Source organism: Endobacterium panacihumi, assembly GCF_050847465.1.
Lineage (GTDB): Bacteria > Pseudomonadota > Alphaproteobacteria > Rhizobiales > Rhizobiaceae > Neorhizobium > Neorhizobium panacihumi.
On the sequence record NZ_JBOZRA010000001.1, the window covers coordinates 1,734,842 to 1,847,926 of the forward strand.

The 113,085-nt window shown below is 58.9% G+C and carries 113 protein-coding genes and 4 tRNA genes (2 of these 117 only partly in view); 21 read left to right on the forward strand and 96 right to left on the reverse strand.

Going from position 1 to position 113,085, the window contains the following annotated elements; translation table 11 throughout:
• Positions 1–21: 21 nt before the first annotated feature.
• From rplO to rpsL, 25 genes are all read right to left on the reverse strand, one after another.
• Positions 22–498 carry a 50S ribosomal protein L15 gene (gene rplO, locus ACRQ1B_RS08675; RefSeq protein WP_432293212.1) on the reverse strand — a complete coding sequence of 159 codons (477 nt, stop codon included), beginning with the start codon at positions 496–498 and terminating at the stop codon, positions 22–24.
• A 10-nt stretch (positions 499–508) separates the two neighbouring features.
• Entirely contained in the window at positions 509–718 is a 210-nt protein-coding gene (gene rpmD, locus ACRQ1B_RS08680; RefSeq protein ID WP_054158113.1) for a 50S ribosomal protein L30, read from the reverse strand.
• Positions 719–732: 14 nt separating this feature from the next.
• The gene (gene rpsE / locus ACRQ1B_RS08685; RefSeq protein ID WP_132273304.1) at positions 733–1,299 is read right to left on the reverse strand and encodes a 30S ribosomal protein S5; all 567 of its coding nucleotides are present in this window, start codon (positions 1,297–1,299) and stop codon (positions 733–735) included.
• A 123-nt stretch (positions 1,300–1,422) separates the two neighbouring features.
• The gene (rplR, locus tag ACRQ1B_RS08690; RefSeq protein WP_112731748.1) at positions 1,423–1,785 is read right to left on the reverse strand and encodes a 50S ribosomal protein L18; all 363 of its coding nucleotides are present in this window, start codon (positions 1,783–1,785) and stop codon (positions 1,423–1,425) included.
• A 12-nt stretch (positions 1,786–1,797) separates the two neighbouring features.
• Complete coding sequence (gene rplF, locus ACRQ1B_RS08695) at positions 1,798–2,331, reverse strand: 50S ribosomal protein L6 (RefSeq protein ID WP_306838459.1); 534 nt, start codon at positions 2,329–2,331, stop codon at positions 1,798–1,800.
• Positions 2,332–2,373: 42 nt separating this feature from the next.
• Positions 2,374–2,772 (reverse strand): 30S ribosomal protein S8, encoded by a 399-nt coding sequence (gene rpsH, locus ACRQ1B_RS08700; RefSeq protein ID WP_112731752.1) that lies wholly within the window; start codon positions 2,770–2,772, stop codon positions 2,374–2,376.
• Between the two features lie 12 nt (positions 2,773–2,784).
• On the reverse strand, positions 2,785–3,090 hold the full coding sequence (gene rpsN / locus ACRQ1B_RS08705) for a 30S ribosomal protein S14 (RefSeq protein ID WP_432293213.1): 306 nt from the start codon (positions 3,088–3,090) through the stop codon (positions 2,785–2,787).
• 33 nt (positions 3,091–3,123) lie between these two features.
• Positions 3,124–3,681, reverse strand: coding sequence for a 50S ribosomal protein L5 (gene rplE, locus ACRQ1B_RS08710; RefSeq protein WP_153352824.1), 558 nt, complete (start codon positions 3,679–3,681; stop codon positions 3,124–3,126).
• The gene (gene rplX / locus ACRQ1B_RS08715) at positions 3,674–3,982 is read right to left on the reverse strand and encodes a 50S ribosomal protein L24 (RefSeq protein WP_112731758.1); all 309 of its coding nucleotides are present in this window, start codon (positions 3,980–3,982) and stop codon (positions 3,674–3,676) included. Before rplX ends, rplE begins: the two co-directional genes overlap by 8 nt.
• 12 nt (positions 3,983–3,994) lie before the next feature.
• Positions 3,995–4,363 (reverse strand): 50S ribosomal protein L14, encoded by a 369-nt coding sequence (gene rplN, locus ACRQ1B_RS08720; RefSeq protein ID WP_003495199.1) that lies wholly within the window; start codon positions 4,361–4,363, stop codon positions 3,995–3,997.
• 236 nt (positions 4,364–4,599) lie between these two features.
• Positions 4,600–4,836 carry a 30S ribosomal protein S17 gene (gene rpsQ / locus ACRQ1B_RS08725; protein ID WP_432293214.1) on the reverse strand — a complete coding sequence of 79 codons (237 nt, stop codon included), beginning with the start codon at positions 4,834–4,836 and terminating at the stop codon, positions 4,600–4,602.
• 11 nt (positions 4,837–4,847) lie between these two features.
• Complete coding sequence (gene rpmC / locus ACRQ1B_RS08730) at positions 4,848–5,048, reverse strand: 50S ribosomal protein L29 (protein WP_132273298.1); 201 nt, start codon at positions 5,046–5,048, stop codon at positions 4,848–4,850.
• A 12-nt stretch (positions 5,049–5,060) separates the two neighbouring features.
• Positions 5,061–5,474 (reverse strand): 50S ribosomal protein L16, encoded by a 414-nt coding sequence (rplP, locus tag ACRQ1B_RS08735; RefSeq protein ID WP_093000489.1) that lies wholly within the window; start codon positions 5,472–5,474, stop codon positions 5,061–5,063.
• A 38-nt stretch (positions 5,475–5,512) separates the two neighbouring features.
• Positions 5,513–6,250, reverse strand: coding sequence for a 30S ribosomal protein S3 (rpsC, locus tag ACRQ1B_RS08740; protein WP_306838470.1), 738 nt, complete (start codon positions 6,248–6,250; stop codon positions 5,513–5,515).
• Positions 6,250–6,639, reverse strand: a complete 390-nt coding sequence (gene rplV, locus ACRQ1B_RS08745; protein ID WP_112731764.1) for a 50S ribosomal protein L22 — start codon at positions 6,637–6,639, stop codon at positions 6,250–6,252. The genes rpsC and rplV overlap by 1 nt, the downstream gene beginning before the upstream one ends.
• Positions 6,640–6,641: 2 nt before the next feature.
• Entirely contained in the window at positions 6,642–6,920 is a 279-nt protein-coding gene (rpsS, locus tag ACRQ1B_RS08750; RefSeq protein WP_007531666.1) for a 30S ribosomal protein S19, read from the reverse strand.
• A gap of 15 nt (positions 6,921–6,935) precedes the next feature.
• Positions 6,936–7,772 (reverse strand): 50S ribosomal protein L2, encoded by an 837-nt coding sequence (rplB, locus tag ACRQ1B_RS08755; RefSeq protein ID WP_153352827.1) that lies wholly within the window; start codon positions 7,770–7,772, stop codon positions 6,936–6,938.
• 12 nt (positions 7,773–7,784) lie between these two features.
• A complete protein-coding gene (locus ACRQ1B_RS08760) occupies positions 7,785–8,078 on the reverse strand; it encodes a 50S ribosomal protein L23 (RefSeq protein ID WP_432293215.1) in 294 nt (97 codons plus the stop codon).
• Positions 8,075–8,695 carry a 50S ribosomal protein L4 gene (rplD, locus tag ACRQ1B_RS08765; RefSeq protein WP_432293216.1) on the reverse strand — a complete coding sequence of 207 codons (621 nt, stop codon included), beginning with the start codon at positions 8,693–8,695 and terminating at the stop codon, positions 8,075–8,077. The genes ACRQ1B_RS08760 and rplD overlap by 4 nt, the downstream gene beginning before the upstream one ends.
• Before the next feature lie 13 nt (positions 8,696–8,708).
• The gene (gene rplC, locus ACRQ1B_RS08770) at positions 8,709–9,350 is read right to left on the reverse strand and encodes a 50S ribosomal protein L3 (RefSeq protein WP_432293217.1); all 642 of its coding nucleotides are present in this window, start codon (positions 9,348–9,350) and stop codon (positions 8,709–8,711) included.
• A gap of 35 nt (positions 9,351–9,385) precedes the next feature.
• Positions 9,386–9,694, reverse strand: a complete 309-nt coding sequence (gene rpsJ, locus ACRQ1B_RS08775; RefSeq protein ID WP_003507767.1) for a 30S ribosomal protein S10 — start codon at positions 9,692–9,694, stop codon at positions 9,386–9,388.
• 317 nt (positions 9,695–10,011) lie between these two features.
• Positions 10,012–11,187, reverse strand: a complete 1,176-nt coding sequence (gene tuf / locus ACRQ1B_RS08780; RefSeq protein ID WP_432293218.1) for an elongation factor Tu — start codon at positions 11,185–11,187, stop codon at positions 10,012–10,014.
• A 96-nt stretch (positions 11,188–11,283) separates the two neighbouring features.
• Positions 11,284–13,383 (reverse strand): elongation factor G, encoded by a 2,100-nt coding sequence (fusA, locus tag ACRQ1B_RS08785; protein WP_432293219.1) that lies wholly within the window; start codon positions 13,381–13,383, stop codon positions 11,284–11,286.
• Positions 13,384–13,416: 33 nt separating this feature from the next.
• Positions 13,417–13,887 carry a 30S ribosomal protein S7 gene (rpsG, locus tag ACRQ1B_RS08790; protein WP_306838549.1) on the reverse strand — a complete coding sequence of 157 codons (471 nt, stop codon included), beginning with the start codon at positions 13,885–13,887 and terminating at the stop codon, positions 13,417–13,419.
• 83 nt (positions 13,888–13,970) lie between these two features.
• The gene (rpsL, locus tag ACRQ1B_RS08795; RefSeq protein WP_003507760.1) at positions 13,971–14,342 is read right to left on the reverse strand and encodes a 30S ribosomal protein S12; all 372 of its coding nucleotides are present in this window, start codon (positions 14,340–14,342) and stop codon (positions 13,971–13,973) included.
• Positions 14,343–14,835: 493 nt separating this feature from the next.
• Between rpsL and ACRQ1B_RS08800 the strand changes: the two genes are divergently transcribed.
• Positions 14,836–15,132 (forward strand): transcriptional regulator, encoded by a 297-nt coding sequence (locus ACRQ1B_RS08800; protein ID WP_432293220.1) that lies wholly within the window; start codon positions 14,836–14,838, stop codon positions 15,130–15,132.
• A gap of 48 nt (positions 15,133–15,180) precedes the next feature.
• Here ACRQ1B_RS08800 and ACRQ1B_RS08805 read toward each other — a convergent pair whose 3' ends face one another.
• The 14 genes from ACRQ1B_RS08805 to ACRQ1B_RS08870 all read right to left on the reverse strand — a co-directional run bounded on the left by ACRQ1B_RS08805 (position 15,181) and on the right by ACRQ1B_RS08870 (position 31,194).
• Complete coding sequence (locus ACRQ1B_RS08805) at positions 15,181–16,242, reverse strand: cytochrome-c peroxidase (RefSeq protein WP_432293221.1); 1,062 nt, start codon at positions 16,240–16,242, stop codon at positions 15,181–15,183.
• A 174-nt stretch (positions 16,243–16,416) separates the two neighbouring features.
• On the reverse strand, positions 16,417–20,625 hold the full coding sequence (gene rpoC, locus ACRQ1B_RS08810; protein ID WP_432293222.1) for a DNA-directed RNA polymerase subunit beta': 4,209 nt from the start codon (positions 20,623–20,625) through the stop codon (positions 16,417–16,419).
• 187 nt (positions 20,626–20,812) lie between these two features.
• A complete protein-coding gene (gene rpoB / locus ACRQ1B_RS08815) occupies positions 20,813–24,949 on the reverse strand; it encodes a DNA-directed RNA polymerase subunit beta (protein WP_432293223.1) in 4,137 nt (1,378 codons plus the stop codon).
• A 247-nt stretch (positions 24,950–25,196) separates the two neighbouring features.
• Positions 25,197–25,571, reverse strand: coding sequence for a 50S ribosomal protein L7/L12 (gene rplL / locus ACRQ1B_RS08820; protein ID WP_112509933.1), 375 nt, complete (start codon positions 25,569–25,571; stop codon positions 25,197–25,199).
• A 54-nt stretch (positions 25,572–25,625) separates the two neighbouring features.
• The gene (gene rplJ, locus ACRQ1B_RS08825; protein WP_306838680.1) at positions 25,626–26,144 is read right to left on the reverse strand and encodes a 50S ribosomal protein L10; all 519 of its coding nucleotides are present in this window, start codon (positions 26,142–26,144) and stop codon (positions 25,626–25,628) included.
• 353 nt (positions 26,145–26,497) lie between these two features.
• Positions 26,498–27,193, reverse strand: a complete 696-nt coding sequence (rplA, locus tag ACRQ1B_RS08830) for a 50S ribosomal protein L1 (protein ID WP_427573467.1) — start codon at positions 27,191–27,193, stop codon at positions 26,498–26,500.
• A gap of 1 nt (position 27,194) precedes the next feature.
• Positions 27,195–27,626 (reverse strand): 50S ribosomal protein L11, encoded by a 432-nt coding sequence (gene rplK, locus ACRQ1B_RS08835; protein WP_112730803.1) that lies wholly within the window; start codon positions 27,624–27,626, stop codon positions 27,195–27,197.
• Positions 27,627–27,806: 180 nt separating this feature from the next.
• Positions 27,807–28,337, reverse strand: a complete 531-nt coding sequence (nusG, locus tag ACRQ1B_RS08840; RefSeq protein ID WP_112730811.1) for a transcription termination/antitermination protein NusG — start codon at positions 28,335–28,337, stop codon at positions 27,807–27,809.
• A 15-nt stretch (positions 28,338–28,352) separates the two neighbouring features.
• Positions 28,353–28,553 carry a preprotein translocase subunit SecE gene (secE, locus tag ACRQ1B_RS08845; RefSeq protein ID WP_432293224.1) on the reverse strand — a complete coding sequence of 67 codons (201 nt, stop codon included), beginning with the start codon at positions 28,551–28,553 and terminating at the stop codon, positions 28,353–28,355.
• Between the two features lie 197 nt (positions 28,554–28,750).
• Positions 28,751–28,826 (reverse strand) — tRNA-Trp (locus ACRQ1B_RS08850).
• A 503-nt stretch (positions 28,827–29,329) separates the two neighbouring features.
• Positions 29,330–30,505: an elongation factor Tu gene (tuf, locus tag ACRQ1B_RS08855; RefSeq protein WP_432293218.1), complete on the reverse strand. Its 1,176-nt coding sequence runs from the start codon at positions 30,503–30,505 to the stop codon at positions 29,330–29,332.
• Between the two features lie 207 nt (positions 30,506–30,712).
• Positions 30,713–30,892 (reverse strand): hypothetical protein, encoded by a 180-nt coding sequence (locus tag ACRQ1B_RS08860; RefSeq protein ID WP_432293225.1) that lies wholly within the window; start codon positions 30,890–30,892, stop codon positions 30,713–30,715.
• Between the two features lie 115 nt (positions 30,893–31,007).
• Positions 31,008–31,081, reverse strand: a tRNA-Gly gene (locus ACRQ1B_RS08865).
• 28 nt (positions 31,082–31,109) lie between these two features.
• A tRNA-Tyr gene (locus tag ACRQ1B_RS08870) sits at positions 31,110–31,194 on the reverse strand.
• A 257-nt stretch (positions 31,195–31,451) separates the two neighbouring features.
• On the opposite strand from ACRQ1B_RS08870, the gene ACRQ1B_RS08875 reads away from it, so the two are divergent.
• Positions 31,452–32,333, forward strand: a complete 882-nt coding sequence (locus ACRQ1B_RS08875) for a TrmH family RNA methyltransferase (protein WP_432293226.1) — start codon at positions 31,452–31,454, stop codon at positions 32,331–32,333.
• A 6-nt stretch (positions 32,334–32,339) separates the two neighbouring features.
• Here ACRQ1B_RS08875 and ACRQ1B_RS08880 read toward each other — a convergent pair.
• From ACRQ1B_RS08880 to ACRQ1B_RS08905, 6 genes are all read right to left on the reverse strand, one after another.
• Positions 32,340–33,112 (reverse strand): IS5 family transposase gene (locus ACRQ1B_RS08880; protein ID WP_432292971.1). Its coding sequence is split into 2 segments (ribosomal slippage): positions 32,340–32,789 and positions 32,792–33,112, totalling 771 coding nucleotides; the frame shifts between segments, so codons are not numbered across the junction.
• Between the two features lie 70 nt (positions 33,113–33,182).
• Positions 33,183–33,794: a hypothetical protein gene (locus ACRQ1B_RS08885; protein WP_432293227.1), complete on the reverse strand. Its 612-nt coding sequence runs from the start codon at positions 33,792–33,794 to the stop codon at positions 33,183–33,185.
• A 170-nt stretch (positions 33,795–33,964) separates the two neighbouring features.
• Positions 33,965–34,702 (reverse strand): hypothetical protein, encoded by a 738-nt coding sequence (locus ACRQ1B_RS08890; RefSeq protein WP_432293228.1) that lies wholly within the window; start codon positions 34,700–34,702, stop codon positions 33,965–33,967.
• 12 nt (positions 34,703–34,714) lie between these two features.
• Positions 34,715–36,853 carry a type VI secretion system tip protein TssI/VgrG gene (gene tssI / locus ACRQ1B_RS08895; RefSeq protein ID WP_432293846.1) on the reverse strand — a complete coding sequence of 713 codons (2,139 nt, stop codon included), beginning with the start codon at positions 36,851–36,853 and terminating at the stop codon, positions 34,715–34,717.
• Between the two features lie 177 nt (positions 36,854–37,030).
• Positions 37,031–37,492: an Lrp/AsnC family transcriptional regulator gene (locus ACRQ1B_RS08900; RefSeq protein WP_306834635.1), complete on the reverse strand. Its 462-nt coding sequence runs from the start codon at positions 37,490–37,492 to the stop codon at positions 37,031–37,033.
• 56 nt (positions 37,493–37,548) lie between these two features.
• Positions 37,549–37,737 (reverse strand): hypothetical protein, encoded by a 189-nt coding sequence (locus tag ACRQ1B_RS08905; RefSeq protein WP_432293229.1) that lies wholly within the window; start codon positions 37,735–37,737, stop codon positions 37,549–37,551.
• Between ACRQ1B_RS08905 and ACRQ1B_RS08910 the strand changes: the two genes are divergently transcribed.
• Positions 37,736–38,986, forward strand: a complete 1,251-nt coding sequence (locus tag ACRQ1B_RS08910) for a D-amino acid dehydrogenase (RefSeq protein ID WP_432293230.1) — start codon at positions 37,736–37,738, stop codon at positions 38,984–38,986. The genes ACRQ1B_RS08905 and ACRQ1B_RS08910 overlap by 2 nt on opposite strands.
• Before the next feature lie 44 nt (positions 38,987–39,030).
• Here the strand turns inward: ACRQ1B_RS08910 and ACRQ1B_RS08915 are convergent, their stop codons facing one another.
• Complete coding sequence (locus ACRQ1B_RS08915) at positions 39,031–39,264, reverse strand: tautomerase family protein (protein ID WP_432293231.1); 234 nt, start codon at positions 39,262–39,264, stop codon at positions 39,031–39,033.
• Positions 39,265–39,387: 123 nt separating this feature from the next.
• Between ACRQ1B_RS08915 and ACRQ1B_RS08920 the strand changes: the two genes are divergently transcribed.
• Positions 39,388–40,041 (forward strand): TetR/AcrR family transcriptional regulator, encoded by a 654-nt coding sequence (locus tag ACRQ1B_RS08920; protein WP_432293232.1) that lies wholly within the window; start codon positions 39,388–39,390, stop codon positions 40,039–40,041.
• A gap of 127 nt (positions 40,042–40,168) precedes the next feature.
• Positions 40,169–40,393, forward strand: a complete 225-nt coding sequence (locus tag ACRQ1B_RS08925) for a hypothetical protein (RefSeq protein ID WP_432293233.1) — start codon at positions 40,169–40,171, stop codon at positions 40,391–40,393.
• Between the two features lie 21 nt (positions 40,394–40,414).
• Here ACRQ1B_RS08925 and ACRQ1B_RS08930 read toward each other — a convergent pair whose 3' ends face one another.
• The gene (locus tag ACRQ1B_RS08930) at positions 40,415–40,750 is read right to left on the reverse strand and encodes a hypothetical protein (protein WP_432293234.1); all 336 of its coding nucleotides are present in this window, start codon (positions 40,748–40,750) and stop codon (positions 40,415–40,417) included.
• 160 nt (positions 40,751–40,910) lie between these two features.
• On the opposite strand from ACRQ1B_RS08930, the gene ACRQ1B_RS08935 reads away from it, so the two are divergent.
• Complete coding sequence (locus tag ACRQ1B_RS08935; RefSeq protein WP_432293235.1) at positions 40,911–42,158, forward strand: NAD(P)/FAD-dependent oxidoreductase; 1,248 nt, start codon at positions 40,911–40,913, stop codon at positions 42,156–42,158.
• A gap of 4 nt (positions 42,159–42,162) precedes the next feature.
• Here the strand turns inward: ACRQ1B_RS08935 and ACRQ1B_RS08940 are convergent, their stop codons facing one another.
• The 5 genes from ACRQ1B_RS08940 to ACRQ1B_RS08960 form a co-directional block, all read right to left on the reverse strand.
• Complete coding sequence (locus tag ACRQ1B_RS08940) at positions 42,163–42,822, reverse strand: TetR/AcrR family transcriptional regulator (protein WP_432293236.1); 660 nt, start codon at positions 42,820–42,822, stop codon at positions 42,163–42,165.
• Between the two features lie 825 nt (positions 42,823–43,647).
• The gene (gene rirA / locus ACRQ1B_RS08945; protein WP_432293237.1) at positions 43,648–44,127 is read right to left on the reverse strand and encodes an iron-responsive transcriptional regulator RirA; all 480 of its coding nucleotides are present in this window, start codon (positions 44,125–44,127) and stop codon (positions 43,648–43,650) included.
• A gap of 441 nt (positions 44,128–44,568) precedes the next feature.
• Positions 44,569–45,630: a M48 family metallopeptidase gene (locus ACRQ1B_RS08950; RefSeq protein WP_432293238.1), complete on the reverse strand. Its 1,062-nt coding sequence runs from the start codon at positions 45,628–45,630 to the stop codon at positions 44,569–44,571.
• Positions 45,620–46,705: a YjgN family protein gene (locus tag ACRQ1B_RS08955; RefSeq protein ID WP_432293239.1), complete on the reverse strand. Its 1,086-nt coding sequence runs from the start codon at positions 46,703–46,705 to the stop codon at positions 45,620–45,622. The genes ACRQ1B_RS08950 and ACRQ1B_RS08955 overlap by 11 nt, the downstream gene beginning before the upstream one ends.
• A gap of 210 nt (positions 46,706–46,915) precedes the next feature.
• A complete protein-coding gene (locus ACRQ1B_RS08960; protein ID WP_432293240.1) occupies positions 46,916–48,412 on the reverse strand; it encodes a CoA-acylating methylmalonate-semialdehyde dehydrogenase in 1,497 nt (498 codons plus the stop codon).
• 115 nt (positions 48,413–48,527) lie between these two features.
• Here ACRQ1B_RS08960 and ACRQ1B_RS08965 point away from each other — a divergent pair, with 115 nt between their 5' ends.
• Entirely contained in the window at positions 48,528–49,403 is an 876-nt protein-coding gene (locus ACRQ1B_RS08965; RefSeq protein ID WP_432293241.1) for a LysR family transcriptional regulator, read from the forward strand.
• 120 nt (positions 49,404–49,523) lie between these two features.
• Here the strand turns inward: ACRQ1B_RS08965 and ACRQ1B_RS08970 are convergent, their stop codons facing one another.
• From ACRQ1B_RS08970 to ACRQ1B_RS08995, 6 genes are all read right to left on the reverse strand, one after another.
• Positions 49,524–50,198 carry a response regulator transcription factor gene (locus ACRQ1B_RS08970; protein WP_432293242.1) on the reverse strand — a complete coding sequence of 225 codons (675 nt, stop codon included), beginning with the start codon at positions 50,196–50,198 and terminating at the stop codon, positions 49,524–49,526.
• A 546-nt stretch (positions 50,199–50,744) separates the two neighbouring features.
• Positions 50,745–51,311, reverse strand: a complete 567-nt coding sequence (kdpC, locus tag ACRQ1B_RS08975) for a potassium-transporting ATPase subunit KdpC (RefSeq protein WP_432293243.1) — start codon at positions 51,309–51,311, stop codon at positions 50,745–50,747.
• A 12-nt stretch (positions 51,312–51,323) separates the two neighbouring features.
• On the reverse strand, positions 51,324–53,384 hold the full coding sequence (gene kdpB, locus ACRQ1B_RS08980; RefSeq protein WP_432293244.1) for a potassium-transporting ATPase subunit KdpB: 2,061 nt from the start codon (positions 53,382–53,384) through the stop codon (positions 51,324–51,326).
• A gap of 103 nt (positions 53,385–53,487) precedes the next feature.
• A complete protein-coding gene (locus ACRQ1B_RS08985) occupies positions 53,488–53,643 on the reverse strand; it encodes a hypothetical protein (RefSeq protein WP_432293245.1) in 156 nt (51 codons plus the stop codon).
• 10 nt (positions 53,644–53,653) lie between these two features.
• On the reverse strand, positions 53,654–55,357 hold the full coding sequence (gene kdpA / locus ACRQ1B_RS08990) for a potassium-transporting ATPase subunit KdpA (RefSeq protein ID WP_432293246.1): 1,704 nt from the start codon (positions 55,355–55,357) through the stop codon (positions 53,654–53,656).
• Between the two features lie 35 nt (positions 55,358–55,392).
• The gene (locus tag ACRQ1B_RS08995; protein WP_432293247.1) at positions 55,393–55,482 is read right to left on the reverse strand and encodes a K(+)-transporting ATPase subunit F; all 90 of its coding nucleotides are present in this window, start codon (positions 55,480–55,482) and stop codon (positions 55,393–55,395) included.
• A gap of 431 nt (positions 55,483–55,913) precedes the next feature.
• Between ACRQ1B_RS08995 and ACRQ1B_RS09000 the strand changes: the two genes are divergently transcribed.
• Entirely contained in the window at positions 55,914–56,783 is an 870-nt protein-coding gene (locus ACRQ1B_RS09000) for a lipid kinase (protein WP_432293248.1), read from the forward strand.
• A gap of 98 nt (positions 56,784–56,881) precedes the next feature.
• Here ACRQ1B_RS09000 and ACRQ1B_RS09005 read toward each other — a convergent pair whose 3' ends face one another.
• Entirely contained in the window at positions 56,882–57,793 is a 912-nt protein-coding gene (locus ACRQ1B_RS09005; RefSeq protein ID WP_432293249.1) for a LysR substrate-binding domain-containing protein, read from the reverse strand.
• A gap of 233 nt (positions 57,794–58,026) precedes the next feature.
• Between ACRQ1B_RS09005 and ACRQ1B_RS09010 the strand changes: the two genes are divergently transcribed.
• From ACRQ1B_RS09010 to ACRQ1B_RS09020, 3 genes are read left to right on the forward strand one after another with little or no spacing between them, the layout of a single operon-like run.
• Entirely contained in the window at positions 58,027–58,689 is a 663-nt protein-coding gene (locus ACRQ1B_RS09010) for a pyridoxal-phosphate dependent enzyme (RefSeq protein ID WP_432293250.1), read from the forward strand.
• Positions 58,690–58,710: 21 nt separating this feature from the next.
• The gene (locus tag ACRQ1B_RS09015; RefSeq protein WP_432293251.1) at positions 58,711–59,130 is read left to right on the forward strand and encodes a hypothetical protein; all 420 of its coding nucleotides are present in this window, start codon (positions 58,711–58,713) and stop codon (positions 59,128–59,130) included.
• The gene (locus ACRQ1B_RS09020; protein ID WP_432293252.1) at positions 59,127–60,065 is read left to right on the forward strand and encodes a DMT family transporter; all 939 of its coding nucleotides are present in this window, start codon (positions 59,127–59,129) and stop codon (positions 60,063–60,065) included. The genes ACRQ1B_RS09015 and ACRQ1B_RS09020 overlap by 4 nt, the downstream gene beginning before the upstream one ends.
• A 381-nt stretch (positions 60,066–60,446) precedes the next feature.
• Here the strand turns inward: ACRQ1B_RS09020 and ACRQ1B_RS09025 are convergent.
• Both ACRQ1B_RS09025 and ACRQ1B_RS09030 read right to left on the reverse strand, forming a co-directional pair.
• Positions 60,447–60,523 (reverse strand) — tRNA-His (locus ACRQ1B_RS09025).
• Between the two features lie 126 nt (positions 60,524–60,649).
• Positions 60,650–61,096 (reverse strand): phasin family protein, encoded by a 447-nt coding sequence (locus ACRQ1B_RS09030; protein WP_432293253.1) that lies wholly within the window; start codon positions 61,094–61,096, stop codon positions 60,650–60,652.
• Between the two features lie 245 nt (positions 61,097–61,341).
• Here ACRQ1B_RS09030 and ACRQ1B_RS09035 point away from each other — a divergent pair, with 245 nt between their 5' ends.
• Positions 61,342–65,301: a PAS domain-containing sensor histidine kinase gene (locus tag ACRQ1B_RS09035; RefSeq protein WP_432293254.1), complete on the forward strand. Its 3,960-nt coding sequence runs from the start codon at positions 61,342–61,344 to the stop codon at positions 65,299–65,301.
• 309 nt (positions 65,302–65,610) lie between these two features.
• Here the strand turns inward: ACRQ1B_RS09035 and ACRQ1B_RS09040 are convergent, their stop codons facing one another.
• The gene (locus tag ACRQ1B_RS09040; RefSeq protein ID WP_432293255.1) at positions 65,611–67,566 is read right to left on the reverse strand and encodes an acetoacetate--CoA ligase; all 1,956 of its coding nucleotides are present in this window, start codon (positions 67,564–67,566) and stop codon (positions 65,611–65,613) included.
• A gap of 172 nt (positions 67,567–67,738) precedes the next feature.
• Here ACRQ1B_RS09040 and ACRQ1B_RS09045 point away from each other — a divergent pair, with 172 nt between their 5' ends.
• A complete protein-coding gene (locus tag ACRQ1B_RS09045; RefSeq protein ID WP_432293256.1) occupies positions 67,739–69,601 on the forward strand; it encodes an AsmA family protein in 1,863 nt (620 codons plus the stop codon).
• Positions 69,602–69,604: 3 nt separating this feature from the next.
• On the opposite strand, the gene ACRQ1B_RS09050 is transcribed toward ACRQ1B_RS09045, so the two are convergent.
• The 5 genes from ACRQ1B_RS09050 to ACRQ1B_RS09070 all read right to left on the reverse strand — a co-directional run bounded on the left by ACRQ1B_RS09050 (position 69,605) and on the right by ACRQ1B_RS09070 (position 75,293).
• A complete protein-coding gene (locus ACRQ1B_RS09050) occupies positions 69,605–70,417 on the reverse strand; it encodes an ABC transporter permease (RefSeq protein WP_432293257.1) in 813 nt (270 codons plus the stop codon).
• A 3-nt stretch (positions 70,418–70,420) separates the two neighbouring features.
• Positions 70,421–71,377, reverse strand: a complete 957-nt coding sequence (locus tag ACRQ1B_RS09055) for an ABC transporter permease subunit (protein ID WP_432293258.1) — start codon at positions 71,375–71,377, stop codon at positions 70,421–70,423.
• A gap of 11 nt (positions 71,378–71,388) precedes the next feature.
• A complete protein-coding gene (locus ACRQ1B_RS09060) occupies positions 71,389–72,540 on the reverse strand; it encodes an ABC transporter ATP-binding protein (protein WP_432293259.1) in 1,152 nt (383 codons plus the stop codon).
• Positions 72,541–72,633: 93 nt separating this feature from the next.
• Complete coding sequence (locus ACRQ1B_RS09065) at positions 72,634–73,731, reverse strand: polyamine ABC transporter substrate-binding protein (RefSeq protein ID WP_432293260.1); 1,098 nt, start codon at positions 73,729–73,731, stop codon at positions 72,634–72,636.
• Positions 73,732–73,874: 143 nt separating this feature from the next.
• Positions 73,875–75,293 (reverse strand): helix-turn-helix domain-containing protein, encoded by a 1,419-nt coding sequence (locus ACRQ1B_RS09070; protein WP_432293261.1) that lies wholly within the window; start codon positions 75,291–75,293, stop codon positions 73,875–73,877.
• A gap of 191 nt (positions 75,294–75,484) precedes the next feature.
• On the opposite strand from ACRQ1B_RS09070, the gene aceA reads away from it, so the two are divergent.
• Both aceA and ACRQ1B_RS09080 read left to right on the forward strand, forming a co-directional pair.
• The gene (gene aceA / locus ACRQ1B_RS09075; RefSeq protein ID WP_432293262.1) at positions 75,485–76,774 is read left to right on the forward strand and encodes an isocitrate lyase; all 1,290 of its coding nucleotides are present in this window, start codon (positions 75,485–75,487) and stop codon (positions 76,772–76,774) included.
• 213 nt (positions 76,775–76,987) lie between these two features.
• Positions 76,988–77,254: an SMc00767 family acetate metabolism repressor gene (locus ACRQ1B_RS09080; RefSeq protein ID WP_432293263.1), complete on the forward strand. Its 267-nt coding sequence runs from the start codon at positions 76,988–76,990 to the stop codon at positions 77,252–77,254.
• A gap of 276 nt (positions 77,255–77,530) precedes the next feature.
• On the opposite strand, the gene ACRQ1B_RS09085 is transcribed toward ACRQ1B_RS09080, so the two are convergent.
• From ACRQ1B_RS09085 to ACRQ1B_RS09095, 3 genes are all read right to left on the reverse strand, one after another.
• The gene (locus ACRQ1B_RS09085) at positions 77,531–79,369 is read right to left on the reverse strand and encodes a methyl-accepting chemotaxis protein (protein WP_432293264.1); all 1,839 of its coding nucleotides are present in this window, start codon (positions 79,367–79,369) and stop codon (positions 77,531–77,533) included.
• A gap of 209 nt (positions 79,370–79,578) precedes the next feature.
• Complete coding sequence (locus ACRQ1B_RS09090; protein WP_432293265.1) at positions 79,579–79,800, reverse strand: hypothetical protein; 222 nt, start codon at positions 79,798–79,800, stop codon at positions 79,579–79,581.
• A gap of 52 nt (positions 79,801–79,852) precedes the next feature.
• Complete coding sequence (locus ACRQ1B_RS09095; protein ID WP_432293266.1) at positions 79,853–81,046, reverse strand: BaiN/RdsA family NAD(P)/FAD-dependent oxidoreductase; 1,194 nt, start codon at positions 81,044–81,046, stop codon at positions 79,853–79,855.
• 146 nt (positions 81,047–81,192) lie between these two features.
• Between ACRQ1B_RS09095 and ACRQ1B_RS09100 the strand changes: the two genes are divergently transcribed.
• From ACRQ1B_RS09100 to edd, 5 genes are all read left to right on the forward strand, one after another.
• On the forward strand, positions 81,193–82,620 hold the full coding sequence (locus ACRQ1B_RS09100) for a glutamine synthetase family protein (RefSeq protein ID WP_432293267.1): 1,428 nt from the start codon (positions 81,193–81,195) through the stop codon (positions 82,618–82,620).
• Positions 82,621–82,630: 10 nt separating this feature from the next.
• Positions 82,631–83,920, forward strand: a complete 1,290-nt coding sequence (locus ACRQ1B_RS09105) for an NAD(P)/FAD-dependent oxidoreductase (protein ID WP_432293268.1) — start codon at positions 82,631–82,633, stop codon at positions 83,918–83,920.
• Between the two features lie 94 nt (positions 83,921–84,014).
• A complete protein-coding gene (zwf, locus tag ACRQ1B_RS09110; protein WP_432293269.1) occupies positions 84,015–85,487 on the forward strand; it encodes a glucose-6-phosphate dehydrogenase in 1,473 nt (490 codons plus the stop codon).
• A 3-nt stretch (positions 85,488–85,490) separates the two neighbouring features.
• Positions 85,491–86,189, forward strand: a complete 699-nt coding sequence (gene pgl, locus ACRQ1B_RS09115) for a 6-phosphogluconolactonase (RefSeq protein ID WP_432293270.1) — start codon at positions 85,491–85,493, stop codon at positions 86,187–86,189.
• 112 nt (positions 86,190–86,301) lie between these two features.
• A complete protein-coding gene (gene edd / locus ACRQ1B_RS09120) occupies positions 86,302–88,122 on the forward strand; it encodes a phosphogluconate dehydratase (protein WP_432293271.1) in 1,821 nt (606 codons plus the stop codon).
• Between the two features lie 72 nt (positions 88,123–88,194).
• Here the strand turns inward: edd and ACRQ1B_RS09125 are convergent, their stop codons facing one another.
• The gene (locus tag ACRQ1B_RS09125) at positions 88,195–88,599 is read right to left on the reverse strand and encodes a rhodanese-like domain-containing protein (RefSeq protein ID WP_432293272.1); all 405 of its coding nucleotides are present in this window, start codon (positions 88,597–88,599) and stop codon (positions 88,195–88,197) included.
• 84 nt (positions 88,600–88,683) lie between these two features.
• Here ACRQ1B_RS09125 and ftrA point away from each other — a divergent pair, with 84 nt between their 5' ends.
• On the forward strand, positions 88,684–89,655 hold the full coding sequence (gene ftrA / locus ACRQ1B_RS09130; protein WP_432293847.1) for a transcriptional regulator FtrA: 972 nt from the start codon (positions 88,684–88,686) through the stop codon (positions 89,653–89,655).
• Between the two features lie 6 nt (positions 89,656–89,661).
• Here the strand turns inward: ftrA and ACRQ1B_RS09135 are convergent, their stop codons facing one another.
• Positions 89,662–90,018 (reverse strand): hypothetical protein, encoded by a 357-nt coding sequence (locus tag ACRQ1B_RS09135; protein WP_432293848.1) that lies wholly within the window; start codon positions 90,016–90,018, stop codon positions 89,662–89,664.
• 184 nt (positions 90,019–90,202) lie between these two features.
• Complete coding sequence (locus ACRQ1B_RS09140; RefSeq protein ID WP_432293273.1) at positions 90,203–91,294, reverse strand: ABC transporter ATP-binding protein; 1,092 nt, start codon at positions 91,292–91,294, stop codon at positions 90,203–90,205.
• 20 nt (positions 91,295–91,314) lie between these two features.
• The gene (gene bglA / locus ACRQ1B_RS09145; RefSeq protein WP_432293274.1) at positions 91,315–92,973 is read right to left on the reverse strand and encodes a beta-galactosidase BglA; all 1,659 of its coding nucleotides are present in this window, start codon (positions 92,971–92,973) and stop codon (positions 91,315–91,317) included.
• Between the two features lie 52 nt (positions 92,974–93,025).
• Positions 93,026–94,216 carry a carbohydrate ABC transporter permease gene (locus ACRQ1B_RS09150; protein ID WP_432293275.1) on the reverse strand — a complete coding sequence of 397 codons (1,191 nt, stop codon included), beginning with the start codon at positions 94,214–94,216 and terminating at the stop codon, positions 93,026–93,028.
• Position 94,217: 1 nt separating this feature from the next.
• On the reverse strand, positions 94,218–95,231 hold the full coding sequence (locus ACRQ1B_RS09155) for a carbohydrate ABC transporter permease (RefSeq protein ID WP_432293276.1): 1,014 nt from the start codon (positions 95,229–95,231) through the stop codon (positions 94,218–94,220).
• A gap of 274 nt (positions 95,232–95,505) precedes the next feature.
• The gene (locus ACRQ1B_RS09160; protein WP_432293277.1) at positions 95,506–96,867 is read right to left on the reverse strand and encodes an ABC transporter substrate-binding protein; all 1,362 of its coding nucleotides are present in this window, start codon (positions 96,865–96,867) and stop codon (positions 95,506–95,508) included.
• 116 nt (positions 96,868–96,983) lie between these two features.
• Positions 96,984–97,883, reverse strand: a complete 900-nt coding sequence (gene folD, locus ACRQ1B_RS09165) for a bifunctional methylenetetrahydrofolate dehydrogenase/methenyltetrahydrofolate cyclohydrolase FolD (RefSeq protein WP_432293278.1) — start codon at positions 97,881–97,883, stop codon at positions 96,984–96,986.
• A gap of 139 nt (positions 97,884–98,022) precedes the next feature.
• Positions 98,023–99,804, reverse strand: coding sequence for a GumC domain-containing protein (locus ACRQ1B_RS09170; RefSeq protein ID WP_432293279.1), 1,782 nt, complete (start codon positions 99,802–99,804; stop codon positions 98,023–98,025).
• Positions 99,805–99,917: 113 nt separating this feature from the next.
• Positions 99,918–100,601 carry a hypothetical protein gene (locus ACRQ1B_RS09175; protein WP_432293280.1) on the reverse strand — a complete coding sequence of 228 codons (684 nt, stop codon included), beginning with the start codon at positions 100,599–100,601 and terminating at the stop codon, positions 99,918–99,920.
• Between the two features lie 172 nt (positions 100,602–100,773).
• Positions 100,774–101,316: a hypothetical protein gene (locus ACRQ1B_RS09180; protein ID WP_432293281.1), complete on the reverse strand. Its 543-nt coding sequence runs from the start codon at positions 101,314–101,316 to the stop codon at positions 100,774–100,776.
• Positions 101,316–101,681 (reverse strand): hypothetical protein, encoded by a 366-nt coding sequence (locus tag ACRQ1B_RS09185; protein ID WP_432293849.1) that lies wholly within the window; start codon positions 101,679–101,681, stop codon positions 101,316–101,318. The genes ACRQ1B_RS09180 and ACRQ1B_RS09185 overlap by 1 nt, the downstream gene beginning before the upstream one ends.
• A 25-nt stretch (positions 101,682–101,706) precedes the next feature.
• A complete protein-coding gene (locus ACRQ1B_RS09190) occupies positions 101,707–102,255 on the reverse strand; it encodes a rod-binding protein (RefSeq protein ID WP_432293282.1) in 549 nt (182 codons plus the stop codon).
• A 131-nt stretch (positions 102,256–102,386) separates the two neighbouring features.
• The gene (locus ACRQ1B_RS09195; protein ID WP_432293283.1) at positions 102,387–102,797 is read right to left on the reverse strand and encodes a hypothetical protein; all 411 of its coding nucleotides are present in this window, start codon (positions 102,795–102,797) and stop codon (positions 102,387–102,389) included.
• 10 nt (positions 102,798–102,807) lie between these two features.
• The gene (gene fliR / locus ACRQ1B_RS09200) at positions 102,808–103,569 is read right to left on the reverse strand and encodes a flagellar biosynthetic protein FliR (protein WP_432293284.1); all 762 of its coding nucleotides are present in this window, start codon (positions 103,567–103,569) and stop codon (positions 102,808–102,810) included.
• Between the two features lie 51 nt (positions 103,570–103,620).
• Complete coding sequence (gene flhA / locus ACRQ1B_RS09205) at positions 103,621–105,708, reverse strand: flagellar biosynthesis protein FlhA (protein WP_432293285.1); 2,088 nt, start codon at positions 105,706–105,708, stop codon at positions 103,621–103,623.
• A gap of 116 nt (positions 105,709–105,824) precedes the next feature.
• Positions 105,825–106,091, reverse strand: coding sequence for a flagellar biosynthesis protein FliQ (gene fliQ / locus ACRQ1B_RS09210; RefSeq protein WP_132272673.1), 267 nt, complete (start codon positions 106,089–106,091; stop codon positions 105,825–105,827).
• A gap of 64 nt (positions 106,092–106,155) precedes the next feature.
• Positions 106,156–106,713, reverse strand: a complete 558-nt coding sequence (flgD, locus tag ACRQ1B_RS09215) for a flagellar hook assembly protein FlgD (protein WP_432293286.1) — start codon at positions 106,711–106,713, stop codon at positions 106,156–106,158.
• Positions 106,704–107,153, reverse strand: a complete 450-nt coding sequence (flbT, locus tag ACRQ1B_RS09220) for a flagellar biosynthesis repressor FlbT (protein ID WP_432293287.1) — start codon at positions 107,151–107,153, stop codon at positions 106,704–106,706. The genes flgD and flbT overlap by 10 nt, the downstream gene beginning before the upstream one ends.
• The gene (gene flaF / locus ACRQ1B_RS09225) at positions 107,150–107,497 is read right to left on the reverse strand and encodes a flagellar biosynthesis regulator FlaF (protein ID WP_432293288.1); all 348 of its coding nucleotides are present in this window, start codon (positions 107,495–107,497) and stop codon (positions 107,150–107,152) included. Before flaF ends, flbT begins: the two co-directional genes overlap by 4 nt.
• Positions 107,498–107,535: 38 nt before the next feature.
• A complete protein-coding gene (locus ACRQ1B_RS09230; RefSeq protein WP_432293289.1) occupies positions 107,536–108,564 on the reverse strand; it encodes a flagellar hook-associated family protein in 1,029 nt (342 codons plus the stop codon).
• A gap of 2 nt (positions 108,565–108,566) precedes the next feature.
• Positions 108,567–110,039, reverse strand: coding sequence for a flagellar hook-associated protein FlgK (flgK, locus tag ACRQ1B_RS09235; protein ID WP_432293290.1), 1,473 nt, complete (start codon positions 110,037–110,039; stop codon positions 108,567–108,569).
• 33 nt (positions 110,040–110,072) lie between these two features.
• The gene (locus ACRQ1B_RS09240; RefSeq protein WP_432293291.1) at positions 110,073–111,314 is read right to left on the reverse strand and encodes a flagellar hook protein FlgE; all 1,242 of its coding nucleotides are present in this window, start codon (positions 111,312–111,314) and stop codon (positions 110,073–110,075) included.
• A 172-nt stretch (positions 111,315–111,486) separates the two neighbouring features.
• Complete coding sequence (locus tag ACRQ1B_RS09245) at positions 111,487–112,158, reverse strand: response regulator transcription factor (protein ID WP_432293292.1); 672 nt, start codon at positions 112,156–112,158, stop codon at positions 111,487–111,489.
• 280 nt (positions 112,159–112,438) lie between these two features.
• On the reverse strand, positions 112,439–113,085 hold the 3' portion of the coding sequence (locus ACRQ1B_RS09250; protein WP_432293293.1) for a transglycosylase SLT domain-containing protein. It continues 40 nt past the right edge of the window; the window shows 647 of its 687 coding nt (coding positions 41–687); its start codon lies off the right edge, out of view — the gene reads right to left on this strand; the stop codon is at positions 112,439–112,441.
• A protein-coding gene (locus tag ACRQ1B_RS09255) for a flagellar hook-length control protein FliK (protein ID WP_432293294.1) crosses the window boundary here: on the reverse strand, positions 113,064–113,085 show its 3' portion. The gene runs 1,439 nt beyond the window's last position; the window shows 22 of its 1,461 coding nt (coding positions 1,440–1,461); the start codon falls outside the window, past its right edge — the gene reads right to left on this strand; it ends in the stop codon at positions 113,064–113,066. The genes ACRQ1B_RS09250 and ACRQ1B_RS09255 overlap by 62 nt, the downstream gene beginning before the upstream one ends.

A 113,085-nucleotide genomic window follows, 5' to 3' on the forward strand; every position in this document is an offset into this window, starting at 1 on the left:
CTCCGGGCGATTTCAAAGGTTTTACTCTGCGGCAGTTTCGACGACCGGCAGCTTGATCGAGCCACCAGCCTTTTCGATCTTCTCGACAGCAGCCTTGGAGGCGCCGGCGGCTTCGATCGAAACCTTTGCAGTCAGTTCGCCGTCCGACAGGATGCGAACGCCGTCCTTGAGGCGACGGATAACGCCGGCAGCCTTGAGGGCAGCGGCATCGATCGTTGCCTTCGGGTCGAGCTTCTTGGCATCAATCGCGGTCTGAATACGGCCAACCGAAACGGTTGCGAAGTCAGACGAGAAGATGTTGTTGAAGCCGCGCTTCGGCAGGCGACGGTAGATTGGCATCTGACCGCCTTCGAAGCCGTTGATGGCAACGCCGGAACGGGCCTTCTGACCCTTGACGCCACGACCACCGGTCTTGCCCTTGCCCGAACCGATACCGCGACCTACGCGGATACGGTCCTTGGAAGCGCCTTCGTTGTCCTTGATCTCATTCAGTTTCATGATCAAACCCTCACTTCTCGTCGACGACGCGGACGAGATGCTGGACGGCCCGGATCATGCCACGAACGGAAGGAGTGTCTTCCAGCGTGCGAACCCGGTGCATCTTGTTGAGGCCCAGACCAACCAGCGTTGCGCGCTGGACGGCCGGACGGCGAATAGGCGATCCGATCTGTTCGATCGTAACCGTCTTTGCTTCAGTCTTCTTCGTAGCCTTAGCCATGTGTCAGACTCCTCTTATTCTTCCGACGCATTGCCGGAAGCGGCGCGACGAGCCTGCAGAGTGGCATACTTGAGGCCACGCTGAGCTGCCACATCCTTCGGATGCACCTGGTGCTTGAGGGCATCGAACGTCGCACGGATCATGTTGTACGGGTTCGACGAACCGGTCGACTTTGCAACGACGTCGTGCATGCCGAGGGTTTCGAAAACGGCGCGCATCGGGCCGCCGGCGATGATGCCGGTACCAGCCTTGGCGGCGCGCAGGAGAACCTTGCCGGCGCCATGACGACCGTTGACGTCATGATGCAGCGTACGGCCGTCACGCAGCGGTACGAAGATCAGATCGCGCTTTGCGGATTCGGTTGCCTTGCGGATGGCTTCCGGCACTTCACGAGCCTTGCCATGACCGAAGCCAACGCGGCCCTTCTGGTCGCCGACGACGACGAGAGCAGCAAAACCGAAGCGACGGCCGCCCTTGACGACCTTGGCGACGCGGTTGATCGCGACCAGCTTGTCGACGAATTCGCTATCGCGTTCTTCACGGCCCTGACGATCGTCACGGCCCTTTCTTTCCTGTGCCATTGTCCTTTTCCTTTTTCTTTTGCGGGTGGAACGGCAGGTTAAAGATAACCCAGAAGAACTGGGTGGTGCGGAGAAACCGCATTTCGCCCGGCCTCCCCTTTCAGGCAGGCCGGGCGAAAATTCTTAGAACGTCAGACCGCCTTCGCGGGCAGCTTCAGCCAGGGCCTTGATGCGGCCGTGGTAGATGAAGGCGCCACGATCGAACACGACTTCCTTGACGCCAGCCTTGGTGGCGCGTTCTGCAACCAGCTTGCCAACTGCAGCAGCTGCTGCAACGTCGGCGCCGGTCTTCAGCGAGCCACGCAGGCCTGCGTCGAGGGTGGAGGCGGCTGCAAGCGTGCGGCCGGCCACATCGTCGATGACCTGTACGTAGATGTTCTTGGACGAGCGGTGAACCGACAGACGCGGACGGCCGTTTGCGACCTTCTTGATCTGGCGGCGAACACGGCTCGCACGCTTTGTGAGTGCTTCTTTTCTGGTAGCCATGATCGCTCGTCCTTACTTCTTCTTGCCTTCCTTGCGGACGATCCGTTCCCCAGCGTACTTGACGCCTTTGCCCTTGTAGGGCTCGGGACCACGGTATTCGCGGATTTCCGCGGCAACCTGACCGACCTGCTGCTTGTTGATGCCGGTGACGACGATTTCCGTCGGCTTCGGCACGGCAATGGTGATGCCCTCAGGGGCTTCGTAGACGACATCGTGGGAGAAACCGAGTGCCAGCTGCAGGTTCTTGCCCTGCATGGCCGCGCGGTAACCGACGCCGTTGATTTCGAGCTTACGCTCGTAACCGTCCTTAACGCCCGTGAAGATGTTTTCGATCATCGTGCGGGACATGCCCCACTTCGAACGAGCATCCTTCGAATCGTTGACCGGGGTCACCGAAACAGCGTTGTCGTTGAACTCGACCTTAACTTCGTCGTTAGCAACGAAGAAAAGTTCGCCCTTAGGGCCCTTCGCGGTGATCTTCTGGCCGTCGACGGTAGCCGTCACGCCTGCAGGAACCGGAACGGGCTTCTTACCGATACGAGACATTTTGTTATCCTGTCTGTCCGTTATGGAGATCCTTGCCCAGTCTTAGAAGACCGAGCAAAGAACCTCGCCGCCTACGTTCTGTTCGCGAGCCTGGTGATCGGCCATTACGCCCTTCGGAGTCGAAAGGATGGTAATGCCGAGGCCGTTCGCGACCTGCGGGATGGACTTTACCGAGACATAAACTCGGCGGCCCGGCTTCGAAACGCGGCCGATCTCACGGATCACGGATGCGCCTTCGTAGTACTTCAGTTCGATTTCGATCTCGGCCTTGCCGTTACCGAAGTCGGTTTCAGTGTAACCGCGGATGTAGCCTTCAGCCTGAAGAACATCGAGAACGCGAGCGCGCAGCTTGGAAGCCGGCGTCGAAACGGTGTTCTTGCGACGGGCTGCGCCGTTGCGGATGCGGGTGAGCATATCGCCCAAGGGATCAGTCATGGTCATCTAACGATCTCCTTACCAGCTCGACTTAACAATGCCCGGCACCTTGCCGGAATTACCAAGCTCACGAAGCGCAATACGCGACATTCCGAGCTTGCGGTAGAAAGCGCGCGGGCGACCGGTGACTTCGCAACGGTTGCGGATGCGCGTCTTCGAGCCGTCACGCGGCAGGGAAGCGAGCTTGACAGAAGCCTTGAACCGCTCTTCGATCGGAAGAGCCTGGTCCATGATGGTTGCCTTGAGAGCAGCACGCTTGGCAGCGTGTGCGGCAACCGTCTTGCGGCGGCGCTTGTTCTTTTCAACTGCGCTGGTTTTCGCCATATCGTAGTTCCTTTTAAACGCTTGTCGTTACGGTTACGTGCGGAACGGGAAGTTGAACTCTTTCAGAAGAGCCCGTGCTTCGTCGTCGCTGGTAGCCGTCGTGCAAACGATGATGTCCATGCCCCACATCTGATCAACCTTGTCGTAGTTGATCTCCGGGAACACAATGTGTTCCTTCAGGCCCATGGCGAAGTTGCCACGGCCGTCGAAGGACTTCGGGTTCAGGCCGCGGAAGTCGCGAACGCGCGGGAGCGCGATGTTGACCAGACGATCCATGAACTCGTACATGCGGGCGCCGCGCAGGGTAACCTTCGCGCCGATCGGCATCTGTTCGCGGACCTTGAAGCCGGCGATAGAGTTGCGAGCCTTGGTGATGACCGGCTTCTGGCCGGCGATCGCTGCCAGATCCGCAGCAGCCACGGTGGGCTTCTTCGAATCGGCGGTTGCTTCACCAACGCCCATGTTGATGACGATCTTGTCCAGCTTGGGGATCATCATTTCATTGGCGAACGAGAACTGTTCCTGCAGCGCTGCGCGGATGCGGGTAACGTATTCGGTCTTGAGCCGCGGCTCGTACTTGGACTCAGCCATCGATCACATCTCCCGTACGCTTGGCCACACGAACCTTCTTGCCGTCGACGACGGAGAAGCCAACGCGGGTCGGCTTGCCGTCTTTCGCGACGATCGCGATGTTCGACAGGTGGATCGATGCTTCTTTGTTGATGATGCCAGCTTCCTGCGTCTGCGTCTGACGCTGGTGGCGCTTCACCATGTTGATGCCGCCGACGACCGCACGGTCTTCCTTCGGCAGAACCTGGAGAACTTCACCGGTACGGCCCTTGTCCTTGCCGGTGAGTACGACGACGTTGTCGCCCTTCTTGATCTTCTGCATGGTTCTCGCTCCTTACAGTACTTCGGGAGCCAGCGAGATGATCTTCATGTGGTTCTTCGCACGAAGTTCGCGCGGAACCGGTCCGAAGATACGGGTGCCGATCGGCTCTTTTTTGTTGTCGATGAGGACCGCTGCGTTGTTATCGAAGCGGATGACGCTGCCGTCTGCGCGACGGATGTCCTTGGCGGTACGAACGACCACCGCCTTCATCACATCGCCCTTCTTGACGCGGCCGCGCGGGATGGCTTCCTTGATCGAAACGACGATAATGTCGCCGACCGAAGCGTACTTGCGCTTGGAGCCGCCCAGCACCTTGATGCACATGACACGACGTGCGCCGGAATTATCCGCCACGTCGAGGTTTGTTTGCATCTGAATCATGTCAGGTCGCCTTCTCGTAAGGACCGGAACGGTTGGGCGCAAAACCCCCTATTCCGGCCATGGACATATTTTCATTTTTCGCGCGGGTTGGGTCTTGCCAAGGCGGTTTCCCTGAACGGGACCTTCCCTGCGCTGCAAAGCAAAAAGAACGCCCGTAAACCGGGCGTTCTCAGCCGATGGGCTGCTTCATACAGATTTCTGCGGCAGACGCAAGGGCCTGCCGCAATTCTGTGGGCTTAAGCCTGGGCAGAAACCACTTTCCAGGTCTTGTCCTTGGAGATCGGTGCACATTCCTCGATGGAAACGATATCACCAATCTTGTACTGGTTGGCTTCGTCATGCGCCTTGTACTTCTTCGAACGGCGAACCGTCTTCTGAAGCAGCGGATGAGCGAATCGGCGCTCGACGCGGACAACAACGGTCTTCTCGTTCTTGTCGGAAACGACTACGCCCTGCAGAATGCGTTTTGGCATATTATTCTTCCTTAGGCCTTGGCTTCTGCCGCCTTCTGGCGGGCAATGGTCTTCACGCGAGCGATGTCCTTGCGGACTTCGTTGATGCGGGAGCTCTTCTCAAGCTGGTTCGTCGCCTTCTGGAAGCGCAGGTTGAACTGCTCTTTCTTCAGGTCGGCGAGCTTATCCTTGAGCTGATCGGCCGTCAGGCCGCGTACTTCTTCGGCTTTCATCTTGCCTTCTCCTTACTCTGCGATGCGCTGAACAAAGCGCGTCGTGACCGAGAGCTTGGCAGAACCGAGGCGCAGGGCCTCGCGAGCGATTTCTTCCGAAACGCCGTCGATCTCGAACATGATACGACCAGGCTTGACCTTGCAAGCCCAGTATTCAACAGAACCCTTACCCTTACCCATACGAACTTCGGTGGGCTTGGCAGTAACCGGGACGTCAGGGAAGACGCGGATCCATACACGGCCCGCGCGCTTCATGTAACGGGTGATCGCGCGGCGAGCCGCTTCGATCTCGCGAGCGTTCACGCGGTTCGGTTCCTGAGCCTTCAGGCCGAATTCGCCGAATGCCAGGTCAAAGCCGCCCTTTGCGACGCCCTTGATGCGGCCCTTGAACTGCTTGCGATACTTGGTACGCTTTGGCTGCAACATTTTCTTACTTCTCCGAGCTTATCTTTCGCCAGCGATAATCAAGCGTTTTCGCGTTCGCGGCGACGGTCGCCACGATCGTTACGTTCGCGGCTTGCCGGACCCTGTGCGTCGCCTTCAAGGCCACGACGTTCGGAAGCCATCGGATCGTGCTCAAGGATTTCGCCCTTGAAGATCCAAACCTTGATGCCGCAGATACCGAATGCGGTCGAGGCTTCAGCCGTACCGTAGTCGATGTCAGCACGCAGGGTGTGAAGCGGCACGCGGCCTTCGCGGTACCATTCGGTACGAGCGATTTCAGCACCACCGAGACGGCCGGCGCAGGTGATCTTGATGCCTTCGGCGCCGAGACGCATGGCCGACTGAACGGCACGCTTCATCGCACGGCGGAAAGCCACGCGACGCTCGAGCTGCTGGGCGATCGACTGACCGACCAGCGTGGCATCGATTTCCGGCTTACGAACTTCAACGATGTTGAGGTGCGTTTCCGAAGAGGTCATCGTCGAGATCGCCTTGCGGAGCTTCTCGATGTCTGCACCCTTCTTGCCGATGATCAGACCCGGGCGAGCCGAGTGGATCGTAACGCGGCACTTCTTGTGCGGACGCTCGATGACCACCTTGGCGATGCCGGCCTGCTTCAGCTCGGACATCAGGTAAGCGCGGATCTTCAGGTCTTCGTGGAGCAGCTGGCCGTATTCGGCGTTGTCGGCGAACCAACGGCTGTCCCAGGTACGGTTAATGCCGAGGCGGAAACCGATAGGATTGATTTTCTGACCCATTATGCGGCCTCCCCTTTTTCCTCGACTTCGCGAACGACGATCGTCAGATGCGCGAACGGCTTTTCAATGCGCGAGGCACGGCCGCGACCACGAGCGTGGAAACGCTTCATGGTGATCGACTTGCCGACGTAAGCTTCCGCTACGATCAGGGTGTCGACGTCGAGGTCGTGGTTGTTTTCGGCGTTGGCGATAGCGGACTCGAGAGTCTTCTTCACCTGGCCGGAAATACGCTTGCGCGAAAATTCCAGCTCTGCCAGGGCGCGTTCAACCTTCTTGCCACGGATCATGGCAGCGACGAGGTTGAGCTTCTGCGGGCTGACGCGAAGCGTGCGGGCGACTGCCTGTGCTTCGTTGTCCTTCAGCCGGCGTTCGGTCTTAGCCTTCGCCATGGTTACTTCCTCTTCGCCTTCTTGTCCGCACCGTGACCGTAATAGGTACGGGTCGGGGAGAACTCACCGAACTTGTGACCGACCATGTCTTCATTGACGCTGACCGGTACATGCTTGCTGCCGTTGTAGACGCCGAACGTCAGACCAACGAACTGCGGGAGGATCGTGGAGCGACGGCTCCAGATCTTGATAACTTCTGCACGTCCGCCTTCGCGCACCTTCTCAGCCTTCTTGAGAAGATAGCCGTCAACAAACGGGCCTTTCCATACTGAACGAGCCATTTCCTGACTTCCCTCTTACTTCTTACGAGCGTGACGCGAGCGCATGATGAACTTGTCCGTGGACTTGTTCGAGCGCGTGCGCTTGCCCTTGGTGGGCTTGCCCCAAGGCGAAACCGGGTGACGGCCACCGGAGGTGCGACCTTCACCACCGCCGTGCGGGTGGTCTACCGGGTTCATGACGACGCCGCGGTTATGCGGACGCTTGCCACGCCAAACGGTACGACCGGCCTTGCCGTCGTTGATGTTGCCGTGGTCCGGGTTGGATACGGCACCAACGGTACCGAGGCACGAACCCGGGACGAGACGCTGCTCACCAGAGTTCAGACGAAGGATAGCCATGCCGGCGTCGCGGCCGACCAGCTGTACGTAGGTGCCGGCCGAACGAGCGATCTGGCCACCCTTGCCCGGCTTCATCTCGACGTTATGAACGATCGAGCCAACCGGGATGTACTGCAGGGGCATGGTGTTGCCCGGCTTTACGTCGACAGCCTTGTTGGAAGCGATGACCTTGTCGCCAGCAGCAAGACGCTGCGGAGCGAGGATGTAGGCCTGTTCGCCGTCCGTGTAGGTGACGAGCGCGATGAACGCCGTGCGGTTCGGGTCGTATTCCAGACGCTCGACCGTGCCTTCAACGTCGAACTTGCGACGCTTGAAGTCGACCAGGCGGTAGGTACGCTTGTGACCGCCGCCGATGAAGCGGGCAGTAATACGGCCGTTGTTGTTACGACCGCCGCTCTTGGACAGACCTTCCGTCAGCGACTTGACCGGCTTGCCCTTCCAGAGGCCCGAACGGTCGACGATGACCAGCTGGCGCTGGCTCGGGGTCGTCGGATTGTAGCTTTTCAATGCCATGATCTAATTCCCTCAGAGGCCCGTGGACACGTCGATGGACTGGCCTTCGGCGAGCGTAACGATGGCCTTCTTGACGTCCTTCTGCTTGCCGGTGAAGCCCTTGAAGCGCTTTACCTTGCCCTTGCGGACCAGCGTATTGACGGCAGTGACCTTGACGCCGAAGAGTGCTTCGATGGCAGCCTTGATTTCAGGCTTGGAAGCGGTCTTGGCGACGTTGAAGACGACCTGGTTCTGTTCAGATACCAGCGTCGACTTTTCGGTGATCGACGGAGAGACGATCACGTCGTAGTGGCGAATATCGATCACTTGAAACGCTCCTCGAGGGCTTCAACCGCAGCCTTGGAAAGCACGAGCTTGCCGCGACGCAGGATGTCGTAAACATTGATGCCCTGTACCGGCAGAACGTCCACGTTCGGGATGTTCTGGGCAGCGAGCTTGAAGTTGCCGTCCAGTTCGGCACCGCCGATGAACAGGGCATTGGTCAGGCCGAGCGAAGCGAACGTGCCGACGAGGCCCTTGGTCTTTGCTTCAGCAGCAACCAGGTCATCGATGACGATCAGATCTTCAGACTTCAGCTTGGCCGACAGCGCGTGACGCAGAGCAAGCGCACGAACCTTCTTGGGAAGGTCGAATGCGTGGCTACGCGAAACCGGGCCGTGAGCCTTACCACCACCGCGGAACTGCGGAGCGCGAGCCGAATGGTGACGAGCGCGGCCCGTACCCTTCTGCTTGAACATCTTGGCGCCGGTGCGGGAAACTTCCGCACGGGTCAGCGACTGATGCGTGCCCTGCTGCTTCTTGGCGAGCTGGTAACGAACCATACGGGCGAGGATGTCCTCGCGCGGGTCGAGGCCGAAGATCGCGTCGGACAGGGAAACCTTGCCGGCGTCTTTACCCTCGAGGGTCTTGACGTTGAATTCCATTTGCTTGGCTCCCTTACTTCGCGGCCGACTTGACGGCATCGCGGACGATGATCCAAGCGCCCTTCGAACCGGGAACGGCACCCTTTACGAGGATCAGACCGCGATCTTCGTCGGTGGATACAACTTCCAGATTCTGCGTGGTTACGCGGGTCGAACCCATGTGACCAGCCATGCGCTTGCCCTTCCAGACCTTGCCCGGATCCTGGTTGTTACCAGTCGAACCGTGCGAACGGTGCGAAACGGAAACACCGTGGGTCGCGCGAAGACCACCGAAGTTGTGGCGCTTCATAGCACCGGCAAAACCCTTACCGATCGAGGTACCCGTCACGTCGACCAGCTGGCCGGCAGAGAAGTGGCTCGCAGTCAGCGTGGAGCCGACGTCGATGAGGTTGTCGCTGGATACGCGAAACTCAACAAGCTTCGCCTTCGGCTCGACTTCGGCAACGGCAAAATGACCGCGCAGAGCCTTGCTCGTGTTCTTGACCTTGGCAGCACCAGCACCAAGCTGGACAGCCGTATAGCCATTCTTTTCATCGGTACGCTGGGCTACCACCTGGCAGTTTTCCATGCGCAGTACCGTCACCGGGACATGCTCGCCGGCGTCGTTATAGACGCGGGTCATCCCAACTTTCTGTGCAATTACACCTGAACGCATCGGTTCAATCCTTCTCACTCACCCGAGACCAGGTCTCAGAGCTTGATTTCCACGTCGACACCAGCGGCGAGGTCGAGCTTCATCAGAGCATCGACTGTCTGGGGCGTCGGATCGACGATGTCGAGCAGGCGCTTATGCGTGCGCATTTCAAACTGCTCGCGGCTTTTCTTATCGACGTGGGGAGACCGGTTGACCGTAAACTTCTCGATGCGAGTCGGAAGCGGAACGGGGCCCCGGACGCTAGCTCCGGTGCGCTTCGCCGTCGACACGATCTCGCGCGTGGAAGCGTCGAGAATACGATGATCGAATGCCTTAAGGCGAATGCGGATATTTTGGCCGTTCATTCGACGTTATCCTTGTTATCTTGTTATCCGTATACTCAAAAACAGCATACGGGCTCTTCTTACCTAAAGGCGGGACCACCGGTGTCAAAGATCGAGAGAGACCCCGGCGAACCGTGGCTCTTTCCAGTCTTCGGGCCCTTTTGGACCCACCTTTATATTGATTTGCAGCAGACGATTCGAAGGCAAAAGCCTCATCTCACTGCGCTCACGCGCCATCTGCTACATTTTTATGTCATACGCAAGGGTCTACCCCGTTTGCGCATGAAAAAATCATGAATAAAAGGGAAAGGGCGCCGCTTGCGGCGCCCTCACCTGTCTTATTCTACGATCGAGGCAACGATGCCGGCGCCGACGGTACGGCCGCCTTCGCGGATAGCGAAGCGCAGCTTTTCTTCCATCGCGATCGGAACGATCAGCTCAACAGCAACCGTGACGTTGTCGCCCGGCATAACCATTTCCGTGCCTTCCGGCAGCGAAACGATACCGGTCACGTCCGTCGTGCGGAAGTAGAACTGCGGACGGTAGTTCGTGAAGAACGGCGTATGACGGCCGCCTTCTTCCTTCGTCAGGATGTAGGCTTCCGCCATGAACTTCTTGTGCGGCTTGACCGAACCCGGCTTGCACAGGATCTGGCCACGCTCGACGCCGTTACGGTCAACGCCGCGAACGAGAGCACCGATGTTGTCGCCGGCCTGGCCCTGGTCGAGCAGCTTGCGGAACATTTCAACGCCGGTAACCGTCGTCTTCGAAGTGTCCTTGATGCCGACGATTTCGACTTCTTCGCCAACCTTGACGATGCCGCGCTCGACGCGACCGGTCACAACCGTACCACGACCCGAGATCGAGAACACGTCTTCGATCGGCATCAGGAACGGCTGGTCGATCGGACGCTCAGGCGTCGGGATGTAGGCGTCGACCTGGGCCATCAGCTCGCGAACGGCGTCTTCACCGATGGTCTTGTTCGAGTCTTCCAGAGCGGCCAGAGCCGAACCCTTGACGACCGGAACGTCGTCGCCCGGGAAGTCGTAGGACGACAGCAGTTCGCGAACTTCGAGTTCGACGAGTTCCAGCAGTTCTTCGTCGTCGACCTGGTCGACCTTGTTGAGGAACACGACCAGAGCCGGAACGCCAACCTGACGAGCGAGCAGGATGTGCTCGCGGGTCTGCGGCATCGGGCCGTCGGCAGCCGAGCAAACCAGGATCGCGCCGTCCATCTGTGCGGCACCGGTGATCATGTTCTTGACGTAGTCGGCGTGGCCGGGGCAGTCAACGTGCGCGTAGTGACGGTTCGGGGTCTCGTATTCGACGTGCGCCGTCGAGATGGTGATGCCACGAGCCTTTTCTTCCGGAGCAGCGTCGATCTGGTCGTACGCCTTGAACTCGCCGAAGAACTTCGTGATCGCTGCCGTCAGAGACGTCTTGCCGTGGTCGACGTGGCCGATCGTGCCGATGTTCACGTGCGGCTTGTTACGCTCAAACTTGCTCTTTGCCATTGCAGGCTCTCCATTTTATGTGGGCCGTTTGGGCCCCAATTCTTGTGTGATCGCCCCGGCTTTGAAACCGGGGCGTAGTCTGGTGTCGTAGTCCGATTACTTCTGACCGGAATACTTAGCCTGGATTTCGGTCGCGACGTTCGACGGAACCGGTGCGTAGTGATCGAAGGTCATCGAGTACTGCGCGCGGCCCTGCGACATGGAGCGCAGGTTGTCGACGTACTTGAACATGTTCGCAAGCGGAACGTGAGCGTTGATGACGATGGCGATGCCGCGCTGTTCCTGGCCCTGGATCTGGCCACGACGCGAGTTCAGGTCGCCGATAACGTCACCGACATAGTCTTCCGGCGTTACGACTTCGACCTTCATCATCGGCTCGAGCAGCTGAGCGCCGGCCTTCTTGGCAGCTTCGCGGAAGCATGCACGCGATGCGATTTCGAAGGCGAGAACCGACGAGTCGACGTCGTGGAAGGCGCCGTCGATGAGGGTCGCCTTGACACCCAGCATCGGGAAGCCAGCCAGCGGACCGGAAGACAGAACGCTTTCGATACCCTTCTGAACGCCCGGGATGTATTCCTTCGGAACAGCACCGCCGACGATCTTGGATTCGAAGACGAAATCTTCGCCATCCGGGTTCGGTTCGAACACGAGCTTGACGCGCGCGAACTGACCGGTACCACCGGACTGCTTCTTGTGCGTGTAGTCTTCTTCGTGCTGACGCGTGATGGTTTCGCGGTAGGCAACCTGCGGAGCACCGACGTTGGCTTCAACCTTGAACTCGCGACGCATACGGTCGACGAGAATGTCCAGGTGAAGTTCGCCCATGCCGGCGATGATCGTCTGGCCGGATTCCTGGTCGGTCTTGACGCGGAACGACGGGTCTTCAGCAGCGAGGCGATTGAGCGCGAGGCCCATCTTTTCCTGGTCGCCCTTGGACTTCGGCTCGATCGCGATCTGGATGACCGGCTCCGGGAATTCCATGCGCTCGAGGATAACCGGCTTCAGCGGATCGCAGAGCGTATCGCCAGTGGTGGTTTCCTTGAGGCCGGCGAGAGCAACGATGTCGCCTGCGAAGGCTTCTTCGATGTCTTCACGGGAGTTCGAGTGCATCTGCAGCATACGGCCGACGCGCTCGCGCTTGTCCTTGACCGTGTTGATGACAGACGAACCCTTTTCGAGCTTGCCCGAGTAGATACGAGCGAAGGTCAGCGAACCGACGAAGGGGTCGTTCATGATCTTGAACGCCAGCATCGAGAGCGGCTCGGAGTCGTCAGCGTGACGCTCGATTTCGGCTTCGGTCTTGAAGTCGATGCCCTTGATGGCCGGGATGTCGATCGGCGACGGCAGATAGTCGACAACGGCGTCGAGCAGCGGCTGTACGCCCTTGTTCTTGAACGCGGTGCCGCAGAACATCGGGTGGAACTTGACGTCGATCGTGCCGCGGCGAACCAGGGCGCGGATCTTGTCGTTGTCCGGCATGTCGCCGTTCAGGTAGGCTTCCATCGCTTCTTCGTCGATCTCGACAACGGTCTCGATCAGCTTTTCACGATATTCGGCAGCCTTTTCCTTAAGGTCTTCCGGGATTTCGACAACGTCCCAGGCAGCGCCCAGGGATTCGTCACGCCATACCAGCGCGTTCATCTCGATCAGGTCGACAACGCCCTTGAATTCGGTTTCTGCACCGATCGGGAGCTGCATGACAACTGCGGTGGCGCCAAGACGGGTCTTGATCATCTCGACCGAGCGGTAGAAGTCCGCACCGGTCTTGTCCATCTTGTTGCAGAAGATCATGCGCGGAACGTTGTACTTCTCAGCCTGACGCCAGACGGTTTCCGTCTGCGGCTCTACGCCGGCGTTGGCATCGAGAAGAGCAACCGCACCGTCGAGCACGCGCAGCGAACGTTCGACTTCAATCGTGAAGTCGACGTGGCCGGGGGTGTCGATGATGTTGAAGCGGCGCATCTTGCCGTCACGGCCCTTCCAGAAGGTCGTGGTGGCAGCGGACGTGATCGTGATGCCACGCTCCTGCTCCTGCTCCATCCAGTCCATGGTGGCAGCGCCGTCATGAACTTCACCGATCTTGTGCGACTTGCCGGTGTAATAAAGAATACGCTCGGTGGTCGTGGTCTTGCCGGCGTCGATATGCGCCATGATACCGAAGTTGCGGTAGTCTTCGATTTTATATTCGCGAGCCATAATGACTGCCTTTCGAAATTCGATCGGTTAAGATTACCAGCGGTAGTGCGAGAATGCGCGGTTGGCGTCAGCCATCTTGTGCGTGTCTTCGCGCTTCTTGACAGCGGAACCACGGTTGTTCGAGGCATCCATCAGTTCACCGGACAGGCGGTCAACCATGGTGGTCTCGTTGCGCTTGCGGGCAGCAGTGATCAGCCAGCGGATAGCAAGGGCCTGGCGGCGCTCCGGACGAACATCAACCGGGACCTGGTAGGTCGCACCACCAACGCGGCGCGAGCGAACTTCAACATGCGGCGCGATATTCTCGAGCGCCTGATGGAAGATCGCCAGCGGCTCAGCCTTGGCCTTTGCCTGCACGCTATCGAATGCACCGTAAACGATGCTTTCGGCAACCGACTTCTTGCCATGAAGCATGATGGCATTCATGAACTTCGTGACGACCAGATCACCGAACTTCGGATCCGGGTTGATCTCACGCTTCTCTGCACTATGACGTCTGGACATACGTTCCGTCTCTCAATGGTTGCGGCACTTTATCACGCGGAGAACCTCGCGCAGCGCCGTATAAAGGTTGATGATCCGAAGGATTACTTCGGACGCTTTGCACCGTACTTCGAACGGCGCTGCTTACGGTTCTTGACACCCTGGGTATCGAGAACGCCGCGGATGATGTGGTAACGAACGCCTGGCAAGTCCTTTACGCGGCCGCCACGGATCATGACGACAGAGTGTTCCTGCAGGTTGTGACCTTCACCCGGAATGTAACCGATGACTTCGAAGCCGTTGGTCAGACGGATCTTGGCGACCTTACGCAGAGCCGAGTTCGGCTTCTTCGGCGTCGTGGTGTAGACGCGGGTGCAGACGCCACGCTTCTGCGGGTTTTCCTGCAGAGCCGGGACCTTGTTGCGCTTGACCTGTGCCTGGCGAGGCTTGCGGATCAGCTGGTTTACGGTAGGCATATAACCATCCCTTGCAAAATAATCTCGTGACCCCTTTTGGGGGCCGGTTACGCCGTTTCCGGCCGCGACACACGCATTCCAACATGCACAAAACGTGGCCCCACCCTGTCTCGGAAGGACCACGGAAGGCAGAGGACGCATCTTTATAAAACGCGTCGTGCGTGCAGCATTCTTGTCTTCAACGTGCGTATGGAAGCCTGTTTGAGGCATTGTTCCGGTACAAGTCGTGCCGGATATGGCAGCCTCACATCTCTTCCGATGCGGCGCGTTTACTGTTTCCGTCCCTGCGCGTCAAGGGCGAAAACAAAATTACCCCCTGCCCCACAGCGCAGAGAGCCTTGTATTCCGGCCTTTATACGCCTTTTCCGGGGAATCGCCACAGCCCCTCGGCATTGACGGTGGGAATCGGCTGCCAAAGCCGTTAAGAATCGATAAAGACCTGAACGGCACCCGCCGACCCGCGATGCCAGCAGCCTTGGAAATGGAAAAACGCATGATCGACACGCCCGACAACGACAACACTCTCGACGAACCGATGGTCTTCATCATCATCGGCAAGGGTTACACATCGAAGACGAGCGACGGCACGGAGCTCCACATTCTCCTGCGCGCGCCCGACGATGACACCGCCGTTCGCGACGCGTTGAACGCGCTGTCCGAAGAAGGTTTTCTCGAAGCCGACCTCGATCAGATCGGCGTGATGACCGAAGAGCCGGTCGATGAGCCGCATGCGTCCGCCTATCAGGGCGCGCTTGAGGGCGAAGTCTCGATCATTCGTTTCAGCGAATGACATCAGGTCTGTCCGCCGGAATGCCGGCGGACAGTTATGGTCGTCACGTCATTTCACCGGCATGATCGTCGCGATCGGTTTCGGTGTCCCGGCGGTCTCCGCCGGCAGGATCGGGTAGGTCACATCGGGTGCCCTGCCGGTCAGCGTATCGAGGAAGGCGACGATCAGATCGACATCCTTGTCCGTCAGCGCCTCACCCAACTGCGCCGTCCCCATGACCGCAACAGCCTGCTTCAGATCCCAGACTTTGCCGGAATGGAAATAAGGCGCCGTCAGAGCGATGTTTCGCAGTGGCGAGGCGCGGAAGACATAGCTGTCATCGGCGGTGTTGGTCACCGCAAAACGGCCCTTGTCATTCTCAGGCAGCACATCGGCGCCTGGTTTTTCGACCAGACCGAACGGGTAATACCCCTCCCCGCCGACATTGACGCCGCCATGGCAGGACGCGCAACCCTTGTCGATGAACAGCTGCATGCCATGCCTTGCATCCGCGGTGATCGCCTCGTCATCACCATTGAGGAATGCATCGAATGGTGCCGGCGTGATCAGTGTCGCCTCAAAGGCTTCGATCGCCTTGGCAAAATTGTCGAACGTGACCGGATCGGCTTCGTCCGGGAAGGCCGCCTTGAACCAGACGACATATTGCGGCATCGATTTCAAAGTGGCGATCACCTGATCCGGCGTATTGGCCATTTCGACGCCCGCCTGCACCGGTCCCTTGGCCTGAGCCTTCAGGTCTTCGGCACGACCATCCCAGAACTGGGCGACGTTAAAGACGGAGTTGAAGACGGTCGGTGAGTTGCGCGGCCCCTTTTGCCAACCATGGCCGATCGAGGTTTCGAGATTGTCGTCACCGCCCGTCGCCAAGTTATGACAGGAGTTGCAGGAAAACACGCCGGATGCCGATACGCGCGTATCGAAGAACAGCGCCTTGCCGAGTGCGATCTTTTCCGGGGTGATGCGGTTATCCTTCACCGATGGAACGGTGGAAGGCAAAGGTTTGAAAAGCTCCTGCGCCTGACTTCGAAGGTCGGCAGGAGATGGGTCCGCCGCAAAGGCGGGTGTCATCAGCATCGCACATAGCGCGACGGACGAAAGAAATTTGTTCATGTAACCCTCCGTTTCATAGAACGATTCCATTCTAGAAACGGTCTAAGGTTGGACTTTGCGCAGGATCAAAACACGGCTGCAAATAGTAACCTGAAATTGCAAAAGGCCCGGATTTCTCCGGGCCTTTGTGTTTTTTCAAAACTGAAGGTTGCGAAATCGCGAACCGCGTCGACCTTATTCGGCCGGCGTGTTTTCCGGGTTCATGTCCTGCAGCATCGGGGTGGCAGAGCCTGCGCCCGAACCCTTCTTGCGCTCATCAAGGATGAGTTCGTCACGAGACGTGGCGATGCGGCGGATCTGCGTCATGGTTCCGCCCGTACCGGCCGGGATGAGACGGCCGACGATGACGTTTTCCTTCAGACCCTGCAGCGTGTCCATCTTGCCAGCGATTGCAGCTTCCGTAAGAACCTTGGTGGTTTCCTGGAAGGATGCGGCCGAGATGAAGGACGGCGTCTGCAGCGATGCCTTGGTGATACCGAGAAGAACCGGATCGCCATAGGCGGGCTTCTTGCCTTCTTCTTCGAGACGCTCGTTTGCTTCGTCCAGTTCGATACGATCGACGTTGTCGCCGACGATGTACTGGCTGTCGCCCGAGTCGGTGATCTCAACCTTCTGCAGCATCTGGCGAACGATCACCTCGATGTGCTTGTCGTTGATCACAACGCCCTGCAGTCGGTAGACTTCCTGGATTTCGTTGACCAGGTAGGAAGCGAGTGCCTCCACGCCCTTGATCGCCAGGATGTCGTGCGGAGCCGGGTTACCGTCGAGGATGTAGTCACCCTTTTCGATATAGTCGCCTTCCTGAAGGTGGAAGGGCTTGCCCTTCGGGATCAGGTATTCGACCGGCTCGACACCGTCTTCGGCAGGCTCGATCATCACGCGACGCTTGTTCTTGTAGTCGCGGCCGAGGCGGATCGTACCATCGATCTCAGCGATGATGGCGTGGTCCTTCGGACGACGAGCTTCGAACAGTTCGGCAACGCGCGGCAGACCACCGGTGATGTCCTTGGTCTTGGCGCTTTCCATCGGAACACGCGCAAGAACGTCACCCTGGCTAACCTTGCTGCCCGGCTCAACGGAGAGGATGGCCTCGACGTTGAGGAAGAAGCGGGCTTCGCCACCACGTGCCAGCTTCATGATCTGGCCAGAAGCGTCCTTGATGACGATTGCAGGCTTCAGATCGACGCCACGCGGGGTCGAACGCCAGTCGATAACCTGACGCTTGGTGATGCCGGTGGATTCGTCGGTCGATTCCGAAACCGAGATGCCGTCGACGACATCTTCGAACGAAACGATACCGGCGACTTCCGTCATCATCGGGCGTGTGTACGGGTCCCACTCTGCGAGACGCTGGCCACGACGAACCTTGTCGTTGTCATCGACGAACAGCTTGGAGCCGTAAGCAACGCGCTGCGAGGAACGCTCAACGCCGCGCTCGTCAAGGATCGTGACCGACATGTTACGGCCCATGGCGACGAGAACGCCGTCCGAGTTGCGCAGCATGTTGCGGTTCTTGAGCAGGATCGTACCTTCGTACGATGCTTCCAGGAACGACGAGTCAACCACGTTAGCCGTACCACCAAGGTGGAACGTACGCATGGTCAGCTGGGTGCCCGGCTCACCGATCGACTGAGCGGCGATGACGCCGACAGCTTCGCCCATGTTGACCGGCGTACCGCGAGCAAGGTCACGGCCGTAGCAGACCGAGCAGACGCCCGTCTGGACTTCGCAGGTCAGTGCGGAGCGAATGCGGATCGACTGGATGCCAGCCTTTTCGATTTCGATGACATCCGGCTCGAGGATCATCTTGCCGGCATCAACGATGCGCTCACCCGTGACCGGATGATCGATATCGTCAAGCGCGGTACGACCCAGAACGCGGGCGCCGATGGACGCAACGACCTGACCGGCGTCAACGATGGCGGTCATGGTGAGACCGGTCTCGGTGCCGCAATCGACCATGTTGACGATGCAGTCCTGCGCAACGTCGACGAGACGACGGGTCAGGTAACCCGAGTTCGCCGTCTTCAGAGCCGTGTCTGCGAGACCCTTACGGGCACCGTGGGTCGAGTTGAAGTACTCGTTAACGGTCAGACCTTCCTTGAAGTTCGACGTGATCGGGGTTTCGATGATTTCACCCGACGGCTTCGCCATCAGGCCGCGCATGCCGCCCAGCTGGCGCATCTGGTTCGGTGAACCACGAGCACCCGAGTGCGACATCATGTAGATGGCGTTCATCTGCTTCTGGCGACCGGTCTCCGGATCGAACTCGACGGCCTTAATGCGGGCCATCATGTCTTCCGCGACCTTTTCGGTTGCCTTGCCCCAGGCGTCGACGACCTTGTTGTACTTCTCGCCCTGAGTGATCAGGCCGTCGTTGTACTGCTGTTCGTATTCCTTCACCAGGGCTTCGGTGTCACCGACGATCTTGGCCTTGGTTTCCGGAATGATCATGTCGTCCTTGCCGAACGAAATGCCGGCGCGGCAAGCATGGCGGAAGCCGAGCTGCATGATGCGGTCGCAGAAGATGACCGTGTCTTTCTGACCGCAATGACGGTAGACCGTGTCGATCATCTTGGAGATGTTCTTCTTGGTCATTTCCTGGTTGCAGGTGTCGAAAGGCACCTTGAAGTTCTTCGGCAGAAGTTCGCCGATGATCATACGGCCAGGCGTCGTGTCATGGATCTTCGAAACCGGGTTGCCGTCCTCGTCGACCGTCTTGAAACGACCGCGGATCTTGGCATGCAGGGTCACGACCTTGTTTTCCAAGGCATGGTGCAGTTCGCCCATGTCCGAGAAGACCATGCCCTGGCCGGGCTCGTTCTCGTTCATGATCGATAGGTAGTAGAGACCCAGAACCATGTCCTGCGACGGAACGATGATCGGTGCACCGTTGGCCGGGTGCAGGATGTTGTTCGTCGACATCATCAGGACGCGGGCTTCGAGCTGAGCTTCGAGCGACAGCGGCACGTGAACGGCCATCTGGTCCCCGTCGAAGTCGGCGTTGAAGGCCGTGCAGACGAGCGGATGCAACTGGATCGCCTTGCCTTCAACCAGGATCGGTTCGAAGGCCTGGATGCCCAGGCGGTGCAGGGTTGGCGCACGGTTAAGCAGCACGGGGTGTTCGCGAATAACCTCGTCGAGGATATCCCAGACTTCCGGCTTTTCCTTTTCAACCAGCTTCTTGGCCTGCTTGACGGTCGAGGAATAACCCTTGGCGTCGAGGCGGGCGTAGATGAACGGCTTGAACAGTTCGAGCGCCATCTTCTTGGGCAGGCCGCACTGGTGCAGCTTCAGTTCCGGACCGGTCACGATGACCGAACGGCCGGAATAGTCGACGCGCTTGCCGAGAAGGTTCTGGCGGAAGCGGCCCTGCTTGCCCTTGAGCATGTCGGACAGCGACTTCAGCGGACGCTTGTTGGCGCCGGTGATGACGCGGCCACGGCGGCCGTTGTCGAACAGCGCGTCCACAGATTCCTGCAGCATGCGCTTTTCGTTACGGATGATGATGCCCGGAGCGCGCAGTTCGATCAGGCGCTTCAGACGGTTGTTACGGTTGATGACGCGACGATAGAGATCGTTGAGGTCAGACGTCGCGAAACGGCCGCCATCGAGCGGAACCAGCGGGCGCAGGTCCGGCGGGATGACCGGAACGACCTTCATGATCATCCATTCCGGGCGGTTGCCGGACTCGATGAAGTTCTCGACGATCTTCAGGCGCTTCATGTACTTCTTCTGCTTCAGTTCCGACGTCGTGGACGCCAGTTCCGTACGCAGTTCGCCTGCCAGCTTGTCGAGGTTCATCGACGCCAGCATTTCGAAGATCGCTTCCGCACCGATCATCGCCGTGAACTGATCTTCACCGAACTCGTCGATGGCGATCATGTATTCTTCTTCGGACAGAAGCTGATTTTCCTTCAGCGACGTGAGGCCCGGCTCGGTGACGATGTAGTTCTCGAAATAGAGAACGCGCTCGACATCCTTCAGCGTCATGTCGAGCAGGGTCGAGATACGCGAAGGAAGCGACTTCAGGAACCAGATATGGGCAACCGGAGCGGCGAGCTCGATATGGCCCATGCGCTCGCGGCGAACGCGCGACAGCGTGACTTCGACGCCGCACTTTTCGCAGATAATGCCCTTGTACTTCATGCGCTTGTACTTGCCGCACAGGCACTCGTAGTCCTTGATCGGACCAAAGATGCGCGCGCAGAACAGGCCGTCACGTTCCGGCTTGAAGGTACGGTAGTTGATGGTTTCCGGCTTCTTGATCTCGCCGTAGGACCACGACAGGATCTTTTCCGGGCTCGCAATCGAGATCCGGATCGAATCGAAGTGCTGTGCCGGCACCTGCGGGTTGAAAAGGTTCATGACCTCTTGGTTCATGCCTGTCTCCTTGATGGGGCTCAAAAGCCCTCAAACGGGTCGTGTTCGACAAATTCCCGGGCTGTCGAACCAGACCCTTAAATGACAATAGACGCCATCTCTGGCGAAACTCCCCTGCCCGTCCGGTCACCCGGAGAGGCCTGGGATTGGCGTGCGCGATCTCTCCCGCACGCCGTTTGTCAAAATATTATTCGGCTGCGTCCGGCAGCTGACCTTCCGGCTGGTTCTCGAGCTTGGAATTCTCCAGCTCGACCGACAGACCGAGCGAGCGCATTTCCTTGACGAGAACGTTGAAGCTCTCCGGAATGCCCGCTTCGAACGTGTCGTCGCCACGTACGATCGCTTCGTAGACCTTGGTACGGCCTGCCACGTCGTCCGACTTCACGGTCAGCATTTCCTGCAGGGTGTAGGCGGCGCCGTAGGCTTCCAGAGCCCAGACTTCCATTTCCCCGAAGCGCTGGCCACCAAACTGCGCCTTACCACCGAGCGGCTGCTGGGTGACGAGCGAGTACGGACCGATCGAACGCGCGTGAATCTTGTCGTCCACAAGGTGGTTCAGCTTGATCATGTACATGTAGCCGACGGTAACCTTGCGGTCGAACTGCTCGCCGGTACGGCCATCGTAAAGAACCGACTGACCGCTTTCGTGCAGGCCAGCCTTCTTCAGCATGGCAGCAACGTCAGGCTCATGCGCACCGTCGAAGACCGGGGTCGCGATGGAGAGACCACGCTTGGACTGCTCGGCCAGACGAACCAGGGATTCGTCGTCGAAGGTCGAAACCTCGTTATTGGCCTGGCTTTCGTAAGCCTCGGTCAGCTCCTTCTTGAGCTCGGTGATGTCGTTCGATGCCTTGTACTCTTCGAGCATCTGACCGATGCGCTTGCCCATACCGGCGCAAGCCCATGCCAGATGCGTCTCGAGGATCTGGCCGACGTTCATGCGCGAAGGCACGCCCAGCGGGTTCAGAACGACGTCGACATGCGTGCCGTCTTCGAGGAACGGCATATCTTCGACAGGCACGATACGCGAGACAACGCCCTTGTTACCGTGACGGCCGGCCATCTTGTCGCCCGGCTGGATCTTGCGCTTAACAGCCACGAAGACCTTGACCATCTTCATGACGCCCGGAGGCATTTCGTCGCCGCGCTGGACCTTTTCGACCTTGTCCATGAAGCGGTGCTCGAGCAGCGACTTCGACTCGTCGTACTGCGCACGCAGAGCTTCGATCTCGGCCTGAACCTTCTCGTCCTCGACGGCGAACATCCACCACTGCGAGCGGGGGTATTCGGAGACGATGGCGTTGGTCAGCTCGACGCCCTTCTTGAAGCCCTTCGGTCCTGCAACGGACATCTGGCCACGCAGCATGTCGATCAGACGGCCGTAGACGTTACGGTCGAGGATCGCCTGTTCGTCGTCACGGTCCTTGGCGAGGCGTTCGATTTCCTCGCGCTCGATCGCCATCGCACGTTCGTCCTTTTCAACGCCGTGGCGGTTGAAGACGCGAACTTCGACGATGGTGCCGAACGTGCCCGGAGGCATGCGCATGGAGGTATCGCGAACGTCGGAAGCCTTTTCACCGAAGATGGCGCGCAGAAGCTTTTCTTCCGGCGTCATCGGGCTTTCGCCCTTCGGCGTGATCTTGCCGACGAGGATGTCGCCAGGAGCAACTTCCGCACCGATGTAGACGATACCGGCTTCGTCGAGGTTCTTCAGCGCTTCTTCCGAAACGTTCGGAATGTCGCGCGTGATTTCTTCCGGACCAAGCTTGGTGTCACGTGCCATCACTTCGAATTCCTCGATGTGAATGGAGGTGAACACGTCGTCCGACACGATACGCTCGGAGAGCAGGATCGAGTCTTCGTAGTTGTAACCGTTCCACGGCATGAACGCGACGAGCGCGTTGCGGCCGAGTGCCAGGTCGCCCAGGTCCGTCGACGGACCGTCAGCGATGATGTCGCCACGGTTCAGAACGTCACCGACGGCGACCAGCGGACGCTGGTTGACGCAGGTGTTCTGGTTCGAACGCTGGAACTTCATCAGGCGGTAGATATCGACGCCGGACTTGCCGGCTTCGAGGTCTTCCGTGGCGCGGATAACGATACGGGTCGCGTCGACCTGGTCAACGACACCGCCACGACGGGCAGCAATCGCAGCGCCGGAGTCACGGGCAACGACCGGTTCCATGCCGGTACCGACGAACGGCGCTTCAGCGCGAACGAGCGGAACGGCCTGACGCTGCATGTTCGAGCCCATGAGAGCGCGGTTGGCGTCGTCGTTTTCGAGGAACGGGATCAGAGCCGCGGCAACCGAAACCAGCTGCTTCGGCGAAACGTCCATCAGGTTGATGGTGTCGCGCGGGGACAGCATGACTTCGCCGGCATGACGGCAGACAACGAACTCTTCAACGAACACGCCGTCCGAGGTCAGCTCGGAGTTGGCCTGTGCGACGTAGTACTTCGCTTCTTCCATTGCGGAGAGATAAACGACGTCCTTCGTCACCTTGCCGTCAACGATCTTGCGGTACGGGCTTTCGATGAAACCGTACTTGTTGACGCGGGCAAAGGTGGCCAGCGAGTTGATCAGACCGATGTTCGGGCCTTCCGGCGTTTCGATCGGGCAGATACGGCCGTAGTGGGTCGGGTGAACGTCGCGGACTTCGAAGCCTGCGCGCTCGCGGGTCAGACCACCCGGGCCAAGAGCCGAAAGACGACGCTTGTGAGTGATTTCCGAAAGCGGGTTCACCTGGTCCATGAACTGCGACAGCTGCGAGGAGCCGAAGAATTCGCGAACGGCGGCAGCAGCCGGCTTGGCGTTGATCAGGTCCTGCGGCATGACGGTGTCGATTTCGATCGACGACATGCGTTCCTTGATCGCGCGCTCCATACGGAGCAGGCCGAGACGGTACTGGTTTTCCATCAGCTCGCCGACAGAACGAACACGGCGGTTGCCGAGGTTGTCGATGTCGTCGATCTCGCCCTTGCCGTCACGCAGCTCGACGAGCATCTTGACCACGGCCAGGATGTCGTCCTTGCGCAGCGTGCGCACGGTGTCTTCGACCTGCAGGTCGAGACGCATGTTCATCTTCACGCGGCCAACGGCGGAGAGGTCGTAACGCTCCGCATCGAAGAACAGCGAGTTGAACATGGCTTCGGCCGATTCCATGGTCGGCGGTTCACCCGGACGCATGACGCGGTAGATATCGAACAGAGCGTCCTGACGGTTCTCGTTCTTGTCCACGGCAATCGTGTTGCGGATGTAGGCGCCGACATTGATGTGGTCGATGCCGAGAACCGGAATCTCGTCGAAACCGTTCTTCAGGATGATGCCGAGGCTTTTCTCGTCGATTTCGTCGCCGGCTTCGAGATAGATCTCGCCGGTTTCGTAGTTGACGATGTCTTCAGCCAGATAGTTGCCGTACAGGTCGTCATTGGTGGCCTTGAGAGCCTTGAGGCCCTTTTCGGTCAGCTGACGAAGCAGACGCGGGGTCAGCTTCTTGCCGCCTTCGACAACGACTTCGCCGGTATCGGCGTCGATCATGTCGGAGAGAGCCTTGGCACCCTTGAGGGTTTCCGCGTTGAACGGAATGCGCCAGCCGTCGCCGTCACGCTCGTAGTTGGACTTCGAGTAGAAGGTCGACAGGATGTCTTCGCCATCCATGCCGAGGGCCATCAGCAGCGAAGAGACCGGCAGCTTGCGGCGGCGGTCGATACGGGCGTAGACGATGTCCTTGGCGTCGAATTCGATATCGAGCCAGGAACCACGATACGGGATGACGCGGGCAGCAAAAAGCAGCTTGCCGGAAGAGTGGCTCTTGCCCTTGTCGTGGTCGAAGAAGACGCCAGGCGAACGGTGCATCTGCGAAACGATGACGCGCTCGGTGCCGTTCACGATGAACGTACCGTTATTGGTCATGAGCGGCATGTCGCCCATGTAGACGGACTGTTCCTTGATGTCCTTGATCGACTTCGCGCCGGTATCCTCGTCGATATCGAACACGATGAGGCGCAGCGTCACCTTGAGCGGCGCTGCGTAGGTCAGGTCGCGCTGACGGCATTCATCGACGTCGAACTTCGGCGGTTCGAATTCGTAGGACACGAATTCGAGCATCGAGGCACCGGAAAAATCGGTGATCGGGAAGACAGAGCGGAAAACCGCCTGCAGCCCCTCGTCGGGGCGGCCGCCTTGCGGCTCGTCTACCATCAGAAACTGGTCGTAGGACGCCTTCTGAACCTCGATGAGGTTCGGCATCTGCGTCACTTCAGGAATTTTTCCGAAAAACTTGCGTACGCGCCTGCGACCGTTGAACGAAAGGGTCTGAGCCATCGTCGCTCCTTCAAAAATTGCATCCGGGCCTGCAACGGACGGGAACCGATGGCCAGTCGATCCCGTCGAACATGGGTAGTCTCAATCTCGTTTCTCAATTTCGACCGCAGGCCGGATTGCCTGTCACCCGAAAAGGAAACCATCCTTTTGAGAACCCATTACCCGGGAACCGTTTTTGACGGTTCCCGGGTAATAAGTTCCGGAGAAACGGGAGGGAGAAGCAAGCTTCTCCCTCCACATTCCGATATTACTTAACGTCGACCTTGGCGCCGGCGTCCTCAAGCTTCTTCTTGAGGTCAGCGGCTTCAGCCTTCGAAACGGCTTCCTTAACCGGCTTCGGAGCGCCTTCGACGAGGTCCTTGGCTTCCTTGAGGCCGAGGCCGGTGATGCCACGAACTTCCTTGATGACGTTGATCTTGTTGGCGCCAGCGTCAACCAGGATTACGTCGAACTCGGTCTTTTCTTCTTCAGCAGCAGCCGGAGCAGCGCCGCCAGCAGCAGCAACAGCTACCGGAGCAGCGGCGGAAACGCCCCACTTTTCTTCGAGAAGCTTGGAAAGCTCAGCAGCTTCCAGAACGGTCAGAGCCGAGAGGTCTTCAACGATCTTTGCGAGATCAGCCATTTTCATAGTTCCTTATATAGGTTCGAACTTGGTTTTGAACAGCGAAAAACCGCCTTAAGCGGCTTCGTCCTTCTTTGCATAGGCCGCGAACACGCGGGCAAGCTGGCTTGCCGGTGCTGCAACAACCCCTGCGATACGGGTAGCCGGCGTCTGGATCATGCCCAGAAGCTTTGCACGCAGCTCGTCGAGCGAAGGCAGGGTCGCAAGCGACTTGACTGCTTCTGCGTCGAGCGTCGTGGAACCCATGGCGCCACCGAGAACAACGACCTTGTCGTTGGTCTTGGCGAATTCCATGACGACCTTCGGTGCCGTGATCGGATCATTGCTATATGCGATAAGCGTCTGACCCTTGAAGAGATCCGTGATCCCTTCCGACTCCGTACCCTGAAGAGCGATCTTGGCCAGGCGGTTCTTCGCGACTTTGACGGTGCCGCCAGCAGCGCGCATTTTCGAACGGAAGTCGTTCATCTGCGCAACTGTGACACCAGCATAGTGGGCCACGACAACCGAACCGGAAGCCTTGAAGACTTCGTTCAGCTCCGTGACGAATTCGCGTTTTTCCGCTCTTTCCACTGTCTGTCTCCAGTTGACGGGACCGCAATCCTGCAGGCCCCATCGGTTTGCCTTTGCCACTTCACGTCTCTTTCAAGACCTGAAGAAGCGTTTGAGGATCCTGCCCCCCTGCTCTACGGCGCACCGCAGGCACAAGGCATTCCAGGCTCGAACCAACACTCAGGGGATGCATCACGCATCTCAAAAACCTTGGGTCTTACCAGTCTCATGCAGGTCATTCGATTAAGGTTTCAACCCGAAGGCCTAGACCACCCGCAATCTCGGACAGGAGTTCCGGATTTCTCCGGACATCTCCGGCCTCTTGCGAGACCGGAAATCAGTGCGGCCGGACCACAAGGGTCCGGCAAACTTGATTAGGCCAGAACCGTCGAAGGCTCGACGCGCACGCCCGGACCCATGGTCGAGGAGAGTGCGACGCGCTTGACGTAGTTGCCCTTGGCGCCAGCCGGCTTGGCCTTGACGACCGCATCGGCAAAAGCCTTGATGTTTTCTTCCAGAGCCTTGGCGTCGAAGGAAGCCTTGCCGATGCCGGCGTGGACGATACCAGCCTTCTCAACGCGGAACTCGACTGCACCGCCCTTGGATGCCTTGACGGCGCCGGTGACGTCCATGGTGACGGTACCGACCTTCGGGTTCGGCATCATGCCACGCGGGCCGAGAACCTTACCGAGGCGACCGACCAGCGGCATCATGTCCGGGGTAGCGATGCAACGATCGAAATCGATCTTGCCGCCCTGGACGATTTCCAGCAGGTCTTCTGCACCAACGATGTCGGCACCTGCAGCCTTGGCTTCATCAGCCTTGGCGCCACGTGCGAAGACCGCAACGCGAACGTCGCGGCCGGTGCCGTTCGGCAGGTTGACAACGCCGCGGACCATCTGGTCTGCGTGACGCGGGTCAACGCCGAGGTTCATCGAGATTTCGATGGTTTCGTCGAACTTGGCGACGGCACGTTCCTTGACAGCCGAAACGGCGTCGGAGAGTGCGATCAGCTTGGTCGGATCGATGCCTTCACGGATCTTCTGGAGACGCTTTGCAACTTTTGCCATGTTACGCCACCACTTCCAGGCCCATGGAGCGGGCAGAGCCCTCAACCATCAGCATTGCGCCTTCGATATCGGCTGCGTTGAGATCCTTCATCTTACCTTCGGCGATCGCGCGGACCTGAGCCTTGGTGATGGTGCCGGCCTTGCCACCCTTACCAGGCGTCTTGGAACCGGAGGTGATCTTTGCTTCCTTCTTCAGCCAGTAGGTAACCGGCGGCTGCTTCATTGCGAAGGTGAAGGACTTGTCCTGGTAATAGGTGATGACGACCGGGATCGGCATACCCTTTTCCATTTCCTGCGTGGCGGCGTTGAACGCCTTGCAGAATTCCATGATGTTGATGCCGCGCTGACCAAGCGCCGGGCCGATCGGCGGAGACGGGTTTGCCGATCCTGCCTTGACCTGAAGCTTGAGCTGGCCTGCTACTTTCTTAGCCATTTCTCTGCCTTTCGTTATGGACCGGATACCGGTCCGATATGCCGACCCAAGAGATCGGCGGCTGCGGTTGCGTGGTGCGGTCGGAACGTCCGGCTAAGACGCCTCCCCTCCCACGCGGTTGCGGCAAACGCCGCGCGAGGCCGATCACCGCAAGGCGACCGACCCCAATTCAAAATCGTGTCAGACCTTCTCGACCTGAGCGTATTCGAGCTCCACCGGAGTGGCGCGACCGAAGATCGAAACTTCGACCTTGAGGCGCGAACGCTCTTCATCGACATCCTGAACCACACCGTTGAACGATGCGAAGGGACCGTCGGAAACGCGAACCTGCTCGCCGATCTCGTAGGAGATCGAGGATTTCGGACGCTCGACGCCCTCCTGGACCTGGCCCAGAATGCGGTCGGCTTCAAAATCCGGAATCGGAACCGGCTTGTTGTCGGAACCGAGGAAGCCCGTAACCTTGGGCGTATTCTTGATCAGGTGGTAGGCTTCGTCGGTCAGGTTCGCACGAACCAGAACGTAGCCCGGGAAGAACTTACGCTCGCTGTCGACCTTGCGGCCACGACGCACTTCCGTCACCTTTTCGGTCGGAACGAGGATTTTCTCGAACAGGTGCTCAAGCCCTTTCTGGCGAGCCTTGTTCTCGATGTCCTCGGCAACCTTCTTTTCGAAGTTCGAATATGCGTGGACGATGTACCAACGTGCCGCCATCTTCATACCACCCAATCAAACGCCGAAATTCATAACGAAGCCGAGAAGCCAGCCGATCAGCTGGTCGGCAGCGAAAAAGAACAGGGCCGCGACGACAACCATGACCAGGACCATGGCGGTCGAAATCGTCGTCTCGCGACGCGACGGCCATGTGACCTTGGAGGTCTCGGTGCGCACCTGCTTGAGGAACGTAATCGGGTTGGTTTTGGATGCCATAACTGTCCACGCAATTACGGCGCGTAAAGCTGATCTTATTCAGCCCCACGCACCGCGTGTCTGTTTTTACCCTACATAGACACCGATCTCAGCTTTCACAAGAGGAAATCGATATCCGATGAAGCCGGACTACCGGCGAACCAATATCTCTTGCCGACCATGCTGCGAAAGAACCGCGCGTATCGACTTTTGAGAAATGGCAGGGGCGGCCGGGCTCGAACCGACGACCTGCGGTTTTGGAGACCGCCGCTCTACCAACTGAGCTACACCCCTAAACCCTCTTTCGGAACCGCGCCAAAGCGCTGTCCGTCAAGGACGTGTGCGCTCTTTAAGGTGATGAGCCGACGTTGGCAAGTGGGTTTTTGCAAGAGATGCGACACTTTTATGGATGAACGGTGGAAAGCCGGATTATTCTTCCGGTTTCGCCGCCTTGTCACCGAGAGCGCATTCGCGATTTTCTCCTGTGCCGGGCGCATTTTCAAATGTGCAGCGCGTCTCCGGCGGCGTGCCACAGACCTTGGCCAGCTGCTTGAAACCGACACAGCGGCCATCCGGCCCGCGATAACCGGGCCCGCCCTTGCATCCACAGCCCCTGCAGGCCGGCCGCTCCGGGCAGCGCGCCACGGAGGGTTGCGGGAGAATCAGACTGGCGACCAGAATCGCAATGGCAACAATGAGATACCGAATCAAAGAGAGCCCCCTCTTCGAAAGAACCGACAAACGAAAAAAGGCCCCGCCGTTTCCGGCGAGGCCTCTCTTATTCTATTGATCGAAGATTATTCTACGATCGAGGCAACGATGCCGGCGCCGACGGTACGGCCGCCTTCGCGGATAGCGAAGCGCAGCTTTTCTTCCATCGCGATCGGAACGATCAGCTCAACAGCAACCGTGACGTTGTCGCCCGGCATAACCATTTCCGTGCCTTCCGGCAGCGAAACGATACCGGTCACGTCCGTCGTGCGGAAGTAGAACTGCGGACGGTAGTTCGTGAAGAACGGCGTATGACGGCCGCCTTCTTCCTTCGTCAGGATGTAGGCTTCTGCCATGAACTTCTTGTGCGGCTTGACCGAACCCGGCTTGCACAGGATCTGGCCACGCTCAACGCCGTTACGGTCAACGCCGCGCACGAGTGCACCGATGTTGTCGCCGGCCTGGCCCTGGTCGAGCAGCTTGCGGAACATTTCAACGCCGGTAACCGTCGTCTTCGAAGTGTCCTTGATGCCGACGATTTCGACTTCTTCGCCAACCTTGACGATACCGCGCTCGACGCGACCGGTCACAACCGTACCACGACCCGAGATCGAGAACACGTCTTCGATCGGCATCAGGAACGGCTGGTCGATCGGACGCTCAGGCGTCGGGATGTAGGCGTCGACCTGAGCCATCAGTTCGCGAACAGCGTCTTCGCCGATGGTCTTGTTCGAGTCTTCCAGAGCGGCCAGAGCCGAACCCTTGACGACCGGAACGTCGTCGCCCGGGAAGTCGTAGGACGACAGCAGTTCGCGAACTTCGAGTTCAACGAGCTCGAGCAGTTCTTCGTCGTCGACCTGGTCGACCTTGTTGAGGAACACGACCAGAGCCGGAACGCCAACCTGACGAGCAAGCAGGATGTGCTCGCGGGTCTGCGGCATCGGGCCGTCGGCAGCCGAGCAAACCAGGATCGCGCCGTCCATCTGTGCGGCACCGGTGATCATGTTCTTGACGTAGTCGGCGTGGCCGGGGCAGTCAACGTGCGCGTAGTGACGGTTCGGGGTCTCGTATTCGACGTGCGCCGTCGAGATGGTGATGCCACGAGCCTTTTCTTCCGGAGCAGCGTCGATCTGGTCGTACGCCTTGAACTCGCCGAAGAACTTCGTGATCGCTGCCGTCAGAGACGTCTTGCCGTGGTCGACGTGGCCGATCGTGCCGATGTTCACGTGCGGCTTGTTACGCTCAAACTTGCTCTTTGCCATTGATGCTTCCTATAATCTGTAGGGATGATAGATCCGCAGTGAACGGATTTGGTGTCGCCGTTTAAGGCTTTCACTACGAATGCGCAAGACTTAATTGCTGCGCCCTATCTAGGGTGTCCTTCACCGGGTTCCAAGCCCCGCGAAGTCACCGTTTTTGTGTTTGCTTATAAACCGGGAAACCCAAGGGTGAAGCGCCCTGCCCGCCCGTCAGCGGCTCATGACATAAAGGCCAAAATTGATGGCGATCAGCAGGATGATCGTGCCGATGAAACCGCCAAAGAAATAAAGAAGGCGGCGACCAAGCGGCTTATGGCGGTTCTTGCCGGTAAAGGCGGCAAATCCTGAAGCGCCGAGCGAAATGCCAATAATGGCGGGTAAAGACATCATGATAAAATCCTCTCCTTGGCGATAAGCACAACGGAAGACGCCCGCATGCGCGAAATCAGCCACCCCGACGGGCGGGGCCGTATGGAGAGCAACAGAAAGAAAAGATGGGAAAATCTGGAGCGGGTAGCGGGAATCGAACCCGCGTATTCAGCTTGGAAGGCTGCTGCTCTACCATTGAGCTATACCCGCGGGGTCTGGTTCGATCCATGCAACGAAATGGTGGAGGGAGTTGGATTTGAACCAACGTAGGCGTAGCCAACGGATTTACAGTCCGTCCCCTTTAACCACTCGGGCATCCCTCCAGTATTTCGTCTGGATCGAGAACCAAGCTCTTCAGATCGTTGGGCGAAACCGCCGTCTCGATCTGTGCGGCGTATATGACGGCCACTTTCGCTGCTGTCAACACGGGTTCAAACGAAAAGTTCGGAAAAAACACAGATTGATGTGTCAGGCTGATGAATGTCCCCTCCCCCTGTGGATAGAGTTCATGGCAGCCAAAGCTCTGCAAACCGGTGGCGACGGGGCTTTGCCGCGGCATCGGCTGGCGCTATAAGGCGGCATGAGCAAAAATGATCAAAACGACAAAGCCGGCCGCGACAGCCATTACGCCACCCTGCGCCGCAATGTGCGCGATGCCAAACGCGAGCGTGGCGAAATCCCGACACCGGATCCGCGCAAGCGCCCGAAGCCGGCACATGAGAACTGGAAGGCGCCGCAGCTGCAGCCCGACCAGGTGTTTCTCTATGGCCTGCACACCGTGCGCGCCGTCATCGACAATCCCGAGCGCAAGATCGTCAAGCTGACGGTCACGCAGAATGCCTTCGTGCGTCTCGATATCGGCGAGTCCCACGCCCTGCCCTTCCCGGTCGAATTTGTTTCACCGCAGGATATCGACAAACATCTCGGCCCCGACGCCATCCATCAGGGCGCGATGATCGAGACGAGACCGCTGCCGGTGCGTCGTCTGGAAGCCCTGAAGGAAAGCAATCTTCTTCTCGTGCTCGATCAGGTCACCGATCCGCACAATGTCGGCGCGATCATGCGCTCCGCCGTCGCCTTCGAGGCCGGCGCGCTGATCACCACCCAGCGCCACAGCCCGACCGAGTCCGGCGTCATGGCGAAATCCGCATCCGGCGCGCTGGAAATGATCCCCTATATCCAGATCGGCAATCTGGCAGATGCACTCGGCGAATTGCAGAAGCTCGGTTTCCAGACGATCGGCCTCGATTCGGAAGGTCCCGCCCCGCTGGAAGGCACGTTTGCCGCGGGCAAGGTCGCGCTCGTTCTCGGCTCCGAGGGCAAGGGCCTGCGCCAGAAGACGCGCGAAACCGTCGATGCCTTGGCACGTCTCGACATGCCGGGCGCCATCAAGTCGCTCAACGTCTCGAATGCGGCTGCCATTGCGCTTTATGCGGCGCGCCAGCATCTCGTCAAAGGCTGATCCAGCTTAGGACGCGGACTCATTAGCTGACGCAATCCATATCCTCGTCGCGGCAAGCTTGAGGGCGGCGAGATAGTTGTCGGCACGCCGGTCGTATCTCGTTGCAAGGCCACGCATCTGCTTGATACGGTTGAAGAACCGTTCCACAAGATTGCGCTGACGGTAGACCCAGCGGCTGAAGCTGAATGTCTGCTTTCGATTGGCCTTTGCAGGGATATTCGCCCAGCATTTACGTTGTTTGGCAAAGTTTCGAATTGCGTCGGTGTCATATGCCTTGTCGGCAAGGATCGTCGCGCCGGGCTGCAGGTCGCTCAACAGCTTCTCAGCCATCGGTGCATCGGCGGATTGGCCGGCGGTGAGTTCCAGCCGAACCGGTCTGCCATCTGCATCGACAAGAGCATGGATTTTTGTCGTTAGGCCGCCGCGAGAACGTCCCATGCAAGGATCGGCAGAGCCCCCTTTTTAGCGTTGGCACCATGCTGGTGAACGCGAACACAAGAACTGTCGATCATCACGATGTCTCCATCGTAACGCTTTGAAACGGCGTCCAGAAGACGATCCCATACGCCCGCCTTGCGCCAGCGGGAGAACCGATTGTAAAGCGTCGTGCGTGGACCATAACGCTCCGGCACATCTCGCCAGGACGAACCAGTCCTGAAACGCCACAGAATGCCGTTGATTACCCGGCGGTCGTCGACGCGTTCAATTCCACGGCTATTGGTCGGCAAGAGAGGTGCGATGACAGCCCATTCTTCGTCGCTCAATTCGTGACGGCGCATGGCAAACTCCTTTCAAGGAGATTGAATCACACACCGCCAATAAGATGAACCCCGTTTATGAGGACACTGCCTAGTTCACTCCTAGACTTACCGAATCACAAGCCAAGTTTGTGACCGGGGCATCGAAGACAACTACTGCGAACGTCGGATAAAAAGGAGAAATCAGCGTGATCGACATGGCATCCGAAACAATCCAAGCGTCTCTCTCATCATCACTACATTTATCGTTTTTCGGCCCTAGAACTTCAGACAATGCCGCCCGAACCTCCGCCTCGCGAAGCGGGCCGCCGGGCTGACCTTGCATGAATATAGAAGCGACATTTCTGTTATTTTGTGATTGGTTGCATGAAACAGATAATTTGGCTCCAACCATTTCGAATGCAGAAAGAGCACTCGGACGCGAGAGCATGATTGTCGAGACGCAACCAGCCTCGGACGAAACTTTGATCGCCCCGTAAGCCCCAAGCCATTGCGCCAAGCCAGCCTGATCGGCCCAAGGCGGCGGATCATCCTTCAGCCGTTGCAAGAAGCTTTCGAACTGAGACACCTCATGCGTTTTACGTAAAGTCTCAGATTGATGCGCTTCAGTCGGCAACCCTACAAATAAGAAGGACACCAAGAGTAACGCGACCACTTTAAGCGATCTACATTTCATCCTATAAAATGCCCCTTTTAACTTCATTGATCACTCGCCGTCGATTTTTCCGTAAACAAAACCAACAAATTTCGTAAATAAAAAAATAAATAAAAAATAAAATAAAACACTTAAAATTGAAAATTTCACTGAATTAAAATAACTTATCGAAGCTGATAAAAACACAATCAATAAAATTATTTTAGCAAACAACAACATCATAAAAAATAATCACTAAGTCCATAAGTTTTATCTTTTATAGATTCCTGAATATCCCTCCTATCTTTGCTCGTCATCTGCCCCCTATCAATTCTTAACTCCACCTCCTTCATCATTGCCCCGTATTGAGACGTCGCCACCATTATGCCGACCGTTAGAAATATCCCCGGCGGAGAAAAACTTCCAATCCTGCCTGCATTACGCAAATCTTTTGTTTGATTATAGATTTTCTTTACAATTTCATCTGTTCTTTTAGGCATCAATATCTTACCTGCCGTCGCGGTAGCCCCAGCCCCAGCAGGCACACCCTTAGTAAGTATGTTGGCAATAACCCTAATGACCCCCCAGAGAATCGCATTCTCTTTCAAATCTTTATTACTTACGCTGGTCTGATACCAAGCAGGCTGAACCATCATATGCGATATCTGGGTTCTGACCTCCAGAACAAATGCCGGACGGTTTAACTTGTCGTTTGCATTTAGAAAAAACGTATTATGCGTATACTGAAGAACCGCTTGTCTTTCACGATCTCCCAGCCTGTAATAAGTTGCGACGCCGACCAGCGATTGCAATGCATCGCGTTCCCTACCCTTAAAGCTATCATGACTTATTCCCAACGATGAAGCTAATGAAATTGCCGCCTCCAATAGCTCTGCATTACCCAAATCTTGGGTTTCCACTAGAAACTTATCAAGCTCCTCTTTAGCCGTAGGGGATGCCTCGTGAGTATCAGTCATTTCAAAACTCCGTTAGTTTATGTCTATACGTCCAGCCTTGAGCTTGATCGACTCACTGAACTCCACATCCAAAGCGACACCGGATATTTTAACCTTCCCATCAGAGGTCATTTCAATTACGCACTTGCCGCATTCAAAGCGTATTCGATCTTCAGCATTTAAGATCTTGGTCGACCCAACCTGCTCCAAAGACCTATTTTCGACGAAAAGGTGCATATCCGCGGAAGTTGACAACGTAATTCCCGACACAAAGCTGCCACCAAACATACCCGCTGACGTCATCGCAATGCCGGCAGTACCACTCAGAAGCATACCCGCGTCCGCACCGATTGTTACATTGCCGGACCCGGCCTCACTTCCAAGTATAGCCCTAAACTCATCAAGACCCTTACTGTAAAATCTATCAGTATGACTTATTGCTCCTGAAATTATCGCATTTGAATAATTCACATGTCCCGAAAAAATAGAAAAATCGCCATTAACATACCGAGTTTCATCTTTTTCTACTTGGTGCGTCTCAGACCCTCTAATAACCGTCGTCCTATTGCGCCCTATGAATGAATCGTCATCATTCTCGATCTCTCGGACAATATCTTTTTCAGCGTGCACATATATTGTTTCGCGTCCAGAATCATCCTCAAATGTTAGCTCGTTAAACCCGAAACCTTTGTGGCTGTTCGTGCGAAAAACGCTCTTCGTCTTGTTCGCCGGCAGATCATACGGCACTTTCTGCATCGCATTCGGCACCACGCCCGTCACAAGCGGCCGATCCGGATCCCCATCGACATAGGCAATCATCACCTCCATGCCGATGCGCGGGATAACCTGGCCACCCCATGTGGAGCCGGCCCAGTTCTGCGCCACGCGCACCCAGCAGGTGTCCGATCCGTCCTTCTTGGCCTTCCGGTCCCATGGGAACCACACTTTGATGCGGCCATACTGGTCGGGATGGATCTCCTCGCCTTCAGGGCCGGCCACGATCGCCACCTGCGTGCCTTCGATGCGCGGACGTTTCGTTTCCCGGTGGGGCGTCATCGGCACGCGCGAGGGCACGGCTTCGAACTCGTTGCGATATTCCGGTTCGTTGCTGTTGGTCTCATAGGAGCGGTCGACCACCGTCTGGATCGACTTGATGATCACATGTTCTTCATAGGCATGATCCGGATGCGCGACTTCATATGGCGTGAACCGACGGCCAGTCTCGATGATGCGGCTGGTGGAGGCGCCGAAGACGCGGTCGTGGTCGGCTTCCGATGCCTGGGCGCGCAGTTTTTGCGCACGTTCTGCTTCAGCAACGGATGAGATGCGGGCCGGATATTCGTAAAGCTCGCGCTTGGTCGCGTCCGGCATCTGCACCAGCGATGGCGTCATCGTGCCCGGCACCATGCGCGGGGTCTCGAAATTCCAGTCGGCGCCGGCGCGCTGGCCCGGTACGTAGGAAAAACGGCGGGCCCATTCGTTGATATGGTTGCGGTCGGACGAACCTTGCGCCAGGCGCACTCTCTTTTCTCCCTGTGCCGAGGCTGACGGGCCAAGCCAGCCATTGGCGGTATCGGCCACATGCAGCTTGTGCTTGCCGTCCTCGTGGCTGAACCAGTAGAACAGGCCATCCTCTTCAAAACGACGGCAGAGATAGTCAAAATCTCGCTCGTTGAACGGGACCGAATAGTGTTGTTTGGGCGGAGATGTGATGACGCCAGACGTATCCGGTGCCGGAATGCCGTGCTCGGAAAACAGGATTTCGGCGATCTCGATCGAGGTCTTGTCCATCCAGATGCGGCAGTCGGAACGGCGGGTCAGCAGCCACATCTGCGGGCGCAGAACCATGGCGTAGGAGCGCAGGCCGCGGGTGATCGGCGGGCCTTCGTTGAGTTCGGTAACGAGACCATTGAACGGGCGGCGGATGGCCGGGATATCTTCGCCGTCACCCTGCTGCACTTCCACCGAGACATCGAGCAGGCGGCCGATCAGGTCTTCCGGCTTGATCTGCTCCTTCTTGGTGCGGGCGACGAGATGGATCTCGAACAGGGAGGAAATGCCTTCCTGGATTGTCACGCGTTCGGGCAGAAGCTGGTCTTCTCCCAGCGGCGAATTGATCTTCAGGATACGGCTCGCCTGGATAAAATCGGCGGCGGAAGATGCGTTGTCCATGAGTTGCCCCGGCAATTCCCAAAAGTAAAACACCTGCCGGATCGTCGGCAGCGCAAAATGCAAAATCTTCTGTGCGGGGAAAAATATGGCGCCAAGGCGGCAAATCAACCTTAAATGGGCGGTATCTTGAGATAGGGTGTTTTTACGGGAATTTTAGAATTTCGGCATGAAAAGGCTCTATCGCCGCCCCTTTGGCCGGGTCGCCAGCACGTTGCGGATCGAAAAGCTGGAATGGATGCGCAGCACGCCGGGAAGCGCCGAGAGTATCTCCTTGTGTATCCGCTCGAATTCCAGTGCGCTTTCCACCTCCACTCTCAGGAGATAATCGGAATCGCCGGTCATGAGAAAACATTCGCGGATTTCCGGGTGTTTTCTAATCGCCGCCTCGAAGCGGTTGAGATGATCCTCGGTCTGGCGCTCCAAAGTGATGTTGATGATGACCGCGATCGTGTTGCCGCCCGCACTTTCGATCAGCGCCGTATAACCCTTGATCACGCCTGCCTTTTCCAGAAGGTTGATGCGCCGCAGGCAGGCGGATGGCGACAAGCCCACTTCGGCTGCGATCTTGGCATTGCTCATGCGGGCGTTCAGCCGCAGCAGGCGGATGATATCGCGGTCGGTGGCGTCTATGGCAGACATGCTGATTGTTCCAAAATTTCGATGATCATTCCGAAAAACATGTTCATCCGCAATGATCAAGCAATAATCGGCGGGATATTGCGTGATCGTTTCAATAAGCTGCTTTCATAAGTCAATAATGACGGGAACGGATGATGCAGAGTGGTTCCAAGCGTTTTCAGACGCAGCGGCTGCGAGGCGGACTCGGCCAAAGCTGTGTTTTGCAGTATCGTGGTCTTTCCGGCATGAACCATTGAGGACCGCATGAAAGTCTCCATTCTCGGCGCCGGCATTATCGGCGTGACATCCGCCTATCAGCTCGCCAAGGCCGGACATGAGGTGACGGTGATCGACCGCCAGCCGGGTCCGGCGCTGGAAACCAGCTTTGCCAATGCCGGCGAGGTGTCGTTCGGGTATTGCTCGCCATGGGCAGCGCCCGGCATTCCGCACAAGGCGATGAAGTGGCTGTTCATGAAGCACGCCCCCCTCATCCTGCGTCCGAAAATGGATGCGGCGATGCTGTCGTGGATGCTGAAAATGCTGATGAACTGCACGTCGGACCGTTACGCGATCAACAAGAGCCGCATGCTGCGGCTGGCCGATTACGCCCGCATCACGCTGGCGGATGTGCGTGAAGAGACCGGCATTGCCTATGACGAGCGCATGCAGGGCACGCTGCAGCTGTTCCGCACACAGGAACAGCTGGATGCATCCGCCAAGGATGTGAAGGCACTGGCTGCAGACGGCGTGCCGTATGAGGTGCTGGACCGTGACGGCTGTGTGCGGGTGGAGCCTGCGCTTTCGCATGTGCGCCACAAGATCGTCGGCGGGCTTTTGACGCCGAAGGACGAAACCGGCGACTGCTTCAAGTTCACCAATGCGCTGGCGGCCAAGGCCGAGACGCTGGGCGTGAAATTCCTCTGGGGCCACACGATCAAGGCGGTCGATATTTCCGGCGGCGCGGTGTCGGGTGTTCACACCGACAAGGGCGACATCAAGTCGGATGCCGTCGTGGTAGCGCTTGGCAGCTATTCGCCGCTGCTGGTCAAGTCTTTCGGCATCAACCTGCCGGTCTATCCGGTCAAGGGGTATTCGCTGACCATTCCGATCACCGATCCGAGCCGCGCGCCGGAATCCACCGTGATGGACGAGACCTACAAGATCGCCATTACGCGGCTGGGCGACCGTATCCGCGTCGGCGGCATGGCGGAGATTTCCGGTTATACCAACGATCTGGGTCTTGCCCGCCGCCGCACGCTGGAACATTCGGTGATGGACCTGTTTCCAGGCGGCGAGGCCGGCAAGGGCGAGTTCTGGTCGGGCCTGCGCCCGATGACGCCGGATGGTACGCCGATCATCGGCGGCACGCACATCAAGGGCCTTTACCTCAATACCGGCCACGGCACGCTGGGCTGGACCATGAGCACCGGTTCGGCACGCGTCATCGCCGACCTCGTCAGCGGCCGCGCACCGGAAATCGATGCGAGCGACCTTTCCGTCAGCCGCTACGCCTGAATGTTTCCGTTGGCGGCGCAAACCGCGCCGCCTGCCCGCGCCGCTCAGGCAAAGGGATCATAACCCGGCTTTTTGTAGATCAGATCCGGCTTGCCGGCGATCTCCGGCACATAAACCTTTTCTGTCCACTCCGCCGGATCGACATCCTCGATCGCCACCGAAATCGACTTTTCCGTCGAGCCGATCACCGTCATCAGCGCTTTCTGGATCTCTACCGCCAGCGCCTGTTTCTGCTCTTCCGTCTTGCCGGCAAACATTTTTACGATCACATGCGGCATGGGTGCTCCTTTGTCGCCTCGTCGGGCCGTTTCGATTGATGCCCGGATGTGAGTGAATTACAACATTGCCAGACAACGGCAATTTGGAAATTCAAGCCGGCGTGTCCGGCAAGGCAGAGGCATATGGACAGGACGGCAGCACCGTCGACCGGACGAACGCGCAAAAACGATCCGGAAAAAACCCGGGAAGACATTCTCGCCGTGGCCACCGCGGAGTTCGCACAATTCGGGCTGGCGGGCGCCCGTGTGGATGCGATCGCGGAGAAAACAAAAACCTCCAAACGGATGATCTATTATTATTTCGGGGGCAAGGAAGAGCTGTATCTGGCTGTGCTGGAACGCGCCTATCGCCGCACCCGTTCGCGCGAGGACGATCTTCAGCTTGCCGCCATGCAGCCGGCAGACGCCTTGCGGGAGCTCATCTACAGCACTTTCGATCATGACGAGCAGAACCCCGATTTCATCCGCATCGTCAGCAGCGAAAACATCAACAACGCCGTGCATATGAAGCGCTCGGCCGAGCTGCGCGATCTGAACATATCCGTCATCCGCGTTCTCGAGGATATTCTCTGTCGTGGTTATGACGAGGGTGTCTTCTGTCGCAGGATCGATCCGCTGGACCTGCATATGATGATCAGTGCACTCTGTTTTTTCCGCGTTTCCAATCGCCATACGTTCGGCGCACTGTTTCATTGCGACCTTTCAGAGCCGCAGACCTACATGCGACACCGCAGCATGGCGGCGGATACCATTCTCGCCTATCTCACAACCAACTGACGGCGCCTCATGCCGACGGGAATGGAACCGCGGGCGAAAAGCCGCGTTGCCATTTCAGGACAATGTTCGAGAGGCTGCGGGCAGGCAAACGGAAGGAATGCCGGGCAGGCCGAGATGGAGATGCACGATGTCATTCGCGTCCAACGATATCATCGACAGCAATGACCTGTCGTTTCTGCACGAGGTCCTGTCAGAGGTCTGTCGCGAGCGGGAGATCGCGCCGGACAGCGATGCCGCAAAGGCTGTCGCCGACCAGTTGATCAACTGGTTCCTGTTCGGTATCCGCGAAAAGGAAGAACTCAAATCGATGCTGGATCCGATGATAGACCCGGCAGCTGCGACGGGGACTTGAACATCTTCCGTCACTCCTACCCTACCCACCCGATCCATTCGAGGGATTGGCGTTATCCGGCACATCGTCCGGCTTGATCACCCGCGTATTGCCGGTCTCGGGAGCCGGCGCGACAATACCCCTGTCGCCGGCTTCAGGCGCCTTCAGCACACCTTTGCAGTCATCGAGCTTCCGCGACAGGTTTTCGCCTTCCTTGGGCACACGGTCGCTTTTCTGCGACGGATCGGCGGGCGCCGCGCAATCCTGGTTATTGACCGAGGGCGAAGTCTGGGTCTGGGCAAGCGCCAGCTCCGGCACCAAGACAACGATGGCCATCGCGCCGGCGGCAAAGACCCATTTTTTCAGGTTTCTGGTCATGATCGACCTCCTTTGCTGCTTTTCCAACAGGTGGCGGCTTTATCGGTTCCATCACAACGCATGGCCTCACCGCCGTAACCCTTGCTTGCCGGCAGTCGCGTAGACTGTAAGATGCAGATTGATCCGGCGCACACGCTCGAAGACAGACAGGCAGGTTCCCATGACAGCGGATGTGATCGTTCTCGGCGCTGGCATTATCGGCGTTTCGACCGCCATCCATCTGGCGCGGCGCGGCAAGTCGGTTGTGCTGGTGGATCGCCGTGGTGCCGGCGAGGAAACCTCCTATGGCAATGCCGGGCTGATCCAGCGCGAAGGCGTGGTGCCCTATGGTTTTCCGCAGCAGATCGGCATGCTGCTGCGATATGCGCTGAACACCAGAGTCGATGCCTTTTACCATGCCCGGGCCATGCCGAAGGCTGCACCCTTCCTGTTGCGCTACTGGTGGCATTCCAATGCGGCCCGCCACGCGATGATCACAAGATCATACGCGCCACTGATCGAGCATTCGATCTCTGAACATGGTGATCTGATTGAAGCGGCCGGGGCAAGCCATCTCATCCGCAAGGATGGTTGGATGGAGGTGTTTCGTTCACAAGCCGCACTGGATGCCGAACTTGCGGCCGCCCGGAAAAAGCAGGCTGAATACGGTCTTGCCTTCGACGCGCTGGACAATGCGGAACTGGCCCGGCGGGAACCGAGCCTGAGCAGCGACTTCGCGGGCGGCCTGACATGGCGCGATCCATGGTCAGTGCTTGATCCGCTGGCACTGACGCAAGCCTACGTGGCGCTGTTCGAGAAACTGGGCGGCCGTTTCGTGCAGGGCGACGCGAAGACGCTGACACCCGTTTCCAATGGCTGGCAGGTTTCCAGCAAGGATGGCCCGGTGCAGGGCGAGGACGTGGTGGTCGCGCTCGGGCCATGGTCGGACACCGTCACCGTGCCGCTCGGCTACCGGTATCTCGTCGGCGTCAAGCGCGGTTACCACATGCATTACGGGGCAAGGTACGGCGCAAAACTCAACAACTGGCTGATGGATGCCGAGCGTGGTTACCTGCTGGCGCCGATGGACCAAGGAATACGGCTGACGACGGGCGCCGAATTTGCATTGCGCGACGCACCGAAAACACCGGTACAGCTCGCCCGGGCCGAAGCGATTGCGCGAAAAGTCTTTCCTTTGGGAGAACGGCTCGACAAGGAACCGTGGATGGGGGCACGCCCCTGTACGCCGGACATGATGCCGGTGATCGGCAAGGCGCCGCGCCATCGCGGCCTGTGGTTCGCCTTCGGCCATGCGCATCACGGCCTGACACTCGGGCCGATAACCGGCCGGGTGCTGGCGGAAACGATGACCGGAGAACAACCGGTCATCGACATTTCAGCCTATAGGCCCGAACGGTTTCGGGCCTAGCGGTTCACATGGAAGCGGGGAACTTGCCTTCGAAATAATAGCTGGCCTGAGCGCGCACGACGGCCTTGAACTGCGAGACGAGAACCTCGCCTTCCTTTTCCGAAACCATGAGGGCCAGACGCAGGGTTGCCGACGCCATATGGAACATCAGAAACAGGGTGCGGCGATAGGCATCGCGCATCTGCTCGGGAATGAACTGCTCCGTGGCGTCGTAGAAATTGTCCGACTGGTAGCGGGTTTCCTCGATATCGCGATCGGCCAGGTTCTTGTCAGCCTGGATCGCGTTCAAAAGATCCTGCGTCGAAGGGTTCTGGCGCAAATTGTTGTAATAGACGTCGAACATCGTGTCGGTGGCATCCAACGCGTCGTCCGCCGACGAGATATTGCTGATCGACTTGCTGATGATCAAACGCGTCTGCTCGACATAGCGATCGTAAAGCATCGCAATAATCGCCGACTTGTTCGGGAAGTATTGATAGACAGACGCGATCGGACCGCCGGAAAGGGCGGCGATTTCCTTCATGGTGACGGCATCGATGCCCTTTTCACCAATCAGATGCATCGAAACCTTCAGGATTTCGTCGATCCGGTCACGGCTTCTTCCCTGTTTGGGAACGCGACGGAGCGACGACGAACTTCCACTGTCATGACCGAGACCTGGCATAATATTCCTCAAACCGTTATTCGACGTAGCGGAGGCGTTGTTCCCAGAACAGACGCGGTACCCGGATACGCATTCCTAAACCTGACTACTGTACGGAAGTGCGCCACGAACGGATCACCTCCTCCTTGTTTTATTTTCCACCAGGCGGGAGAGACCGCATGGTGTCTATTTATGACCGGCTTGCGCAACAGCCCGAACCGGCTGTCTCACAAACCTCGTTTCGGAGGGTGATCCGACACCTTTCCTCCACCTGCCCAAGAACAGACGAGCAGCTGTTGGAAACAGTTTCACCAATCCGACAGATTATCGAAAACCCACCACTCTAAAGCTCCGCAGAACAACTGCTTCACTTCCCGAAGCGACGGACCTCAAAAATCCGACAACAAATTGGAAATGTGCAAACGCAAGGATTTTCGATGACCTGCAAATCAACGCCAGACAAATCATTAGTGCCGCATGTAGTTCCCCGGAGTATTCGACCTCGGAAACATTAACTGCACCGTGAAATTGTACCGCCACCTCAACCAATAAATGCAACCACTTCCTTTATGAGGAATATGTACTTCATCGAACAAAACGGTTCAATGACAACATAAGAATATACATCGATTAACATTATTTTTACGCTGAAAAGACCCTCATCGCGCGCAAGCCGGCTAATCTTGCCACCAGTGGACGGTGAAAATGACAACGCGGTGCCTTAGCACCTCACCCAATTCGCGCGAATCGCCCTTTAGCCGTTTTGCACATATGCAAAAAGCCGCGGATTGCTCCGCGGCTTTCAAAAAAATCTGGTTTTATGGACCGGCTTTACAGCCAGACGGATCAGGCGGCCGGAGCGCGAAGCTCGGGTGCCGATGCCGGCGGAAACTCATCGAGGCCAAGAAGGAAGTTGATCTGCGGACGTGCCTTGACCAGATCGTCAATCGTGTAATCGGCCAGGACGTCGAAAAAGGCATTGAGCGCCTTGCGAAGCGCGGCATTGAGGCCGCAGCTGTCAACCAGCGGACATTCGGCAACGCCATCCTCGAAGCACTCTGCCATGGCAAAGCTGTCTTCGGTGACCTTGACGACATCGAACAGGGTGATCTTGGCAGCGTCACGACCAAGCTTGACGCCACCATTGCGTCCACGCACCGTCTGCACCAGACCGGCCTTGGTCAAAGGCTGCAGGATCTTGAACAGAAACAGCTCGGACACGCCATAAGCTTTGGCGATCTCGGGAATGCGGCTCAAGTGGCCTTCGTTTGCAGCGCAATACATCAGCATGCGGACGGCATAATTGGTCTGTTTGGTCAGGCGCATCTTCGTCTCCAGAGACTCTTGAAGTCCTATATAGGGGTTTTGCTAGTTTTGAACAATTCCAAAAAACAAAATTGTCGTTGGGCGGACAGGAATGTGTCGGCGCGATGAACACGCACCACAGCGTGCCATCTTTTTTGATGACCACCGTACTCCAGTTTTTTCTTATATGCCCGAAAACCCCTGTACCACAAGCCCGACCTGTCGCGTCTTTTGGACGCGCCGCCTACAATTGTCCATCAGGTGGCGGAAAACAGCCAGAATGCGAAGGCCAGCAAACCACCGGCTGCAGCGAAGGCAAACCCGATCCTGCCAAGCTGTGCGCGGCGTGCGCGCTTGGCATCCCACTCATAAACCATGACGCAGAACTCCCCCACTCGGTACTCGGTCGCTAAATTAGTCCGATGTCCTGTCAGGTCAATGTGTCAAAGCCGTACATTGTCACTAATCCTTAACAGTCCCCTCAAGCTGCTGGGCATAATCCCGAATATATTGCTGGCGGGCCGGCGTTCCCGGATGAGTCGACAGCATGCTGGTCTCGTTTCGATCGCCGAGTTTCTCTTCGAGTATGGCGAAGAAACGCGCCAATGCTGCCGGTTCGTAACCAGCGGCCTTCATCAGCTCGACGGAACGGCGATCGGCCTCTTCTTCCGCGCCGCGGGAATAGGACAGCGCCACCAGCGTACCACCCTGCGCAAGAATATCCTCGACGCCTGAGCCGACGTCACCCGCGATCAGCATGACAAGCGCCGCAAAACCGGCGACGCGATAGATCTGCCGCAGGCTGTGCTCACCCTCCACATGGGCGATCTCGTGGCCGAGGACGCCGAGCACCATCTGGCGGTCGCCCTTGGACAGTTCGACAAGATCATCGGTCAGAACCAGGGTGCCATTCGGCAGCGCAAAGGCATTCGGCCCCATCAGCCGGGCGTTGCGGAACAGCAATGTATAGGCAGGCTCTCCCCCCCTGGCATTTTTGGCCAGCGCCGCGAATTCGGCACGGATGGCGTTCTGGTCCGCTTCCGGCAGTTCGCTTGGGCGCAGAAGGGTCTTTTCAAGCGATGCAAGCGTGCTTGCGCCGATCATGTCCGGCACGACCGGCGGCGTTACCAGCACAGCCACCTCCACCATGACCGGCAGGGCATACCGATAGATCCCGACCGCCAGAAGAATGACGGCAAGCGTGAAAGCGATCAGGCGGGGATGAAACTGCTCAAGACGATGGACAAAACCGCTGCGTTTTCCGCCATGGCGGGTGGCGAGCGCATCGATCGCATCGTTGTCGCGGGTCTCGAAGACCGAACCGTCTATAAATGTCAGGCGCCGCGGGATCGAACCGACCCGCGGCGTGATGTCGATCTCCTCGCGACGGCCGGAAGCCAGCGTGGCGCCGTCGCAGACGGCGGCCAGCTGGCCCTGCTGTTCACGAAGATCCGCGGCGACCGCGCGGCTGGAATGAGCAGGGTGCCATTCGCCGCGCGCGATCACTGTGCCGTCAGAAACCAAAGTCGAACCCTTCCAGATCAAGATATTCGGCACTGACCGCAGAGCCGCTTGCTTCCATCGAAGACAATACCTCACCCAGATCGCCGACAACAATGACGCCGGTGTGAATGGCCATGAAGCGGGCCATGCGCACGGCTGCCCAGGGACGCATCAGGCTGAGCGTCAGAACCGTGACGATGACGTTGGAAATGGCGATCCAGGCATACTGGAAACGCGGCGCATCGCTGACCAGCTGATGCTTGGCATCCAGCGTGGTGGCGGAAAACACGACATTGCGCACGCCGATACGATAAAGCAGACCGGCAAGACCATAGGCAACGAAGACGAACAGGATGCCCCAATGGAATGCGCTGAAGCTCGCGGCGAAAGCATCCATGTCCTCAGCAAGATCAGGATTGGACATGGCCTGCGTTGCGGAAGCAGCGGCAAAACCGATACCGACGATCAGAATGGTGCCGACAACGATCAGCGCCGCCGGCAGGATCCAGACGCCATAAAGCGACTTGATCTTCGGATCGGTCACAAACGGGCGGTCACCGTAATGCAGGTTGTTGAAAACATAACGCCAGACCCAGCGGCTGGCGAGCGGCGCCAGAATGCCGAAGGAGATCGAGGCCACCATGCTGCCGAGCAGGACCGAAACGAAGGCACCACCGGTCGAGCCTGTGAAATCGAAACGCACATTGCGATAACTGGTGACGCGAGCACTGAAGCGCAGGCTGCGCTGGATCAGCCACGGCAGTGCGACAAGGATGATGAGAAACACCACAAGGCCGAAGGGCGGGAAGATCGTCGTCAGGATATTGGTGACGATAAAGAAACCGACGACGATCAGGCGGCCGATGAAGATCTGCTTGCCGGTGGCATGATATTCGAAGGCGCGATCGGCAATAACGGTATTGCCGTAAAAGTAACGGTTGCGGCGCACCTTGGCCCATGCCGAATAGATGCCGAGTGTTATGATCGTCAGCAGAACGTTGACGATCCAGATGCCGAAATATTCGCGGGCATTGCCCGAAAAGGACGCACGTTCCAGCTTGCCGGACGCCTGTGGCGCCGAGTCAGAAAAAGACATGTATTTCCCCAATCCTTCAAATGCCGCGAAAAACGGCAGCCCTCTGATCGGGTGCGGCAAATAGCGCAAGAAAAATACATTTCAATCACATCTTACTGAAAGGGGAGTTTTACCCTCCACTTATCAACAGGCGACCATCTCTCTCACGACGCCAAAGGGCGGCTCGCGCCGCCCCTGTAAGCATTTGTATCCTAAGGTTATTTCCTGCCGTCACTTCATGACCGGCATGACGAATTCAGCACCATCCTTGATGCCTGACGGCCAGCGTGCGGTGATCGTCTTGGTCTTGGTCCAGAACTTGATCGAATCGGTGCCGTGCTGGTTGAGATCGCCGAAGGAGGATGCCTTCCAGCCGCCGAAGGAATGATAGGCGAGCGGAACCGGGATCGGCACGTTGATGCCGATCATGCCGATATTGATGCGGGAGGCGAAATCGCGGGCCGCATCACCGTCGCGCGTGAAGATGGCGACGCCATTGCCATATTCATGCTTCATCGGCAGATCGATCGCCTCTTCATAATTGGCGGCGCGCACGACCGAGAGAACCGGCCCAAAGATCTCTTGTTTGTAGATGTCCATGTCCGGCGTGACGTTGTCGAACAGCGTGCCGCCGACAAAATAACCATTCTCATAACCCTGCAGCTTGAAGCCACGGCCATCGACGACGAGTTTTGCGCCCTCTTCCACGCCGCGATCGATCAGGCTTTCGATGCGCGCCTTGGCTTCCCTGGTGACGACCGGGCCCATATCGGCCTTGTCGTCGGTATAGGGGCCGACCCGCAGTGCCTCGATTTTTGGCGTGAGCTTCTCGACGAGACGGTTTGCGGTTTCCTCGCCCACCGGTACGGCCACCGACACCGCCATGCAGCGCTCGCCGGCAGAACCATAACCTGCCCCCATCAGCGCGTTGACGGCCTGATCGAGATCAGCGTCCGGCATGATGATCATGTGGTTCTTGGCGCCGCCGAAGCACTGGGCGCGTTTGCCGTTTGCAGCCGCCGTGCCATAGACATAACGGGCGATCGGCGTGGAGCCGACGAAAGAAACCGCGCCGATATCTGGATCGGTCAAAAGTGCATCGACGGCTTCCTTGTCGCCGTTGACGACATTGAGAATGCCGGCCGGCAGGCCTGCCTCGATCATCAGTTCGGCCAGACGCAGCGGCAGCGATGGGTCGCGTTCCGATGGTTTCAGGATAAAGGCGTTGCCGCATGCGATGGCCGGCGCAAACATCCACATCGGGATCATGCCCGGGAAGTTGAACGGCGTGATGCCGGCGCCGATGCCGACAGGCTGGCGGATCGAATACATGTCGATGGCAGGGCCGGCACCTTCGGTAAACTCACCCTTCGACAGGTGCGGAATGCCGATCACGAATTCGCAGACTTCGAGGCCACGGACAATATCGCCCTTCGAATCCTCGACCGTCTTGCCATGCTCCTTGGACAGCATGGTGGCCAGTTCATCCATATGCTGGTTGAGCAGTTCGACGAACTTGATGAACACGCGGGCACGGCGCTGAGGATTGGTGGCCGCCCACTTTGGCTGCGCTTGCCTGGCGTTTTCGATGGCGACGCGAACATCTGCCACGCTTGCCAACGCCACCTTGGCCTGAACCTCGCCGGTCGCGGGGTTAAAGACGTCGGCCGTGCGGCCGCTGGTCCCGGCAAAATGCTTTCCGCCGATGAAATGTCCGAGAGTGTCCATTCTGTCCTCCATCTGATTGACAGCAGGATGACATTCACATTTGCACAGCGCAACGCTGGAATTTACGCATCCGTTGTGCAAAATTGGACATCACTTGCGAACCTGAGGCGTTTCGATGAACTGGGATGATGTCCGCATGTTTCTGGCCGTGGCGCGCACAGGGCAGATCCTCGCTGCCTCGCGACGGCTCGGCATCAATCACGCAACGCTCGGGCGCCGGATCACCGCGCTGGAGACCGACATGAAGGCACAGCTGCTGATCCGCCGCACCACCGGCTGCGAACTGACGCCGGAGGGCCACACGCTTTATGCCAGCGCCGAACGGATGGAGGCGGAAATGCTGGGCATGCAGGCAGTGACCGGTTCCGGCGATGCGGCAATCGCCGGCACGGTGCGCATCGGCGCACCCGATGGCCTTGGCGTATCGGTTCTTGCGCCGCGCCTGGGAGAACTGACGATCCGGCACCCGCAACTGAAACTGCAGCTGGTGCCGGTGCCGCGTTCCTTTTCGCTGTCGCAGCGCGAAGCGGATATCGCCATCACGATCGAGAGGCCACAGCAGGGGCGGCTGATATCGGCCAAGCTCACCGATTATACGCTCGGGCTTTATGCTTCGCGTGATTATCTGGACAGGCACGGCCGCCCGCAAGCGGTCGAGCAACTGCGCGCCCATGCGCGCATCGGTTATGTGGAGGACCTGATCTTCTCGCCATCGCTCAATTTTACCGGCGAAGTGATGCGCGACTGGGATGCCGGTTTCGAAATCTCCAGCGCGATCGGACAGGTGGAGGCCGTTCGCGCCGGTGCCGGCATTGCGATCCTGCATGACTATATTGCGCGCGATGACGATGCGCTCGAGCGGATCTTACCTGCCATCTGCATTCGCCGGTCCTACTGGACGACCTACCACGAGAGCATGCGCGACCTCCCGCGCATCCGTACCGTCATCGCCTTTCTACAGGAAATCGCAGGCCGCAGCCTTGACGGTTGAAAGGCAAAGTCTGCCTGCTTCCAGTTTACGAGTATCTAAAAACGGATAAATTTGGCATCCCGCAAACCGGCATCGCCTCAGCAGCCGCTGATGCGGCTGCTTCTATAAAGACCGTCGCGATCAATCGCGACGGAGTTCAAGCTCCGGATGTCCGTGCCCCAGCCGATGCGCCATCAGCATGGCGGTGAGCTGCACCAGATTTCGCGCGCCCATCCGGTCTTTCATCCGCTCGAGACGATGCTCGACGGTGCGCGGCGACACGTTGATCTCGGCGGCTATTTCCTTGGCGGTCGCCCCTTCGACCAGCAACTGAACGATCGACTCGTCCGTCAGGTCGAGTTCGGCAGTCTTTTGCGGCGCAACGAACATGAAGCGCCCCATGGTGCAGGTGATCACCCATTCCGGGCGGACGGCATTTTTCTGGGCCAGCATGATACGGTCGTAACCGACGCTGAGGCCGAAAACCTTCGTCTTTACGGTTTCGATCACCGGCTGTTGCGTCTTGATGACCTCCTGCATGCGCGGCACCACCGCGTGCTCCATGAACTGGCGATCCGTGACATTGCCGAGCGGACCATCAGGCAGAAGCTTAGCCATGTCGAGAAGGCGAGAGGCAAAACCATAGGTCCGAATAGCCCGCATCTGCCATTGCCATGGATCGCCCTCATCGATGCGAATGAGCGTCAAACGCATGCGAGCGGAAAGAAGATCCACAACGCCACGATAGATATCGATAGCATCGGCAGGACGATTGGCATCAGATGCGAGCCAGGCATCAAGCAGCTTGCGGCTCACTACTGCAAAAGGTGTCTCTTTAGGCATAATGTAAGATGTAGTACCCAGCTATAAACTGGGGTCATACCACCCGAATATCTGCTCCCGCACAAGGAGAAAATTCGTTTAAACGCAACTACTTATTTAGTTTTCCCGCATTTTTACCCCGATAGCGGGAAAACGACAACCGTCGGATGCTAAAATCCCAAAATGGTGCATCCTAGTATCAAAATGAATATAAATTATTCACAACGACATGCCGCGAGAACAGTTCAAATAACACCTTTTTCGCCATAGCAAACCCGTCCACGCCACAGTTTTGCCTTAAATAAAGATGGCGATCAACACTAAAATTGCAGCTCTAAATGCGTCGTAATACCATCAGATCACATGGATCGGCGGCACGTCTCTGCATGTGTCGAAAGCAACCGGTTAAAATCCTGACCTATTGATGGGCCGAGCCCGACTGCCCGAGAGCGGCAGAATCTCCCTGCTGGGGACGAAAAACAACAACCGGCGGATTTTTTTCGCGATGACCGCCGGTTGCGGGTTTTACTATTCACTTACTCAGGGACGCGGCGCATCGAGTGCCATGTTCAGCGCAAGCACGTTGACGACAGGTTCGCCAAGAAAGCCCAGCTGGCGCCCCTCGACATGGGCGTCAACGAGCGCCCTGACCGAGGCTTCATCCATGTTGCGGAAACGCGCCACGCGGCCCACCTGAAACAGCGCCGCTTCCGGCGAGATATGCGGATCAAGCCCGCTGCCCGAAGCCGTGACGAGATCGATCGGCACCTCGGCATTCGGATTAGACGCCTTGGCCGCCTCGTAATCCGTCTTCACGCGGTCGATCAGTTTCTGGCTGGTCGGGCCCAGATTGGAGCCTGACGACGAGGCAGCGTTGTAACCATCACCCGCGGCCGATGGGCGGCCATGGAAATACTGCTCACCGGCGAAGGCCTGGCCGATCAGTTTCGAGCCGATAATCTGACCATCCTTCTCGATCAGGCTGCCATTGGCCTGCGCGGGAAAAATGGCCTGCGCGATGCCGGTCATGGCAAAGGGATAGATGAGGCCGGTGATGGCGGTTGTGGCAAGGATCATCACCAGTGCCGGACGGATTTGCTTCAACATGTCAAAAACTCCTCAGGCGAGACCGATGGCCGTGATGGCTATGTCGATTGCCTTGATGGCAAAGAAGGGAAGGACGATGCCGCCGAGGCCGTAGATCAGCAGGTTGCGCGACAAAAGCGCACCGGCGCCGACGGCCCGGTATTTGACGCCCTTGAGCGACAGCGGGATCAGGGCGACGATGATCAGCGCATTGAAGATGATCGCCGACAGGATGGCGCTTTGCGGCGTGGCAAGGCCCATGACGTTGAGCACGCCAAGCTGCGGATAGAAGGCCAGGAACATCGCCGGGATGATGGCGAAATATTTGGCGATGTCGTTGGCGATCGAAAAGGTCGTCAGCGCCCCGCGGGTCATCAGCAGCTGTTTGCCGATCTCGACGATCTCGATGAGCTTGGTCGGGTCGCTGTCGAGATCGACCATGTTACCGGCTTCGCGGGCGGCGACCGTACCGGTGTTCATGGCGACGCCGACATCGGCCTGCGCCAGCGCCGGCGCGTCGTTGGTGCCATCGCCGCACATGGCGACCAGCTTGCCCTTAGCCTGTTCGTCGCGGATCAGCTGCAGTTTGTTTTCCGGCGTCGCCTGAGCCAGAAAATCATCCACACCGGCCTCGGCGGCGATGGCAGCGGCCGTCATCGGATTGTCGCCGGTGATCATCACCGTGCGGATGCCCATGCGTCGCAGTTCGGCAAAACGCTCGCGGATGCCGCCCTTGACGATATCCTTCAGCTGGATGACGCCGAGCAGTTTTCCGTCGCGCGCAACGGCGAGCGGCGTACCGCCGGCCTTGGCGATCTCGTCGGCGATCGACTGCAACTCCCGCACCGTGTCTGACTGCGGATTGGCGGCAATCGCCGTATTGCCCGACACAGGAAGGGAGCCGCCGCCGACATACGCAAGCATCGCATCGACCGCACCCTTGCGGATCTGACTGCCGTCGAGATCGACGCCGCTCATGCGCGTCTGGGCGGTGAAGGGCACGAAGGTCGCCTTGAGGCTGTTCATGTCGCGGGCGCGGATGGCGTATTTTTCCTTGGCCAGCACGACGACGGAACGCCCCTCCGGTGTTTCATCGGCAAGCGAAGCAAGCTGGGCGGCATCGGCAAGCTCCTGTTCGGAGACGCCGCGCACCGGCCGGAACGCCGTCGCCTGACGGTTGCCGAGCGTGATCGTGCCGGTCTTGTCGAGCAGCAACGTATCGACGTCGCCGGCAGCTTCCACCGCGCGGCCCGACATGGCCAGCACGTTGAAGCGCACCAGACGGTCCATACCGGCAATACCGATGGCCGACAGAAGCGCGCCTATTGTCGTCGGGATCAGTGTCACGAACAGGGCAACGAGAACGAAGATCGAAATCGAGCCGCCGGCATAGGCGGCAAAAGCCGGGATCGTTGCGACGGCGAGCACAAAAATCAGCGTCATGCCGGCCAGCAGGATGTTGAGCGCGATCTCGTTCGGCGTCTTCTGTCGTTCGGCACCTTCGACCAGCGAAATCATCCGGTCGATGAAGGTCGAACCGGCCGCGGCGGTGATGCGCACCTTGATCCAGTCAGACAGAACCTGCGTGCCGCCGGTGACAGCAGAACGGTCGCCACCCGATTCACGGATGACGGGCGCGGATTCACCGGTGATCGCCGCCTCGTTGACCGAGGCGACACCTTCGATCACTTCGCCATCGGACGGAATGATATCGCCCGCTTCGACCAACACGATGTCGTTGACCCTCAGCGACGTGCCCGGCACCATGGCATAACTGCCGCGATCATCGCCCGACAGCAGCTTGGCCTGCGTTTCGGTTCGCGCCTTGCGCAGGCTGTCCGCCTGCGCCTTGCCGCGGCCTTCGGCAACCGCTTCGGCAAAGTTTGCAAACAGCACGGTGAACCAGAGCCAGAGGTTGATCTGGAACGAGAAGCCGAGGTTTTCGCTGCCGCCGGCGAGATCGCGCAGGAAGAGGACCGATGTCAGGACCGACACCGTGGCCACGACGAACATGACCGGGTTTTTAACGAGCGTTTTGGGATTGAGCTTGGTGAAAGCCGCTCCGATCGCCGGAATGAGAATGCGGCTGTCCATGATGCTTGCGGATCTTGGAATGCTCGCAGCCCTCGGATTAGGTGTAGAATGTGCCTGGCTCATATGAGACTCCAGCCTTTTGAAAGGGGCGACCGCCGTACGGTCAGCCCCACAGGATTTCGACGAAACAGACGATGGCGAAGACGGCCGCCATCATCGCAAGAATGGCGTTCGAGCCGTTGCACCAGCGGGGCACCTCCCCGCTCCGCTTGTGCGAAGCGAGAAGGGATTGCCGTTTGAGCGCCTGACGAATGCTCATGGGGATCACCTCAGAATGTCTGGCCGGCGATCATGGCGAGGTGTTCGACCACCGGGCCAAGCGCCAGTGACGGCAGGAAGGTCAGGCCGCCGACGATCAGGATCGTGCCGACCAGCAGGCCGACGAAGAGCGGGCCATCGGTTGGGAATGTGCCGGCGGACGCAGGCACCGTCTTCTTGGCGACCAGCGAACCGGCAATGGCAAGCGCCGGCACGATGACCAGGAAACGGCCCATCAGCATGCCGATGCCGAGCGTGATGTTGAACCACGGCGTGTTGGCCGACAGACCACCGAAGGCGGAGCCGTTGTTGGCGGCAGCCGAGGTGTAGGCATAGAGGATTTCGGAAAAACCGTGCGGGCCGGCCGTACCGATCGACGCGACCGCCGAGGGCAGAATGCTGGCGACCGCGGTGAAGATCAGCATGGCGAGTGGCAGGCACAGAATGGCGAGCACCGCCATCTTCATTTCCTTCGCCTCGATCTTCTTGCCGAGATATTCCGGTGTGCGGCCGACCATCAGGCCCGCCACGAAGATGGCGATGATGATGAACAGCACGATACCGTAAAAACCCGCGCCGACGCCGCCGACGATGACTTCGCCAAGCTGCATGTTGATGAGCGGTATGAGGCCGCCGAGCGCGGTGAACGAGCCATGCATGGCATTGACGGCGCCGCAGGAGGCCGCCGTGGTGATGACGGCGAACAGCGACGACATGACGATCCCGAAGCGGACTTCCTTGCCCTCCATGTTGCCGCCGGACAGGCCCATCGCATGCAGGATCGGATTACCGGCGGCTTCCGCCCAATAAACGATACCGACGCCGACGATGAACAGCGCCCCCATCGCGGCAAGAATGGCCCAGCCCTGGCGCTGGTTGCCGACCATGCGCCCGAACACATTGGTGAAGGCGGCGCCGATCGCAAAGATCGACAGCATCTGGATCATGTTGGAGATGTTGTCGGGGTTTTCGAACGGATGCGCCGAATTGGCGTTGAAGAAACCGCCGCCATTGGTGCCGAGCATTTTGATCGCCAACTGCGAAGCGACGGGGCCGACAGCGATGGTCTGCTGTGCGCCTTCCAGCGTCGTGGCGTTGACGTAAGCGCCAAATGTCTGCGGCACGCCGAGCCAGACATAGGCGAGCGTCAGCACCACGCAGATCGGCAGAAGAATGTAGAGGGTGGCACGGGTCATATCGACCCAGAAATTGCCGATCGCCTTGCCCGATGCGCGTGAAAAGGCGCGGATGAGGCCGATGGCGATGGCCATGCCGGTGGCGGCGGACACAAAATTCTGCACGGCCAGCCCGACCATCTGGCTGAAGTTAGACATCGTGCTTTCGCCACCGTAACTCTGCCAGTTGGTGTTGGCGACAAAGCTAATGGCGGTGTTGAACGACAGTTCGGGACCGGGAGAGGCAAGGCCGGCCGGGTTCATCGGCAGAACATCCTGCAGACGCAGGAGGCCGTAGAGCAGCAGCAAGCCGAACAGATTGAACATCAACATGGAAAAGGCGTAGGCCGTCCAGTGCTGCTCTTCGCGCTCGCTGGTGCCGGCCAGCGCATAAAGGCCGCGTTCGACCGGGACGAAAACGATGGAAAGCACGGTGCGTTCACCGGAAAACACCCGCGTCATGTAGGCGCCGAGCGGTTTGACGAGAATGATGAGAATCCCGCAGAAGACGAGGATCTGTAGCCATCCGTTGAGGGTCATGAGAGGAAACTTTCAAGCAGCCGGAAGCTTCCGGTTCAGAAGCGTTCAGGGCGAATGAGGGCGTAGGTCAGGTAGACCGCGAGGAAAACGGTGACGCCGCCGGCGAGGACATAATCAACGATCATGATGCCCTCCTCACAGCCTGTCGCAGGCGCGGGCATAAGCGAAGCACAGACCGAAAAAGGCCACTGCGCCACCGAGTAAAATCAAATCCAACATTGATCCGGACTCCTTGTGTCTGGTCGCAGCCAGACAGGGCAAAAAGCGCCGCCTTGATCGGGCGTCGCCTGTCAAACCTTCCGGCACGGAGCGGATCGTCTCGATCCCTCGTTTGAGGATATGTGCCCAAACCGCATAGGGTTTCGAGACGGGGGCCGGGTGGAAGAAATAGGAATCCCATAGTGGTTTGCGAACCACAGGCCGCACATTGGTCCAGCTGTCATTATCCCGGCGTATCAAGGCCTGACGGTGGGACACCGGAGAGTCGGAAGCCCATATTGAGATTCTATGCTGCACTGCACATATAAATGCTCGTGCATTGACAGATCGGAACAGCATGAACCGCAAGAAGGCGCTTCTTCTCATCAATCCCTATTCGCGACGTGGCCGCGAAAACCTGCCAGTTGCGAAACAGCTTCTCGCTCAGGCGGGGTTTGACCTCGTCGAACCGACCGGCACTGCCGGCGATGCATCCGACGCCATCATGGCGCATCGTGACGGCGTGGAGCTGGTGATTGTCGGTGGCGGGGACGGCAGCCTCAACGGTGCCGCGCCCGGCCTGCTGGAAACGCGGCTGCCATTGGGTGTGCTTCCGCTGGGCACGGCTAACGACTTTGCGAGAACGATGGGGCTTCCACTCGATCTTGGCGCGGCAGTCGAGGTCATCGCCAAAGGAAAGACGGTGGCTGTCGACCTGGGACAGGCCAATGGCCACCCGTTTTTTAACGTTGCAAGCATCGGCTTCAGCGCGGATCTGGCTGCCTCGCTGACGCAGGAAGCAAAAAAACGCTGGGGCAAGCTCGGTTACGGCATCATTGCCGGGCGTCTGCTGGCGGGATCACGTCTGTTTACCGCCCATCTGGAACATGACGGCCGAACCGAGGAGCTGAAGACATTGCAGGTTTCGGTCGGCAATGGCCGCTTTTATGGCGGCGGCATGACGGTTCATTCCGAGGCCACCGCGACCGACGGCATGCTCGATTTCTACAGTCTCGAGGTCGATCACTGGTGGCGACTTCTCAGCCTGCTGCCTGCACTGCGACGGGGCACGCATGGTCGCTGGAACGACGTCCGCTCGTTTTCCACCAAGGCACTGACGATCAGGACCAGCAAAAGCCGGGCGGTCAATCTCGATGGGGAATTGAAGACGAAAACACCGGTCGAGTTTGCCATTCTTGAAGGCGCGCTGCGTGTGTTCGTGCCGTGAGGCTCTGTCTCTAAAAGGCCTGCGCGGTCAATCCGTGAGCGGCAATCACATCACGTGAGCACGCACGCATCCGTTTGATGCGCCGACAGGACATCACATTAAAGCGCATCACAGGCTTGCATGGCTTTTTCCAGATCCAGATCGCGCTGGCTCATCAACAATCGCAGGAATGCATCCAGAACCTTGGAGCGGGCGCCATTCTCCGGCTGCAGCAACGTTGTCACAAACGGCATGGAGTGCTCAAAACGTCGCAGAACAAGGTTTGCATTGAGAAAGTCGATGGCAGTCAGCGGATTGACGACGGCGATGCCAACCCCCTGCGCAACCATGGCGCATACACTCGCACTTGTTTGCGTTTCGACGGAGCTGCTGATTTTCAAGCCGTGCTGATCGAGCAGATTGACCAGCCGTTGGGAATAGGCGTCCCCCTCTCCCAGCCGGACAACCTTTTCGCTTGCGAAATCCGTCAGCCGAATAATCTTCTTCGAAGCCAAAGGATGGCTTTCGGGCATAATCACGACTTCATCGCAGCTCGTGAATCGCTGGCTGCGCAAGCCAGGCGCATCCGTCTCATAGGCCGCGACGCCAAGATCGATCGCGCGGTCCCGAACCGCCGAGATGATATCGGATGACAACAGCGGATTAACGGAAACATCGACCTGCGGATAGCGCTTCGAGAATTCGGCGATAATCCGGGCGATGAAACCCTGCGAAAACGCAGGAAGGCAGGCGAAACGCAACTTCCCGACACGGCGGCGCTGAATGTTTTCGGCAACATGGCGGATATGATCGATGCCCTGAAAGGCCTCGTGAACCGCGGTGAATATTTCCATCGCGTCAGCGGTTGGCACCAATCGGCCTTTCTTGCGCTCGAAGAGTACAAGAGTGGTCGCTTGCTCAAGCTGAAATATAGCGCGTGTGATTGAGGGCTGAGACGTATTTAACACGTTTGCGGCGGCGGTGGCCGTTCCGAGTGTCATGACGGAGTGAAACGCTTCAAGCTGACTCATCGTGATCTTCATCGGAACCTATATCAAAAACGCATACACTCCTGATCAAATCATATTGGATTGTATCATCACCTCTGTCTAGCGTTCAGCCGAAGTCCGTGACGTCTCTGCCCATTCTCCATGAATGACCAGGATTTCTGTCACCGGCTTTGTGTGTCTGGCGCGGCCTTCTTCAGTGAATCCGCCGCTGTCGAGGCGGGGATCGAAGTGCTGGTTATTTTCCGGATATGAGGATGGAAACCATGAATGCACCTTTTAAGCCACAGTTGCCTTCCATCGTCGAGAACCTCTCATTTCCATCGTTTGTGCCGGTGCGCTCAAATCTGCTCGCCGCCAAATTCGACCTCATGAAGTTCACACCAGCGAAACGAATTCTGGATGATGCGCTGGCGCGAGGTATCATCCAGCGTGGCGGTCATGTCATCGAAAGCAGCTCTGGAACCTTTGCGCTCGCACTGTCGATCCTGTGCTCGCTGTATGATCTCAAACTCACTCTCGTGACTGGCCCTGTCTCCGACATCGTGAGATGGCGTCTGGAAAATTTGGGAGCGCGTTTGCATATCGTCGAAGCGAGCCGAAACTGTGCTGGCAGCATTCAGCAGGCGCGGCTGGACGTTCTTTACAAACTGCTGGATCAGCACAAGGAAAGCTTCTGGCCGCAGCAATACACCAATCCGCTCAATTCCGCCTCCTATGCTCCGATAGCCAGACGTGCGCTTGAAATTGAACCACGGATTGATGTCATCGTCGGCACAGTGGGGAGTGGAGGCTCGTTGTTCGGTGTGGCCGCAGTTCTCGGCAAGGCCAATCCCAAGCTGAAAGTGGTCGCAGTCGATCACAACAGGAGCGTTATCTTCGGAGCCAATGCAACAAAGATAACACGGATGTGCCGTTAGACATTCGAGCAGATACTTGCGATGGGCGCGGGCATTCCGATGGGAAATGTGAATTTCGAGCTTTGCGATGAAGTCCATTGGGTTCCGGTCCCAAAGATGGTGCAGACAGTGGACGAATTTCACCAGCAAACCGGGTTGCTGGTCGGACCATCCAGCGGCGCGGCCTTGACGGTCGCGCAATGGGCTGCCGATCGTGATCCAGAGAAAAACGTGCTCACCATTCTTCCCGATCACGGGGTTCGCTACGTGGAAACCATATTCAACCCGGCTTGGCGTTCCCAATGGGCGGACGAGATGGAGGTAACCTACGCGTTTCCCAGCAGGATATTATCGCTGGATAAGGTAGGGCATGGATGGTGCCGCATGGAGTGGGATCGACGTCACTTCCATGATCTGACGGGCCACGACCCACAGCCTCGGCCCGCGGGATACAATCCGTGACACATCTTACGGTATCCGGCGATCCCCTCGCCAATGCCAAAGGCGTTGGCTGGGCGGTACTCGCGGTCGGCCTCTTTTCTTTCATGTATGTCTCGGGCAAGCTGACTGGAAATTTTGCTGCGGCAAGCCAGATCGTTTGGCTGCGTTATGTCGGCGGTTTGATAACCGTGTTGGTATTGGCACCGATATGCGGCAGGCGTTCCTTACATTTCCGAACCGGGCAGGTTCATATTCATTTTATCCGAGCCGCGTGTGGCGGGTTTGGTTCCATGGCGGCGATTTATGCGGCAACCCATATGACAGTGGCGAACGCGACCGCAATCGGTTTGCTGGATGGGCTGTTTACTGTCGTTCTCGGCATTCTGCTGCTGGGCGAACGCGTGAGTATCAAGCAATGGGGGGCGGCAGCTATCTGCCTGCTCGGGGCGATGATCATCGTGGCAGGCGGCGGTTTCAGGCTGCAGACAGAAACGTCCATGCTGCTTCCGGCGCTGGTGGCTTTATCCGGCGCGTTACTTGTTGCCGCTGAAAATATTCTCATAAAGAGGCTTGCCCGTTCTGAAGATGCACTCATTGTGCTGTATTATGTAAACCTCTTTGGGGCCGCCTTGTTTGCCATACCTGCCTTTCTGCAATGGCATGGCCTGCCCACGTCCCACACCATCCTTTTCTTGTTACTGGGACCACTCGCAATCGCAGGACAAGCCTGCAACATCCAGGCATTCAAATTGGCGGATGCCGCAGTCATCGGACCGATCCGTTACGTCTGGATTGTGTTTGGAGCAGCGTTTGGATGGCTCCTTTTTCACGAAAAAATCTCAAGCAACGTCTTTCTGGGCAGCATTCTGATCCTGTCTGGAGGCGTGATGTTGGCAACACGCAAACAAGAAAGAGAGTGCAACAAAAAGAGACGGCATCCTGACAAAGCTGCATGAAAAAGACACCGCTCGGCGGCGGCAAGTCGGCCTCAACAAGTATCGCAGTCGCGACGTCGACCTGTTCGTATAGTGATCACCACGATCGTGATTGCGCCGATGACAACGCAATGAATGTCACGAACCGAAGCGCTATCGTGGATGACTTGGCAGCCCTTCTTTCAGACATCGCCTCACCCAATTGTTGGTCGCCTATACCGAATGTTATGGCGACCAACCGGCGCCATATGCGGATGTTTTCGCGATCCAATCTGCATTGGCGATGCAGTGCGAACGGTATGCAGACGAAAAACAGGCGTTCTCGCTGCCAAGAATGTCAGGAAAAATGTTTCCCCTCTCCCGGGAAGTCCTTGTGACTTTAGACTTATCGGGAGAGGGGAATGGTACGGTTGAGTGGGGTCGAACCACCGACCTCAGGTGCCACAAACCTGCGCTCTAACCAACTGAGCTACAACCGCACATCAGACGCTCGTTGCGTCTGCGGCTCACATACGAGGATAAAACTCGTTTTGCAAGCCCCTAACATCCACACATATCATAAAGACCACATGACAGCACATGGTCTTTATGACGGACGCACGAAATCAGGCCGCCTTGAAGCCGGCCATGGCCCGCTCTGCGGCATCACGACCGGGCTTCGCCACCTCTTCGGCCACCTTACGGGTCGCCTCCTGCAGCTCGCGCACGTTTTCCACAGTCAGTTCCGCCTGCTTGCGCACGAAACTCGATTGCAGCTCGATCAGGTCGGAAACGGAACGCACACCCATCAACGCCTGCATATGTGCGATCGACAGATCGGCACTGCCGCGCATCGCATCCGCCGCCTTCATGCCGAGTTCGAACGAACCCGATCGGGCGGAGCGAAACGTGTCCTCCACAGTTTTCGTCGCATCCGCCGTGACATCGCGCAGCTGCGCATAGGCCTCGCGCGACTGGTCAGCGCCCATCTGCGCGGCCTCGCGAAAACCTTGCGCCATGCGGCTCGGGTCGAATGCGGAAAATCCAAAGAAATCATCGGCTTTATAAGCCATATCATGTCCTCCTCGACATCTGTTTGGCGATCAGAAAGTACTCCTCGTCTCTATATTTACATCATCTAATTGTGCATCGCAATATGATTGTGCATCGCACTCTGCGGCGTTAACCCTTTTGCCCGATAGCAAGGTCGCGAAGGTGGACCACAAGCCGCTGTGAAGTTACTAACAATATGTTAACTTGGCTCATCGCCGCGTATCTGGCGCCGCGTATCTGACGAAGGTGCTCCCAGGGTTCGTTCATGTCCGCTGTACAGTATCCGTTTATAGACATTGCCGTTCATTCGCGTATCCGCGCGCGCCTTTCCGGTGGCGAGGCGATCGTCATCTTTTCGCCGGACATGAAACACGCGCTGTGGGCGAACGGACGCGGGGCAGAGCTTTTCGGCCACGAGTCCATCTATGATTTTCTCGATCATGGCACCGAGCCGATGGATGTCTCCTTCCGACAGGCGGAAGGCGCCGCACGCGCACTGAAGAACGACGGCGACAGCCGCTCCTTCATGATGCGTATCACCAGCGGTTTTCAACGCACCACCGTGCAGGCGATCTGTGAACTGATCAGCATCGGGCAGGACCGCGCCATTCTGGTGGCGGCGCCGGCCACCGATGGCGCCATGTCCATCCCCCAATGCGCTGCCCGCATGATCGAGGGGTTCGACGATACCGATACGCATCGCGCCGTGCTGGACCAAAACGGACAGATTCTGGCCGCCTCGCCGCGTTTTGCCACACTCGACCTGACACCGCATACCGCCCGCATGCTGGTCAACATGGCGACAGTCCACAACGAAGGCCTCGTCAAGCGGCCGGTGCCCACCAGCCTTGGTTACCTGCCCGCCGCCATGGGCAGGGTCTCCGACACGCCGGCCATGCATCTTCTCTTCATCGTCGAGCCGGACGCGGATTCGGGCGAGATCATTCCGATGGAAAGCAGAGGCGACGAGCACGACAGCGAACAGGGCGTCATCGTCACCACTACTCCTGCCCCTGAAATCCTGTCCGAAGAGATCGAGCCGGAAGCCACCGTTGCGCAGTCGCCGGTCATCGACGCTTCCCTGCCCGACGTGCATGAAGCGCCTGCCGCCGATGGTTATACCGAAGCACTGGATGCTCTGGCAGACATAACCGAAGTGGATGACGAGCCGAACGAAGAAGCCGAATTCGAGCCGTCCGACGCGACGGTGAGCGCCTCGACCGAAACCGAGCAGGCCATGGCCGATGTGCGGCAGGCGTTGCTGGATAGTTTTGGCAACGCGCCGGATACGGAAGGCGATAACGCGACAATTGCTTCCGAGGAATACCCGGACGCCGAGGATGAGGCCGAAACGCAAGCCGATAGCGATGTGCCGACCGATACGGTTTTGGATGCGGAGGCCGACCCGGTCGTGCCGACAGACTCGGAACCGACGGAAACATTGGTTGCAGCGGAAAACCTGCCGGCGGTGACGGACGAGCCTCAAAGCCCGCCGGCACCGATGTTCTTCGGCACGGCCAGAAGCTCCGGTTCGGAACCCTTCGTCTTCTCGCCCGACATGCGCGCCACGCGCTTTGTCTGGAAGATCGATGCCGAGGGCCGGTTCAGCGAAGTGTCCAGCGAGTTTGCCCGGGTGGTCGGCCCGCATGCGGCCGATATCAACGGGCTTGCGTTTTCGGACCTCGCGGCGCTCTTCAATTTCGATCCTGACGGCAAGATCGCCGAGCTTTTGCGCAAGCGCGATACCTGGTCCGGCAAAACCATCTGGTGGCCGATCGAAGGAACGACGCTGAAGGTGCCGGTCGATCTGGCTGCTCTGCCCACCTATACCCGCAACCGCGAATTCGATGGTTTCCGCGGTTTCGGCATCGTGCGCGTTGCCGATGTGGCGGAAGATTCGCTGGCGATCGGCGTGACGCTGGTGCCGACCGAGGCAGGCAGCGAAACCGACATGGCGCCGGATGAAATGGCGGGCGAGATTGTCGATGACATTGTCGATCTGACTGCTCCGGCATCGACGGATACGGATGCAAATCTGTCGGAGACGGAAGAGGACCCGTTTGCCGGCGCCGCAACCGAGGCTGAAGCAGAAGCCGATTTTGCCGACATGACGGAGGATGCTCCTGATGCGGCAGACGAGCAAAACATCGTTACGGCCGAACCTGTTGTGTTCGACGCTGATACGCTGCCCGCGCCTGCCGAGGAAAAACCGGCGCTTCGCCTTGTTGAAACGCCGGCCCGCCGTCATTCCGACAAGGTCATTCAGTTCGAAGAGCGTCGTTTCCGAAAGGAAGGCCTGACGCCCGGCGAGCAGGCCGCATTCGTGGAGATTGGCCGCCGCCTCGATACGCCGTCCGACGAAAACGAGTTTGACGAGGTCGATACGGTCGCTGCGGCCTATGCCAACGAAAATGCGCCGGTTGAAACCCTCGACGCGGACGAACAGGACGCCGTCCCCGCCACCGACATTTTCGAGACGGACGAGCGGCCGGCCGACACCATTGTCGACGCCGCGGACGATATCGACGACAGTCCGGAGCCGCAGGAAACGGCGGAGGAAGAGACCGTCTCCGATGTCTTGCCGCTGCTCGATCAGGCTGTGACGTCCGAGACCGACGAGGTCGATGCCGAGGATGACAACGAGACTGAAACCGAAGAGCCGGAATTCCATTCCGGCATCCCGGTACGGACGCGGCCCGAACTGACGGCCGAGATTCTCGACCAGATGCCGGTCGCACTGATCGTGCATGCGGGCGACACGCTGTTTCATGCCAACCCGGAATTTTTGCGCCTGACCGGCTATGAAACCCTCGATCAACTGGAGGAATTTGGCGGCCTCGACGCCCTTCTGCAGCGTGACGAGCTCGAGGCTACCACGTCCGAAGCCGGCGGCATGGTCGTGGTGCGTGCCGATGATACGCTGGTGCCGGTCAGCGCTCGCCTGCAATCGATCGGCTGGGACCAGTCGACCGCCTTGATGCTGGCGCTGATGCCTGTGGTAACTCACACCGAGCCGTCGCCGGTGCTTGCCGGTATCGCCGACGAGCCCTCCTCCGAGGCCCTTGAAGACGCGGACCTGCCGGCCGTTGCCGCCGAGGTTTCCCGCCTGCAGGTTGAGGTGGACGAATTGCGTTCCATTCTCGAAACCGCGACAGATGGCGTCGTTATTATCGGGTCCGAAGGGGATGTGCGCTCGATGAACCGGGCCGCGAGCGCGCTGTTTAATTATGACAATGACGAAACGGTGGGCAGGCCTTTCGTCATGCTGTTTGCCCATGAAAGCCAGCGCTCGGTCATCGATTATCTCGGCGGCCTGTCCGGCCATGGGGTTGCGAGCGTCTTGAACGATGGACGCGAGGTGATCGGCCGCGAATCCGGTGGCGGTTTCCTGCCGCTGTTCATGACCATCGGGCGGTTGACCTCGTCGAACGGTTATTGCGCCGTCATCCGCGACATCACCCAGTGGAAGCGTACCGAGGAAGAGCTTCGCAACGCCAAGCGCGCGGCCGAGACCGCCAATGGCCACAAGAGCGATTTTCTGGCGCATGTGAGCCACGAAATCCGCACGCCGCTCAATGCCATTATCGGTTTTGCCGACATGATGGCGACCGAACGGTTCGGACCGATCGGCCATCCGCGTTATATCGAATATGCAAACGATATCGGTCGATCCGGCCGCCATGTGCTCGATATCGTCAACGACCTGCTCGATATTTCCAAGATCGAAGCGGGTGAGATGGATCTCGAATTCGAGGCCGTCGGTCTGAACGAGACCGTGTCGGAAGCCGTGTCGATCATCCAGCCGCAGGCCAACGGCCAGCGGGTGATCATCCGCACAGCGCTGTCACAGGCCGTGCCGCAGGTGGTGGCGGATCTGCGCTCGATCAAACAGATCGTGCTCAACATCCTGTCCAATGCCATCCGCTTCACGCCGTCCGGCGGGCAGATCGTCGTATCGACCGCCTTTGAGGCGAACGGCAGTGTCATCCTGCGCATTCGCGATACCGGCGTCGGCATGACGCGATCGGAACTGGAACTGGCAATGAAACCCTTCCGCCAGGTGACGGGTGCCGCCCGCAAGCGTGGCGACGGCACGGGCCTTGGGCTGCCGCTCACCAAGGCGATGGTGGACGCCAACCGGGCATCCTTTGCCATCTCTTCGGCACCGAACGAGGGAACACTGGTGGAAGTCACCTTCCCCTCGCCGCGTGTTCTGGCCAACTGACAGCAGCGAACCACCACCGGAAGGCGGGCAAAAAAGAAGGCAGCCGAGGCTGCCTTTTTATAAGTTGATGCTGCTGTCCCAACGACGGGAAAAAGTGTCAGACGGCGAAAGAGAGCACCGAAACCGGCGACAATCCACTTTTCCGTTCGACATTAACTTTGCACCAACAGATCTTAACAAACGGTAAAAATTCCCATTATCCGCCAGGTAAAAAGCGCAATTTACGATAAAGAATCACCTATCTCCCGCAAAGAGACAATGATTTGTGTATTTCCGCCGACAAGCGCGCCAAACCGGGACATGTGAGGTTCAGGCGCGAAGTTCGGGAAGGTTGGCAAAAAGCGCCAACGCTTCCGGATTGGCAAGTGCTTCCTTGTTCCTGACCGGCCGGCCATGCACCACGTCGCGCACGGCAAGTTCGACGATCTTGCCGGATTTGGTGCGGGGAATATCGGCAACGGCGACAATCCGCGCCGGCACATGCCGGGGCGAAGCCCCTGCCCGGATGCCGGTCCTGATCCTCTCCTGCAGCATATCGTCCAGCACGACCCCGGAGGCCAAGCGCACGAACAGCACGACACGCACATCGCCCTCGAAATCCTGACCGATGCAGATCGCCTCGGCGACCTCGTCCATCGTCTCGACCTGATTGTAGATCTCCGCCGTGCCGATGCGCACACCGCCGGGATTGAGCGTGGCATCCGAGCGGCCATGAATGATCAGGCCACCATGCCCGGTCCATTCGGCAAAATCGCCGTGACACCAGATATTGTCGAAACGCTCGAAATAGGCGGCGCGGTATTTGGCGCCATCGGGATCGTTCCAGAACATCACCGGCATCGACGGGAATGCCTTCGTGCAGACCAGTTCGCCCTTTTCGCCACGGACCGGATGGCCTTCCTCATCGAACACATCGACGGCAAGCCCGAGGCCGGGCGCCTGAATCTCGCCGCGCCAGACGGGTTTCAGCGGGTGCCCGAGCACGAAGCAGGACACGATATCGGTGCCGCCGGAAATCGAGGCGAGATGCACATCCGGCTTGATGCCCTCGTAGACGAAGGAAAAACCCTCGGGCGACAGCGGTGATCCGGTCGAGGTGATCAGGCGCAGGTGTGACAGGTCATGCGTTTCCTTCGGCAGAAGGCCGGCCTTGCGCACCGCATCGATATACTTGGCCGAGGTGCCGAAGATGGCAAAATGTTCGTCTTGCGCGAAATCGAACAGGACATTGCCATCCGGTGCAAACGGCGAGCCGTCGTAAATGCAGAGTGTTGCGCCCGAGGCAAGGCCTGACACCAGCCAGTTCCACATCATCCAGCCGCAGGTGGTGAAATAGAACAGCCGTTCACCGGGTTTCAGACCGCAATGCAATTGCTGTTCCTTCAGGTGCTGCAATAGCGTGCCGCCGGCGGAATGCACGATACATTTGGGTACACCGGTCGTGCCCGATGAAAACAGGATGTAGAGCGGATGCGAAAACGGCAGCGCCTCGAACTGCGGCTCCTTCGCCTCCAACGGCACGGTAAAGGTCGAAAGCGTGCGACCGTCGGCAAGCGACATCGCAAGCGCATCGGCGTCACCCGCATAGGGGATGACGAGAACCGGCACGCCGAGTGCGCCTTCCACCGCGCGCACCTTGTCCGACACATCCTGCAGCCTGCCATTATACCAGTAGCCGTCACAGGTGATGAAAAGCTTCGGCTCGATCTGGCCAAAGCGGTCGAGCACGCCCTGCACGCCGAAATCGGGCGAACACGAAGACCAGATGGCGCCGATCGAGGCTGCCGCCAACATGGAGGCCACCGTTTCCGGCATATTGGGCATCATGGCGGCGATACGATCCCCTTGCCCGATGTCCATGGCGCGAAAAGCCTGCTGCAAGCGTGATACCGATGCGGCCAGTTCATCCCACGACCAGCGTGTTTCGACCTTGTCTTCTCCACGAAAGATCAGGGCATCATCGGCACCGCTGCGCGACAACAGGTTTTGGGCAAAATTGAGCCTGGCGTCGGGAAAGAAGCGCGCCTGCGTCATGTGACCGTCATCGATGAGAACCGGGCCCGGCCGCTCCCCGCGCACGCCACAGAAATCCCAGACCGCCGACCAGAAATCCGCCCGTTGCGTGATCGACCAGTTGTGGAAATCGTCAGGCCCGGTGAAGCTGCGGCGATGGCGCTCACCGCACCAGCGGATGAACCGCGCAAACGGCGCTTCTGCAAGAGTTTCCGGCGAAGGCGTCCATAAAGGTTGCTGCGATTGCGGCATAAACGAAGTCCTCCCTCTTCTTCCCCTGTATAACATAGGTCAAATTGCGGAAAAGGCGCGCGCAACGCCAGTCTTGCCGGCGCATTTGCATGGGCCAGGGATTTCCGCTAACGAAAGCCGCAGCATTACCGAGGCCCCGAGATTGCGAAGCCATGGGCGCTTCGAGGAAAGCATGTTTCAGTCGCTGATCCATACGCTTAAGACACGCAAACGATACCGTCGGGCAGCCATGCTTGCCGCCGGCGGCGCCGTTGCGCTGGTGCTGGTGTCGCAGGTGGCCGCACCTTTCCTCATTTCCACGTCACTGGTGCGAAACGGCATGGAAAATGCCGTGGAGGAATGGTTTGGGCATGAAGCCACCATAGGCGGCGACCCGGAACTGCATTTCTGGCCACGCCCGCATATCATCCTCAAGGATGTTTCCATCCACGAAACCGAAGATCCGGCTTCGCGCCTGATCGCCCATGTCGACGAGCTTTCGGCCTCGTTCCAGCTGTTTCAGGCGTTTCGCGGCCGGCTCGTTTTCGAAGATTTCGACCTCGTGCGACCCAAGGTTTTCGCCATTCGCCAGGCATCCGGCGATATCGACTGGTCGATGGACGGGCTGCTCGACGATGCAGTGCAGCAGGTCAGACGCAACGCCGGCAACCCGGTTCTGGACGACACGCTCGATGCCGCCATCGGCGAGATCGCCCTCAGGGATGGCACGGTCGATATCAGGTCTGTCAAAGACGGGTCCAGGACCACCGTGACCGCCCTGAACGGCACGGTCGACTGGCCGCATCTTTCATCGGCGATATCCTCCAACCTCAGCGGCACGCTCAATGGCAAGACATTCACGCTGTCCGCGTCTGCTGCACAGCCGTTGACGCTTCTGGCGGGGCGCAATGCCGATGCCGATATCGCGCTCAGTTCGGAACTGTTTTCCGGCCAGTTCAGCGGCACCGCCAATCTGGCGGCCTATGCCTTCCTATCCGGTTCGGTCAGCCTCAACATACCGAGCGTGCCGGATGTTCTCGACTGGCTCGATCTGCGCGTTACCGGTCTCGACCGGTTGCAGCGACTGTCGCTGAATGCAAAGCTGATGACAGCCGGCGATGCCATCCGTTTCGAACAGGTGTCGCTGCAGGCCAACGAAGCCTCGGCCACCGGCATCATGGATCTGTTGGATCAGGACGGCGGAAGACCACGACTGACGGGCACACTTGCCTTCGACAGGCTGAATTTTTCGGCGATTATTTCGGCATTGTCGCCACAACCGCAATCGGCGGATCAGCAGGATGTGACACCCGGCGCACTTCTCGGCGACCTGCTGGATCTGGACCTCAGGCTTTCCTCGGGCGAAGCGCAGCTTGGCCCCTTGCCGCTGCGCGACGCTGCCGTCAGCGTGATCAATACCCGCAACATGGCACGGATCGACCTGGTCGACAGTTCCATCGATGGCGGCCGTCTGACCGGCCAGATCAGTGCGCCGGAAGGCCGCATCATCGACAGCGCCGATCTGCGGCTTTCGCTGCGCGATGTCGATCTGGCAAGCCTGTCCCGCCGGTTTGGCGTGAGCGGGATCGTTCCGGAAGCCAACGGTTCGGCCGAACTGACCCTGCATCTCGACAAGCCGCTCGGCACGGCAACCGCGCAGGACCTTTCCGGTTCGCTGCGGTTATCGGCTCGCAACGGTCGCCTGAGTGGTATCGATATCGCCGCGATCCGCAGGCAGGCCGGACAATCGGCTTATTTTGCCCTCAAGGACGTCAGCGACGGCAGCATCGTGTTCGACCGTATGGATGTTTCGGCAACGGTTGCCGACGGTGTCGCCGAACTGGGGGAAACGCGGCTGGACGGGCCGGACAATCTGGTCGTCTTTAGCGGTCTCGTTCCCTTGGAAACGCAGGGGTTGGCGCTTTCCGCCAATATTTATGGCAAGACCGATGGCACGCCTTCCAATGATCCGCTGACGATGTTCATCGGCGGCGCATGGCCGGCGCCGGTATTATGGCCGATGACCGACCAGCAACAAGTGCCCCAACAGCAATAACGATCAACCCTGCGCCGCCGCGTGTTCATCGCGCTGACGGCGCACCTCGTTGCGTTTGGTGGCGAGCGAGGCTGCGATGACGCCGATCGCCACAAGCCCGATCAGGATGGTGCAGATGGCATTGATCTCCGGCGTCACACCCAGACGCACCTGCGAATAGATCTTGATCGGCAGCGTGGTGGCGCCGGGGCCGGTGTTGAAGCTGGCAATGACCAGATCGTCCAGCGACAGGGTGAAGGCCAGCATCCAGCCCGCCAGCACCGCCGGCAGGATGAGCGGCAAGGTGATGCGGAAGAAGGTTTTGACCGGCGGGCAACCGAGATCGAGGGCGGCCTCTTCCAGCGAGCGGTCAAAGGTCAGCAGCCGTGACTGCACGACGATGGCCACGTAGCACATGGAAAAGGTCGTGTGGGCGATGATGACCGTCCAGAAACCGCGATCGATGTTGAGCGAAACGAACAGCAGCAGCAATGACAGGCCGGTAATGACTTCCGGCATGACCAGCGGCGCATAGATCATGCCGGAAAACAGCAGGCGGCCGGGGATTTTGCGGAACCGCACCAGTGTCAGTGCCGCAAGCGTGCCGAGCACGGTAGCGATGGTGGCGCTGATGACGGCGACACGGGCCGTCACCCAGGCGGCATCCATCAGGCCCTGGTTCGACCACATCTGCTGGTACCAGGTGAGCGAAAACCCACCCCAGACGGTGACCAGACGCGAAGCGTTGAACGAATAGATCACCAGAATGATGATCGGGATGTAGAGGAAGGCGAAACCGAGGGTCAGAACGGTCGCATCGAAACGGGAATTTTTCATGGTTTATCCCGCCTTCTGCTGCTGGTTCTGGAAATAGGCGATCGGGATGACCAGCACCGCGAGCAGTATGACGGCGATTGCCGAGGCAAGCGGCCAGTCGCGATTGTTGAAGAACTCGGTCCACAACGTCTTGCCGATCATCAGCGTATCGGCGCCGCCCAGAAGATCGGGAATGACGAATTCGCCGGTGATCGGGATGAAGCAGATCAGCGAACCGGCAATCACGCCCGGCAGGGACAATGGGAAGGTGATGCGCCAAAAGGCTTTCCACGGCGGGCAGCCGAGATCACTTGCCGCCTCGAGCAGCGTGTTGTCGAGCTTTTCCAGCGCCGCGTAAAGCGGCAGCACCATGAACGGCAGATAGGAATAAACGATGCCGATGAAGACCGCATAATCGGTGCGCAGGATCTGCACCTGCTCGTCAGGCCCCATCAGACCGATCGACTGAAACAGCACGGTCAGCAGGCCTTCCGGCTTCAGGATGCCGATCCAGGCATAAACGCGGATAAGGAACGAGGTCCAGAACGGCAGGATGACCAACATGACCAGCGTCGGCCGGATCGAGCTTTTCGCCCGCGCCATCGCGAGCGCCATCGGATAACCGATCAACAGTAGCAGAAAGGTGGAGATGGCGGCGATGCGCAGCGAGTTGAGATAGGATTTGATATAGAGGCTGTCGCTGGCAAGAAACTCGTAATTCTCGAAATCCAGCTGCGAGAAGAATTCGCCGAACTTGCCAAAGCCTTCGAAGACCGGCGTGTAGGGCGGCATGGCGATGGCCGTGTCCGACAGCGAAATTTTTGCAATGATGACGAAGGGGGCTGCGAAAAACAGCAGCAGCCAGAGATAGGGAATGGCAACGACCAGCCAGCGGGCCGGATTGGGACGGCCTGCGTCGATGACTTCAGGTTCGGATTTTGGCCCGGGTTGCGATTGTGGGGAAAGCGTATCGATCGCCATTGCGCCCTCCTTCAGCGGGTCAGAACCAGGCCGGCATCACGCGACCAGTGCACCCAGACGCGATCCCCGAAGGTGAGCGGGCGATCGACCAGACGCTGGATATTGGCCTGTGCGGCGCGGATGATGCGGCCATCATCGAGCTTGACGAGGAAGAGCGAAAAATCGCCGAGATAACCGATATCGTAAACCTCGCCGGCACCGGCGTTCACCGCGGTCTCGGTGGGCGGATCGATGCCGAGCCGCACCTTTTCCGGGCGGATGGCGAAGGCGACGCGGTCGCCCGTCGTCGCCGGGCATTCCTGATCGACGACGACTTTCAGGCCATCGCAATCCAGCATGACGCCGCCGGTGGCAGCACCCTGATTGGAGACGACGGCGCCCTCCAGAATGTTGATGTCGCCGATGAAGTCGGCCACGTAACGGCTGTTCGGCGCCTCGTAGATTTCAGCCGGTGTCGCCACCTGCATGATGACGCCCTTGTCCATCACCGCGATACGGTCGGAGACGGTCATCGCCTCTTCCTGATCATGGGTGACGATCAGGAAGGTCAGGCCCAGCGTGTGCTGCAGATCGGTGAGTTCGAACTGGGTTTCCTCGCGCAGCTTCTTGTCGAGCGCGCCGAGCGGCTCGTCCAGCAGCAGCACCTTTGGCCGCTTGGCAAGCGAACGGGCCAGCGCCACGCGCTGGCGCTGACCGCCGGAAAGCTGTGAGGGTTTGCGTTTGGCAAACTGTTCCAGCTTTACCAGTTTCAGCATTTCCTGCACGCGGGCTTCGATCTCGCCCTTTGGCAGCTTGTCCTGTTCCAGGCCGAAGGCGATGTTCTTTTCGACCGTCATGTGCGGGAAAAGCGCGTAGGACTGGAACATCATGTTGGTGGGGCGGCGATAGGGCGGTACGCCGGCCAAATCCTTGCCCTGAAGCAGGATGCGGCCTTCGGTCGGCTCCTCGAAACCGGCCAGCATGCGCATCAGCGTGGTCTTGCCGCAGCCGGAAGGTCCGAGCAGCGCAAAGAACTCGCGCTCATAGATATCCAACGTCAGATTGTCGACGGCGACAAAATCACCAAAACGCTTGGTGATGTTTTCGAACCGGATGAAGGGCACCGATGTCGGATCGGTCCAGGGAGAAAATTTGCGTTTTACCGGCCCGAGAGATTTCGCCATGCCTGTCCCCATCTACCCTGATTGTGCTGGCACGCGCCGGTGCCGGATTTGGCAATATTGGAGGAGCGGACCGGGGCCCGCTCCGAGAAGGCATCAGTTGCCGGTCTTGATCTCGGTCCAGACGCGGTTCAGCACGCGCTGTTCCTTAGGGCCGTAAGGCGAGATCGCGAACAGTTTCTTCATGACATCTTCCGGCGGATAGACCGCGGGGTTTTCCAGCACGTCCTTATCGACGAACTTTTGCGAGGCAAGGTTGCCGTTGGCGTATTGTACGACATTCGACGACTTGGCGATGACTTCCGGCTTCATCATGAAGTTGATGAAAGCGTGGGCTTCCTCGACATTCTTGGCGTCGGCTGGAATGGCGAGGTTGTCGAACCAGACGTAAGTGCCTTCCTTGGGGATGACATATTCGACATTGACGCCGTTCTTGGCTTCTTCGGCGCGGTCCTTGGCCTGCAGGATATCGCCCGACCATCCGATGGTGATGCAGGTATCGCCATTGGCCAGTTCATCGATATAGGCCGAAGCGTTGAAGGTGCGCACCGACGGGCGGATCGCCTTGTAGACATCGCCACCGGCCTGAAGATCAGCCGTTTCCTTGCTGTCCGGGTTCTTGCCGATATAGTTCATGGCAATGGCAAAGGTTTCGTCGGACGCATCGAGAATGTTGATGCCGCAGGCTTTCAGCTTTTCCGCGTTTTCCGGCTTAAACAGAATGTCCCAGCTATCGACCGGCACATCGCCGAGGGCAGCCTTCACCTTGTCGACATTATAACCGATGCCGGTGGTGCCCCACATGTAGTTGACGGCATATTCATTGCCGGGGTCATACTTGGCGAGACGCTCGGAAACGTCCGGCCACATATTGGAAATGTTCGGCAGCTTGGTCTTGTCGAGCTTCTGGAACACACCGGCCTGAATCTGGCGGGCGAGGAACGGACCGGTGGGTGCCACGACATCGTAACCGGAACCGCCGGCAAGCAGTTTTGTCTCGACCACGTCATTGTTGTCGAACACGTCGTAGACAACCTTGATGCCGGTTTCCTTGGTGAACTCTTCCAGCACCGATTCATCGATGTAATCGGACCAGTTGTAGACATGGACCGTGCGCTCCTGCGCGAAGGCGGCGGTGGCCATGAGCGTCGTGGCAGCAGCGGCGGTCAGAAGACGAAGCAGATGCGGTCTCATGAATTCTCCTGTTTTATGAAGGTTGGCCATTCAGCGCGCCAAGCCTTGTTTCCCTCTTTATGCGTTTGTTTTGTGCAAGAGTATGAAGGAACATCGCTACCCACAAGCAAAAAGCTGCATTGCAGCAAAGACTTCCAAACTGCCTAGCGAAAATCGAAGGCGCTGAGACCGGTTGCCATTTCATCCAGCCCCAGAGGCCGCGTCACCGGTGGCTCGGCGCGGGAAAGACAACCGCGCCTTTCGCACAGGCGACAGGCAGTGCCGGCAAGCACGGTTGCGCCCGGCAGGCCAGCCGCTTCGCCATAAACGGTTTCGCGTGCGGCCTCGAAATCGCAGCCGACAAGGATGGCGGTACGGCGCACGCGTTCGTTGAACCCGGCCTGCGGCCCCTCAAGCGTGCGACAGACCGTCAGGTAAGCCGAACCATCTGGCATTTCGACACGATCGACCAGAATTTGACCCGGCTGCGCAAAGGCAGCATGCACGCCAAGCTTGGGACAGTGCCCACCGAATTTGGCATGCGGATAGCCTTGCGCACCGGCGCGGCGCAGCCGGTTGCCGGCATTGTCGATCTCGAAGAAGAAGAACGGCAGGCCGGACGCACCGGGCCGGGCCAGCGTCGCCAGCCGGTTTGCCGACTGTTCGAAAGAGACGTCGAAGCGAGACCGCAGCACATCGATATCGTAGCGGGCGCGCTGGGCTGCGGTGAGGAAAGCGCCATACGGCATCATCAGTGCGTGGGCGGCGTACCGCGCCAGTTCGAACCGGGCGATGCGTTTTGCCTCGCCGCTCGACAAGGCCAGATCTTCCAGTTCGGCAGCAATCGCCTCCCCCAGCGCCAAAAGCGCCACTGCCATGGCAATCTCGCGCAGACGGTCGCTGGCGGACAGGCGCTCGGAGAGAAACAGCCTCAACGAATGGCGGTCGTAACGGCGTTTCAGATCGGGCATGACATGCACCGGTAGCGAGCGCACGACAATGCCGTGGCGGGTTTTCAGCCAATTTCTCAACGCGGACGCAAGATCATCAACGGGGACAAGTTCCGCGACAAAAGCCTCTGCCGCATCCTCGATCCGGGCAAAGAAATTGGGGCGATGTTCGAAACGATCCCGCACCTCGTCGGCCGGCAGACGCGTCGCCGCCATGCCGGTTTCGTGCCCTTCCCTTGCCAGCAGTTCGGCGAGATCGGAAAGACGTGTGGCCTGTTCGCGATAGGCCCGGTACAGCTTTAAAATTCCGCCGGCCGTGTTGGGCGCGGCATCGGCCATCTCCACCAACTCCTGATCGCCCGGCAGTTCGCCGGAGAGCAGCGGATCGCGAAACACATCGCGCAACTCGCCGACCATGGCGCCGTCATCGCTTTGCAATGCCTCGAGATCGACCTTGTAGGTGGAAGCAAGTCGCAAAAGGAGCTGCACGGTCAGCGGCCGCTGGTTTCGTTCGATCAGGTTGAGATAGGAAGGCGAGATCTCCAGCCCCTCCGCCATCGCCGCCTGCGTCAGCTCCAGCCCCAGCCGGATGCGCCGGACCTTTGGCCCGGCAAAGATCTTCCGTTCCGCCATTCGCTCTCCTCCCAAAGAAACAATCGGCACAACATTTACAAAAATTGACAAAGCCACTTTCTGCTTTGTCAACTTCAGTACATCTCGACCCTTTTACTGCCGAAACACTGCGGAATTGATTAGATACAATTCTGCACCTTCTGTAAATTCCTTGACATCGGATAACTCACCGAAGCCTAAGGGAGTATGGCATGACTGAATTTTACAACATTGTTCCGACTGCACCGGAAGGTCGTTACAACGGCATCAAGCGCCCCTATTCCGCTGAGGATGTGAAGCGGCTGCGCGGCTCGGTCACGATCCGGCATTCGCTGGCGGAGGCAGGCGCCAACCGGCTCTGGTCGCTTCTGCACAGCGAGGATTTCGTCAATTCGCTGGGCGCGATGACCGGCAACCAGGCCATGCAGCAGGTGCGCGCCGGATTGAAGGCGATCTATCTCTCCGGCTGGCAGGTGGCGGCGGACAGCAACACCGCATCGTCGATGTATCCCGACCAGTCGCTTTACCCGGCCAATGCCGCGCCCGAACTGGCACGCCGCATCAACAGCACGCTCCAGCGCGCCGACCAGATCGAGACGGCGGAGGGCAAGGGCTTGTCCGTCGAGACATGGTTTGCGCCTATCGTCGCCGATGCCGAGGCCGGTTTCGGCGGTTCGCTCAATGCCTTCGAGATCATGAAGGCGTTCATCGAGGCGGGCGTTGCGGGTGTTCATTACGAGGACCAGCTGGCATCGGAAAAGAAGTGCGGCCATCTGGGCGGCAAGGTGCTGATCCCCACCGCTGCGCATATCCGCAACCTTACCGCCGCACGGCTGGCCGCCGACGTGATGGGCACGCCGACGCTCGTCATTGCCCGCACCGATGCGGAGGCGGCCAAGCTGCTGACCTCCGACATCGATGAGCGAGACCAGCCGTTTGTCGATTACGATGCCGGCCGCACCGTCGAGGGTTTTTATCGGGTGCGCAACGGGCTGGAGCCGTGCATTGCGCGGGCCGTTGCCTATGCGCCCTATTGCGACCTGATCTGGTGCGAGACATCGAAGCCGGATCTGGAACAGGCGCGCAAATTCGCGGAAGGCGTCCACAAGGTCCATCCGGGCAAGCTGCTCGCCTATAATTGCTCGCCGTCGTTTAACTGGAAAAAGAACCTTGATGACGCGACGATCGCCAAATTCCAGCGGGAGCTGGGGGCGATGGGCTACAAGTTCCAGTTCATAACGCTGGCCGGTTTCCACCAGCTGAATTTTGGCATGTTCGAACTGGCGCGCGGATACAAGGACCGGCAGATGGCCGCTTATTCGGAACTGCAGGAAGCGGAGTTTGCCGCCGAGGTTCATGGCTATACCGCAACCAAACACCAGCGCGAGGTCGGCACAGGGTATTTCGATGCCGTGTCGGTGGCGATCAGCGGCGGGCAGTCTTCAACGACAGCCATGGGAGAGTCGACGGAGCACGCGCAGTTTCGGCCGGCGGCTGAGTAGCGGAGTTTTCCGTCGCGACCAACAACAGCCCCTCACCCTAACCCTCTCCCCGCCTGCGGGGAGAGGGAACTTGCCCCACGCATCGTTCAGGAGACCTGAGGCGGTGCGGCACATCCCTTCTCCCCGCCTGCGGGGAGAAGGTGGCGGCAGCCGGATGAGGGGCGGCCGCGAACGCCATGAAACCATCAAAAACCACAGAGAGGAGAAACCACCATGAACATGCACAACCCGATCCCCCAGACAGCGCCCATCCAGACCCACGTCAGGGAACGTGCCGAGGAGCAATCCTCCAGCATGAGTTTCGAGCAGCAGGCGGCCATCCGCTCGCTGGCCAATGATCTGCACCGGCTGAACCATTCGGTCATGAAGGCGGTCGAAGCAGGCGTTTCGGTCGAACTGGTACGCTCTGCCCGCCATCACGGTGGTGACGGACAATGGGGCGATCTCTTGATCCCGGTCGTGGTTGCCCGTGGCAATTGACCGGGCGGGCATCGCGAATAGCCCTCCTCCTGCGTCATCCGCCCTCGGGTTTAACCCGAGGGTTGAGCCGGGATCTAGCCAGTCCAAGTCCTTGGGCTGAAAAGACTCTCTCGCCGCGCAGACGCGCGTCGGCTGGATCCCGGCACAAGGCCGGGATGACGCAATAATGGAGCCGGTCCTCATCCAATCAACGCCGACAGTCGGCCCTTCCCGAAACACCAAAGGCCGGGCATATCCCCAGCCCGGCCTTTGGTCGATGTGTAACAGCCTAAGTTATCAGGCGGCGTAACGCTTCTGGCCGGCACCGTGATCGGCTTCGATGCGGAACTGCTGCACGAGCATCATCAGCTGATTGGCCTCTTCCGCAAGAACATGGCTGGCAGTGCTGGTTTCTTCCACCATCGCGCCGTTCTGCTGGGTCATCTGGTCCATGCGGTTGACCGACTGGTTGATGTCCTGCAGGGCGGCCGACTGGTCGCGGGCGGCAGTGGCGATGGTTTCCACATGCTTGCTGATGCCGGTGATCTGTTCGCTGATCGTGGCGAGAACCTGACCCGTCTGCTGCACGAGACCGGCGCCATTGCTGACCTCGTTGCTGGACTGGTTGATCAGCGTCTTGATCTCGCGGGCGGCATCGGCCGAACGCTGGGCGAGTTCACGCACTTCCTGTGCGACAACCGCAAAACCCTTGCCGGCTTCACCGGCACGCGCGGCTTCGATACCGGCGTTCAGTGCCAGAAGGTTGGTCTGGAAGGCGATATCGTCGATCACTTCAATGATCTGTTCGATCTTCTTCGATGCTTCCTCGATACGGTCCATGGCCTCGATGGCATTGTTGACGACGGTGCCGGAACCATCGGCGTTCTGCTTGGTCTTGGCGACGGCATCATTGGCTTCACGCGCACGCTCCGCCGAGGAGCGGACGGTGACGGTGATCTCGTCGACGGCGGCAGCAGTTTCCTCGAGCGAGGCAGCCTGGCTTTCCGTGCGCTTGGCAAGGTCGGCGGACGACTGGCTGAGTTCGCCACTGTTGCGCTGGATGGCTAGCGTGCTTTCACGGATGCGCGACAGCGTATCACGCAGGCGTTCGATCGAGCCGTTGAAATCGACGCGGAGCTGTTCGAGACGGCCAGTGAAGGCGCGGTCGATCTTGACCGACAGGTCACCCTGCGACAGACGGGCAAGCGCTGCACCAAGCTCGGTGACGGCGAGGCTGATCTGGCTGTCGATTTCCTGCTTTTCGGCATCGTTGCGGCGGCGATCGGCATCGGCGCTGGCACGGTCGTCGGCGCTGCGGGCTTCGATCAGGCGTTTTTGGCGGGCGTTATCGCGAAAGACTTCGAGAGCGCGGGCGATGTTGCCGAATTCGTTGCGACGATCGAGATAAGGCACGTCGGTATCGGTGCCTTCCGCCATGGTGCGGATCGTGCCGGTGAGCACGCTGAGCGGCTTGACCAGATGACGGATGGCGAAGAAACCGAGCAGGCCCATGGCAATCAGCGCCAGGATGCTGGTCACGGCCATCTGGGTGACGGCAGTGGACAGCTGGGCGAAATAGACCTCCATCGGAATACCGATGAACATGACGCCGGTGACCACGTTGGCCTTGTCCTTGATCGGGAAATAACCGGTCATGAAATCACGGCCGAACAAAGCGGCCTGACCGAAATACGGCTGACCGGAGGCCAGTGTCTTCTGGGCGGGGTGTTCGGCGGCCAGCTTGGTGCCGACGGCGCGCTCACCCTTTTCGGTCTTCACGTTGGTGGAGACGCGCACATAGTCGCCACCGTCCTTGCGGAACACCGTTGCAACGCCGCCGATGGATTCAGCCGTGCGATCAACCAGAGAATGGTTTTTGAACTCGATCGGACCGGCGCTGGTGATGCCGGTGACCTCACCGTCCTTGACGGCGATATCGGAACCTTCCGCCTCGACTTCATAAAGAACGCCCATGGCGCGCACAGCACTATGCGCATCTTCCACAGCATTGCCCATGATGTCCGAACGCAGGTTCAGATAGGTCATTCCAGACAAAGCTGAAATGGAAACGAAAACAAGGAAAAGACAAAGGCTGACGATCCGTGCGACCACGGATGACGGCAGAAAGTTTAACATACGACGACCCCCAAATGCGAATTACCAGTAGTAATTGAGGGGCTATTTAATTCAAAATGCGTAAAAACTTACTGAATCTGCGTTTTGCCATTAAGGCCGCAGCAATCTAAACTGGAACGATCCCAAAATTGGCTCAAGAGTACCGTCGGCGAAACTCAATGAGAGCATCGATACATCCGAAAGAACATCTCGCCTTTATTAGGCGGACATCAGAGAACTTGCGAAATCGTCAGTATTGCAACAATTGCACTGACTGCAATGATCGACAGGCGGAGTTTGATATCTGCGGTGGATTCAGTCTTTGCAATGGCGATGGCACGAGCACGACGACGGTTCTGCATCAAGATAATCCCGACTGGAGAGGTTTCGATCGCCGCCGTGGCGACGATCAGCGCTTCACAATAGATAAGAATCCATGACTGTGCGCGCATTAAGGCAGGATGTCGCAGCTCTATTAAAAAGTGCTAAAAGATATCCCCGGCATCAGAACAGTTCCGACAGCGCCTCGCCGCAAGCATGGCCGGATGCCCAGGCCCATTGGAAATTATACCCGCCGAGCCAGCCGGTGACATCCACGCACTCGCCGATGAAATAAAGGCCGGGCACGTTCTTGGCCTGCATGGTCTTTGAATCGATCTCCGATGTATCGATACCGCCTATGGTCACTTCGGCGGTCCTGTAGCCTTCGGAGCCTGCCGGAACGATAGTCCAGTCCTGTACGGACGCCGCCAGCGCTTCGAGCTTGCGATCGCCCTGATCCGCCATCTGGCCGGTCATGCCGGCATTTTCGGTCAGGAACTGTGCCAGACGTTTCGGCAGGATTTCGCCCAGCACCGTCTGCGCCGCCTGTTTGCCATTGGCTTTTCGCCCGTTTTTCAGGCGCGCGGCGATATCGATATCGGGTTCGATCGACAATCTGATCGCATCCCCTTCCCGCCAGTAGGACGAGATCTGCAGGATGGACGGGCCGCTGATGCCGCGATGGGTGAAGAGCAGAGCTTCGCGAAACGATGTCTTGCCGTGTTTGACTTCGGCATCGACGGCAATGCCGGAGAGCGGCGCCAGTTTTTCCAGCAGCAACGGATCCAGCGTCAGCGGTACGAGACCGGGGCGGGTTTCGGTAACCTTGAGGCCGAATTCGGCCGCGATGCGATAGGCAAAGCCGGTCGCGCCCATTTTCGGGATCGATTTGCCGCCGGTGGCGATGACGACGGCATCGGCCTCCACAGTGCCATTCGCGGTCAACACGCGAAAACCGTCCGGGGCTTTTTCGATGGCGGAAATTTCCGTGCGCAGTTCAAGAATACCGCCAACCGTCCGCAACTCGTCGAGCAGCATATGGATGATATCCTTGGCGCTATCGTCGCAGAACAGCTGTCCGAGCGTCTTTTCATGCCAGGCGATGCGGTGCTTTTCGACCAGATCGAGGAAATCGCGCGGTGTGTAACGCGCCAAGGCGGACTTGGCGAAATGCGGATTGGCCGAGAGATAGTTTTTCGGGCCGGCATGGATATTGGTGAAGTTGCAGCGGCCGCCGCCGGAAATGCGGATCTTTTCGGCGGGGTTCTTGGCGTGATCCAGCACGAGAACGCGTTTGCCGCCCTGCCCGGCGCGGATCGCACACATCAGCCCGGCCGCACCGGCACCAAGGATCACCACGTCAAATCTGCGGGCCAAACCGAAAACTCCTGAAACGAGCGGCGTTTCTGTTGCGATCACGTCCCGGTGTCAATGCCGATCGCGGTATTGATCGACAAGTCACCTATCGCCAATTGCCACAAGGTGACTATTATAGAGTTCCCGAGCAACGTTTCCGGTGAGCCATGCCGCCCAAGAAAAAGCCGACGCCTTCCGCCCCCAAGCCCAAAATCCCGGCCGCAGTTCTGGATAGCCGACGCGGGGTGAAATCCTGGCAGGAGGCCGCCGCATGGCTGAAAGTGCGCGGCATCGAGGATGTCGAATGCATCACGCCGGACCTTGCCGGCGTGCCACGCGGCAAGATGATGCCGGCGTCGAAGTTCACCAGCAACACTTCACTGGCGCTGCCATCCGCGCTTTACCGCCACACGATTTCGGGCGAATACCCGGATGAGACCGGCAACTTCCGTTATGACAGCCGCGACAGCGACATCAAGCTTGTGCCGGATCTTTCAACGCTCTCCGTCGTGCCATGGGAAAGCGACCCGACGGCGCAGGTGATCTGCGACATCGTCGGCGCCGATGGCAAGAACGTGCCCTATACGCCGCGCAACGTGCTGAAGCATGTCGTAAAGCTCTATTCGGATCGCGGCTGGAAACCCGTCGTCGCTCCGGAAATCGAGTTCTATCTCGTCGCCGTCAACGAGGACCCGGATTATCCGCTGCATCCGCCAAAAGGCAGGTCGGGCCGTTCGATTTCCGGTGGCCAGAGCTATTCCATCGCCGGCATCAACGAATTCGACGAGTTGATCGACGACATCTACCATTTTTCCGAAAAGCAGGGTCTGGAGATCGACACCCTGATCCATGAGGAAGGTCCGGCGCAGCTGGAAATCAACCTTCGCCATGGTGATCCGATCCAGCTGGCCGACCAGGTGTTTCTGTTCAAGCGCACCATTCGCGAGGCGGCGCTGAAACACGGCATCTATGCCACGTTCATGGCGAAACCGATGCAGGGGCAGCCGGGGTCTGCCATGCACGTTCACCAGTCAGTGGTCGATATCAACACCGGCAAGAATGTCTTCTCCAATGAGGACGGCACGCCTTCGAAGGAGTTTTTCCACTTCATCGGCGGCATGCAGAAATTCGTGCCGAGTTCGCTGGTCATGCTGGCGCCTTACGTGAATTCCTATCGCCGCCTGACGCCGGACATGGCCTGCCCGGTCAACAATGCCTGGGGTTACGACAACCGCACCACCGCCTTCCGCGTGCCGGTGTCCGATCCGTCGGCGCGGCGTGTCGAAAACCGCCTGCCGAGTTCGGATGCCAATCCCTATCTGGCGCTGGCGGCTTCGCTCGGCTGCGGCCTCTTGGGCATTACCAAGGAAATCCAGCCGACCGAACCGACCTCGGATACCGCCAACGAAGGCTCGATCGAACTGCCGCGCGGCCTTCTGGAAGCGCTGGCGCTTTTGGAAAACGAACCGGCCTTCGAGGAGGTTTACGGCTCCGAATTCATCAATATTTATGCCGGGGTCAAACGCGGCGAATTCGAAACATTCATGCAGGTGATCAGTCCCTGGGAGCGTGAATTCCTGTTGCTGAACGTTTGAAGGAGACGGCATGACCGCATGGCAGAGCCCGATCGCACCCGGAATTTCATGGTATCAGGCATCGAGCGGCGACAGGCCGACCTATCCGGCGCTTGACGGTTCGAAAACCACCGACGTCGCCATCATCGGCGGTGGTTTTACCGGGTTGCAGGCGGCTTATTGCCTCGCATCGGCCGGGGTTTCGGTGACGCTGATCGAAGCCTGCCATTTTGGTGACGGCGCATCGGGCCGCAATGGCGGCCAGCTCGGCACCGGCCAGCGCTGGTGGCCGGAGGAGCAGGAAGAGGCACTCGGGCTTGAGCGGTCCCGCGCCCTGTTCGACATGGCCGAACATGCCAAACGTTACCTGCTGGATTTTGCCGACAAGCACGGCATCGACATGGAGTATGTGCAGGGGCACATGTGCGTGGCCCACAAGCCGGGCCATGACAAGGAATACCGCGCCAATGCCGAGATCGCGGCGACGCGTTACGACTATCCGTACATCTCCTTCATGGACAAGGCGGAGACGGCAGAGCGGCTGGGCTCCGGCCATTACCATTGCGGCATCTATGATGGCGGCACCGGCCATATCCACCCGCTGAAACTGCTGATCGGCCTCGCCCGTGTGGCTGCGTCCGCGGGTGCTGCGATCCACGAAAACACCCCGGCAAAATCGATCTCGCAATCGGGCGGTAAAACACTGATCGAAACGCCGACGGGCACGATCACCGCCAATCGCGTGCTGATCGCCACGAACGCCTATATTGGCAATCTGGAACCGGTGACGGCGGCGCATGTCATGCCGATCCGTTCCTTCATCGGCGCGACCGTGCCGTTGACCGATCATCCGACCATTCTTTCCGGCAATGAATCGGTGGCCGATTCGCGCTTCGTGGTGCGCTATTTTCGCAAGTCGAAGGACGGGCGGCTGCTGTTCGGCGGCCGCGAAGCCTATACGGCCGACAGCCCGCGTGACATTTCCAGCCATATCCGCCGGCAGATCGCCGAGATCTATCCGGCACTGAACGAGATCGAGATCACCCATTCCTGGGGCGGTTCGGTGGGCATTACCCTCACCCGCCAGCCATTCGTGAAGGAAGTCATGCCCGGCGTCATGTCGGTCGGCGGTTATTCCGGCCATGGGGTCATGCTGTCAAATTATTGTGGTAAGCTTTATGCAGATATGACACTCGGCAAATCGACGGAGCTTTCCTATCTTGCCGATCTGGACGTTCCGGCCTTTCCGGGAGGCTCGCGCCTGCGGGCTCCGCTCCTTTTCCTCGCCCTGACCTGGTACGCACTGCGCGACCGGTTCTGAGGCAAATAGTCACTCCGGTCCGTTTTCGGGCTGGCGCTTTTAAATCGATTAGATTATGACCCCTATCAACAACGCGACTTCGAGAGAATTAGGTATGAGCAGCCAGATCATCCCAGTTGAGCCCTTCGATTGCATCGTCTTCGGCGGCAGCGGCGACCTTGCGGAACGGAAACTTCTTCCGGCGCTCTACCACCGCCAGATCGAGGGCCAGTTCACCGAACCGACCCGCATTATCGGCGCTTCGCGCAGCGCGCTTTCCCATGACGATTACCGCAAGTTCGCCAAGGATGCCCTGAAAGAGCATCTGAAAAAGGGCGAATATGACGAGGCGGAAGTCAAGAAATTCTGCGAACGCCTGTTCTACGTGTCCGTCGATGCCAAGTCCGATCAGGGCTGGGATGTTCTGAAGAAACTGCTGGACGAAGGCAAGGATCGCATCCGCGCCTTTTACCTCGCCGTGGCTCCGGGCATTTTTGGCGCGATTTCGGAAAAAATCCGCGACCACAAGCTGATCACGCCAAAAACCCGCATCGTCGTCGAAAAGCCGATCGGCCGTGACCTTGCCTCGGCGCTGGTGCTGAACGACACGATCGGCAAAGTGTTCAAGGAAGAGCAGATCTACCGTATCGACCATTATCTGGGCAAGGAAACCGTCCAGAACCTGATGGCGCTGCGTTTTGCCAATGCGCTTTACGAGCCGCTGTGGAACGCCAATTATATCGACCACGTGCAGATCACGGTTGCCGAGGCTGTCGGTCTCGAAGGCCGCGCCGGTTATTACGACACGGCCGGTGCGTTGCGCGACATGGTGCAGAACCATATCATGCAGCTTCTGTGCCTTGTTGCCATGGAAACCCCGTCCTCGATGAATTCCGAGGCCGTGCGCGACGAAAAGCTGAAGGTTTTGCGCGCTCTGAAGCCCATTACCGCTGAAAACGTAGAGCAGATGACGGTGCGCGGCCAGTACCGCGCCGGTGCTTCCGCAGGCGGCCCGGTCAAGGGTTATCTGGAAGAGCTGGAAGGCGGCGTTTCCAACACGGAAACATTCGTCGCCATCAAGGCCGAGATCGGCAACTGGCGCTGGGCCGGCGTTCCCTTCTACATCCGCACGGGCAAGCGCCTGACGGAGCGCATGTCGGAGATCGTCATCACCTTCAAGCCGGTGCCGCACAACATCTTTGACACCGCAGCCGGCCGCATTTCCGCCAACCAGCTGATCATCCGCCTGCAGCCGGATGAAGGCGTCAAGCAGTCGCTGATGATCAAGGATCCGGGTCCGGGCGGCATGCGCCTGCGCAACGTTTCGCTCGACATGAGTTTTGCCGAAGCTTTTAACGTACGCAGCCCTGATGCCTATGAGCGCCTGCTGATGGATACGATCCGCGCCAACCAGACGCTGTTCATGCGCCGCGACGAAGTTGAAGCGGCATGGCAATGGGTCGATCCGATCCTCAAGGGCTGGGAAGAAACCGGGCAGATCGCGCAAGGCTACACCGCCGGCACCTGGGGTCCGAGCCAGGCGATCGCGCTGATCGAGCGTGACGGCCGTACATGGCACGAGGGCTGATCGATGGCCGGTAACCTGCATGAATTTCCCGATACCGAAACGCTGGCACACGAGCTTGCCATCGATGTCGCGGCACAGCTGACGGCAGCGATTGCCGTTCGCGGCAAGGCATCGATCGCCGTGTCCGGTGGCTCCACCCCGAAGCGGTTTTTCGAAGCGCTGTCGGAACAGGACATCAACTGGGCGAAGGTGACGATCACGCTGGTGGACGAACGGTTCGTTGCCGCTGACGACGAGCGTTCCAACCACCGTCTGGTGGCGACACATCTCGTCAAGGGCAATGCGGAGGCAGCGACATTCGTGCCGCTTTACCAGCCTTCCGCAACCGCCGAGGAAGCCGCAAAGATCGCCACGGAAAAGACCACCGGTTTCGGCAAACCTTTCGATGTCGTCATTCTCGGCATGGGTGGAGACGGTCACACCGCCTCCTTCTTCCCGAAGGGCAACAATCTGGCCAAGGCCATCGACCCGGCAGGCCCGCGCGGCGTTCTGACCATGCAGGCTGAAGGCGCGGGCGAAGAGCGCCTGACCTTCTCCTTCACCAGCCTTGCCGATGCGCGCCTTCTGGTGCTGCATATCGAGGGTGATGCCAAGATGATCGTGCTGGAGAAGGCGGAAGACGGTGATGACGAGATGGAAATGCCCATCCGCGCCGTTCTGAACCGCGCCGCCTCGCCGCTGCAGATCTACTGGGCGCCTTAAACGGCGCCCTCCCCGGCGCCCCGTTTTCGGCCGGCGCCGGCATATTTCAAACACAGCAATCCCGGTGGCTTCGGCCTCTCCCAAACCGGGATTGACCGAAGGAGGATTGCACATGGCCGCCCATTCCAGCATCGAGGCGATTACCGCGCGTATCGTCGAGCGATCGAAACCGCACCGAGAAGCCTATCTCGATCGTCTGAACCGCGCCGTGAAGCGTGGCACGCATCGTTCGGTTCTTTCCTGCGGCAACCTCGCCCACGGATTTGCGGTCTGTTCCCCCGCCGAGAAGAGCGCGCTCGCAGGCGACGTCGTTCCGAACCTCGGCATCATCACCGCCTATAACGACATGCTTTCGGCCCACCAGCCTTACGAGAACTATCCGGCGCTGATCCGCGACGCGGCCCGCGAGGCCGGCGGCGTGGCGCAGGTGGCAGGCGGTGTGCCGGCCATGTGCGATGGCGTGACGCAGGGCCAGCCCGGCATGGAACTGTCGCTGTTTTCGCGCGACCTGATCGCCATGTCGGCCGGCATTGGCCTTTCCCACAACATGTTCGACAGTTCCGTTTATCTCGGCGTCTGCGACAAGATCGTGCCCGGTCTGGTCATCGCAGCGCTGTCCTTCGGACATCTGCCAGCCGTGTTCGTGCCCGCCGGACCGATGACGTCTGGCCTGCCCAACGACGAAAAATCGCGCATCCGCCAGCTTTATGCGGAAGGCAAAGTCGGCCGCGCTGAACTGCTGGAATCGGAATCCAAGTCCTACCACGGCCCCGGCACCTGTACCTTTTACGGCACGGCCAATTCCAACCAGATGCTGATGGAAATCATGGGCTTTCACATGCCCGGTTCCTCCTTCATCAATCCGGGCACACCGCTGCGCGATGCGCTGACCAAGGAAGCCGCAAAGCGGGCTTTGGCGATTACCGCGCTTGGCAACGAATTCACGCCGGCCGGCGAGATGATCGACGAACGCTCAATCGTCAACGGCGTTGTCGGCCTGCATGCGACGGGCGGTTCGACCAACCACACGATGCACCTTGTCGCCATGGCGCGCGCCGCCGGTATTCATCTGACATGGGCGGATATTTCCGAACTGTCGGACATCGTTCCGCTTCTGACCCGCGTTTACCCGAACGGGCTTTCCGACGTGAACCATTTTGCCGCTGCCGGCGGCATGGGCTTTTTGATCAAGCAACTGCTGGCCGGCGGCCTCGTACATGACGACGTGCGCACCGTATTCGGTCAGGGACTAGATGCCTATACGGTGGAGGCCAAGCTTGGCGAAAACGGTGGCGTTGCCCGTCAGCCCATCCCGGAGGTCAGCGGCGATCCGAAGGTGCTGACGACGATCGACAAGCCTTTCCAGGCCAATGGCGGCCTCAAAATGCTGCATGGCAATCTCGGCAAGGCCGTCATCAAGATCTCGGCCGTCAAACCGGAACGCCACATCATCGAGGCCCCTGCCATCGTCTTCCACACCCAGAAGGAATTGCAGGACGCCTTCAAGCGCGGCGACCTGAACAACAAGGACTTCATCGCCGTCGTACGTTTCCAGGGTCCGAAGGCGAACGGCATGCCGGAACTGCACCAGCTGACGCCGCCGCTCGGTGTGCTGCAAGATCGTGGTTTCAAGGTGGCGCTGGTCACCGACGGCCGCATGTCCGGCGCATCCGGCAAGGTGCCGGCGGCGATCCACATCACGCCGGAAGCATCGGATGGCGGCCCGATCGCCAAGATCCGCGACGGTGACATCGTTCGCCTCGACGCCACGACCGGCACGCTGGAAGTACTGGTGGATGCGGCCGAGTTCGCCGCCCGCCCGGCCGCTACCGCCGATCTGTCGGAAAACGAATACGGCATGGGCCGCGAACTGTTCGGCGCCTTCCGCCGCAATGTCGGCCATGCCGATCAGGGCGCGAGTGTGTTTGCATGAGCTTTACACATTGAACTGAAAAAGGCGGCCGTGAGCCGCCTTTTTCTTTTTTCATTGGCAAACGCCGCGAAATCACGCGGCAACAACACCCCGCTCGAGCTCGAACCCCTCATCGATCCAGCCGGTTATACCGCCTGCCATGATCTTTACCGGGCGTCCGAGTTCGGCAAGGCGCAAGGCACCTCTGGCGGCGCCATTGCAATGCGGGCCGGCGCAATATGTCACGAACAGCGTCTCGTCCGGCCATTGCTGCAGTTTGGAGCGGACAATCTTGCCATGCGGCAGGTTGATGGCACCGGGAATATGGCCGACGGCGAACAGCGCCGGGCTGCGCACGTCGAAAAGGACGAAATCCGGATTCCGTGACAGGGCATCATGCACATCCCAGCAATCGGTTTCGAAGGTAAATTCGGCAGCAAAATGCTCGCGGGCAATCTCGCTGGGGGCGGCGACAATAGTGGTAACGGCGCTTGGCATGATGATCTCCTTTGTCAGTGATCCCATACTGCCGTCCGCAGTTTTCGATTGCCATTGGCATGATTGCCATCATACATGAAGATCATGCCAAACACGCACGGACCGCTGGTCACCGCACTTCTGTATGATGGGCTTTGCACGTTCGAGTTCGGGATCGTTACCGAGATTTTTGGCCTTTCCAGACCGGAAATGGGCGAAGGCTGGTATCGCTTTGCCAGTTGCGCCATCGAACAAGGGCCTCTGCGCGCCCATGGAGGTTTCACGCTTTTGCCCGACGAAGGCATCGAGCTGATCGATCGGGCGGACATCATCGTCGTGCCGGGCTGGAAGGGCGTGGATGAACCGGTGCCAGAAGCGCTGTGTGAACGCTTGCGGCAGGCGCATGAGCGAGGCGCGCGACTGGTTTCCATCTGCTCCGGCGCCTTCGTGCTGGCAGCGACCGGGCTGCTGGACGGCGGCAGCGCCACCACACATTGGCGATATGCCGAGGCATTGCGCAGGCTTCACCCAACCATAGACGTGGATGATCGCTCGCTTTACCGCAATCATGGACGCATTTTCACATCGGCCGGAAGCGCTGCGGGCATGGATCTACTCATCGAAATCGTACGGCAGGATTTTGGGGCTGACGCGGCAAGCTCCGTTGCCCGCAGGCTTGTCATGCCGGCGCACCGCACTGGCGGACAAGCACAGTTTCTGGAACGCCCGGTGCCGATACGTCGACAATCGGAAATCGCGCCTTTGCTGGACCAGATGCGTGCGGGGCTGGGTACGGTGTGGACGCTTGAGCGCATGGCAGCCGAGTGCCGGATGAGCGTGCGGACATTCGTGCGCCGGTTTGCGGAAGCAACAGGTACGTCACCGGGTGAATGGCTGACGGCGGAACGGCTGGAGGAAGCAAAACGCCTTCTCGTGGCAGGACGTCTCGGCATCGACGAGATCGCGCTTGCCGCAGGTCTCGGTACGGCGGATACGCTGCGTCATCATTTCAGGAAACGTATCGGCATAAGCCCGCGCGAATACCAGATGCGGTTTGGGCGACTGCAGCCCTCGTAACATCTGTTACCAACTGCGCACATCCAGCTTGCGGTCGCGATGCGCCGGGTGCGTGGAGAACACGAAGATCCGATCAAGCTCCTTCTTCGTCAGCAGACGCAGGAAACGCACATCGATCGTGTTATTGGCATTCTGGCGCATCAGCATACAGCCGATCTTGTTGATGCGGGCATCCGGAATGTCGAGATAAAACTGTTTTGGCAGATTGTACTGGGTGAGGATGCCGAGGACTGCGCCGCTCATGGAAATGCGCAGCACGTCACAGCGGCGGGCGGCGAGGTTCATCACCGCCTTTTCGGTATATTCGATGCGGGCGGCGTTCATCGTGTCTTCCATGCGATACCGCGTTTCGCGGTCATACATGAAGGACTCTTCCTTGCTCAGATAACTCGGTCGGTTCCCGGCAATCGCACCCACGTCTATTCTCCTGTTCTTTGTTGGAAAATCTACCGTGCGAAACTTAATAGACCGTATGGAGCCGAGCCCGGATCACCTTGCGCAGCGCTTTCTCTGTGGACGGGAATAACAGTTTGCCAATGACAAATGCCTATTGGCGCAGACTGACACCATCCGCATCGAAAAGGTGCATCTTTTCAGGCCTTGCGGTGAAGCGGATTTTGTCGCCCTTCTTCACCGAAAGAATACCGGGGATCTTGGCGATGATCGGCTCGTCCTTCGTCAGCCCTTCGATATAGAGAAGCGTCACTTCGCCCAGCGCTTCGACGATGCCGACCGTGCCTTCGAACAGGCAGGGATCGCCATCCTCCGCGATAGCCAGATCTTCCGGGCGAATACCAAAGCTAGCCTGCTTGCCCTGTTGCGCGGCGTCGCTCGCAATCTGCACCGTCACCGACTTGCCGCCAGACAGTTCCACCACCGTCTGCGTGCCTGCCGTCGTGATCTTTGCCGGAATGATGTTCATGGCCGGCGAACCGATAAAGCGGGCGACGAACAGGTTCTTTGGCCGCTCGTAAAGCTCCAGCGGCGGCCCGACCTGCTCGATCTTTCCAGCCGAGAGCACGACGATGCGGTCCGCCAGCGTCATCGCCTCGACCTGGTCGTGAGTGACGTAGATCATCGTCGTGTCCGGCATGGATTCGTTGAGTTTCGCAATCTCGATACGGGTGGCGACACGCAGGGCCGCATCGAGATTGGAAAGCGGTTCATCGAACAAAAACACTTTTGGATCACGGCAGATGGCGCGGCCGATGGCGACGCGCTGACGCTGGCCGCCCGAGAGCGCTTTTGGCAGGCGCTCAAGGTATTGGGTGAGCTGCAGAATATCGGCCGCCGCACGCACGCGGCGATCGACCTCCTCTTTGCTCTCTTTGGCGATGCGCATGCCAAAAGCCATGTTGTCGTAGACCGTCATATGCGGATAAAGCGCATAGGACTGGAACACCATGGCGATACCGCGCCGCGAGGGCGGCACCTCGTTGACGACATGGCCGTCGATCGACATCTCGCCAGAAGTGATATCCTCCAGACCGGCGATCATGCGCAGAAGCGTCGATTTCCCGCAGCCGGAGGGGCCGACGAAAACAACGAACTCGCCCTGTTCGATCTCAAGATCGATGCCGTGCAGAACCTGCACCTGGCCATAGGATTTCTTGATGTCCTTGAGGATTACCCCGGTCATGCGCATCCCTCCCCTTTTTATCAGCCAAGCCGGGCGAAATAAGCGCCCCAGGCCGGCAGTTCGACGTTTCTGTTATCGACTGTGCTGTAAAAGCCGTGGCCTTCCAGCTTCTGCCAGTCGCCTTGCGGCAGCGGAATGCTTTGGCCATCCGGCCCCATGTTGAAGACGCAAAGCAGCGTTTCGTTGCCGAAAATGCGCTCATAGACCAGCGTCGGACCTTCGGCGGTCACGAAACGGATCTCGCCCTTGGACAAAGCCGGGTGCTGTTTGCGGAAGGCGATGAAGCGGCGGTACTGTTCCAGTACCGAATCCGGATCGCCATATTGCGCGCTGACGGCGCGGATCTGGTGTTCGACCGGGATCGGCAACCATGTCTTTTCCGCGGTCGAGAAACCGGCCTGAAGCGCCTGCGCATCCCAGACCATCGGCGTGCGGCAACCGTCGCGGCCCTTGAATTCCGGCCAGAACTGGATGCCGTAGGGGTCCTGCAGGTCGGCATAGGCGATATCGGCTTCCGTCAGGCCCAGTTCCTCGCCCTGATAGATGCAGACTGAACCGCGCTGGGTGAAGAGCAACGCCGCCAGCATTTTTGCGAAGGCATCGCGGTCGAGAACGTCGGCACCCCAGCGGCTGACGTGGCGCACCACATCATGATTGGAGAAGGCCCAGCAGGCCCAGCCCTCGGGTGCAGCGGCAGAAAACGCGTTCTGCACTTCGCCGACGCGCGGCGCGGTCGGATAATCCGGCGCCAGGAATTCGAAGGCGTAACACATCTGCATCTTGTCGTTGCCGGATGTGTACTGGCCGACGATTTCCAGACCATACTGGCTGTCGCCGACTTCGCCGACGGCGGCAATCGCCGGAAATTCGTCCAGCACCGCGCGAAAACGCTTCAGGAATTCGAGGTTTTCCGGGCGGTTCTTGTCGTAGAGATGTTCCTGGAAATTGTAGGGGTTCACGGCCGGTGCGGTGGAGGCGTTGCGGCGCGACGGATCGAGCGCCGGGTTGCTACGCAATTCCTTGTCGTGGAAATAGAAGTTGATCGTGTCGAGGCGGAAGCCGTCGACGCCGCGCTGCAGCCAGAAACGGGTGACATCCAGCAGCGCATCCTGAACCTCGGGGTTATGGAGGTTGAGGTCCGGCTGCGAGGTGAGAAAATTGTGCATGTAATATTGCATGCGGGTCGGGTCCCAATGCCATGCGGACCCGCCGAAAATCGACAGCCAGTTGTTGGGCGGCGAACCATCCGGCTTGGCGTCGGCCCAGACATACCAGTCGGCCTTGGGGTTGAAGCGCGACGAGCGGCTTTCGATGAACCAGGCATGCTGATCGGACGAATGCGACATGACGAGATCGATCATGACGCGGATTTTGAGGCGATGCGCCTCGGCGATCAGCGCATCGAAATCCGACAGCGAACCGAACATCGGGTCGATATCGGTATAGTTAGAAACGTCGTAGCCGAAATCCTTCATCGGCGACGGGAAGAAGGGCGAAATCCAGATCGCATCGGCGCCGAGTGCCGCGATATGCGGCAGGCGCGCGGTGATGCCCTTCAGGTCGCCGATGCCGTCACCGTTCGAGTCCTGATAGGAACGCGGATAGATCTGGTAGATGACCGCACCACGCCACCAATCCTTGTCGAGTGGCGTTTCGGACATCTGCGTTACATTGCTCATTCGAAAATCCTGTAGATAGAAATGCTGTCTGGTGTGATCGTGTGGAAGGGCGTCAGCCGCCCTTCACCGAACCGGCGAGAAGACCCCGCACGAGGTAACGCTGCAGGGCAAAAAAGACGAGAATCGGGACGATGATGGTGATGAAGGCGGATGCCGTGAGGATTTCCCACTTGCCGCCCATGGAGCCCAGAAGCGCGTTGAGCGCACCGGTCAGCACCAGCTGATCCTTGCCGGTGCCCAGAAATACCATGGCAACCAGCAGGTCGTTCCACGTCCACAGGAACTGGAAGATCGAGAAGGATGCGAGCGCCGGGAAGGACAGAGGCAGCACGATCTTCACAAAAATTTCAAAATCGCTGGCGCCATCGACGCGGGCGGATTCGATGATTTCCTTGGGCAGGCCGGAAATGTAGTTGCGCAGGAGATAGATGGCGAGCGGCATGCCGAAGGCCGAATGCGCCAGCCAGACCCCGGCATAGGAGCGCGAGGGAATGCCGAAGAAGGAGCCGATATCGTTATACAGCGTCAGAAGGGGGATGAGCGCCATCTGCAACGGTACGACGATGAGGCCGACGATGACGGCGATCAGCAGCGCGCGACCGGGAAAATGCATCCATGACAGTGCATAGGCCGCAAAGGCCGCGATCAGGATGGGGATGATCGTGGCGGGCACGGCGACTGTCAGCGAATTGACAAAAGCCTGACCGATGCCGGCCGAGGTCAAAACGTCGCGATAGTTCTGGGTGGTGAATTCGGGGGCCGTGGCGAGCGAGACATAGACACGTTTCGGACGTTTGTCATCGAAGGCGGCGCCCTTGCTGTAAACGTAAGAACCGTCCTGATTGATCTGCAGCGTTTCGCCATCGCCGATATCGGCGGGCGCACCGACCGGGAAGGCCGACGGATCCTGCACGCGCACGCCAAAAGCGCTGACACTGCCGGTGGCATTGCCTTCAAAAATCGAGCCGGAGATGACGAAGCGGCCGCCCTCTTCCTTTTGAGTGGAAGGATCGGCGAGCCTGATGGCTTCCATTTGCGTGGAGCCGCTAAAGGCCGTCCACCAGCCGGATGCGGTGATCTGTTCCTTGTCGCGCACCGAAGTGACGAGAATCCCGAGCGTCGGGATCAGCCAGAGGATAACGATGGCTAGCACGGCGACATGCACGAGCAGGCGAGGCAGGCCGACACGGCGCAGGCGGGTGATGATCGAGGGGGACGAGGAGACGGTTGCTGTGGCGGCCATGTCAGTGTCCCTCCGCATCGCGATGCGCCTGGCGAATATTCCAGATCATGATCGGCGTCACCGCCGCCATCAGCACAAGCGCGATGACCGCACTTCGGCCGCTGTCGCCGCCGCCACGGAACATCCAGTCGAACATCAGGTTGGCAAGCACCATCGTGTTCCATTGGCCGTTGGTCATGGTCAGCACGATATCGAAGACCTTGAGGACGAGAATGGTGATTGTCGTCCAGACGACGGCGATCGTGCCCCAGATCTGCGGCACCATGATCTTCCAGAAAATCTGCCAGCCATTGGCGCCATCAATGACCGCTGCCTCGATGGTCTCTTCCGGGATGCCGCGAAGTGCTGCCGAGAGGATGACCATGGCAAAACCGGTCTGGATCCAGATGAGGATGAGCATCAGGAAAAAATTGTTCCAGAAGGGCAACGAGATCCAGATCTGCGGATCTCCGCCGATGGCCTTCACGATGGCGTTCAGAAGGCCGATCTGCGTTTCGTTGCCGCCACGGAATTCATAAATGAATTTCCAGATGACCGAGGCGCCGACAAACGAGATCGCCATCGGCATGAAGATGATGCTCTTGGCGATATTGCCCCACCAGATGCGGTCGGTCAGCACGGCGATGACGAGGCCGAAAAACGTGCAGGCAGCCGGCACGACGGCGAGCCAGAGGATGTTGTTGAAGATCGACTGGCGGAACTGCTGATCGAAAAACGCCCAACGATAGTTGGCGAAACCGACGTAGTAGTCGCCGGAGCGATCGTAGAAGGAGAGGATGAAGGTCGCGATGACCGGATAGACGAGATAGACGGCGATCAGGATCAGGGCGGGCCCGAGGAACAACCACGGACGGATGGTGGCGCGGCGGTTGAGATTGATCGAGGCCTGTCGGACATTGCCCTGCGGCACCGGCAGCGCCAGCGACAGGATCCTGTCGGACAGCCAGTAATACAGCGCACAGGCGAACACGCCGGCGACCATGATGCCGATGGCCGAAACGATCTGCGAGACCATTGTTACCCTCCCCTTTTTGCCGCCTGCTTGTTGTGTTGATTGCAGCAACGTTTTTTCGGTATGCGTGTGCCGTGTGGTTGGATCCTCGGGTCAAGCCCGAGGATGACGCGTGGGGGGAGCGGTGCCGATCATCTTGAACGTGGAACTTGCAGAGAGATCATACGGGGGACTCTTTTAAAGTGAGTCCGTCCACCTCTCTCCTCCGTCATCCTCGGGCTTGACCCGAGGATCCACAACCAAGCACGCGACGCTCACCTCACCGAACGATCGCGCTCTACTTCAACCCATCCCAGGCCTTCTGGATGTCACCCGCCGCCGTCTTGGCATCCTTGCCGCCGACGTAATCGATCATGCCGGTCCAGAAGGCGCCGGCGCCGATCTTGCCCGGCATCATGTCGGATGCGTCGAAGCGGAACGTCGTTGCGGTGGTCAGCAGCTCGCCCTGCTTACGCAGAACATCATTGGCATAGGCATCCGGCTTGACGCCCTTGAACGGTGTCAGGAATGAAGCCTGCGCCATCCACACTTCATGGGCGATCGGTGTTTTCAGGAATTCGATAAACGCCTGTGCCGCAGGCGAATCCTTGGTGATGGCAAACATCGTGCCGGCACCCAGAACCGGCTTGCCGAGTTCCGGCTTGGAGGCATAGGTCGGCAGGTAGAAGAAGTCCGCATCGACGCCCAGTTCCTTGTCCGGCGGGAAGAAGGACGGCACGAACGACGCTTGATGGTGCAGGTAGCACTTTGGCGGAATGTCGAAGAGGCCCTTGGGGCTGTCACGGAAGTCGGTGGAGGCAACAGCAGCCGCACCACCCGAGACATATTTGTCGTTCCTGGCGAACTTGCCGAATTCCTCGATGGCGCCGACCACGGCCGGATCATCGAACTTGATCTCGTTCGACACCCACTTGTCGTAGGTTTCCGGTGACTGCGTGCGCAGCATCATGTCTTCCACCCAGTCGGTGGCCGGCCAGCCGGTGGCGCCGCCCGAACCGAGGCCGATGCACCACGGCACGCCGCCATCCTCGACGATCTGGTCGGACAGCTTGATCAGGTCCTCCATGGTCTCGGGGACTTCGTAACCGGCTTCCTCAAAGTTTTCCGGCACGTACCAGACGAGCGATTTCAGATCGACTTTGAACGGAAAGCCGAAATAGGCCTCCTTGCCGTCCTTGCCCTTGTAGGTGCCGTATTTGATCCAGTCCTCGCCGGAACCGTAATTGGTCTTCACCCACTCATCCGTGCCCTGGGCGAGCGGCGTCAGAAAACCCTTGGTGGCGAGATCGGCGAGAAGACCCGGCTGCGGGATGATGGCGATGTTGGGAGGCGAGCCGGCCTGCGTATCGATGACGATCTGCTGCTCGTAGTTTTCCGAGGAGGAATATTTGCCGTTGATGCCGGTCGCGGCGTTGAAATAGGCGAGCACGCTGTTGAACAGGACTTCGTCCTCGCCGCGCCATGGGCCGAACAGGGTCAGCGACTGGCCCTTGAGATCGCCATGCGCCGCCTTGAAATCCTCTAAACTCTTCCAGTTGAACTTTGCGTCTTCGCCCGGCGCGAATTTCAGTTCCTGCGCCACAGCTCCCGTCGCAACCAGCACCGCCAGTGCCGTCCCCATCAGAAAAGACAGTTTCATCGTCAGCCTCCCGCCTTGTGCGCGGCAGCAAAGCCGCGCTTCTCCACCGCAGTACGAAACGTACCATGTGTAAAAGACATAAGGCGCTGACGGAGGAGTCAACCCCCGGTGATCTCTCAGAATTTAGGGATCGCTACTCCAAGGGCGCGGCTGGCTGCGACAACCGTGTTTGCCATCAGCATGGCGATGGTCATCGGACCGACGCCACCGGGCACCGGCGTGATGGCATTTGCCAATTCCGCGCATTCGGCGAAGGCAACATCACCCACGAGACGGGTTTTGCCCTCCCCCTTTTCAGGGGCCGGAATGCGGTTAATGCCGACATCGATGATGACAGCACCGGGCTTCACCCAATCCGCCTTGACCATCTCGCTGCGTCCAACGGCCGCAACCAGAATATCGGCATTTCTGCAGATCAAGGCTAAATCCTTGCTGCGCGAATGCGCCATCGTCACCGTGGCGTTGGCGGCCAGCAGCAGCAGCGCCATCGGCTTGCCGAACAGATTAGAGCGGCCGATGACGACGGCGTTCAAGCCGGAGAGATCTTCGCCCAAAACCTGCTTGACGAGAAGCATGGAACCGGCCGGCGTGCAGGAGACGAGGCCGGTTTCGAAATCACCGGTGGCGATCTTGCCGGCATTGACGACATGCAGGCCGTCGACATCCTTTTCCGGCGCGACCATCTGCGTCACCCGCTCGCTGTCGAGATGTTTGGGCAGCGGCAGCTGCACGAGAATGCCGTGAATGGCGGGATCGGCGTTTAGTTCCTGCACCAGCGCCTCAAGCGCTTCCTGCGTCGTGTCGCCGGGCAGGCTGTGCTGGATGGAGTTAAAACCGCATTGTTTGGCCATGCGGCTCTTGGCGGCGACATAGGTGTGGCTGGCGGCATCGTCACCGACGATGACCACGGCGAGACCGGGGCGCACGCCTTTTTCACTTTCCAGCGCAGCGGAAGCTTGCGTGACCGTGGCGATGACCTTTTCAGCCGCCAGTTTGCCGTCGATTACCGTTGCCATGCGCGCCTCGCTTCCCGAAAGTTCGTGAACATTGCCTGAGCAGAAGGCGTATGCTGGGAAAAGCGGCGAATGGCAAGCTTTGCAACAGACAAACGGTACGCCATTCACGACGTCGGGGCGCGACGTCGATGGGACGGGATCAGCGCTGACCGGCGGCGCGTCGCTCGTTAAATTCGGCCACGCGTTCGCGCAGCGACATGATATCCTGACGCAGTGCGGCCGTCTTGCGCGTCTCTTCTTCGGCCTCAGCGTCATAATGCGGCTCGATGGCGAGACCACCCGCCATCACGGCGCTGACCAGCGGCGGCAGATATGTCTGCGCTTCTTCTTCCCTTATCCGGTTGGCAAGCAGAAGTTCACGGACCCGATCGGCAAGCGGCGTGGCGCTGTTGGCAGCGACCGGATAATCATCAAACTGTTCTTCGGTTTCGATACGGCCTCCAACGCCTACATCATAAACGCGGACCCGGCGGGTTTCGGCCGCCGCGGGGACCGTGGCCGGCAACTCCGATGGTTCGACATCCGCAGACAAAACTGCTGCCGGCTGCAGAAGATCGATGTCTTCGTCCTCAAACAGATCGAGATCCTCATCCACCTCGGAGACCGGTTCGAACAAGTCGTCGTTCTTGGAGCGGCGCGGCAGAGCAAAGGCAAGCATCAGCCCGAAACCCAGCCCCAGCGCCCCGCCGATGCCGGACAACATCCACATCGGCCAGCCGACCGCTCTGGCGGAATCCGGGCTTGCCGCACTGGCGGTCGTTGCGCTGATCGGACCGGAAACGGCAGCGGCATCGAGACGCTGGGTGGCGGTCAGATAATCCTTGCGAGCCTTTTCGGCCTTTGCCTGCAGATCGGCCAGCGCCTTGGCCTCCGGCGATGCCGGTGCGGCGGCCACTTTCTGCTGGCGTGATTTCAGGTCGGCCAGCTCGCTGGTCGCGGTCTTTTCCTGCTGCTTCAGCGAGGTGGACAGGCGCATCAGCGCTGCATCGATCTTGCCGCGCGCCTCGTTGAGGGCGGCCTGCGCGGCCTGAAGGCGTGGATGGCGGGGGCCGAGGCTCGCCGACAGCTGATCGACCAAAATTTTTGCATCCACATGCACCTGGCGCAACTGGTCGATGCCGGAGAAATCGAAGGCAGATGACAATGGCTTCGTCAGCACGTCAGCGGGAGAGGTTTCGGAAACGGTTTTCAATTGTTCGGAAAGTTGCGAGACGGATGCCTCCAGCATCGCGATTTCCTGCGCCAGCATCTGGCGTTCTTCCTCAGCCCGCCGCAAAGACCCCTGATCACCATTTTTGGCGAGCGCCTGCGACACCGCTTGATCAGCATCCTGCATGGCGCGTTCCAGGTTCTCTGCCTGCATACGGGCCGAGCGCACGGCCGCACCCGACAATTCCCGCTGATAGGTTTCGGCGATCGCACGGGCGATGCGCGCGGATTTTGCCGCATCACCGGTTTCGACGGATATGACGATACGGTTGCCATTGGCATCCGGGCTCGCCTTGAAGGCGTTTGACAACCGGTCGCGCAATTGCGCATCGGCGGCGGACACCGTCATTGCCTGGCCAGTCACGATATCTGAAACGATACCGAGGGCGCTTGGTGCGGCGACGGCGAATTCCGCATCACGCGCCAGATCCAGCCTGCGCACCATGCCATCAAGATTGGCAGCCGAACGTACCGCCTTGCCGGCTTCCGTTATGGCACGCTGCCTGTCTGCCTTCGACAAGCCGGGCGCATCGATGCGCAATGTCGTTTCGACTGCATGTTTGAGCGAATAGTCGTCGGCGAAAAAGACCGGAGCCGCAGCGCCCGCAATGACGAACACCGATGTGGTGAGCGCCAGAAGCACCTTGCGTGCCTTACCGCCGCCCGTTTCGCTCAGCGGGTGCGTTGCCTCGATATGTTCAGGTGCAAACATTTTGCCGAACCGCGCTTGTCCAAGATTAAGACATGCTAAAGTTTTCTGGCAAACAAATGGTTAACGGATCAGAGAAACGCACCATATTAGCGAGATTCTACACGCCGGATAAATTAAGAGTTGCGGTCGCCGAATGCCGTGCCGGCCATGACCATCAGGCCGTTATGATGCAGCGCCAGCGCCTGTTCGAACCGCAGCTCTTCCTCGTAACCGGCGGCATCGACGATCACCAGATCCGGCGCGGTGGCGACGAGGCCGGGGACAACACCATTGACGGCGATACCGCTGCCGAGATCGGCTGCCCGGACGACGGAAAAGGCGTGCCAAGGGGCATGTTGTGCAAAACGCTCGCGCGCCTGCTCCAGCCGTGACAGCTTGGCGCCGACGAGTGCGACATGCCGGCGTGGCAGGAATGTCAGCAATGCGTCCGTAAACCGCAGTGCATCGAAGCTGGCCTTGAGAGGACCATCGCCCTGAAGGCGCGCGGTCACGGCCAGCATGCGGCTTGCCGGAAGCAGGACACGCCTGCCGAGCACGGCGCGACAGTCAGCGTCGACGGACAGGCGAAAAGCCGTTCTGCCATCAATGAAGGAAAGCGCCTGCGGACCATGCCGCAAATTGGCGACGGCCTCGACATAACCAAACGTATCCGTCCAGTCCATATCGCAGACGGAGACGCCGAAAAGGCTGCGAAGCTCGGCCGGATGGCTTGCATCGATCCATTCCCCCTTCGCCTCGAGACGCGCGAAAAGGCTGAAATACGCAGGTCGGGAGATCGGATAGGGAATGGGTCGCATTGTCGCCATTTCAAGCCTGTGAACGCATGGTGAAATACGTATCACGGGTTGATGAAATCGCGTTTAAGCGAAGCGGCCCAATGCGATGCTATATTTTAAGAGATGGTTAACCAACGGGATGTGGCGTCACTGAAAGACGATCCGTCCGGCTCGTCTTTAACGCCGATAATCGTTAGTGACCGCCACCGGCAGGTGCTGCAACCGGCGTGCCTTCGACGATCTTGGTCGGAGCAACCTGGTTCTTGGCCGAACGCGCGGTATTTTCGCGGATGTCTTCCTTGCCGAGATAGTCGATCTGCTCGACCATGACGTCGGTCACGGTGCCCTCGCCCATCTTCTGGTTCAGGCCTTCCTTGATCTTCTGCTTGAAGGCTTCGAGCTGGAAAGCCTTGGTATTGGACAGGTCGATCATTTTGTTGCCGACGAGCAAGGTATAAAGCTCGTCGGTCATCATTTCCGTCAACGGCATCTGGGCGACGACATGCATCTTTTCCTTCGCCATCAGGAAGGAAATGCGGGTGATGAAATAGCCGTTGACTGCACCGTTGGCGAGCAGCGGCACGTTGATCACTTCGCCTTTCACGACCTGCATGTTGGCAAGGCGCTGCGCCTCTTCATCGAGCGGCGGCGGTGGCGCCGACGCCCTGACGGAGAAGAACACGGCGCCCAGCGTGACCACGCAGACCCAGAGACCGGTGAGGATGAGCTTGACCATCAGGCCTCGCTATAAAGGAACTGTTCCTGCGTATAGGTGCCGTCGCCGTCGGCATCGCGCACGGCATTCTTCAGGAGATCGGCAACCGTACGCACGGCATTAAGATGGGCTTCGACACGGCGGGCATTGAGCTTGAGCTTGCCCTTCAGGGCATGCAGCTGCTCGACGTGGTTGGCGGCCAGTTCCTTGGGGTCGGCACTGCGGAACAGCATGGTCAGCTCATAAAGGCAGCGGCTCTTGTGGGCATTCGAGACCTTGAAGTCGAACTCGGGATCGTGGCCGATCCGCTGGTTTTCGTTCTCGATAATCATCTCCAGGCGGCCAAGAACCGTCTTGATGCGATAATCACTGGAAACCACTTTCATATGTTCCATTCCTGCTGTCGTCATATCAAACCTCCCCCTTCTTCATTTCTTCCGTGTTCAGCGTCCGGCGCTGAAAATCCTCGATCATGCTGGTTGCACGGGCGCGGTCGTCCTCATCGGTCTGGACGTTGAGGGCCTTCTTGGCATCGAGGCGATCGAGCGCCTGCGAATACATCTGCTCGGCAATGCCGACGCCACCCCTCTTGGACATGGAATCGGCGATCTGCTCCGACATCATGCTCTTCCAGAACTCACCCGCAGAACCCTTGCCGTAGACGTTTTCGCTGTCGCTCGGCATCATCGTGTTGACGAAGTTCTGCAGGATCGTCGCTTCGAACTTGCGATATTCCTCCGGCATCTCGGCTGTCCTGGCGGACTTGTCGACGCGGCCCAAACCGGCCTTGAATGCCGTCGTGTCGAGTGCGGCACCAAAACCTGCCCCTGCTTCCGCGAGACTGTTGGCGGCAAATGCAGCCTTGTTGGCCTTCAGCTTGGCCTGCGCTGCCTGCACGTCCACCGGGTCGGCGGCGCGAAGCACGTCAAGCACGAGGTCGCTTGGAGGAGATATAGCCACGTCAGCTCCTGAATTAAGAAAACTTGGAGCGGACTATGCGGGGTGAAGCTTGCTGCAGGCTGGCGCAAACTCCAAAAAGTCAAATTTAGACGGAAAATTCCGCAAAAACTGATAGATGGCAAGTATTGTCGTCAGTAGGACTTCGATCCGCCGGTCGCGAGCGTGATCTCCAGAAGGTCGTAGATCGCGTTGTCGTCCTTCTCGCGATCTTCGTGTACCCGCGCTTCCTTCATCTGATCCTCAAGCCGGTCACCCTTGGTGCGTTCCTTGAGAACGCGCACTTCCTGTGCCTGCTGGATGCCGGTCAGCTGCTTCTCGCGCACCATCAGCCTGCCGAACCGACTGGCGTAATCCTGCGAGAACTGCATGTGGACCGGTGACATCGAGCCGATCGCCTCGATCACCCGTTCCTTGGACTGATTGACCTCGACGATCTGTCGACCTGTGGCCGCGAGTTCGTTTTCGGCCATCTTTTCCATGTGCCGCTGCAGATTGACGAGGCGCTTGAGCTTTTTCGATCGGGTCTGTTCGCCGCCGGCCATGGCCCGCTCCTCAGAATGACGTGAAGACCGGCACGAAACCGTCGGCAAACTGCCGCACCATCGCGCCGATGGAAAGATAAAGCAGGAACAGGCCGCCGAACAGCAGGAACGGCGCCGAGATGAACGATACCGGCACCTGCGGCGCCAGCTTGTTGATGAGACCGATGGCGATGTTGAAGATCATGCCGAACAGCAGGAACGGCCCCGCAAGCCGCAGCATGATCATGGTCGTGGCACGCAGCGTATCGGCCAGCGTGATCAGCATCTTCTGCGGCTCGATGATCGCACCGACAGGCGTGACATTGTAGGAATCGACCAGCGCACGAAACATGATGTGGTGGAAATCCAGCAGGAACAGCAGCATCAGCCCACCGAAGCTGATCAGGTTGATCAGCTGGTTTTCCGGGAAATCCTCGAGAATATCGCTGCCACCCGGTGCGTTGAAACCGATCGAAAGACTGATGATCGTACCGGCGAACTGCAGCCCGATGACATAGATGCGGGCGATCAGCCCGTAGATGACGCCGACAAAGGCTTCCGATACGACAAGACCGACATAGACCGCTCCAGGATTGGCAACGCGCGGATAGATCGTGTCCCACAGGACCGGCATGATCGCCATGGAGACGGCAACGGCCACCAGCAGACGAACCTGAACCGGCAGCCGCGCGCTGGAAAAGCCCGGCATCGTCATCATGCAGGCGCCCATGCGGCAGAAGCACAGGAACAGCGTCAGTATGATGCCTTGCGCGTCTATCGGACCGCTGAACATGGTGACTTCCTTGATGACGGTTTTGGCGCGGCCCTTTTCGGCCGCACGCCGTCACGAGATGGCGCCGAGAATCTTGATCTCCAGCCCCTTGGCCAGTTCCACATGGGAAAGGACCGGAAGCGTTGCGAACAGACGCTCGATGATCATGCGCACATAGGAGCGTGTTTCCGGCGACGTGACAAGGACGAAAGGCAGGCCACGATCCATGAATTCACGGATTGTTTGGCTCGCCTGCTCGGAAAACTCTTCCAGCGCGCGCGGGTCGATATCGAATTCGATGACTTCGCCCTTGGCATCACGCTTGAGGGCCTGGTGGAAGATCATGTCCCATTTGCTGCCGAGACGCAGCACGCGCAGCACGCCATTGTCGGCCAGATCGCCGCAGAGCTGCTGCGACATGCGCACTCGGACATGCTCGACGATCTGTTCGGTCTTACGCACATGCGGGGCGAGTTCCGCGACCGCTTCAAGGATGAGATGCAGATTGCGGATCGAGACGCGCTCGGCGAGCAGCAGCTTCAGCACCGCCTGCAGGCCTGAATAGGACATGTGCGACGAGCAGATCTCGTCGGCCAGCTTCTTGTATTCCGGATCCATGCGATCGATGAGGATCTTCAGGTCCTTGTAGGAAAGAAGCTGCGGCAGGTTGTTGCGGATCACTTCCGACATGTGGGTGAGCACGACCGAGACGTTGTCGATCGGATGGAAACCTTCGCGCTTCAGATCTTCGGCGAAGTTTTCCAAAATCGCAACGGCCGGCATGCCGAAGGCTGGTTCGCGGATCTCGTCGCCCGGAATGGACGGCTTGCGACCGGAACCGGTGACGACGATGACATCGCCGACGCGCAGCGTGTTGGACGCGATCGTCGTGCCGTGGATGCGGATCTGGTAGGATTTTTCCGGGATGGAAATATCGTCCGCGACCTTGATTTCGGGAACCACGAAACCGTACTGGCTGGCAAACTTCTTGCGCATCTTGCCAACACGGAAGGCCAGTTCCTGATGCGCGCCGAGCAGACGCGTGGATACCTGCTTGCCGAGCGCCAGTTCGATTTCGGCGGTCTTGAGGGCCGACTTGACGCTGTCGCGCTCGGCTTCCTTGGTCTGGACCACCTTCTTCTCTTCGGTTTCGCGAAGAAGGGCATGTTCTGCTTCAAGCTGGCGCGGAATATACCAGGCACCAAAGCCCAGAGCGGCGCCAAGTGCGAGGAAGGGCAGCATCGGCAGGCCCGGCACCACGGCCAGAACCGCCATGAGGCCAGCCGACATGCCAAGCGCACGTGGATAACCGCCGAGCTGTTCGGCCAGCGCTTTGTCGGTCGGGCCTGACGTGCCGCCACGCGACACGAGAAGACCGGCGGCCAGAGAGACGATCAGCGCCGGGATCTGCGAGACGATACCGTCACCGACCGACAGTTTGACGAAGACGTCGGCAGCCTCGGTGATTTCCATGCCGTGACGGAAATAACCGATGATGATGCCGCCAAAGATGTTGATGGCGGTGATGATGAGGCCGGCGATCGCATCACCACGCACGAATTTCGAGGCACCGTCCATGGCGCCGAAGAACATGCTTTCTTCTTCCAGCTCGGAACGGCGGCGCTGCGCCTCCTTCTCGTCAATCGTGCCCGAAGCAAGGTCGGCATCGATCGACATCTGCTTGCCGGGGATGGCATCGAGGGTGAAGCGGGCGCCGACTTCCGCGATACGGGTGGCGCCCTTGGTGATGACGATGAAGTTGACCGTGACCAGGATCAGGAAGACGATCAGTCCGATGAGGAAGTCGCCCGACATGACGAGGGCCGCAAACCCGGCGATGACACCGCCGGCGGCATCATGTCCCTGGTGACCATGGGAGAGGATGACACGCGTCGTCGCGATGTTGAGCGACAGGCGCACCATCGTCGAGATCAGGAGAATGGTGGGGAAGGACGAGAAGTCCAGCGGCTTCTGGATCCACAGTGCCACCATCAGGATCAGCACCGAAAACGCGATCGAGAAAGCCAGCCCGAGGTCGATCAGAAAGGTCGGGATCGGCAGGAAAAGAATGCACAGGATCGCGATGATACCGAGCGCGAGGCCGATATCGCGCCCGTTCGGGGCTACCTTCGGAATGGACAGTGCAGGTGGTTGCGCCATGGGTCTTCCGTCTCTTCATGAGAAGGCGACGGGATACACAACCCCGCCAGTTCACCATGCGTCTTAGAGAACGAAGCTTGCGCGAGGGTGGCTCAGCGTAGCGCAAAACCAGTCAATCAGAAACCGGACTGCACGCGTGAAAAGACGAGTTCGGCGAAAAGATAGACCTGACCACCGATAAAAGGGGCCGAAATGGCGATGGTCAGCAGAATGGCAACGATCTTCGGAACGAAGGTGAGCGTCATTTCCTGGATCTGGGTCAGCGCCTGCAGAAAGGCGATGCCGACGCCGACGATCATCGCCGCAAGAACGGCGGGGCCGGAGGCGATCAGGACTGTCCTGATCGCCGCCTGCAGGATCTCCAGGGCGTCGGCTTCATTCATCGGAGCTCTCCGGGACCGCGAATCATCTGCGATCTTAACGTTGGCCCGTTTTATCCCCGCCCGCTTAGGCCGTCGAGGGCTCTTCTTCGAGCGGTAGACCGGTTTCGGGGTCCGTCACGACAGGGATAGTGACGGTATCTTCCTTACCGTCCTTATCCTCATCGACAGGGGCAATGATCTCCCTGTCGGAGACGACGACACCGGCCTGCCACAGAACCTTGTCGCCGGCTTCGGTGATGGCGATGATGCCATCGGCGTAAACCTGGACTTCCTTGACCTTGCCCATGGTCTTGTCGTCAGCACTCATGATGTACCTGCCGACGAGATCACCTGCCTTGGTCAGCGCCTCGGCCTGCAGCATGCTCTTCAGATGCTTGTTGGTCTGAATGGTCTGCTCGACCTGCGAGAACGACGCCAGCTGAGAGACCTGTTCCGACGCATCCATCGGATCCGTCGGGTCCTGGTTCTTCATCTGCGCGACCAGCAACTGAAGAAAGCTGTCATAGTTCAACGAGGCCTTGTCGGCATCGGCATTGGACGCACCGGCATTGGCCCATGGGTTGGAAGCCGTGGCAGTATCAACCTTGGGCGTTACCACAGAGGCTGCTGGGTCTACCGCCATGGCGCGATTTCCTTGCGAATGGTCTCGACCATTGCCGGGGCGATCTCGTTGTTGTTGAGGATCCGGTCTTCGGTCGGATACAGGCTGCGGATGGCCTTGAGGGCATCAAACGCACGGCCGGAAGCGACCATGGCATCGATACGCTTCAGTTCCGCCAGGACTTCGGCGTCCTGGAAGCAGGTGAGCAGCATGGCGATCGACTTCTTGAACATCGCCATCGACTGATCCTTTCCTTCCGGATTGATCAGAATCATCTGGGCGATGAAATAAAGCTGACGCAGCGGCGTGGTGGCATCCTGTGGCTGCAGAACATGGTTTTCGAGAAGGAACGTGACGTCGTTCAGGAATTCCAGAGCAACCTTACGATCGACGCGCAGGACCGCACCATTGATGAAGATTCGTTCGCCGGACTTGAGCGAGATACGCAGAGTGCTTTTCATTTAATGCCATCCCTGATGATGGTGGTTACGTCGATAATGCCTTGGAAATTGTCAGACTGGCGTCTTCTGATCTTCTCGCATTCCTTCAAAATCCAGATGGCGATGGAGATCAGATTGGCCCGCAGTTCGGTATTCAGCTCGTTCTCCGGTTGCCGCAGGTCTTCGATGAACCTGATCCAGACGCGCCTTGTGTAGAATAGCGCCTCGACCGTCGACCGGGAGTAGTCCTTATCTGCACGAGCGGCCTGAAGGAGTTCGATCGAGCGATCGAGCGTCTGCCGTTCACGCGCTTTGGCGTCGGCGACGTCATCCTTCATGATCTCGGCATATGAAAACTGGAACATTCATGTACCCTTTATTTTCAGATACTTACCTTTTTTCATCAAAGGTAGTTGACTAGGCTTAGCTGCTGGATCCTTGAGGTCAGGGTGTAGGATGCTTCCAGGAGAGACTGCAGCGCGCTGACGCGGGTGGATGCCTCATAGACATCGACGCCCTGCAGCTCGTTGATATGTGTTTCGATGATAGACTTCTGGTCGGCCAGAGAATCCGTTGCCTTGCTGACCCGTTCGGTCGAAAGGCCGATGCTGGAACGCTGGTCGTTGACGCCGGAAATCGCCTGGCCGATCGCCGCGGTCGCGCTGTCGGTCACGGCCTTGCGGGTCTGTTCCGGAACGTCGTTGGTCAGATACTTGGCCGAAATCACCGAGGCGAAAACGAAGCTGCGGAAACCCTGCTCGTTGGCGTTGGTCGAGGTATCGACCACTTCCGTGGGGCTGATGCGCGTCGTGATGTTGGAATCGCTGGCGCTGGAGACGTTGGTTGACCAGAAAGTATCGTCGTTGAACTGCGTCTGGAGATCGTCCAGGAACGACTTCATCTGGGCCGGCGTCATGTTCTCCGGGGCGGGATACCCCTGGGCGACGCGGAAATCATCGACAGCCTGGCTGAGAGCGGAGTTTTCGTCGTAGGCCAACATCGGCTTGACGTCGCTGTTGGTACCGGAGAACAGGTATTCACCACTGACCGACGTATTGGCGACGTCCACGAAAGAATTGAGCGCCGAGGTGATCGTCGAACGCGCCACGTCGAGCGTGGTCGAGCTGCCGCTCAGGCCCACCAGCGAATCCATGACGTTCTGGCTGATGTCGGCGAGCTGCGAAAGCGCTTCCTCCGACGATGTCAGGCGCTGCGTCGCGATCGAGTTGGTGGTCATCTGCGATTCGATACGCAGCATGTCACGGCTGAGATCAAGGCTGCGGGAGGTCTTGGCGCCGAGTTCGACGCCGAGATCGGCATAGACGCCGGTCGTGACCTCTTCATTGGCCGTGGCCAGGTCTTTCTGCGCTCTTGCCATGGTCTGCAGGAGCGCCGTCTGTATGGAATGCGTGGAGCTAAAGGAGGTCTTCATGATCAACCCGCTGCGTTCAGAAGTGCACTCAACATTTCATCGATGGTGCTTACGAGCTTCGATGCTGCCTTGTAGGATTGCTCGATGTCGAGAAGCAGCGAGAGCTCTTCATCGAGGCTGACGCCCGTCTCGCTGGACAGGGCTTCGGCGGCGCGAGACTGCATTGCCGATTTGGTTTCGGTGGCCGTGGCCGACGAACTGCGCAGAGCTTCCAGCCAACCGGTCGAATCCGACGCGTAAGACATCAGGTCCTTGTCGGTGCCGCCGGATGCGGCGTCAAAGGTCTGGCTAGCCTGCATCATCCCGACATACCTGTCGAGAAGCGAGGAATAGCTAGAGTCGTTATTGGTATTCCATTTGTAACCGGCATCGTTGATACCGCCGTCACGGAGCAAAGTTGGCACACCTGTCGGGGGCGTGAGTGCCGAACTGACCATGATCCGGGCGCTGAGGCCGGTCGAATCCGCATCCGAAGGAACGTCGAACTGCTCGGCGCCGCCCTCCTTGTAGGTGAAAAGCCCGGCGACCGCACCGAATGAGCCGGCAGGATCGGTCGGCAGGACCTCGGCAAATGCCTTGACCAAGCCGCGTGCCATCTCGTCGAGCTGGCTCTGATAGGTCACAGCGACGCCGTCGCGGATCTGGCGCAGCGCCTGCAGCGAACCGCTGGCATTGGTATCACCACCAACGCCCGCCTTCAGTTCCTCACCGTCGATGGTGATCTTCTGGCCGACGGTGTCGGCCGTATAGGTCGTGGTGGCGGTGAAATCCACTTTGCGCGGAATGGTTTCGAACAACGTCGTACCGTCGGTCGTGTACAGCGCCATATCGTTACCGGCGCGAATGGTCGACGAAATGCCGACAATCTCGGAGATCTGCTTGACCAGGCTGTCACGCGTATCGAGCGCGTTATTGTCCTGGGTGCCCATCGCCGCCGCCTGCATGATGGCGGTGTTGGCAGTCTCGAACTGACCAAGCAGGTTGTTGAGCTTGTCGACCTGCGTCTTCATTTCCGCGTCAGCGCGGGCGCGGATGGCCTGAAGCTCGTTGGATGTGGTGTTCAGAGTATTGACGACATCCTGCGCCGACGAAACTACCGTTGACGCAAGTGTCGATTCGCTGGGCTTTGCTGAATAGGCGCCGATATTGTTGAGCAACGCCGTCATCTTCGCGCTCATCGACAACTCGTAATCGTTGCCGCCGAGCAGGCTGCGGATCTCTTCGAGACCCGTAGCCAAGGTCGACTGGCCGCTGGCCAACGACGTGCTGGTGATAGACTGTCGCAGCAACGGCTCGTTCTGTTCGCGCGAGATCGTTGCAACCACCGCTCCATTGCCAGAGCTTGCCAGTACCGCAGTCCGCTTCGCATAGTTGGCGTTCTGGGTATTGGCCATGTTCGTCGACGTCACCGACGTTTGTGTGCCGGTGTTGCTGAAGATCTGCTTGGTCGTTGAAAGCGCTGAACTAATCGACATCTATCTAACCTTTGCGGGTATCATTCCCGCGGTTTATCTCTTCAGGTTGACCAGGGTTTCGAGCAATTCGGAACCGGTCTGGAAGACCTTGGAGTTTGCGGTGTAGTTGCGCTGCGATTCGATCATGCTCGTGAGTTCGTCACCGATCTCGACGTTGGAATTTTCCAGAGCTTGGGAAAGGATCGAACCGTAACCGCTGTTACCGGCGTAGCCCATGACGATGACGCCGGAGTCATTGCTCTGCGAATAGACGTTGCCTTCGCGCGGCGTCAGGTTGTTGGGGCTCTGTACGCTTGCCATCGCGATGCGATAGGCGGGCATGGACTGGCCGTTCTTGTAGAGAATGGAAACAACACCATCCTCGCCGATCTGAACCTTGTCGACGGCGCTTGCCGCCTGGCCGTTGATATTGCCCTTGATCGAATAAGGTGCACCGAGCTGGGACATGTCACTGATATCGATGCTCAGGCCGTTGAGTTCGGCTCCGGCAATGGTGAGACCTGCGGTGGAGACTAGGCCGCCTGCCGGAGAGGTCAGCTTACCGGCGGCATCGAAGGTCAGGGTCGCTGCCGGACCCGGCGTCGTGGCCGGCGGTACCGGCGGATTAAGCGAATGAACGGTGCCGACTTCGTCCTTGTAGCTGATGTCGAGCGTCCACTCATTGTCAGCGGTCTTGGTGTAGGTCAGGTCGAGCAGGCGCGAGTTGCCCTGGCTGTCATAAGCGACGAGCGAAGACGACTTGATATAGCCGTTCTCTTCGCCAGCTGGAAGGTTGCCTGAAACGACGCCCGTCGTTGAAGGCGTGGAGCTCATGCCGCCGGCCTGGACGTTGACTTCCTGCAGGCCATCGAAACCGTTGATAACGATGGTCGGGTCCGTGGTCGACGAATAGGGGTAGCCCATCAGCGTGAAGCCGGCCGAGTTCATCAGCGAACCATCGGGCTGAACTTCGAAATTGCCGGCGCGGGTCAGGTAGTTCGAACCATCGGCGCTGTTGACGATGAAGAAACCTTCGCCGTTGATGGCAAGGTCCGTCGTCGAGGTCGTGTAGGTGAACGAACCCTGATCGTTGATCGAATAACGTACCGTGGTGTTGACGCCACCCGAATTGTAGGAGCCGTTACCAGACGGCAGGATCATCGACGAGAATTGCGTCGAGGCCTTCTTGTAACCGACGGTGCTCGAGTTGGCGATGTTGTCGGCAACCGTGCTGAGCCGGTTCGCCTGCGCATTCATCCCGGACACACCCGTCCGCATTGTTCCGTAAAGGCTCATCTCAAATCCTCGTTTTGCCTATGCTGACGACCCTAGAGGACGGGCCTTGCGTGAAGCTGTCTGTTTTGGCCTTTGCCGCAGGTTTCGATCACCTCGAACCTGCCTTTCGAAAAATGAAAAAGGCCGGCATCCATTTTCGGATACCGGCCTTTTTTAGAGTATTTTAAAGAGCTTAGCTCCAGTCGATGCAGTAGCCGAGGAAGCGTTTGGAATCGACCGGGTCGAAACCGAGCTTCTTGCGAAGCTTCTTGCGAAGCTTGCTGATATGGCTTTCCACGACGTTCTCCTCGACCTCTTCGTCGAAGATGCCGTAGATGGCGTTGAAGATCTGGGTCTTCGAAACGCGACGGCCACGGTTGGCAATCAGATATTCCAGAATGCGACGCTCGCGACGCGGCAAGGCAAAAATTTCGCCGTTGATTTCCGGGTCACGTCCATCGGAGAAGACGCGGATCGCGCCGACATCCGTATGGGTGGACAGTGCCTTCAGGCGGCGACGGATCGCCGCTGCGCGAGCCAAAATCTCGCGCGGATGCACCGGCTTGCGCACCACGTCGTCGACGCCGCTGTCGAACAACGCAAGTGTTGCTTCCAGCGAGTGCTGGTCGCTGACCGCGATCACCGGAGCCTGCGAACGGTCGCGGATGGCCCGCGGCAGTTCGAGCGCCCGTTCGCTCTGTCCAATCAAAAATGCTTCTACCGCCGCAATGTCGGTATCCGCTGCTGTGTTGACCCACTCACCGAACTCGCTAGGATCAAACCCGGTAGAGGGCACACCCTCACGACCAAACAGGGATGTGTATCCCTCTTTCACCAGTTCACGTTCATCAACCACTACGATCATTCGTCCGCCTCCGAATCACTGTGGCACCTCGATGGAGCAATGGATACGAATCGAGCGAATCCCGAACAACTGGGTAAAATTAACCATAGAATTTAATAGTTGATTAAGATCGGCCTCGCGATTTGCACTACATCTAGTAGGCTACCCAAAACAAGCCACAAAATTTTAGTGGAAAAAGTTAATTATCTCTAAAATTAGCCTTGCATGACACAATGAGGCCAAAACAAGAACATCGGCTTCAACCGCTCAAATTCGATGACGGTCAATCAACCGAAAATAGTCATCCACGGCAAAATTGGGAGGCGTTTCCGGTCCACGTGCCGTAGCCGGTTGCAACCAGATTGGAGATAACACGGCAGACATACCGCTTCTGGGCGGGGTCGTTATTGGGGCCGGCGTGGTATCTTGCTACCGCCATCGTCCATGTCTCGTGACGGTTATGCAGGTTGCTGAGAAACTTTGCGGCATACTCTACGTTGAGGCGCGGATCGAACATCTGCTCTGCCGAAGCAAAATTTTCACCGTGAAAATGATGGTTGATCTGCATGCAGCCGATGTCGATCAGCTTCACACCCTGGCTGCGCGCTTCGCGGAATTTGGCCATCGCTTCCTGTTGGCTGGGCGCGAAGAAGGCTTTTCCTTCGATGTTCATGGCATAGGGATAGAGGCTGCCCTTGCGCCCGGTTTCCGTCAGCCCCACCGAATAGAGAATACCTTCGGGTATGCCATATTTGGCTGCCGCTGCCTGAATCTGCGCTTCGCATATGCCGGCACCGGCAGCAGGCGGGACGGCCGCGCTGGCTTTCGGGCGGGTGACGGAAGGCGGCTGAATGGCGGCTGGAACGGGCTTTGCCGCCTGCACTGCAGGCGTCGGCGCCGAATAGAGACCGGCAGCGCGAGCGACGTCAGAGATAGAGCTGCTCAGGG

Excerpts from the sequence above, each read along its gene's own strand:
- ACRQ1B_RS09015 (WP_432293251.1), top strand. The coding sequence starts at position 58,711 with ATGGGCGCGGGCATTCCGATGGGAAATGTGAATTTCGAGCTTTGCGAT.
- ACRQ1B_RS08995 (WP_432293247.1), bottom strand. The coding sequence starts at position 55,482 with ATGATCGTTGATTATGTCCTCGCCGGCGGCGTCACCGTTTTCCTCGCG.
- ACRQ1B_RS09185 (WP_432293849.1), bottom strand. The coding sequence starts at position 101,681 with ATGAAAGTGGTTTCCAGTGATTATCGCATCAAGACGGTTCTTGGCCGC.
- tuf (WP_432293218.1), bottom strand. The coding sequence starts at position 11,187 with ATGGCAAAGAGCAAGTTTGAGCGTAACAAGCCGCACGTGAACATCGGC.
- fliR (WP_432293284.1), bottom strand. The coding sequence starts at position 103,569 with ATGTTCAGCGGTCCGATAGACGCGCAAGGCATCATACTGACGCTGTTC.
- ACRQ1B_RS09245 (WP_432293292.1), bottom strand. The coding sequence starts at position 112,158 with ATGATCGTAGTGGTTGATGAACGTGAACTGGTGAAAGAGGGATACACA.
- ACRQ1B_RS08955 (WP_432293239.1), bottom strand. The coding sequence starts at position 46,705 with ATGTCTTTTTCTGACTCGGCGCCACAGGCGTCCGGCAAGCTGGAACGT.
- rpsG (WP_306838549.1), bottom strand. The coding sequence starts at position 13,887 with ATGTCCAGACGTCATAGTGCAGAGAAGCGTGAGATCAACCCGGATCCG.
- rirA (WP_432293237.1), bottom strand. The coding sequence starts at position 44,127 with ATGCGCCTGACCAAACAGACCAATTATGCCGTCCGCATGCTGATGTAT.
- ACRQ1B_RS09135 (WP_432293848.1), bottom strand. The coding sequence starts at position 90,018 with ATGTATGACCGCGAAACGCGGTATCGCATGGAAGACACGATGAACGCC.
- ACRQ1B_RS09125 (WP_432293272.1), bottom strand. The coding sequence starts at position 88,599 with ATGCCAAGCGCCGTTACCACTATTGTCGCCGCCCCCAGCGAGATTGCC.
- ACRQ1B_RS09050 (WP_432293257.1), bottom strand. The coding sequence starts at position 70,417 with ATGAAAAATTCCCGTTTCGATGCGACCGTTCTGACCCTCGGTTTCGCC.
- ACRQ1B_RS08960 (WP_432293240.1), bottom strand. The coding sequence starts at position 48,412 with ATGGACACTCTCGGACATTTCATCGGCGGAAAGCATTTTGCCGGGACC.
- ACRQ1B_RS08940 (WP_432293236.1), bottom strand. The coding sequence starts at position 42,822 with ATGCCAGGTCTCGGTCATGACAGTGGAAGTTCGTCGTCGCTCCGTCGC.
- rpsH (WP_112731752.1), bottom strand. The coding sequence starts at position 2,772 with ATGACCATGACTGATCCCTTGGGCGATATGCTCACCCGCATCCGCAAC.
- rplP (WP_093000489.1), bottom strand. The coding sequence starts at position 5,474 with ATGTTGCAGCCAAAGCGTACCAAGTATCGCAAGCAGTTCAAGGGCCGC.
- ACRQ1B_RS08930 (WP_432293234.1), bottom strand. The coding sequence starts at position 40,750 with ATGACCAGAAACCTGAAAAAATGGGTCTTTGCCGCCGGCGCGATGGCC.
- rplN (WP_003495199.1), bottom strand. The coding sequence starts at position 4,363 with ATGATTCAGATGCAAACAAACCTCGACGTGGCGGATAATTCCGGCGCA.
- kdpB (WP_432293244.1), bottom strand. The coding sequence starts at position 53,384 with ATGGACAGCCGCATTCTCATTCCGGCGATCGGAGCGGCTTTCACCAAG.
- rpsJ (WP_003507767.1), bottom strand. The coding sequence starts at position 9,694 with ATGAACGGCCAAAATATCCGCATTCGCCTTAAGGCATTCGATCATCGT.
- rplR (WP_112731748.1), bottom strand. The coding sequence starts at position 1,785 with ATGGCTACCAGAAAAGAAGCACTCACAAAGCGTGCGAGCCGTGTTCGC.
- ACRQ1B_RS09000 (WP_432293248.1), top strand. The coding sequence starts at position 55,914 with ATGAACCGCAAGAAGGCGCTTCTTCTCATCAATCCCTATTCGCGACGT.
- rpoC (WP_432293222.1), bottom strand. The coding sequence starts at position 20,625 with ATGAACCAAGAGGTCATGAACCTTTTCAACCCGCAGGTGCCGGCACAG.
- rplD (WP_432293216.1), bottom strand. The coding sequence starts at position 8,695 with ATGGAATTCAACGTCAAGACCCTCGAGGGTAAAGACGCCGGCAAGGTT.
- ACRQ1B_RS09040 (WP_432293255.1), bottom strand. The coding sequence starts at position 67,566 with ATGCCGCAATCGCAGCAACCTTTATGGACGCCTTCGCCGGAAACTCTT.
- ACRQ1B_RS08905 (WP_432293229.1), bottom strand. The coding sequence starts at position 37,737 with ATGCGGTCCTCAATGGTTCATGCCGGAAAGACCACGATACTGCAAAAC.
- zwf (WP_432293269.1), top strand. The coding sequence starts at position 84,015 with ATGAGCAGCCAGATCATCCCAGTTGAGCCCTTCGATTGCATCGTCTTC.
- kdpC (WP_432293243.1), bottom strand. The coding sequence starts at position 51,311 with ATGTTGAAGCAAATCCGTCCGGCACTGGTGATGATCCTTGCCACAACC.
- ACRQ1B_RS09150 (WP_432293275.1), bottom strand. The coding sequence starts at position 94,216 with ATGGCCGCCACAGCAACCGTCTCCTCGTCCCCCTCGATCATCACCCGC.
- ACRQ1B_RS09010 (WP_432293250.1), top strand. The coding sequence starts at position 58,027 with ATGGAAACCATGAATGCACCTTTTAAGCCACAGTTGCCTTCCATCGTC.
- ACRQ1B_RS08965 (WP_432293241.1), top strand. The coding sequence starts at position 48,528 with ATGAACTGGGATGATGTCCGCATGTTTCTGGCCGTGGCGCGCACAGGG.
- rpsN (WP_432293213.1), bottom strand. The coding sequence starts at position 3,090 with ATGGCGAAAACCAGCGCAGTTGAAAAGAACAAGCGCCGCCGCAAGACG.
- ACRQ1B_RS09105 (WP_432293268.1), top strand. The coding sequence starts at position 82,631 with ATGACCGCATGGCAGAGCCCGATCGCACCCGGAATTTCATGGTATCAG.
- ACRQ1B_RS09170 (WP_432293279.1), bottom strand. The coding sequence starts at position 99,804 with ATGTTTGCACCTGAACATATCGAGGCAACGCACCCGCTGAGCGAAACG.
- ACRQ1B_RS09030 (WP_432293253.1), bottom strand. The coding sequence starts at position 61,096 with ATGGCTTATAAAGCCGATGATTTCTTTGGATTTTCCGCATTCGACCCG.
- ACRQ1B_RS09065 (WP_432293260.1), bottom strand. The coding sequence starts at position 73,731 with ATGAGACCGCATCTGCTTCGTCTTCTGACCGCCGCTGCTGCCACGACG.
- rpmC (WP_132273298.1), bottom strand. The coding sequence starts at position 5,048 with ATGAAAGCCGAAGAAGTACGCGGCCTGACGGCCGATCAGCTCAAGGAT.
- rplB (WP_153352827.1), bottom strand. The coding sequence starts at position 7,772 with ATGGCATTGAAAAGCTACAATCCGACGACCCCGAGCCAGCGCCAGCTG.
- ACRQ1B_RS09155 (WP_432293276.1), bottom strand. The coding sequence starts at position 95,231 with ATGGTCTCGCAGATCGTTTCGGCCATCGGCATCATGGTCGCCGGCGTG.
- ACRQ1B_RS09240 (WP_432293291.1), bottom strand. The coding sequence starts at position 111,314 with ATGAGCCTTTACGGAACAATGCGGACGGGTGTGTCCGGGATGAATGCG.
- ACRQ1B_RS09100 (WP_432293267.1), top strand. The coding sequence starts at position 81,193 with ATGCCGCCCAAGAAAAAGCCGACGCCTTCCGCCCCCAAGCCCAAAATC.
- rplA (WP_427573467.1), bottom strand. The coding sequence starts at position 27,193 with ATGGCAAAAGTTGCAAAGCGTCTCCAGAAGATCCGTGAAGGCATCGAT.
- edd (WP_432293271.1), top strand. The coding sequence starts at position 86,302 with ATGGCCGCCCATTCCAGCATCGAGGCGATTACCGCGCGTATCGTCGAG.
- ACRQ1B_RS08800 (WP_432293220.1), top strand. The coding sequence starts at position 14,836 with ATGATCGACACGCCCGACAACGACAACACTCTCGACGAACCGATGGTC.
- ACRQ1B_RS09055 (WP_432293258.1), bottom strand. The coding sequence starts at position 71,377 with ATGGCGATCGATACGCTTTCCCCACAATCGCAACCCGGGCCAAAATCC.
- fliQ (WP_132272673.1), bottom strand. The coding sequence starts at position 106,091 with ATGAATGAAGCCGACGCCCTGGAGATCCTGCAGGCGGCGATCAGGACA.
- fusA (WP_432293219.1), bottom strand. The coding sequence starts at position 13,383 with ATGGCTCGCGAATATAAAATCGAAGACTACCGCAACTTCGGTATCATG.
- rplE (WP_153352824.1), bottom strand. The coding sequence starts at position 3,681 with ATGGCTGAGTCCAAGTACGAGCCGCGGCTCAAGACCGAATACGTTACC.
- flaF (WP_432293288.1), bottom strand. The coding sequence starts at position 107,497 with ATGTTCCAGTTTTCATATGCCGAGATCATGAAGGATGACGTCGCCGAC.
- ACRQ1B_RS08910 (WP_432293230.1), top strand. The coding sequence starts at position 37,736 with ATGAAAGTCTCCATTCTCGGCGCCGGCATTATCGGCGTGACATCCGCC.
- rplV (WP_112731764.1), bottom strand. The coding sequence starts at position 6,639 with ATGGCGAAGGCTAAGACCGAACGCCGGCTGAAGGACAACGAAGCACAG.
- rplX (WP_112731758.1), bottom strand. The coding sequence starts at position 3,982 with ATGCAGAAGATCAAGAAGGGCGACAACGTCGTCGTACTCACCGGCAAG.
- ACRQ1B_RS08925 (WP_432293233.1), top strand. The coding sequence starts at position 40,169 with ATGTCATTCGCGTCCAACGATATCATCGACAGCAATGACCTGTCGTTT.
- ACRQ1B_RS09140 (WP_432293273.1), bottom strand. The coding sequence starts at position 91,294 with ATGACCGGGGTAATCCTCAAGGACATCAAGAAATCCTATGGCCAGGTG.
- ACRQ1B_RS08890 (WP_432293228.1), bottom strand. The coding sequence starts at position 34,702 with ATGACTGATACTCACGAGGCATCCCCTACGGCTAAAGAGGAGCTTGAT.
- rpsL (WP_003507760.1), bottom strand. The coding sequence starts at position 14,342 with ATGCCTACCGTAAACCAGCTGATCCGCAAGCCTCGCCAGGCACAGGTC.
- ACRQ1B_RS08935 (WP_432293235.1), top strand. The coding sequence starts at position 40,911 with ATGACAGCGGATGTGATCGTTCTCGGCGCTGGCATTATCGGCGTTTCG.
- rplC (WP_432293217.1), bottom strand. The coding sequence starts at position 9,350 with ATGCGTTCAGGTGTAATTGCACAGAAAGTTGGGATGACCCGCGTCTAT.
- flhA (WP_432293285.1), bottom strand. The coding sequence starts at position 105,708 with ATGGCGCAACCACCTGCACTGTCCATTCCGAAGGTAGCCCCGAACGGG.
- ACRQ1B_RS09175 (WP_432293280.1), bottom strand. The coding sequence starts at position 100,601 with ATGCGACCCATTCCCTATCCGATCTCCCGACCTGCGTATTTCAGCCTT.
- bglA (WP_432293274.1), bottom strand. The coding sequence starts at position 92,973 with ATGAGCAATGTAACGCAGATGTCCGAAACGCCACTCGACAAGGATTGG.
- kdpA (WP_432293246.1), bottom strand. The coding sequence starts at position 55,357 with ATGACCCTCAACGGATGGCTACAGATCCTCGTCTTCTGCGGGATTCTC.
- ACRQ1B_RS09085 (WP_432293264.1), bottom strand. The coding sequence starts at position 79,369 with ATGTTAAACTTTCTGCCGTCATCCGTGGTCGCACGGATCGTCAGCCTT.
- rpoB (WP_432293223.1), bottom strand. The coding sequence starts at position 24,949 with ATGGCTCAGACCCTTTCGTTCAACGGTCGCAGGCGCGTACGCAAGTTT.
- ftrA (WP_432293847.1), top strand. The coding sequence starts at position 88,684 with ATGCCAAACACGCACGGACCGCTGGTCACCGCACTTCTGTATGATGGG.
- ACRQ1B_RS09005 (WP_432293249.1), bottom strand. The coding sequence starts at position 57,793 with ATGAGTCAGCTTGAAGCGTTTCACTCCGTCATGACACTCGGAACGGCC.
- ACRQ1B_RS08875 (WP_432293226.1), top strand. The coding sequence starts at position 31,452 with ATGAGCAAAAATGATCAAAACGACAAAGCCGGCCGCGACAGCCATTAC.
- ACRQ1B_RS08900 (WP_306834635.1), bottom strand. The coding sequence starts at position 37,492 with ATGTCTGCCATAGACGCCACCGACCGCGATATCATCCGCCTGCTGCGG.
- ACRQ1B_RS09160 (WP_432293277.1), bottom strand. The coding sequence starts at position 96,867 with ATGAAACTGTCTTTTCTGATGGGGACGGCACTGGCGGTGCTGGTTGCG.
- pgl (WP_432293270.1), top strand. The coding sequence starts at position 85,491 with ATGGCCGGTAACCTGCATGAATTTCCCGATACCGAAACGCTGGCACAC.
- ACRQ1B_RS09180 (WP_432293281.1), bottom strand. The coding sequence starts at position 101,316 with ATGGTCAAGCTCATCCTCACCGGTCTCTGGGTCTGCGTGGTCACGCTG.
- ACRQ1B_RS09060 (WP_432293259.1), bottom strand. The coding sequence starts at position 72,540 with ATGGCGAAATCTCTCGGGCCGGTAAAACGCAAATTTTCTCCCTGGACC.
- ACRQ1B_RS09070 (WP_432293261.1), bottom strand. The coding sequence starts at position 75,293 with ATGGCGGAACGGAAGATCTTTGCCGGGCCAAAGGTCCGGCGCATCCGG.
- flgD (WP_432293286.1), bottom strand. The coding sequence starts at position 106,713 with ATGGCGGTAGACCCAGCAGCCTCTGTGGTAACGCCCAAGGTTGATACT.
- rplO (WP_432293212.1), bottom strand. The coding sequence starts at position 498 with ATGAAACTGAATGAGATCAAGGACAACGAAGGCGCTTCCAAGGACCGT.
- ACRQ1B_RS08985 (WP_432293245.1), bottom strand. The coding sequence starts at position 53,643 with ATGAGCATTCGTCAGGCGCTCAAACGGCAATCCCTTCTCGCTTCGCAC.
- flbT (WP_432293287.1), bottom strand. The coding sequence starts at position 107,153 with ATGAAAAGCACTCTGCGTATCTCGCTCAAGTCCGGCGAACGAATCTTC.
- rpsC (WP_306838470.1), bottom strand. The coding sequence starts at position 6,250 with ATGGGTCAGAAAATCAATCCTATCGGTTTCCGCCTCGGCATTAACCGT.
- rplK (WP_112730803.1), bottom strand. The coding sequence starts at position 27,626 with ATGGCTAAGAAAGTAGCAGGCCAGCTCAAGCTTCAGGTCAAGGCAGGA.
- ACRQ1B_RS09090 (WP_432293265.1), bottom strand. The coding sequence starts at position 79,800 with ATGCGCGCACAGTCATGGATTCTTATCTATTGTGAAGCGCTGATCGTC.
- rplF (WP_306838459.1), bottom strand. The coding sequence starts at position 2,331 with ATGTCTCGTATCGGTAAGAAGCCCGTTCCGGTTCCTGCAGGCGTGACG.
- ACRQ1B_RS08920 (WP_432293232.1), top strand. The coding sequence starts at position 39,388 with ATGGACAGGACGGCAGCACCGTCGACCGGACGAACGCGCAAAAACGAT.
- ACRQ1B_RS08885 (WP_432293227.1), bottom strand. The coding sequence starts at position 33,794 with ATGAAGTTAAAAGGGGCATTTTATAGGATGAAATGTAGATCGCTTAAA.
- ACRQ1B_RS08805 (WP_432293221.1), bottom strand. The coding sequence starts at position 16,242 with ATGAACAAATTTCTTTCGTCCGTCGCGCTATGTGCGATGCTGATGACA.
- rpsE (WP_132273304.1), bottom strand. The coding sequence starts at position 1,299 with ATGGCACAGGAAAGAAAGGGCCGTGACGATCGTCAGGGCCGTGAAGAA.
- ACRQ1B_RS09230 (WP_432293289.1), bottom strand. The coding sequence starts at position 108,564 with ATGAAGACCTCCTTTAGCTCCACGCATTCCATACAGACGGCGCTCCTG.
- rpsS (WP_007531666.1), bottom strand. The coding sequence starts at position 6,920 with ATGGCTCGTTCAGTATGGAAAGGCCCGTTTGTTGACGGCTATCTTCTC.
- rpsQ (WP_432293214.1), bottom strand. The coding sequence starts at position 4,836 with ATGCCAAAACGCATTCTGCAGGGCGTAGTCGTTTCCGACAAGAACGAG.
- ACRQ1B_RS08915 (WP_432293231.1), bottom strand. The coding sequence starts at position 39,264 with ATGCCGCATGTGATCGTAAAAATGTTTGCCGGCAAGACGGAAGAGCAG.
- tssI (WP_432293846.1), bottom strand. The coding sequence starts at position 36,853 with ATGGACAACGCATCTTCCGCCGCCGATTTTATCCAGGCGAGCCGTATC.
- aceA (WP_432293262.1), top strand. The coding sequence starts at position 75,485 with ATGACTGAATTTTACAACATTGTTCCGACTGCACCGGAAGGTCGTTAC.
- nusG (WP_112730811.1), bottom strand. The coding sequence starts at position 28,337 with ATGGCGGCACGTTGGTACATCGTCCACGCATATTCGAACTTCGAAAAG.
- folD (WP_432293278.1), bottom strand. The coding sequence starts at position 97,883 with ATGGCAACGGTAATCGACGGCAAACTGGCGGCTGAAAAGGTCATCGCC.
- ACRQ1B_RS09195 (WP_432293283.1), bottom strand. The coding sequence starts at position 102,797 with ATGGCCGGCGGCGAACAGACCCGATCGAAAAAGCTCAAGCGCCTCGTC.
- flgK (WP_432293290.1), bottom strand. The coding sequence starts at position 110,039 with ATGTCGATTAGTTCAGCGCTTTCAACGACCAAGCAGATCTTCAGCAAC.
- tuf (WP_432293218.1), bottom strand. The coding sequence starts at position 30,505 with ATGGCAAAGAGCAAGTTTGAGCGTAACAAGCCGCACGTGAACATCGGC.
- ACRQ1B_RS08860 (WP_432293225.1), bottom strand. The coding sequence starts at position 30,892 with ATGATGTCTTTACCCGCCATTATTGGCATTTCGCTCGGCGCTTCAGGA.
- rpmD (WP_054158113.1), bottom strand. The coding sequence starts at position 718 with ATGGCTAAGGCTACGAAGAAGACTGAAGCAAAGACGGTTACGATCGAA.
- ACRQ1B_RS09035 (WP_432293254.1), top strand. The coding sequence starts at position 61,342 with ATGTCCGCTGTACAGTATCCGTTTATAGACATTGCCGTTCATTCGCGT.
- secE (WP_432293224.1), bottom strand. The coding sequence starts at position 28,553 with ATGGCATCCAAAACCAACCCGATTACGTTCCTCAAGCAGGTGCGCACC.
- ACRQ1B_RS09080 (WP_432293263.1), top strand. The coding sequence starts at position 76,988 with ATGAACATGCACAACCCGATCCCCCAGACAGCGCCCATCCAGACCCAC.
- ACRQ1B_RS09045 (WP_432293256.1), top strand. The coding sequence starts at position 67,739 with ATGTTTCAGTCGCTGATCCATACGCTTAAGACACGCAAACGATACCGT.
- rplL (WP_112509933.1), bottom strand. The coding sequence starts at position 25,571 with ATGGCTGATCTCGCAAAGATCGTTGAAGACCTCTCGGCTCTGACCGTT.